107 protein-coding genes, 2 tRNA genes and 1 pseudogene (2 of these 110 only partly in view) are annotated in these 114095 nt (G+C 69.7%); 51 read left to right on the forward strand and 59 right to left on the reverse strand.

The features are described from left to right. The 6 genes from glp to QC385_RS05690 all read left to right on the forward strand — a co-directional run. Positions 1-129: the 3' end of a molybdotransferase-like divisome protein Glp gene (gene glp, locus QC385_RS05665; RefSeq protein ID WP_279540150.1), read on the forward strand. Its footprint begins 1209 nt before the window's first position; only the last 129 of its 1338 coding nucleotides appear in the window; its start codon lies off the left edge, out of view; it ends in the stop codon at positions 127-129. 61 nt (positions 130-190) lie between these two features. Beyond that, positions 191-685, forward strand: coding sequence for a cyclic pyranopterin monophosphate synthase MoaC (gene moaC / locus QC385_RS05670; RefSeq protein ID WP_086845559.1), 495 nt, complete (start codon positions 191-193; stop codon positions 683-685). Beyond that, positions 682-1182, forward strand: a complete 501-nt coding sequence (locus tag QC385_RS05675; protein WP_086845557.1) for a MogA/MoaB family molybdenum cofactor biosynthesis protein — start codon at positions 682-684, stop codon at positions 1180-1182. The genes moaC and QC385_RS05675 overlap by 4 nt, the downstream gene beginning before the upstream one ends. Further along, positions 1179-1826: a GNAT family N-acetyltransferase gene (locus tag QC385_RS05680; protein ID WP_279540361.1), complete on the forward strand. Its 648-nt coding sequence runs from the start codon at positions 1179-1181 to the stop codon at positions 1824-1826. Before QC385_RS05675 ends, QC385_RS05680 begins: the two co-directional genes overlap by 4 nt. Before the next feature lie 172 nt (positions 1827-1998). Continuing rightward, a complete protein-coding gene (gene sepX / locus QC385_RS05685) occupies positions 1999-3195 on the forward strand; it encodes a divisome protein SepX/GlpR (protein WP_279540151.1) in 1197 nt (398 codons plus the stop codon). An 82-nt stretch (positions 3196-3277) separates the two neighbouring features. Next, positions 3278-3351 (forward strand) — tRNA-Ala (locus QC385_RS05690). A 73-nt stretch (positions 3352-3424) separates the two neighbouring features. On the opposite strand, the gene QC385_RS05695 is transcribed toward QC385_RS05690, so the two are convergent. Further along, positions 3425-3901: a GNAT family N-acetyltransferase gene (locus QC385_RS05695; protein WP_279540152.1), complete on the reverse strand. Its 477-nt coding sequence runs from the start codon at positions 3899-3901 to the stop codon at positions 3425-3427. A 69-nt stretch (positions 3902-3970) separates the two neighbouring features. Here QC385_RS05695 and QC385_RS05700 point away from each other — a divergent pair, with 69 nt between their 5' ends. Beyond that, the gene (locus QC385_RS05700; RefSeq protein ID WP_279540153.1) at positions 3971-4765 is read left to right on the forward strand and encodes an exodeoxyribonuclease III; all 795 of its coding nucleotides are present in this window, start codon (positions 3971-3973) and stop codon (positions 4763-4765) included. A gap of 213 nt (positions 4766-4978) precedes the next feature. Here the strand turns inward: QC385_RS05700 and QC385_RS05705 are convergent, their stop codons facing one another. Continuing rightward, positions 4979-5626, reverse strand: coding sequence for a MerR family transcriptional regulator (locus QC385_RS05705; RefSeq protein ID WP_279540154.1), 648 nt, complete (start codon positions 5624-5626; stop codon positions 4979-4981). A 130-nt stretch (positions 5627-5756) separates the two neighbouring features. Here QC385_RS05705 and QC385_RS05710 point away from each other — a divergent pair, with 130 nt between their 5' ends. The 4 genes from QC385_RS05710 (at position 5757) to QC385_RS05725 (ending at position 9397) form a co-directional block, all read left to right on the forward strand. Then, on the forward strand, positions 5757-7292 hold the full coding sequence (locus QC385_RS05710; protein WP_279540155.1) for a flavin-containing monooxygenase: 1536 nt from the start codon (positions 5757-5759) through the stop codon (positions 7290-7292). Then, on the forward strand, positions 7289-8212 hold the full coding sequence (locus QC385_RS05715) for an alpha/beta fold hydrolase (protein WP_279540156.1): 924 nt from the start codon (positions 7289-7291) through the stop codon (positions 8210-8212). The genes QC385_RS05710 and QC385_RS05715 overlap by 4 nt, the downstream gene beginning before the upstream one ends. Further along, positions 8209-9093 carry an SDR family oxidoreductase gene (locus QC385_RS05720; protein WP_279540157.1) on the forward strand — a complete coding sequence of 295 codons (885 nt, stop codon included), beginning with the start codon at positions 8209-8211 and terminating at the stop codon, positions 9091-9093. Before QC385_RS05715 ends, QC385_RS05720 begins: the two co-directional genes overlap by 4 nt. Before the next feature lie 76 nt (positions 9094-9169). Continuing rightward, the gene (locus tag QC385_RS05725; RefSeq protein ID WP_279540158.1) at positions 9170-9397 is read left to right on the forward strand and encodes a hypothetical protein; all 228 of its coding nucleotides are present in this window, start codon (positions 9170-9172) and stop codon (positions 9395-9397) included. Between the two features lie 79 nt (positions 9398-9476). On the opposite strand, the gene QC385_RS05730 is transcribed toward QC385_RS05725, so the two are convergent. Beyond that, the gene (locus tag QC385_RS05730) at positions 9477-12707 is read right to left on the reverse strand and encodes a S41 family peptidase (RefSeq protein ID WP_279540159.1); all 3231 of its coding nucleotides are present in this window, start codon (positions 12705-12707) and stop codon (positions 9477-9479) included. A 165-nt stretch (positions 12708-12872) separates the two neighbouring features. Here QC385_RS05730 and QC385_RS05735 point away from each other — a divergent pair, with 165 nt between their 5' ends. After that, on the forward strand, positions 12873-13472 hold the full coding sequence (locus QC385_RS05735) for a TetR/AcrR family transcriptional regulator (RefSeq protein ID WP_279540160.1): 600 nt from the start codon (positions 12873-12875) through the stop codon (positions 13470-13472). 125 nt (positions 13473-13597) lie between these two features. Continuing rightward, positions 13598-15808, forward strand: a complete 2211-nt coding sequence (locus QC385_RS05740) for an MMPL family transporter (RefSeq protein WP_279540161.1) — start codon at positions 13598-13600, stop codon at positions 15806-15808. Positions 15809-15891: 83 nt separating this feature from the next. On the opposite strand, the gene QC385_RS05745 is transcribed toward QC385_RS05740, so the two are convergent. Next, on the reverse strand, positions 15892-17034 hold the full coding sequence (locus QC385_RS05745; RefSeq protein ID WP_279540162.1) for a glutathione-independent formaldehyde dehydrogenase: 1143 nt from the start codon (positions 17032-17034) through the stop codon (positions 15892-15894). A 90-nt stretch (positions 17035-17124) separates the two neighbouring features. Between QC385_RS05745 and QC385_RS05750 the strand changes: the two genes are divergently transcribed. The 4 genes from QC385_RS05750 to QC385_RS05765 all read left to right on the forward strand — a co-directional run bounded on the left by QC385_RS05750 (position 17125) and on the right by QC385_RS05765 (position 19058). Then, positions 17125-17310, forward strand: a complete 186-nt coding sequence (locus QC385_RS05750) for a hypothetical protein (protein ID WP_150481382.1) — start codon at positions 17125-17127, stop codon at positions 17308-17310. A gap of 43 nt (positions 17311-17353) precedes the next feature. Next, positions 17354-17869: a YbaK/EbsC family protein gene (locus tag QC385_RS05755; RefSeq protein ID WP_279540163.1), complete on the forward strand. Its 516-nt coding sequence runs from the start codon at positions 17354-17356 to the stop codon at positions 17867-17869. Next, positions 17866-18711 (forward strand): DMT family transporter, encoded by an 846-nt coding sequence (locus tag QC385_RS05760; RefSeq protein ID WP_279540164.1) that lies wholly within the window; start codon positions 17866-17868, stop codon positions 18709-18711. Before QC385_RS05755 ends, QC385_RS05760 begins: the two co-directional genes overlap by 4 nt. A 71-nt stretch (positions 18712-18782) precedes the next feature. Then, positions 18783-19058 carry a DUF1876 domain-containing protein gene (locus QC385_RS05765; protein ID WP_279540165.1) on the forward strand — a complete coding sequence of 92 codons (276 nt, stop codon included), beginning with the start codon at positions 18783-18785 and terminating at the stop codon, positions 19056-19058. On the opposite strand, the gene QC385_RS05770 is transcribed toward QC385_RS05765, so the two are convergent. The 6 genes from QC385_RS05770 to QC385_RS05795 all read right to left on the reverse strand — a co-directional run bounded on the left by QC385_RS05770 (position 19055) and on the right by QC385_RS05795 (position 23870). After that, positions 19055-20218: a serine hydrolase domain-containing protein gene (locus QC385_RS05770; RefSeq protein ID WP_279540166.1), complete on the reverse strand. Its 1164-nt coding sequence runs from the start codon at positions 20216-20218 to the stop codon at positions 19055-19057. The genes QC385_RS05765 and QC385_RS05770 overlap by 4 nt on opposite strands. A gap of 40 nt (positions 20219-20258) precedes the next feature. Continuing rightward, positions 20259-20705: an organic hydroperoxide resistance protein gene (locus QC385_RS05775; RefSeq protein WP_279540167.1), complete on the reverse strand. Its 447-nt coding sequence runs from the start codon at positions 20703-20705 to the stop codon at positions 20259-20261. A gap of 106 nt (positions 20706-20811) precedes the next feature. Continuing rightward, entirely contained in the window at positions 20812-21273 is a 462-nt protein-coding gene (locus tag QC385_RS05780; RefSeq protein WP_279540168.1) for a MarR family winged helix-turn-helix transcriptional regulator, read from the reverse strand. Continuing rightward, positions 21270-22037 carry an energy-coupling factor ABC transporter ATP-binding protein gene (locus QC385_RS05785; RefSeq protein WP_279540169.1) on the reverse strand — a complete coding sequence of 256 codons (768 nt, stop codon included), beginning with the start codon at positions 22035-22037 and terminating at the stop codon, positions 21270-21272. The genes QC385_RS05780 and QC385_RS05785 overlap by 4 nt, the downstream gene beginning before the upstream one ends. Then, complete coding sequence (cbiQ, locus tag QC385_RS05790; RefSeq protein ID WP_279540170.1) at positions 22025-22786, reverse strand: cobalt ECF transporter T component CbiQ; 762 nt, start codon at positions 22784-22786, stop codon at positions 22025-22027. Before cbiQ ends, QC385_RS05785 begins: the two co-directional genes overlap by 13 nt. A 1-nt stretch (position 22787) precedes the next feature. Continuing rightward, the gene (locus tag QC385_RS05795; RefSeq protein ID WP_279540171.1) at positions 22788-23870 is read right to left on the reverse strand and encodes an energy-coupling factor ABC transporter permease; all 1083 of its coding nucleotides are present in this window, start codon (positions 23868-23870) and stop codon (positions 22788-22790) included. A 169-nt stretch (positions 23871-24039) separates the two neighbouring features. Between QC385_RS05795 and QC385_RS05800 the strand changes: the two genes are divergently transcribed. Next, entirely contained in the window at positions 24040-24405 is a 366-nt protein-coding gene (locus QC385_RS05800; RefSeq protein ID WP_279540172.1) for an SsgA family sporulation/cell division regulator, read from the forward strand. Positions 24406-24421: 16 nt separating this feature from the next. Here the strand turns inward: QC385_RS05800 and QC385_RS05805 are convergent, their stop codons facing one another. The 16 genes from QC385_RS05805 to QC385_RS05880 all read right to left on the reverse strand — a co-directional run bounded on the left by QC385_RS05805 (position 24422) and on the right by QC385_RS05880 (position 39488). Beyond that, positions 24422-26089, reverse strand: coding sequence for a penicillin-binding transpeptidase domain-containing protein (locus tag QC385_RS05805; RefSeq protein WP_279540173.1), 1668 nt, complete (start codon positions 26087-26089; stop codon positions 24422-24424). Positions 26090-26185: 96 nt separating this feature from the next. Further along, positions 26186-27820, reverse strand: coding sequence for a penicillin-binding transpeptidase domain-containing protein (locus QC385_RS05810; RefSeq protein WP_279540362.1), 1635 nt, complete (start codon positions 27818-27820; stop codon positions 26186-26188). 161 nt (positions 27821-27981) lie between these two features. Next, positions 27982-28170 carry a hypothetical protein gene (locus tag QC385_RS05815; protein WP_279540174.1) on the reverse strand — a complete coding sequence of 63 codons (189 nt, stop codon included), beginning with the start codon at positions 28168-28170 and terminating at the stop codon, positions 27982-27984. A 200-nt stretch (positions 28171-28370) separates the two neighbouring features. After that, a complete protein-coding gene (locus QC385_RS05820) occupies positions 28371-29636 on the reverse strand; it encodes a tyrosine-type recombinase/integrase (RefSeq protein ID WP_279540175.1) in 1266 nt (421 codons plus the stop codon). 88 nt (positions 29637-29724) lie between these two features. Then, the gene (locus QC385_RS05825; RefSeq protein WP_279540176.1) at positions 29725-29973 is read right to left on the reverse strand and encodes a helix-turn-helix transcriptional regulator; all 249 of its coding nucleotides are present in this window, start codon (positions 29971-29973) and stop codon (positions 29725-29727) included. Positions 29974-30062: 89 nt separating this feature from the next. Beyond that, positions 30063-31466, reverse strand: a complete 1404-nt coding sequence (locus QC385_RS05830) for a DNA primase family protein (RefSeq protein WP_279540177.1) — start codon at positions 31464-31466, stop codon at positions 30063-30065. A 343-nt stretch (positions 31467-31809) separates the two neighbouring features. Continuing rightward, entirely contained in the window at positions 31810-32733 is a 924-nt protein-coding gene (locus tag QC385_RS05835; RefSeq protein WP_279540178.1) for a bifunctional DNA primase/polymerase, read from the reverse strand. Next, complete coding sequence (locus QC385_RS05840) at positions 32730-33419, reverse strand: SAM-dependent methyltransferase (RefSeq protein WP_279540179.1); 690 nt, start codon at positions 33417-33419, stop codon at positions 32730-32732. The genes QC385_RS05835 and QC385_RS05840 overlap by 4 nt, the downstream gene beginning before the upstream one ends. A 91-nt stretch (positions 33420-33510) precedes the next feature. Then, positions 33511-33975, reverse strand: coding sequence for a hypothetical protein (locus QC385_RS05845; RefSeq protein WP_279540180.1), 465 nt, complete (start codon positions 33973-33975; stop codon positions 33511-33513). A 204-nt stretch (positions 33976-34179) separates the two neighbouring features. Continuing rightward, the gene (locus QC385_RS05850; protein WP_279540181.1) at positions 34180-36297 is read right to left on the reverse strand and encodes an ATP-binding protein; all 2118 of its coding nucleotides are present in this window, start codon (positions 36295-36297) and stop codon (positions 34180-34182) included. Positions 36298-36408: 111 nt separating this feature from the next. Then, entirely contained in the window at positions 36409-36966 is a 558-nt protein-coding gene (locus QC385_RS05855; protein WP_279540182.1) for a hypothetical protein, read from the reverse strand. A gap of 32 nt (positions 36967-36998) precedes the next feature. Continuing rightward, on the reverse strand, positions 36999-37379 hold the full coding sequence (locus QC385_RS05860; protein ID WP_279540183.1) for an RRQRL motif-containing zinc-binding protein: 381 nt from the start codon (positions 37377-37379) through the stop codon (positions 36999-37001). Further along, complete coding sequence (locus tag QC385_RS05865) at positions 37379-38443, reverse strand: conjugal transfer protein (protein WP_443032847.1); 1065 nt, start codon at positions 38441-38443, stop codon at positions 37379-37381. The genes QC385_RS05860 and QC385_RS05865 overlap by 1 nt, the downstream gene beginning before the upstream one ends. Before the next feature lie 56 nt (positions 38444-38499). Then, positions 38500-38946 (reverse strand): Pycsar system effector family protein, encoded by a 447-nt coding sequence (locus tag QC385_RS05870; protein WP_279540185.1) that lies wholly within the window; start codon positions 38944-38946, stop codon positions 38500-38502. Continuing rightward, positions 38943-39212 carry a DUF6284 family protein gene (locus tag QC385_RS05875; protein ID WP_279540186.1) on the reverse strand — a complete coding sequence of 90 codons (270 nt, stop codon included), beginning with the start codon at positions 39210-39212 and terminating at the stop codon, positions 38943-38945. Before QC385_RS05875 ends, QC385_RS05870 begins: the two co-directional genes overlap by 4 nt. A gap of 96 nt (positions 39213-39308) precedes the next feature. Beyond that, positions 39309-39488 (reverse strand): hypothetical protein, encoded by a 180-nt coding sequence (locus QC385_RS05880; protein ID WP_279540187.1) that lies wholly within the window; start codon positions 39486-39488, stop codon positions 39309-39311. A 632-nt stretch (positions 39489-40120) separates the two neighbouring features. Between QC385_RS05880 and QC385_RS05885 the strand changes: the two genes are divergently transcribed. Beyond that, entirely contained in the window at positions 40121-41134 is a 1014-nt protein-coding gene (locus tag QC385_RS05885; protein WP_279540188.1) for an XRE family transcriptional regulator, read from the forward strand. Here the strand turns inward: QC385_RS05885 and QC385_RS05890 are convergent. The 3 genes from QC385_RS05890 to QC385_RS05900 are packed head-to-tail and all read right to left on the reverse strand — an operon-like array spanning position 41118 to position 44138. Continuing rightward, the gene (locus QC385_RS05890; RefSeq protein ID WP_279540189.1) at positions 41118-41906 is read right to left on the reverse strand and encodes an NUDIX domain-containing protein; all 789 of its coding nucleotides are present in this window, start codon (positions 41904-41906) and stop codon (positions 41118-41120) included. The genes QC385_RS05885 and QC385_RS05890 overlap by 17 nt on opposite strands. A gap of 57 nt (positions 41907-41963) precedes the next feature. Continuing rightward, a complete protein-coding gene (locus QC385_RS05895; RefSeq protein ID WP_279540190.1) occupies positions 41964-43043 on the reverse strand; it encodes an LPO_1073/Vpar_1526 family protein in 1080 nt (359 codons plus the stop codon). A gap of 18 nt (positions 43044-43061) precedes the next feature. Beyond that, positions 43062-44138, reverse strand: coding sequence for an LPO_1073/Vpar_1526 family protein (locus tag QC385_RS05900; protein ID WP_279540191.1), 1077 nt, complete (start codon positions 44136-44138; stop codon positions 43062-43064). Between the two features lie 676 nt (positions 44139-44814). Between QC385_RS05900 and QC385_RS05905 the strand changes: the two genes are divergently transcribed. Further along, the gene (locus tag QC385_RS05905; protein WP_279540192.1) at positions 44815-45201 is read left to right on the forward strand and encodes a hypothetical protein; all 387 of its coding nucleotides are present in this window, start codon (positions 44815-44817) and stop codon (positions 45199-45201) included. Positions 45202-45247: 46 nt separating this feature from the next. Here QC385_RS05905 and QC385_RS05910 read toward each other — a convergent pair whose 3' ends face one another. Together QC385_RS05910 and QC385_RS05915 are read right to left on the reverse strand one after the other, a co-directional pair. Next, positions 45248-46549 carry a Shedu anti-phage system protein SduA domain-containing protein gene (locus QC385_RS05910; protein ID WP_279540193.1) on the reverse strand — a complete coding sequence of 434 codons (1302 nt, stop codon included), beginning with the start codon at positions 46547-46549 and terminating at the stop codon, positions 45248-45250. A 150-nt stretch (positions 46550-46699) separates the two neighbouring features. Continuing rightward, on the reverse strand, positions 46700-47929 hold the full coding sequence (locus QC385_RS05915; protein ID WP_279540194.1) for a DNA cytosine methyltransferase: 1230 nt from the start codon (positions 47927-47929) through the stop codon (positions 46700-46702). Positions 47930-48201: 272 nt separating this feature from the next. Here QC385_RS05915 and QC385_RS05920 point away from each other — a divergent pair, with 272 nt between their 5' ends. Beyond that, positions 48202-48582, forward strand: coding sequence for a very short patch repair endonuclease (locus QC385_RS05920; RefSeq protein ID WP_279540195.1), 381 nt, complete (start codon positions 48202-48204; stop codon positions 48580-48582). 233 nt (positions 48583-48815) lie between these two features. On the opposite strand, the gene QC385_RS05925 is transcribed toward QC385_RS05920, so the two are convergent. Further along, positions 48816-50561 carry a dolichyl-phosphate-mannose--protein mannosyltransferase gene (locus tag QC385_RS05925; RefSeq protein WP_279540196.1) on the reverse strand — a complete coding sequence of 582 codons (1746 nt, stop codon included), beginning with the start codon at positions 50559-50561 and terminating at the stop codon, positions 48816-48818. Between the two features lie 112 nt (positions 50562-50673). On the opposite strand from QC385_RS05925, the gene rsmI reads away from it, so the two are divergent. From rsmI to QC385_RS05995, 14 genes are all read left to right on the forward strand, one after another. Beyond that, positions 50674-51522 carry a 16S rRNA (cytidine(1402)-2'-O)-methyltransferase gene (gene rsmI, locus QC385_RS05930; protein WP_279540197.1) on the forward strand — a complete coding sequence of 283 codons (849 nt, stop codon included), beginning with the start codon at positions 50674-50676 and terminating at the stop codon, positions 51520-51522. A 243-nt stretch (positions 51523-51765) separates the two neighbouring features. Further along, the gene (locus tag QC385_RS05935; protein ID WP_279540198.1) at positions 51766-52176 is read left to right on the forward strand and encodes a hypothetical protein; all 411 of its coding nucleotides are present in this window, start codon (positions 51766-51768) and stop codon (positions 52174-52176) included. A 79-nt stretch (positions 52177-52255) separates the two neighbouring features. Further along, complete coding sequence (locus tag QC385_RS05940) at positions 52256-53137, forward strand: TatD family hydrolase (protein WP_279540199.1); 882 nt, start codon at positions 52256-52258, stop codon at positions 53135-53137. A 140-nt stretch (positions 53138-53277) separates the two neighbouring features. Then, positions 53278-54744, forward strand: a complete 1467-nt coding sequence (locus QC385_RS05945; protein ID WP_279540200.1) for a resuscitation-promoting factor — start codon at positions 53278-53280, stop codon at positions 54742-54744. A 55-nt stretch (positions 54745-54799) separates the two neighbouring features. Further along, positions 54800-55687, forward strand: a complete 888-nt coding sequence (gene rsmA, locus QC385_RS05950; RefSeq protein WP_279540201.1) for a 16S rRNA (adenine(1518)-N(6)/adenine(1519)-N(6))-dimethyltransferase RsmA — start codon at positions 54800-54802, stop codon at positions 55685-55687. Then, positions 55684-56583: a 4-(cytidine 5'-diphospho)-2-C-methyl-D-erythritol kinase gene (locus tag QC385_RS05955; protein WP_279540202.1), complete on the forward strand. Its 900-nt coding sequence runs from the start codon at positions 55684-55686 to the stop codon at positions 56581-56583. The genes rsmA and QC385_RS05955 overlap by 4 nt, the downstream gene beginning before the upstream one ends. A gap of 68 nt (positions 56584-56651) precedes the next feature. Further along, positions 56652-57893 (forward strand): HEAT repeat domain-containing protein, encoded by a 1242-nt coding sequence (locus tag QC385_RS05960; RefSeq protein ID WP_279540203.1) that lies wholly within the window; start codon positions 56652-56654, stop codon positions 57891-57893. A gap of 71 nt (positions 57894-57964) precedes the next feature. Next, positions 57965-59773: an ABC-F family ATP-binding cassette domain-containing protein gene (locus QC385_RS05965; protein ID WP_279540204.1), complete on the forward strand. Its 1809-nt coding sequence runs from the start codon at positions 57965-57967 to the stop codon at positions 59771-59773. Between the two features lie 191 nt (positions 59774-59964). Further along, positions 59965-61767, forward strand: a complete 1803-nt coding sequence (locus QC385_RS05970) for an outer membrane protein assembly factor BamB family protein (protein WP_279540205.1) — start codon at positions 59965-59967, stop codon at positions 61765-61767. Between the two features lie 64 nt (positions 61768-61831). Next, positions 61832-63760: an outer membrane protein assembly factor BamB family protein gene (locus QC385_RS05975; protein ID WP_279540206.1), complete on the forward strand. Its 1929-nt coding sequence runs from the start codon at positions 61832-61834 to the stop codon at positions 63758-63760. A 239-nt stretch (positions 63761-63999) separates the two neighbouring features. Continuing rightward, complete coding sequence (locus tag QC385_RS05980) at positions 64000-64692, forward strand: helix-turn-helix transcriptional regulator (protein ID WP_279540207.1); 693 nt, start codon at positions 64000-64002, stop codon at positions 64690-64692. Positions 64693-65138: 446 nt separating this feature from the next. Next, positions 65139-69647, forward strand: coding sequence for a ricin-type beta-trefoil lectin domain protein (locus QC385_RS05985; protein ID WP_279540208.1), 4509 nt, complete (start codon positions 65139-65141; stop codon positions 69645-69647). Then, positions 69644-70126: an SMI1/KNR4 family protein gene (locus tag QC385_RS05990; RefSeq protein WP_279540209.1), complete on the forward strand. Its 483-nt coding sequence runs from the start codon at positions 69644-69646 to the stop codon at positions 70124-70126. The genes QC385_RS05985 and QC385_RS05990 overlap by 4 nt, the downstream gene beginning before the upstream one ends. A 211-nt stretch (positions 70127-70337) precedes the next feature. Next, positions 70338-70808, forward strand: coding sequence for a hypothetical protein (locus QC385_RS05995; protein ID WP_279540210.1), 471 nt, complete (start codon positions 70338-70340; stop codon positions 70806-70808). Positions 70809-70905: 97 nt separating this feature from the next. On the opposite strand, the gene QC385_RS06000 is transcribed toward QC385_RS05995, so the two are convergent. After that, complete coding sequence (locus QC385_RS06000) at positions 70906-71220, reverse strand: ATP-binding cassette domain-containing protein (protein WP_336621272.1); 315 nt, start codon at positions 71218-71220, stop codon at positions 70906-70908. Positions 71221-71288: 68 nt separating this feature from the next. Here QC385_RS06000 and QC385_RS06005 point away from each other — a divergent pair, with 68 nt between their 5' ends. Both QC385_RS06005 and QC385_RS06010 read left to right on the forward strand, forming a co-directional pair. Next, positions 71289-71747 carry a hypothetical protein gene (locus QC385_RS06005; protein WP_279540212.1) on the forward strand — a complete coding sequence of 153 codons (459 nt, stop codon included), beginning with the start codon at positions 71289-71291 and terminating at the stop codon, positions 71745-71747. A gap of 320 nt (positions 71748-72067) precedes the next feature. Continuing rightward, complete coding sequence (locus QC385_RS06010) at positions 72068-72508, forward strand: hypothetical protein (RefSeq protein ID WP_279540213.1); 441 nt, start codon at positions 72068-72070, stop codon at positions 72506-72508. 343 nt (positions 72509-72851) lie between these two features. On the opposite strand, the gene QC385_RS06015 is transcribed toward QC385_RS06010, so the two are convergent. Together QC385_RS06015 and QC385_RS06020 are read right to left on the reverse strand one after the other, a co-directional pair. Continuing rightward, complete coding sequence (locus QC385_RS06015) at positions 72852-73082, reverse strand: DUF397 domain-containing protein (protein ID WP_279540214.1); 231 nt, start codon at positions 73080-73082, stop codon at positions 72852-72854. After that, positions 73079-73951 (reverse strand): helix-turn-helix domain-containing protein, encoded by an 873-nt coding sequence (locus QC385_RS06020; RefSeq protein WP_279540215.1) that lies wholly within the window; start codon positions 73949-73951, stop codon positions 73079-73081. The genes QC385_RS06015 and QC385_RS06020 overlap by 4 nt, the downstream gene beginning before the upstream one ends. Before the next feature lie 540 nt (positions 73952-74491). Between QC385_RS06020 and QC385_RS06025 the strand changes: the two genes are divergently transcribed. Continuing rightward, the gene (locus QC385_RS06025; protein WP_279540216.1) at positions 74492-75274 is read left to right on the forward strand and encodes an ATP-binding protein; all 783 of its coding nucleotides are present in this window, start codon (positions 74492-74494) and stop codon (positions 75272-75274) included. 66 nt (positions 75275-75340) lie between these two features. Here the strand turns inward: QC385_RS06025 and QC385_RS06030 are convergent, their stop codons facing one another. Beyond that, a complete protein-coding gene (locus QC385_RS06030) occupies positions 75341-75655 on the reverse strand; it encodes a hypothetical protein (RefSeq protein ID WP_279540217.1) in 315 nt (104 codons plus the stop codon). A gap of 20 nt (positions 75656-75675) precedes the next feature. Next, the gene (locus tag QC385_RS06035) at positions 75676-77355 is read right to left on the reverse strand and encodes a sodium:solute symporter family protein (protein WP_279540218.1); all 1680 of its coding nucleotides are present in this window, start codon (positions 77353-77355) and stop codon (positions 75676-75678) included. A 164-nt stretch (positions 77356-77519) separates the two neighbouring features. Here QC385_RS06035 and galT point away from each other — a divergent pair, with 164 nt between their 5' ends. From galT to galK, 3 genes are read left to right on the forward strand one after another with little or no spacing between them, the layout of a single operon-like run. Continuing rightward, positions 77520-78581: a galactose-1-phosphate uridylyltransferase gene (galT, locus tag QC385_RS06040; RefSeq protein WP_279540219.1), complete on the forward strand. Its 1062-nt coding sequence runs from the start codon at positions 77520-77522 to the stop codon at positions 78579-78581. Continuing rightward, a complete protein-coding gene (galE, locus tag QC385_RS06045) occupies positions 78578-79540 on the forward strand; it encodes a UDP-glucose 4-epimerase GalE (protein ID WP_279540220.1) in 963 nt (320 codons plus the stop codon). The genes galT and galE overlap by 4 nt, the downstream gene beginning before the upstream one ends. A 28-nt stretch (positions 79541-79568) precedes the next feature. Next, positions 79569-80744 (forward strand): galactokinase, encoded by a 1176-nt coding sequence (gene galK / locus QC385_RS06050; protein WP_279540221.1) that lies wholly within the window; start codon positions 79569-79571, stop codon positions 80742-80744. 63 nt (positions 80745-80807) lie between these two features. Here galK and QC385_RS06055 read toward each other — a convergent pair whose 3' ends face one another. The 3 genes from QC385_RS06055 to QC385_RS06065 all read right to left on the reverse strand — a co-directional run bounded on the left by QC385_RS06055 (position 80808) and on the right by QC385_RS06065 (position 83016). Then, positions 80808-81809 (reverse strand): hypothetical protein, encoded by a 1002-nt coding sequence (locus QC385_RS06055; protein WP_443032841.1) that lies wholly within the window; start codon positions 81807-81809, stop codon positions 80808-80810. Positions 81810-81817: 8 nt separating this feature from the next. Then, the gene (locus QC385_RS06060; protein ID WP_279540223.1) at positions 81818-82474 is read right to left on the reverse strand and encodes a hypothetical protein; all 657 of its coding nucleotides are present in this window, start codon (positions 82472-82474) and stop codon (positions 81818-81820) included. Positions 82475-82557: 83 nt separating this feature from the next. Continuing rightward, entirely contained in the window at positions 82558-83016 is a 459-nt protein-coding gene (locus QC385_RS06065; RefSeq protein ID WP_279540224.1) for a GNAT family N-acetyltransferase, read from the reverse strand. 304 nt (positions 83017-83320) lie between these two features. On the opposite strand from QC385_RS06065, the gene QC385_RS06070 reads away from it, so the two are divergent. Beyond that, complete coding sequence (locus QC385_RS06070; protein WP_086841396.1) at positions 83321-84088, forward strand: LuxR C-terminal-related transcriptional regulator; 768 nt, start codon at positions 83321-83323, stop codon at positions 84086-84088. On the opposite strand, the gene tamR is transcribed toward QC385_RS06070, so the two are convergent. Continuing rightward, a complete protein-coding gene (tamR, locus tag QC385_RS06075) occupies positions 84047-84544 on the reverse strand; it encodes a MarR family transcriptional regulator TamR (RefSeq protein WP_059416014.1) in 498 nt (165 codons plus the stop codon). The genes QC385_RS06070 and tamR overlap by 42 nt on opposite strands. Positions 84545-84694: 150 nt before the next feature. On the opposite strand from tamR, the gene QC385_RS06080 reads away from it, so the two are divergent. Further along, positions 84695-85513 (forward strand): trans-aconitate 2-methyltransferase, encoded by an 819-nt coding sequence (locus QC385_RS06080; protein ID WP_279540225.1) that lies wholly within the window; start codon positions 84695-84697, stop codon positions 85511-85513. 7 nt (positions 85514-85520) lie between these two features. On the opposite strand, the gene QC385_RS06085 is transcribed toward QC385_RS06080, so the two are convergent. From QC385_RS06085 to QC385_RS06100, 4 genes are read right to left on the reverse strand one after another with little or no spacing between them, the layout of a single operon-like run. Continuing rightward, positions 85521-85769, reverse strand: coding sequence for a type II toxin-antitoxin system RelE family toxin (locus tag QC385_RS06085; protein WP_279540226.1), 249 nt, complete (start codon positions 85767-85769; stop codon positions 85521-85523). Beyond that, positions 85766-86017 (reverse strand): type II toxin-antitoxin system Phd/YefM family antitoxin, encoded by a 252-nt coding sequence (locus QC385_RS06090; RefSeq protein WP_190198529.1) that lies wholly within the window; start codon positions 86015-86017, stop codon positions 85766-85768. Before QC385_RS06090 ends, QC385_RS06085 begins: the two co-directional genes overlap by 4 nt. Before the next feature lie 41 nt (positions 86018-86058). Next, positions 86059-86736: a TetR/AcrR family transcriptional regulator gene (locus QC385_RS06095; protein WP_279540227.1), complete on the reverse strand. Its 678-nt coding sequence runs from the start codon at positions 86734-86736 to the stop codon at positions 86059-86061. After that, complete coding sequence (locus QC385_RS06100) at positions 86733-87749, reverse strand: acyl-CoA desaturase (protein WP_279540228.1); 1017 nt, start codon at positions 87747-87749, stop codon at positions 86733-86735. The genes QC385_RS06095 and QC385_RS06100 overlap by 4 nt, the downstream gene beginning before the upstream one ends. Positions 87750-88067: 318 nt before the next feature. On the opposite strand from QC385_RS06100, the gene ppc reads away from it, so the two are divergent. Then, on the forward strand, positions 88068-90800 hold the full coding sequence (ppc, locus tag QC385_RS06105; RefSeq protein WP_279540229.1) for a phosphoenolpyruvate carboxylase: 2733 nt from the start codon (positions 88068-88070) through the stop codon (positions 90798-90800). Between the two features lie 63 nt (positions 90801-90863). Here ppc and QC385_RS06110 read toward each other — a convergent pair whose 3' ends face one another. The 8 genes and pseudogenes from QC385_RS06110 to QC385_RS06145 form a co-directional block, all read right to left on the reverse strand. Continuing rightward, positions 90864-91556 carry an LPXTG cell wall anchor domain-containing protein gene (locus tag QC385_RS06110; protein WP_279540230.1) on the reverse strand — a complete coding sequence of 231 codons (693 nt, stop codon included), beginning with the start codon at positions 91554-91556 and terminating at the stop codon, positions 90864-90866. A 148-nt stretch (positions 91557-91704) separates the two neighbouring features. Continuing rightward, positions 91705-92196 (reverse strand): hypothetical protein, encoded by a 492-nt coding sequence (locus QC385_RS06115; protein WP_279540231.1) that lies wholly within the window; start codon positions 92194-92196, stop codon positions 91705-91707. Positions 92197-92249: 53 nt separating this feature from the next. Beyond that, positions 92250-92852, reverse strand: a complete 603-nt coding sequence (gene pth, locus QC385_RS06120; RefSeq protein ID WP_279540232.1) for an aminoacyl-tRNA hydrolase — start codon at positions 92850-92852, stop codon at positions 92250-92252. Between the two features lie 67 nt (positions 92853-92919). Further along, positions 92920-93513, reverse strand: a complete 594-nt coding sequence (locus QC385_RS06125) for a 50S ribosomal protein L25/general stress protein Ctc (protein ID WP_150481341.1) — start codon at positions 93511-93513, stop codon at positions 92920-92922. A gap of 195 nt (positions 93514-93708) precedes the next feature. After that, positions 93709-94689 (reverse strand): ribose-phosphate diphosphokinase, encoded by a 981-nt coding sequence (locus tag QC385_RS06130; protein WP_059415896.1) that lies wholly within the window; start codon positions 94687-94689, stop codon positions 93709-93711. A gap of 135 nt (positions 94690-94824) precedes the next feature. Further along, on the reverse strand, positions 94825-96270 hold the full coding sequence (gene glmU / locus QC385_RS06135; protein WP_279540233.1) for a bifunctional UDP-N-acetylglucosamine diphosphorylase/glucosamine-1-phosphate N-acetyltransferase GlmU: 1446 nt from the start codon (positions 96268-96270) through the stop codon (positions 94825-94827). Positions 96271-96393: 123 nt separating this feature from the next. Next, a tRNA-Gln gene (locus QC385_RS06140) sits at positions 96394-96465 on the reverse strand. Between the two features lie 12 nt (positions 96466-96477). Further along, positions 96478-97350 (reverse strand): annotated as a pseudogene (locus tag QC385_RS06145) (hypothetical protein). Between the two features lie 167 nt (positions 97351-97517). Between QC385_RS06145 and QC385_RS06150 the strand changes: the two are divergent. Further along, positions 97518-98816, forward strand: a complete 1299-nt coding sequence (locus tag QC385_RS06150) for a sensor histidine kinase (RefSeq protein ID WP_279540234.1) — start codon at positions 97518-97520, stop codon at positions 98814-98816. Positions 98817-98844: 28 nt separating this feature from the next. On the opposite strand, the gene QC385_RS06155 is transcribed toward QC385_RS06150, so the two are convergent. Both QC385_RS06155 and QC385_RS06160 read right to left on the reverse strand, forming a co-directional pair. After that, the gene (locus QC385_RS06155; protein WP_279540235.1) at positions 98845-99339 is read right to left on the reverse strand and encodes an SUKH-3 domain-containing protein; all 495 of its coding nucleotides are present in this window, start codon (positions 99337-99339) and stop codon (positions 98845-98847) included. Positions 99340-99423: 84 nt separating this feature from the next. Then, positions 99424-100014: a YwqJ-related putative deaminase gene (locus QC385_RS06160; protein WP_279540236.1), complete on the reverse strand. Its 591-nt coding sequence runs from the start codon at positions 100012-100014 to the stop codon at positions 99424-99426. Between the two features lie 378 nt (positions 100015-100392). Here QC385_RS06160 and QC385_RS06165 point away from each other — a divergent pair, with 378 nt between their 5' ends. The 4 genes from QC385_RS06165 to QC385_RS06180 all read left to right on the forward strand — a co-directional run bounded on the left by QC385_RS06165 (position 100393) and on the right by QC385_RS06180 (position 105991). Further along, a complete protein-coding gene (locus tag QC385_RS06165) occupies positions 100393-101397 on the forward strand; it encodes an SMI1/KNR4 family protein (protein WP_059415887.1) in 1005 nt (334 codons plus the stop codon). A gap of 8 nt (positions 101398-101405) precedes the next feature. Beyond that, entirely contained in the window at positions 101406-104306 is a 2901-nt protein-coding gene (locus QC385_RS06170; protein ID WP_279540237.1) for an SUKH-4 family immunity protein, read from the forward strand. A gap of 150 nt (positions 104307-104456) precedes the next feature. After that, a complete protein-coding gene (locus QC385_RS06175; protein WP_279540238.1) occupies positions 104457-104918 on the forward strand; it encodes a carboxymuconolactone decarboxylase family protein in 462 nt (153 codons plus the stop codon). Between the two features lie 185 nt (positions 104919-105103). Beyond that, the gene (locus QC385_RS06180) at positions 105104-105991 is read left to right on the forward strand and encodes a cellulose-binding protein (RefSeq protein WP_279540239.1); all 888 of its coding nucleotides are present in this window, start codon (positions 105104-105106) and stop codon (positions 105989-105991) included. A gap of 296 nt (positions 105992-106287) precedes the next feature. On the opposite strand, the gene QC385_RS06185 is transcribed toward QC385_RS06180, so the two are convergent. From QC385_RS06185 to QC385_RS06200, 4 genes are all read right to left on the reverse strand, one after another. Further along, positions 106288-107901 carry a sodium/solute symporter gene (locus tag QC385_RS06185; RefSeq protein ID WP_279540240.1) on the reverse strand — a complete coding sequence of 538 codons (1614 nt, stop codon included), beginning with the start codon at positions 107899-107901 and terminating at the stop codon, positions 106288-106290. Next, entirely contained in the window at positions 107898-108344 is a 447-nt protein-coding gene (locus tag QC385_RS06190; protein ID WP_279540241.1) for a DUF485 domain-containing protein, read from the reverse strand. The genes QC385_RS06185 and QC385_RS06190 overlap by 4 nt, the downstream gene beginning before the upstream one ends. A gap of 153 nt (positions 108345-108497) precedes the next feature. Continuing rightward, entirely contained in the window at positions 108498-109019 is a 522-nt protein-coding gene (locus tag QC385_RS06195; protein WP_279540242.1) for a GNAT family N-acetyltransferase, read from the reverse strand. A 20-nt stretch (positions 109020-109039) separates the two neighbouring features. Then, positions 109040-110533 (reverse strand): MFS transporter, encoded by a 1494-nt coding sequence (locus QC385_RS06200; protein WP_279540243.1) that lies wholly within the window; start codon positions 110531-110533, stop codon positions 109040-109042. A gap of 529 nt (positions 110534-111062) precedes the next feature. Here QC385_RS06200 and QC385_RS06205 point away from each other — a divergent pair. Both QC385_RS06205 and QC385_RS06210 read left to right on the forward strand, forming a co-directional pair. Continuing rightward, positions 111063-111851 carry an ABC transporter ATP-binding protein gene (locus QC385_RS06205; RefSeq protein WP_086854879.1) on the forward strand — a complete coding sequence of 263 codons (789 nt, stop codon included), beginning with the start codon at positions 111063-111065 and terminating at the stop codon, positions 111849-111851. Continuing rightward, positions 111848-114095, forward strand: the 5' portion of a protein-coding gene (locus QC385_RS06210; RefSeq protein ID WP_279540244.1) for an ABC transporter permease. 332 nt of this gene lie beyond the right edge of the window; the window shows 2248 of its 2580 coding nt (coding positions 1-2248); its start codon is at positions 111848-111850; its stop codon lies off the right edge, out of view. The genes QC385_RS06205 and QC385_RS06210 overlap by 4 nt, the downstream gene beginning before the upstream one ends.

The raw sequence follows: 114095 nt of genomic DNA on the forward strand, positions 1-114095 counted from the left end.
GCCCCGGTGGGCGGCGCCGGATCCCACCTGGTCGCGGCCCTCGCCCGCGCCGACGCGCTGATCGTCGTCCCCGAGGACACCGAGTCCGTCGAGCCCGGCGCCGAGGTCGAGGTGGTCCTGATCGGCTGAGAGGCGCTGGTTGGGGGTACCGTGTCGCGCACAGCAGGCCGGACCGGGAGCGCCACACAGCATGAGCACGCAGGACCCCCCTACGCAGGACCGCCTGACGCACATCGACGAGGCGGGTGCCGCCCGCATGGTCGACGTGTCGGAGAAGGACGTGACCGCGCGCACCGCCCGCGCCAGCGGACGCGTCCTCGTCTCGCCCCGCGTGATCGAGTTGCTGCGCGGCGAGGGCGTCCCCAAGGGCGACGCCCTCGCGACCGCGCGGATCGCCGGGATCATGGGCGCCAAACGCACCCCGGATCTGATCCCGCTCTGTCACCCCTTGTCGGTGTCCGGTGTGAAACTGGACCTGTCGGTCGCGGACGACGCGGTGGAGATCCTGGCCACCGTGAAGACGACGGACCGCACGGGCGTCGAGATGGAGGCCCTCACCGCGGTCTCCGTCGCCGCGCTCACCGTGATCGACATGGTCAAGGCGGTCGACAAGGGAGCGGTCATCACGGACGTACGGGTGGAGGAGAAGACGGGCGGCAAGTCGGGCGACTGGAGCCGGGCATGACCTACCGCGCTCTCGTCGTCACCGCCTCCAACCGAGCCGCCGCCGGGATCTACGAGGACAAGGGCGGCCCGCTGATCGCGCACGGCCTGAAGGGCTTCGGCTTCCAGGTCGACGGCCCCCAGGTCGTCCCCGACGGCGACCCGGTGGAGGCGGCCCTGCGCGCCGGTGTCGAGACCGGCTACGACGTCATCGTCACCACCGGCGGCACGGGCATCTCGCCCACCGACCGCACGCCCGAGGCGACGCGCCGGGTGATCGACCACGAGGTCCCGGGCATCGCCGAGGCCATCAGGGCGTTCGGCAGGGAGAAGGTGCCGACCGCGGCGCTCTCCCGGGGGCTGGCCGGAGTGGCGGGCGGGACGTTGATCGTCAACCTGCCCGGCTCCAGCGGTGGCGTGAAGGACGGCCTGGCCGTCCTGGAGCCGCTGCTGGTCCACGCCGTCGAGCAGCTCCGCGGCGGTGACCACCCCAGACCCGGCACTGGGGGTGCGAGCTGAACAGCCCATCCTGGCCCGTCGAGCTGGTGGACGGCGACATCGTCCTCAGGCCGATAAAGATGCGCGACCAGCGGGCCTGGCGCGAGGTCAACCGGCGCAACCGCGACTGGCTGCGCCCCTGGGAGGCGACCATTCCGCCGCCCGCGCCCGGCGGGCCGCTGACGCACCGCCCGACCTTCCGCCAGATGGTCCGCCACCTGAGGTCGGAGGCGAACGCTGGCCGGATGCTGCCCTTCGTCATCGAGCACCAGGGTCGGCTGGTGGGGCAGTTGACCGTGGCCGGAATCACCTGGGGCTCGATGTGCTCGGGGCACGTCGGCTACTGGGTGGACGAGGGGGTGGCCGGCCGCGGGGTGATGCCGACGGCGGTGGCGCTCGTCGTGGACCACTGTTTCCGCACGGTCGGGCTGCACCGCATCGAGGTCTGCATTCGCCCCGAGAACGGGCCGAGCCGCCGGGTCGTGGAGAAACTCGGATTCCGTGAGGAGGGGCTCAGGCCGCGTTATCTCCACATCGACGGGGCCTGGCGGGACCACCTCGTCTTCGCGCTGACGGCGGAAGAGGTGCCGGACGGGTTGCTGCGGCGCTGGCACCGGGCACGATCGCAGAGTAATCCGGGAATCCGGCACCACCCCGGGAATTGAATAAGTGTTCGAAATTGATCGGTCGATGACCGCCTCAGGTCATTGAATTCCGGGCCTCGACGGTCTGCTGATCGCATCGGTCACAAAAAAAGTTCGAAATATCAGCCAGATCGTGCGACACACCGGCTCAATTGGCAGATGGCCTCACGCAAACCCCTCTACCGTGTGAGGCGTGAGCAGCAGCGGCCTCATCTACGCAGTCATTGTCGGGGCCTGGGCCGCCTACTTGGTGCCGATGTGGCTCCGTAGGCAGGACGAGCTGAACGAGGCCCGTCCGACGGAACGCTTCAGCACCGCCATCCGGCTTCTGTCCGGAAAGGCGGCCATGGAGCGCCGGTACGCCAGGGACCTGCGGGCGCGCTCCGCCGAGGAGGGGGAGCAGGACGCCGACGACCTGGACGCCGTCACCGACTCGGTGGACGTCCGGGCCTTCGCCGTGTCCAAGACGCGTCCGCAGACCCAGGCACCCGTCCCGTCGCCCGCCCCCGAGCAGCCGGCCCGCCCGGCACCCGGACCGGCGAGTGCCGAACGCGGACGGGGACCGGTGCCCGCCGCCCGGCGCGGCGCGACGTCCCAGGCGAACAAGGCGAACGAGGCAGCCGCAGCGCGGGCCCGGCGCTCGAAGGTGCTCGCGCGCCGTCGGCGCACCACCACCATGCTGTTCCTCGCCTTCACCCTCGGCGCGATCGTCGCCGCGGTCGGGGGCCTCGCGTTCCTGTGGGCGCCCGGTGTGCCCGCCGTCATGCTCAGCGTGTACATCGCGTACCTGCGCTCCCAGGAGCGCCGCCGCTTCACCTACCAGATGGACCGCCGCCGGGCCGAGGCCGCGGCCCAGCGGCTGCGGGAGCACCAGCGGCAGCCCCGCCGGCGCGCCTCCGCCGACGAAGCGGCCGACGACCCGGAGGAAGGACCTGAGCCGGCGACCGACCCCGGACTGTCGGCCCTCGCGGCGGACCGGCGCGCACTCGTCGAGCAGACCGACCACGCCGAGTGGGTCGACCAGCAGCGCGAGCGGCAGCGGCGGCCGGGGCAGGGTGACAGCTGGGAGCCGGTGCCGGTGCCCCTGCCGACCTATGTGACCGCACCCGTCGCGCCCCGGGCCACCAGCGACGTGGACCTCGGAGCCCCCGACACCTGGAGCTCCGCGCGGTCGAGCGCCGTCACCCCGGACCACGAGGACGCCCCGGCCCCGGCCGGCGGCGCGGACTCCGGCGAGGCGGAGCACCGCGAGCAGGAGAGGGCGGCGGACGACGACGGGCGCAGTGACGCCCGCCGTGCGGCCTCCGCACGGCGGGCACGGGAGCGCGGCCGCACACCGCTGTTCGACCAGTACGAGGACGGCGGCCGGCCTCGGGCCGCCAACGAGTAGCCCGCGAAGCCGCAGGTGACCGCCCCTCGGGAACGGATTTCCAAGCAGGCCGATCGGGGTGCTAAAGTTTCACTCGTTGCAAGGGCCTGTGGCGCAGTCCGGTAGCGCACCTCGTTCGCATCGAGGGGGCCAGGGGTTCAAATCCCCTCAGGTCCACGCAGCTTCGAGCCCCTGTCGGCGAAAGCCGACAGGGGCTCTGCTCTGTTCCCAGGCGTCTGTTCCCAAGCGCTCAGAGGTTCTTCGCGAAACACCGGCTCGACTCGTAGTGCCGGTAGTAGCCGAACTTGGCGCACGGCTCATAGCCGCTGGACGTGTACAGGGCTATGGCCTCCGGCTGCTTGAGGCCCGTCTCCAGGACCATGCGGACACGGCCGGCCGCGCGGGCGTCCTCCTCCAGGGCGGCCAGGATGCGGCGGGCGAGGCCCCGGCCGCGCAGCTGCTCGATCACGAACATGCGCTTGACCTCGGCGTCCCCGTCCAGGTTGCCCTCGTCGTTCGTGTCCTGAGCGCGCCAGCCGCCCGAGGCGACGGGGGTGCCGAGCTCGTCGTACGCGATCAGGTAGATGCCGTTCGGCGGCTCGAAGTCCGACGCGGCCATGACCGTGGCGTCGCCGTCGTCCCCGTAGCGGACGGCGTACTCGGCCTGGACCTGGTCGTTCAGCTTCATGGCGTCGGGGTGGTCGAAGGAGACCCGGCGTATATGCATGGCGGCTACCGTATTCGATCCGGAACTGGACCTCGTCCAGTGTGCCGGTATCGTGCCGGGGTGCTCACTGTGACCTCTGTGAATGTGAACGGGCTGCGTGCCGCCGCGAAGAAGGGCTTCGTGGAGTGGCTCGCGCAGACCGATGCCGACGTGCTGTGTCTCCAGGAGGTGCGGGCCGAGCCGGAGCAGTTGCCCGGGCACGTCCGCGATCCCGAGGGCTGGCACGTCGTGCACGCGCCGGCCGCCGCCAAGGGGCGGGCGGGGGTGTCCCTGTACAGCCGGCGTGAGCCGGACCGGGTCCAGGTCGGGTTCGGGTCCGCCGAGTTCGACGGCAGCGGGCGGTATGTCGAGGCGGACCTGCCGGGGGTCACCGTCGCCTCCCTGTATCTGCCCTCGGGTGAGGTCGGGACCGAGCGGCAGGACGAGAAGGAGCGCTTCATGGGCGAGTTCCTCGCCCATCTGAAGGGGCTCCGGGAGCGGGCCGCCGCCGAGGGGCGTGAGGTCCTCGTCTGCGGCGACTGGAACATCGCCCACCAGCGTGCCGACCTGAAGAACTGGCGTGGCAACACCAAGAGCTCCGGGTTCCTGCCCGAGGAGCGGGAGTGGCTGTCCCGGGTCTTCGATCCCGCGGACGGCGGATACGCCGATGTCGTACGCGCCCTGCACCCGGACACCGAGGGGCCGTACTCATGGTGGTCATACCGCGGGCGGGCCTTCGACAACGACACCGGCTGGCGGATCGACCTTCACGTGGCCACCCCGGGGCTCGCCGGGCGGGCGGTCAAGGGGTTCGTGGAGCGGGCCGCAACGCACGCGGAGCGGTGGTCCGACCACGCGCCGGTGACCGTCGTCTACGACCGCTAGGGCGTGTCCGCAAAGTCCCGCCTGCCCCGCGACGCCCGGCACGCCCTCTCGCCGCACCGGGCGAACACCCACGTACAACCAGTACGCGGGCGTCCGCCCGGCACTCCCCCAGCCTTCGGCCGGGGGGACCCCCAGAGCACGCACCGGACGCCGCGAGGCCCGCCCTCCGGGCGGACGACGGGACTTTGCGGACACCCCCTAAGGACCCGGCGGTCAGCCTCCGCCCCCGCGCATCCTGCGGTCCATGGCCAGGGACAGCTCCGCCTCCACCACGCTGCGGGCCAGCGGGCGCAGTCGGGGCAGGTCGTCCTCGGAGGCGTGGCGCAGGACCAGGCCGGTGAAGAGTTCGGCGAGGGCGTCGGCGTGGGTGCGGACCTGCTTGGCCGCGTCGAGGACCTCCGCGAGGGGGATGCCCTCGCGGACCAGGGCCGAGGAGACGTCCAGGAGGCGGCGGCTGATGTGGACGATCTCGTTGCCGTCGGTGCCGAGGTAGCCGAGCTCCATCGCGGCGGCGAGGTTCTCGGGGGTGGCCTCGCCCGCGAAGTGGTCGGCGAGTTCCTCGGGCGTGAGGTGGACCGGCTCCTCCTCGGTGGGGGCGCCGACGCCGAGCAGTTCGCCGACGTCCCGGCCGTGGTCGAAGGCCTCCGCCAGCTCCGCGATGCCGCTGAGGGTGTGGCCGCGTTCCAGAAGGGCCGTGATCGTGCGCAGCCGGTTCAGGTGCTGGTCGTCGTACCAGGCGATCCGGCCTTCCCGGCGAGGTGGCGGGATCAGCTTGCGTTCGCGGTAGAAGCGCAGGGTGCGCACCGTGATCCCGGCCAGGCGGGCCAGCTCTTCCATGCGGTATTCACGCTTCTCGGCCACCTGGGCACCTTAAGGCGTACCGAGGGTAACTTTCCTCGACGGCCCCCTACCCATCAGTACGCGACTGTCCTACTCTCCCATTGCGCCAGTGTTCACTGGCATGGTTCTCGTGGTGTGTGGAGGTGTCGGCATGGGCGAACGCGAACACGAACGCGAGCATGTGCGGGTCGCGGTGGTCGGTTCCGGGTTCGGCGGGCTGGGGGCCGCCGTGCGGCTGCGCCGCGAGGGCGTCACCGACTTCGTCGTCCTGGAGCGGGCGAGCAGCGTCGGGGGGACCTGGCGCGACAACAGCTACCCGGGGTGCGCGTGTGACGTGCCGTCGCATCTGTACTCGTTCTCCTTCGCGCCCAACCCCGACTGGCCGCGCACCTTCTCGGGGCAGGAGCACATCCGCGCCTACCTGGAGCACGTGACGGACGTGTTCCGGCTGCGGCCGCACATCCGCTTCGACTCGGAGGTGAAGCGGATGACGTGGAACGCCGAGCGGCTGTGCTGGGACATCGAGACCAGCAGCGGGAGCCTGTCGGCGGACGTCGTCGTCTCCGCCACCGGGCCGTTGTCCGAACCGAAGGTGCCGGACATCCCGGGACTGGACTCCTTTCCCGGCAAGGTCTTCCACTCGGCCCGCTGGGACCACGACTACGACCTGCGCGGCAAGCGCGTCGCGATGGTGGGGACCGGGGCCTCGGCCATCCAGATCGTGCCGGCCATCCAGCCCGACGTGTCGCGGCTCACGCTCTTCCAGCGCACCCCGCCGTGGGTGATGCCCCGCGTCGACCGGGCCATCAGCGAAGCCGAGCGGTGGCTCCACCGGCAGCTGCCCTTCACCTCGCAGCTGCGGCGCGGACTGCTGTGGGGTATCCGGGAGTTGCAGGTCCAGGCGTTCACCAAGCGCCCGAACGAACTCGGCTTCGTCGAGCAGCTGGCCCGGCGCAACATGGCCCGGGCCATCAAGGACCCGGCCCTGCGGGCGAAGCTCACCCCGGACTACCGCATCGGCTGCAAGCGGATCCTGCTGTCCAGCGACTACTACCCGGCGCTCGCGCGGCCCAATGTCGACGTGGTCGCCGGCGGGCTGAGCGAGGTGCGCGGGTCGACCCTCGTCGCCGCCGACGGCAGTGAGGCCGAGGTGGACGCGATCGTCTTCGGCACCGGGTTCCACGTCACCGACATGCCCATCGCCGACCGCGTCGTGGGCGCCGACGGGCGGACCCTCGCCGAGACCTGGAAGGGCGGCATGGAGGCCCTGCGCGGCGCCTCCGCCGCCGGCTTCCCCAACTGGATGACGATCATCGGACCCAACACCGGCCTCGGGAACTCCTCGATGATCCTCATGATCGAGTCCCAGCTGAACTACCTCGCCGACTTCGTCCGCCAGCTCGACGTCCTGGGCGGCCGGGTCGCCCTCGACGCCCGGCCGAGCGCCGTGAGCGCCTGGAACCACCGGGTGCAGGAGCGCATGAAGCGGACCGTGTGGAACACCGGCGGCTGCACCAGCTGGTACCTCGACGCGAGCGGCCGCAACACCACCATCTGGCCCGGTACGACAGCCGAGTTCCGGCGGGCGACGCGGCGGGTGGACCTCGCGGAGTACGACGTCCTGCGGGCCCCGGCCGCCGAGCAGACGGCCGAGAAGGCCGGGAAGAAGGCGGGGGTGGACGCGTGAGCCGCCTCCTGTCCGTCGACTCCGGGCCCTACGCCCCGCCCGCCCCCGCGCGCGAACTGACCGCCGTCTCCGCAGACGGCGCCCGGCTGCACGTAGAGATCCACGGGCCCGACGCAGCCCCCGCCGTCGTCCTCGCCCACGGCTGGACCTGCTCCACGGCCTTCTGGGCGGCGCAGATCCGCGATCTGGCCGCCGACCACCGGGTCATCGCCTACGACCAGCGTGGCCACGGACGCAGCCCCGCGAGCCCGGCGTGCAGCACCGACACCCTCGCGGACGACCTGGAGGCCGTACTCGAAGCCACCCTGGCGCCCGGCGAACAGGCCGTGGTCGCCGGGCACTCCATGGGCGGCATGACCGTGATGGCGGCCTCCGTGAGGACCGCCTTCCGCGAGCACACCGCCGCCGTCCTGCTGTGCAGCACGGGCAGTTCGCAGCTGGTCGCGGCCTCGACCGTCGTCCCCATGCGGCCCGGGCGGCTTCGGACCTGGCTGACCCGGCGGATCCTGGGCTCCCGGGCGCCGCTCGGCCCGGTCACGCCCCTGGCCCGCCGGATCCTCAAGTACGGGACGATGGGCCCGGGTTCGGCCCCGCACATGGTCGAGGCCTGCGCCCGCATCGTGCACGCCTGCCCCCGCAAGGTCCGCTACACCTGGTCGCACGTGCTGGACCTGCTCGACCTCGACCACGGCGTACGGGAGTTGGACGTGCCCACGGCCGTCGTCGTCGGTACGGCGGACCGGCTCACGCCGCCGGTGCAGGCCCGGGCCCTGGCCGAAGCGCTGCCGCACTGCACCGGGCTCACCGAGCTGCCCGGCATCGGCCACATGACGCCCGTCGAGGCGCCCGAGCTGGTCACCGGGAAGATCCGTGAACTCGTCCAGGCACACATCCAGGTCGTATCCGAGGAGAGCGCATGAGCAGGGTGAGCCTCGAAGGCAGGGTCGCCGTGGTGACCGGTGCGGCGCGCGGCGTCGGGGAGTTGCTGGCCCGCAAGCTCTCCGCGCGCGGCGTGAGGATCGCGCTGGTCGGACTCGAACCGGACGCGCTCAAGGAGGTGTCCGCGCGGCTGCACAGCGACAGCGACCACTGGCACGCCGACGTCACCGACCACGAGGCGATGGCCCGGGTCGCCGAGGAGGTCAAGGAGCGCTTCGGCAGGGTCGACATCGTCGTCGCCAACGCCGGTGTCGCCACGGGCGGTCCGTTCGCCGACTCCGACCCGGAGTCCTGGCGGCGGGTGATCGAGGTCAACCTGGTCGGCTCGGCGGTGACCGCCCGCGCCTTCCTGCCGCTGCTGATGGAGAGCCGGGGATATCTGCTCCAGATCGCGTCCCTCGCGGCGATCACTCCGGCGCCGATGATGACCGCGTACTGCGCGTCCAAGTCCGGGGTGGAGGCGTACGCGCACAGCCTCAGTGCCGAGGTCGGGCACCGGGGCGTGAAGGTCGGCGTCGGGTACTTGTCGTGGACCGACACCGACATGGTGCGCGGGGCCGACCAGGACGACGTCATGCGGGAGTTGAGGCAGCGGCTGCCCTGGCCGTCCAACAAGACGTACCCGCTGGGCCCGGCGGTGGACCGGCTCGTGGCCGGGATCGAGCGCCGGTCGGGCCATGTCTACGGGCAGTGGTGGCTGCGCGGGATGCAGGGCGTGCGCGGATATCTGCCCGGGATCATCGAGACGGTGGGCCGGCGGGAGATGCGGCGGTTCGCGGACCGGCTGACGGGCATGCGCACGGGCCTCGTCGGGGCGGGCGGAGCGGCCGATGAGCAGCAGAGAACTACGCTCCGTAAGTGATCGACATGCACTGCGTCACGGCTCGTGTGAATCTGGTCGAGCCAGATCCCCTCACCCCCAACGGGAGTGAACCCACATGGGTATGAAGGACCAGTTCCAGGAGAAGTCCGAGCAGTGGCAGAACCAGGCCCGGCAGAAGGCGGACCAGGCCCGCGAGCAGATGCAGGGCCGTGGCCGCCGGCGCGACGAGGACATGGACCCCTCGCAGCCGCAGCCGCAGCCGCAGCGCGACCGTGGCGGCGACCGCGAGCGTGAGCGTGAGCGCGAGCAGGAGGACCGCTTCGACCAGGACTACGACGCCTGACGTTGCGTGCTGAAGGGAAGGGGTGCTCCGCGCGGGGCACCCCTTCCGCATGCCCTGGTCCTCTCAGATCCTGGTCCTCTCAGATCCTGGGCGGCAGCTTCGGACGGGAGCGGTCCGGTACGTCGCTGTAGGTCGGCGGCGTCGCCGGCGGATTGGTCTCCAGCAGCCCGAGCGCCAGCTCCACCGCGTCGGTCAGCTGGGCATGACGGCCCTCCGCCCAGTCCAGCGGGGTGCGCAGGACGTCGATGTCGGGGGCGACGCCCTTGTTCTCCACCGACCAGCCGTAGGCGTCGAACCAGGCCGCGTTCATCGGCACCGTGATGACCGTGCCGTCGCCCAACTCGTGCCGGCCGGTCATGCCGACCACACCGCCCCAGGTGCGCTGCCCCACCACCGGGCCCAGCTTCAGCAGCTTGAACGCTGCGGTGATCATGTCGCCGTCGGAGGCGGTCGCCTCGTCCGCCAGGGCCACCACCGGGCCCCGCGGCGCGTTCGAGGTGTACGACACGGGCTGCGCGTCACGGGTCAGGTCCCAGCCCAGGATCGTGCGGCTGAGCGTCTCGATGACCAGCTCGCTGATGTGGCCGCCGGCGTTGCCGCGCACGTCCACGATCAGCGCGGGCCGGGACACCTCCATACGCAGATCGCGGTTGAACTGCGCCCAGCCCGAACCGCCCATGTCCGGGATGTGCAGATAGCCGCACCGCCCGCCGCTCAAGTCCCTTACCACCGCCCGGCGTTTGGCCACCCAGTCCTGGTAGCGCAGCGGCCGCTCGTCGACGAGCGGGACGACGGCGACCCGCCGGGGCGGGCCCGCGCCCTCCGCCGGCGAGAAGGTCAGCTCCACCGTCGTACCGCCCGCGCCCGCCAGCAGCGGATACGGGCCCGCGTCCGGATCCACCGGGCGGCCGTCGACGTGGGTCAGGACCGCCCCCTCGCGAATGCCCGTGCCGGCCAGCGGGGAGCGGGCCTTGGAGTCGGAGGAGTCGCCGGGCAGGATCCGCTTGACCGTCCAGCCGCCGTCCCTGCGTACGAAGTTGGCGCCCAGCAGGCCCTGCCGGCGCTGGTAGTGCGGCGGGCCCTCGTTGCGCCGGGCGGCGGCGACGTACGCGTGGGACGTGCCCAGCTCGCCCAGCACCTCGCGCAGCAGGTCGGCGAACTCGTCCGGGGAGGCGACCCGTTCGACCAGCGGGCGGTACTGGTCCAGCACCCCGTCCCAGTCGATGCCGCACATGCCCGGCTCCCAGAAGTACGCCCGGATCAGCCGCCCGGCCTCCTCGTACGCCTGCCGCCACTGGGCCGCCGGGTCGACCACGTGCAGGATGCGGCGCGCGTCGATCCACACCGTCGTGTCGGCGTCACCGGGTTCGGTGGCGGGCACCGCGCGCAGCTCGCCCTCGTCGACGATCACCAGCCGTGTGCCGTCGCCGCTGACCGCGAAGAAGTCCAGGTGCACGGCGAGTTCGGACTTCCTGGCCTTGGTGATGCCGAAGTGCTCCAGGGTCGGCCGGCCGCTGGTGTCGTCCGGGTTCGCGAACGTCTCGCCCAGCGCGCCCGAGATCGGCCAGCGCAGCCACACCAGCCCGCCGCCCGCCACCGGGTGCAGGGCAGAGTACTTGGAGGCGGCCACCGGGAAGGGCGTGACCCGGCTCTCCAGCCCCTCGACCTCGACGATCACGGCGCCGTTCTCCCCGTTCTCGTCGTCCTCCACCGGGTCCAGGCCCCCGGCGGCCGGGCGGCCCTCGGGGTTCAGCGCGAACGGGGAGGGCGTCGCGGACGACAGCGGCACGAGATACGGGCGGCAGCCCAGCGGGAAGGACAGGTCGCCGGTGTGCACGTCGTAGACGGGGTCGAAGCCGCGCCAGGAGAGGAAGGCGAGGTAGCGGCCGTCGCGCGTGAAGACCGGGTTCTCGTCCTCGAAGCGGCCGTTGGTGACGTCGACGACGAACCTGTCCTTGATCCGGGCCATCTTGATCTGCCGCAGGGTCCGCCCGATCCCCGGATGCGACCAGGTCAGCCACGCCCCGTCCGGGGAGAACGCGAGGTCGCGCACGGGCCCGTTGACCGACCGGATCAGCTCGGTGACCTCACCGGCGGACTCCTCGGTCACGTCCACGAGCAGCAGTCGCCCGTCGTGCGAGGCGACCGCCAGCCGCTCGCCCTCCGGGTCCGACACCAGCTCGCGGACCCGGCCCAGTCCGCCCGAGGCCGGCCGCCGTGGCCCGCGGTCGCCGCTCGCCCGGGGCAGGGAGGCGATCTCGATCGCGTCCTCGCCCTCGGCGTCCGTCACATACGCCACCCGCCCGCTCGCGCCGAGCATCTCCGGCATCCGCACCCGGACGCCCGGGGTGTCGGTGAGGGTGCGGGCCGGCCCGTCCCGGTGGGTGAGCCAGTACAGGCTGCCGCGTACGACGACCGCGCTGGCCCGCCCGGTCTCGTCGACCGAGATCCCGTCGACGTGCTGGGCGGCGGCCACCTGGTACGGGCGCCGCCCCGCGCGCGGCCCGCTCAGCCGTACGTCCAGCCGGCGCGGCTCGGAGTCCGGTGACAGGTCGTCGACCAGCCACAGGTCGCCCGCGCACTGGTACACCACCCGGGTGCCGTCACTGGAGGCGTGGCGTGCGTAGAAGGCGTCGTGGTCGGTGTGCCGGCGCAGGTCGGAGCCGTCGTAGGCGCACGAGTAGAGGTTGCCCACGCCCTCATGGTCGGAGAGGAAGGCGATCCGGCCGCCGACGAACATGGGGGAGTGCAGGTGGCCGCCGAGGTCGGCCAGCAGCCGTTCGCCGTGCAGCCACAGCCTGCCCGTGGCGCCGCCCCGATAGCGCTTCCAGGCGGCCGGCTCGTGCGGCGGGGTGCCGGTGAGGAGGAGGGACTTGCGCTCCCCGCCCAGATCGGCGACCTGGATGTCGGCGACCGGCCCCCAGGGCAGCTTGCGGCCCGGGTCTCCGTCGAGGGCGACCTTGTAGGCCCAGGTGAAGTACGAGAAGGGCTCGCCGTGTGAGGCCACAGCCAGGATCTCGCCGTCCGGGGTCCAGCCGCAGACCCGGGTGTCGGCGCTGCCCCAGTGGCTCACCTGCCGGCCCGGACCGCCGTCCACCGGGACGAGATGGACCTCGGGCACCATGCTGCGCCAGCTCGTGTACGCGAGGTGGCGGCCGTCGGGCGAGAAGCGGGGGTGGCCCGCCTTGGTGCGGTCGACGGTGAGCCGCCAGGCGCGGCCGGGGCCGTCGACCGGGGCGAGCCAGAGGTCGTCCTCGGCCACGAAGCACAGCAGGTCGTCATGGAGATGCGGCAGACGCAGATAGCTCACCTCCCCATGCTTTGCCTGGCGGCAGACCGGAGCAAGTTATGGCAAACCGGTGGGCGTGCCGCCTCGTGACCCAAGACACGTACGAAACCGTTTCGTTCTCATACGGGGTTGCGCTACATTCGTGACGTACGAAACCGTGTCGTTCGGAGCAGGAAGGTGAGCGAGATGGCTGAGACCGCCACCGTGCGTCGCAGTCGGATCACGCCCGAGCGGGAGGCCGAGCTGTACGCGGCCGTGCTCGACCTGCTCCGCGAGGTCGGCTACGACGCCCTCACCATGGACGCCGTGGCCGCTCGCACCCGGTCCAGCAAGGCGACGCTCTACCGCCAGTGGGGCGGCAAGCCGGAGCTGGTGGCGAAGGCGATCCGGCACAACAAGCCGGGCAGCATCGCCGACGTCGACACGGGATCGCTGCGGGGCGACCTGCACGCCCTCATCTCCCGTGAGGACGACTGCACCATGCAGCAGAACGCCGCGCTGATGCGCGGTCTGTTCATGGCGGTGCACGGCAACCCGGACCTGCTCCAGGCGTTCAAGGAACTGCTCATCGAGCCCGAGATGGAGGAGTTCCACCGGGTGGTGCAAAGAGCGGTCGACCGCGGTGAGGTCCAGGCCGGCCGCCCGGCGCTGGACTACATCGTGCACATGCTCGTCGGCGCGTTCGCCACGCGCACGCTCATCGACGACCAGCCTCCTACGCAGGAGTTCCTCACCTCGTACATCGACGCCGTGGTCCTCCCCGCCCTCGGCGCTCCCGTCGACTGACGACTTCCCCCGTCGACTGACGATTCCCTGAGCTAGCCCTCCACACCTGACGTCACCGCTCACGTCGTCGGGCTGATCAGCCCTGCCCAGAACCAACCCCACGACCTGACCGGGAGTACGCCCTCGTGGCCACATTCCTCTACAAACTCGGCCGGATCTCCTTCCGGCGGCGGCACTTCGTCGCCCTGATATGGGTGGCCCTGCTGACCCTCGCCGGTGTCGGCGCGGCCAGCGCCCCCGCCGCGGGCAACAGCTCGTTCTCCATCCCCGGCACGGAGGCGCAGAAGGCCTTCGACCTGCTGGAGCAGCGCTTCCCCGGCACCAGCGCCGACGGAGCCACCGCCCGTGTCGTCTTCAAGGCGCCGAGCGGCGAGAAGATGACCGACCCCGGCAACAAGGCGACCGTCCAGGAGACCGTCAAGGAACTCGCCGACGGCTCCGAGGTCGTCCGCGTCACCGACCCGTACCAGGCGAAGGCCGTCAGCAAGGACGGCACGGTCGCCTACGCGCAGGTCTCGTACAAGGTCTCCGGCATGGAGCTGGAGGACTCCTCCCGCGACGCCCTGGAGGACTCCGCGCAGGACGCACGGAAGGCCGGGCTGACCGTCGAGATCGGCGGTGACGCGCTCCAGACCGTCCCGCACACCGGCACCACCGAGATCATCGGCATCGCGGTCGCCGCGGTCGTCCTCGTCATCACCTTCGGCTCGCTGATCGCGGCCGGTCTGCCGCTGCTGACGGCGCTCATCGGCGTGGGCATCGGCGTCTCCTCGATCACGGCGCTGGCCAGCGCGCTGGACCTGGGCTCGACGACCTCCACCCTCGCGATGATGATCGGCCTCGCGGTCGGCATCGACTACGCGCTGTTCATCGTCTCCCGCTACCGGGCCGAACTCGCCGAGGGCCGCGACCGGGAGGACGCGGCGGGCCGGGCCGTCGGCACGGCGGGCTCCGCGGTGGTCTTCGCGGGCCTCACGGTCGTGATCGCCCTGGTGGGCCTGTCCGTCGTCAACATCCCGATGCTGACGAAGATGGGCGTCGCGGCGGCGGGCACGGTGGCCATCGCGGTGCTGATCGCCCTGACCATGATCCCGGCGCTGCTCGGGTACGCCGGCCGGAAGGTGAAGCCGGCGGGGGAGAAGGGCAAGCTGCTCGGCCGGGCCAAGGCGCAGGAGAAGCAGGACAAGCCCGTGAAGCCGAACCTGGGCACGCGCTGGGCGAGCTTCGTCGTCCGCCGCCCGGTCGCGGTCCTGCTGCTCGGCGTCATCGGCCTCGGCGCGGCGGCCGTCCCGGCGACGAGCCTGGAACTGGGCCTGCCGGACGACGGCTCCCAGCCGACGTCCACCACGCAGCGCCGCGCCTACGACCTCCTCTCCGAGGGCTTCGGACCGGGCTTCAACGGCCCGCTGATGGTCGTGGTCGACGCGAAGGCCAGCGACGACCCGAAGGCGGCCTTCACGGCGGTCGGCGACGAGATCAAGGGCCTCGAGGACGTCGTCACGGTGACGCCGCCGGCGCCCAACAAGGCCGGCGACACGGCGACGATCACCGTCATCCCGGACTCCAAGCCGTCCTCGGTCGCGACCGAGGACCTGGTCCACTCCATCCGCGGCAAGGGTGCCGGGATCAAGGCCGACTCCGACGCGAACGTGCTCGTCACCGGCCAGACGGCGATGAACATCGACGTCTCCGAGAAACTGAACGACGCCCTCATTCCCTACCTGGTCCTGGTGGTCGGCCTGGCCTTCCTCCTCCTGATCGTGGTGTTCCGCTCGATCCTGGTCCCCCTGAAGGCGGCCCTCGGCTTCCTGCTGTCGGTGATGGCGGCCCTCGGCGCCGTGGTCGCGGTCTTCCAGTGGGGCTGGCTGGCGGACCTGATGGGCGTCGAGCAGACCGGCCCGGTCATGTCGATGATGCCGATCTTCATGGTGGGCGTGGTCTTCGGCCTGGCGATGGACTACGAGGTCTTCCTCGTGACCCGGATGCGGGAGGCCTACGTCCACGGCGAGAAGGCCGGCCAGGCGGTCGTGACGGGCTTCCGGCACGGCGCCCGGGTGGTGACGGCCGCGGCGGTCATCATGATGGCGGTCTTCGCCGGCTTCATCGGCTCGTCCGAGTCCATGGTCAAGATGATCGGCTTCGGCCTCGCGATCGCGGTCTTCTTCGACGCGTTCGTCGTCCGCATGGCCATCGTCCCGGCCGTCCTGGCCCTCCTCGGCCGCAAGGCCTGGTGGCTGCCCAGGTGGCTGGACCGGGCGCTGCCCAACGTGGACGTGGAGGGCGAGGGGCTGCGCTCGGCGTCCGGGGACCAGGACAAGGAACTGGTACGCGCCTGACCGCACCCTGACAGAGCGGCCGGTGAGGGCCCCGTAGGGACGGGGAGCCCTCACCGGCTCTTGTCATGTCACGCGTGCTCTTGTCACGCGTGCGGGTGGAGGACGACCTTCGTGTAGCCCTCGACGCGCTTGTCGAACTTCTCGTACGCCGTCGGCGCCTGGTCGAGCGGAAGCTCGTGCGAGACGACGAAGCTCGGCTTCGCACGGTCCTCGATGATCAGGTCACGCAACTGGCGGTTGTACCGCTTGACGTTGCACTGACCGGTACCCATGCGGAGCCCCTTCTCGAAGAGGCGCCCGATGGAGACCATCAGCATGCCCTGCTTCGCCTGCTCGTCCGGTCCGCCGGGGTCGCGCGGGACGTACAGACCGGGCACACCGAGCGCGCCCGTCGGCCGGACCGTCTCGACGAGCGAGTTCAGTACGGTCGCCGGTTCCTCGCGGTCCTCGTTCTGCGCCTGGGCCTGGTAACCGACTGCGTCGATCCCCTTGTCCGTGCCCCGGCCTCCTTCGGTCTGCTCCTTGATCTGCTCCACCGGGTTGCCCTGGGTGAAGTCGATCGGCACGGCTCCGATCTCCTCCGCCTTCTGCAGCCGCTCCGCCACCCGGTCGACCACGAACACCTTGCTCGCGCCGCGCAGCATCGCGGAGTAGGCGGCCATGAGCCCGACCGGACCGCCGCCGTAGACGGCGACGGTGTCACCGGGACGTACGTCGGCCAGTTCGTTGCCGTGGTAGCCGGTCGGGAAGATGTCGGCGAGCAGGACGAAGTCGGTCTCCTTCTCGGTGCCCTCGGGGAGCTTGAGGCAGTTGAAGTCGGCGTGGGGCACGCGCACGTACTCCGCCTGGCCTCCCACATAGGGCCCCATCGCGACATAGCCGTAGGCGCCGCCGGCGAAGCCCGGGTTCACGGTCAGGCAGAAGCCCGTGAAGCCGGCCGTACAGTTCTTGCAGAAGCCGCATGCCACATTGAAGGGCATGACCACCCGGTCGCCGCGGCTGAGCGAGGTGACCCCCTCTCCTGTCTCCTCGACGACCCCGAGGTTCTCGTGACCGAACACGATCCCCGGTTCCGCGGCGGTACGGCCCTCGTACATGTGCAGGTCCGAGCCGCAGATGGCGGTCGACGTGACACGGACGATCACATCGTTCGGGTGCTGGATCCGTGGGTCCTCCACTTGTTCTATCGCTACCTCGAAGGGGCCTTTGTACACGACAGCCCTCATCGTCACGCACCTCCAACTGTGTCGTGAGTCATATACCAGGCTGGTACATGATGAGACGATTTGCATCCACAGAGGAAAGGAAGTAGAGCCTTGTCAGGACGTATCGGCACATTGCTCGTAGCGGTTCCCGGCCTGTCGGGCGTCGTCTATCCGGAGGGGACGCGCGTGACGATCCGGGGCACCGGAGGGTCCGTCGACGGTTTCGTCGACGGGGACTGGCTGCCGCTCGCGTGGTGGGAGTTCGCGGACGTCCGGCCGGAGGACGCCACCGGCTGAAACCGCCTCGCGTGTCTCGTACACGCACCGCTAGCGTGCCCGCATGACGACGACAGCCGCCACGGGCGCCGAGAACTCCGGAGTACACCCCCGTTTCGCCGAGGCCCTGCGGGAGCTGGGGATCGAGGACCTCGCACGTCAGGTCCGCCGGTACCCCGAAGCCACCCGTACCGCCGCCGAGGCCGCCGCCGCGCTCGGGTGCGAGCTGAGCCAGATCTGCAAGTCGCTGATCTTCGCGGCGGACGGTGTGCCGGTGCTGGTGCTCATGGACGGGGCCTCCCGGGTCGACCTCGAGCTCGTGCGCAAGGAGCTCGGGGCGGAGAAGGTCACGCGGGCCAAGGCCGATGTCGTGCGGGAGACCACCGGGTACGCCATCGGCGGGGTGCCGCCCTTCGGGCACAGGACGAAGACGCGCGTGCTCGCCGACCGGTCCCTGCTCGGGCACGACGTCGTCTGGGCCGCCGCCGGGACGCCGTACACCGTCTTCCCCATGGCGCCCCGCGACCTCGTCGGCCACGCCGGCGGCACCCTCGTGGACGTGCGCGAGCTCTCCGCGTGACGCCCCTGGTCACCGCCGCCGTCCTGCTCGCCGCCGTCACGCACGCCAGCTGGAACGCCATCGCCCACAAGATCACCGACAAGCTGGCCGGATTCGCGCTGATCTCGGGCGGCGGGGTGGTCATCGGGCTGGCCCTGGCGCCCTTCGTGGCGTTTCCGGCGGCCCGGGCATGGCCGTATCTGCTCGTCTCCGCCGCCATACACATCGCCTACTACGCGCTGCTGATGAAGTCCTTCCGGCTGGGCGACTTCGGGCAGGCCTATCCCATCGCGCGCGGCACCGCGCCGCTCGTCGTCACCGTGCTCGCCGCCGTCTTCGCGCACGAGGTGCCCGACGGGTGGGCCGCCGCCGGTATCGCCCTGTCGTGCGCGGGGCTGACCGGCGTCGCCGTGTGGGGACTGCGCGGGCGCCGGCCCGACTGGGCGGCGATCGGGGCGGCGCTCGCGACCGGCCTGACGATCGCGGCGTACACCGTCGTCGACGGCCTCGGCGTGCGCGCCTCCGGTTCCTCCCTCGGATACATCGCCTGGCTGATGGCGGTCCAGGGAGTCGTGATCCCCGCCTACGCCGTGAGCCGCTGGCGGAGGGAGACGGCCGCCGTTCTCCGGCCGTTCGCCGGGATCGGCCTCATCGGGGCCGCCCTCTCCGTCGCCGCCTACGCCCTCGTCCTGTGGGCCCAGACCAGGGCCGAGCTCGCGCCCATCGCCGCCCTGCGTGAGTCGTCGATCATCGTGGGCGCCGCCATCGGGGCCGTGTTCTTCAAGGAGCGGTTCGGGGCGCCGAGGATCGCGGCGGCCGGGCTGCTCGTCGTCGGGATCGGGCTGATGCTGCACGCCGGATAGGCCGGGCCAGGCGGGTGCGTCCAGCCGGTGGGAGGAGCACCCTGGAACTAAGTGTTCCGGAGGTGATCGTCATGATGCACACCACAGTGGGATGGCACGTCGAGATGGAGTTCCGGGAGGACGACCAGCACACCCAGGCGGTGGCGCTGGTCCGGCTGCCCGACGGCAGCGAGGTACGGGCGCACGGGCACGCGAGCCGGCACCGGACCGACGCCAATCAGCCCAGAGTCGGGGAGGAGATCGCCGGCGCCCGGGCACTCAACGAGCTCGCCATGCGACTGCTGACCAAGGCGCACGACGAGATCGACCAGGCGTCGGGGCGGACCTCCCACCCGATTCACGTCTAGGGCCCCAGGGCTCCCCGCACCGCTCGCACCAGCCCCTGCGCCCGCGGATCCGCCGTGACCGTCTTGCGGAAACCGTTGGTGACATAGCCGAAGGCGATCCCGGTGTCCGGGTCGGCGAAGCCGAGGGCGCCGCCGCGGCCCGGGTGGCCGAAGGAGCCCGGCGTGAGGAAGGGCGAGGCGCTGCCGTGCAGCATGTAGCCGAGGCCGAAGCGGGTGCCGACCACCAGGACGCGGTCGGGGCCCGCCGACTCCTCGGCCCGGGCCAGCTCGACCGTCTCCGGCGTGAACAGGCGTGAGGCGCCGGCGGTGTCGCCGATCAGCGTCGCGTAGAAGCGGGCCAGTCCGTCCGCCGTCGCGATGGCGTTGGTCGCGGGGAGGGCCGCCGCGCGGTAGGCCGGGTCGTTCTGGTCCGGGAACGGGGTGATCGCCGTGAAGGCCCGGCGGGTCAGGGAGGCCGGGTCCTCGTAGGCCTCGGTGACCGAGCGCTTCGGGCGGGCGCGCAGGCCGCCGGCCGGCTCGGGCCCGTCGACGCGGCCCACGCGCCCGACCCGGCCGGCCTCCGCGTCCGGCAGACCCAGCCAGAGGTCCAGGCCCAGCGGGCCGGTGATCTGCGACGCGAGCCATGCGCCGGCGCCCTGCCCCGTGACGCGTCGCACGATTTCGTCGAGCAGCCAGCCGTAGGTGAGCGCGTGGTAGCCGTGGTCGGTGCCCGGTTCCCAGGCGGGGGCCTGCGCGGCGACCGCCTCCGGGCCCCGCAGCGGGTCGAGGGCCTGCTCGGGGGTGAGCGGGTGGTCGAGGACGGGGACGCCGGCCCGGTGGTTCAGGACGTGCCGGACCAGCACCCGCTCCTTGCCCTGGGCCTTGAACTCCGGCCAGTAGTGGCCCACCGGCGCGTCCAGGTCCAGTTGCCCGCGCTGGTGCAGCAGCAGGAGTACGGCGGCGGCCACACCCTTCGTCGCCGAGCGCACGACCTGGGCGGTGCCGCGCTCCCAGGGGTCCGTGCCGTCGACGTCCTTGGTGCCGGCCCACAGGTCGACGACCCGCTGCCCGTCCCGGTAGACGGCGACCGCCGCGCCCCGCTCCCCGAGCGTGCCGAAGTTCCGTACGAACGCGTCCCTGACCGGCTCGAAGCCCTCGGCCACTGTGCCGTGCACGTCCACGTCCGTACTCCTCGTCTCGCCGATCCGACTCGATCCCCTTTCAACCAAGCACGATCGTCACGTCGATGTTCCCGCGGGTCGCGTTCGAGTACGGGCAGACCTCGTGGGCCGCGTCCACCAGCTTGCCCGCGAGGCCCGGGTCGAGGACGGGGAGCGAGACGCTCAGGGCGACCGCGAGGCCGTAGCCGCGCTGCTTGTTGGGGCCGATGCCGACCTTGGCGGAGACCGTGGAGCCGGTCAGGTCGTAGCCCTCGCGGTTGCCGACGAGGATCAGCGCGTTGTGGAAGCAGGAGCTGTAGCCGGCCGCGAAGAGCTGTTCCGGGTTGGTGCCGTTGCCGTCGCCGCCGAGCTGCGGGGGCATCGCGACCCTGAGGTCGATCTGGCCGTCCTGGCTGGTGACATAGCCCTCGCGGCCGCCGTGGGCGGTGGCCTCGGCGACATACATGATCTTCGTCGGGCGGGTGTCGACGACGGCGGCGTCAATCATGGCTGGATCCCCCAGAACAGGTGCGCACTAATACATCGCGCACAAGGTACCGGCCGGTAGGAAAGCGTCTGTCCAGCAGGGGGTGATAACCGGGGGTAACGGGCGATCAGTGCGGGCGGTTCGGGGCTGCCTGCGATGCCTCCGCCAGCCGCCACAGCTCTTCGCGCAGACGCGTGACCTCCGGTGGAGCGAGCCCCGTCGCCGCCAGCAGGGCGCCCGGTACGCCCGCCGCGCGCTCCCGCAGCTCCTCCCCGGGCTCGGTGCAGGCGACCAGCACCGAGCGCTCGTCGTGCGCCGCGCGCTCCCGGCGGACGAGTCCCAGGCTCTCCAGCCGCTTGAGCAGCGGCGACACCGTGCCGTAGTCGAGCCTCAGCGCGGCGGCCAGCTCCTTGACCGTGGTCTCACCGCGCTCCCACAGGACCAGCAGGACCAGGTACTGCGGATAGGTGAGGCCGAGCTCGTCGAGGAGGGGGCGGTAGGCGGACGTCACCGCCCGCTGGGCCGCGTACAGCGCGAAGCAGAGCTGGTCGTCCAGCAGCAGCGAGCCCTCGGTCTCCTCGTTCGTCACGCGCCCATTGTCACCGAACGCGGATCGAAACCGAACGGCAGCTCCAGCCGGTGGGCGCGCATCAGCTCCTCGTCGGAGAGCAGTTCGCCGGTCGGGCCGTCCGCCGCGATCACGCCCTCGCTGAGGATCAGCGAACGCGGGCACAGCTCCAGGGCGTACGGCAGGTCGTGCGTGACCATCAGCACGGTCACGTCGAGGGAGCGCAGGACGTCGGCCAGCTCGCGGCGGGAGGCGGGGTCGAGGTTGGAGGAGGGCTCGTCGAGGACGAGGATCTCCGGTTCCATGGCGAGCACGGTCGCCACGGCCACCCGGCGGCGCTGGCCGAAGGAGAGGTGGTGCGGCGGGCGGTCCTTGAACTCCGCCATGCCGACCCGCTCCAGCGCCCGGTCCACGCGCTTCTCCAGCTCCGGCCCCTTGAGCCCGGCCGCGGCGGGCCCGAACGCCACGTCCTCCCGGACGGTCGGCATGAAGAGCTGGTCGTCCGGGTCCTGGAAGACGATGCCGACCCGGCGCCGGATCTCCGCCATGTGCTGCCTGCCGACGGGCAGCCCGGCCACCTTCACCGTGCCGGTGCCACCGGTCAGGATGCCGTTGAGGTGGAGCACGAGGGTCGTCTTGCCGGCGCCGTTCGGGCCGAGCAGCGCGACCCGCTCGCCGCGCGCGACGGAGAAGTCGACGCCGAAGAGGGCCTGGTGTCCGTCGGGGTAGGCGAAGGCCAGACCGGCCACGTCCAGTGAGGGGGTCACATCAGTCACAGGGCCCATCCCAGCAGACAGACGGCGAGGGCGGCACAGGGGAGGGTGAGGGCGTACGTCCACTGCGCCCGGGACGCGGTCACCTCGTCGATGACCGGCATGGAGCCGGCGTATCCGCGGCTGACCATGGCCAGGTGCACGCGCTCGCCGCGCTCGTAGGAGCGGATGAACAGGGCACCCGCGGACTTGGCCAGGACGCCCCAGTGCCGGACGCCCCTCGCCTCGAAGCCGCGCGACTCCCGGGCGATCCGCATGCGCCGCATCTCGTCCGTGATGACGTCCCCGTAGCGGATCATGAAGGACGCGATCTGCACGAGGAGCGGCGGGAGCCTGAGCCGCTGGAGGCCGAGGAGGAGTTCGCGCAGTTCGGTGGTGGCGGCGAGGAGGACGGAGGCGGCGACGCCGAGCGTGCCCTTGGCGAGCACGTTCCACGCGCCCCACAGGCCGTTGACGCTCAGGGACATCCCCAGGACGTCGACCCGCTCGCCCTCCGCCACGAACGGCATCAGCACCGCGAACGCGACGAACGGCACCTCGATCAGCAGCCGCCCCAGCAGGAACCCTGCGGGCACGCGCGCGACGTACGCCACGGCCCCGAGCAGCACGGCGTACAGCCCGAACGCCCACATCGCCTCCCGCGGCGTCGACACCACGACCACCACGAAGGCGAACACGGCGGCGAGCTTGGTGTGCGGCGGCAGACCGTGCACGGGCGAGTGCCCGTGCCGGTAGAGCTTGTGCGCGTGCCCGGCTCCCATGTCAGACGCTCGTCGTGCTGGGGGTGCTCGTCGTGTCGGTCGTGTCCGACGGGGACGTGGCGTCCGAACGGCGACGGCGTACGGCCCAGAAGACCGCGCTGCCCGCGACGACCGTGACCCCGACACCGATGACACCCGCCAGGCCTCCGGACAGGCGGGCGTCGTCGACGTCCTCGACGCCGTAGTCGGCGAGCGGGGAGTCCGCCACGGCGTGCTCCTCGGCCTTCTTGTCGATGCCGTGGTCGGCGGCGACCTTCTCCAGGCCGTCGGGGTCGGCGGAGGCGTAGAAGCTGACGAACCCGGCCAGGACCAGGGAGGCGACCAGGCCCGCCGCCCACACCTTGCGGTGCGAGGTCCGGGCGGCCGCGGGGGCGGGCTCCGGCTCGGCGCCGGGGGCGTCGACGAGTTCGCCGTTCACCCGCAGCTTGAGCTTGTGCGTGAGGCCGCGCGCCCCGTACACCAGGTCCGGGCGTACGGCGATGACCGAGCCGACGGTCAGCGCGGTGATCACGGCCTCGCCGATGCCGATCAGGAGGTGCACGCCGACCATGGCGGTGGCGACCTTGCCGATCGACACGTCGGTGGTGCCGCCGATCGCGTACATCAGCGTGAAGGCCAGGGCGGAGGCCGGCACGGAGACCAGGGCGGCGACGAAGGAGGCCACGGTGACCGACCGGCGGGTGCGGGGCAGCACCTTCACCAGGCCGCGGAAGAGGGCGTAGGCGACGACCGTGGTGACGATCGCCATGTTGGTGATGTTGACGCCGAGCGCGGTCAGACCGCCGTCCGCGAAGAGGATGCCCTGCATGAGCAGGACGACGGAGACGCACAGGACCCCTGTGTAGGGGCCGACGAGTATCGCGGCGAGCGCACCGCCGAGCAGATGGCCGCTGGTCCCCGCCGCGACGGGGAAGTTCAGCATCTGCACCGCGAAGATGAACGCCGCGACGAGTCCGGCCAGCGGTGCCGTCCGCTCGTCGAGTTCCCGGCGCGCGCCGCGCAGGCTCACGGCGATGGCGCCCGCGGCGATCACACCGGTGGCGGCGGAGGTGGGCGCGTTGATGAATCCGTCAGGTACATGCACCGTTCGATGATGTGGCTAGATGCGAACGATTTGCAAGAGCGTGATGCTCGTTTTATCTCATCCGTGATATGTCCGGCCTCGACGGGCGTAATGCAGAAAATATGCGACATTGGAAGGGGAGTGGACGCACAGTCTCCACGCAGGTAGCGCACGGTGAAAGGCCCGTCCGATGTCCGTAGTCGAGCAGTACGCGCGAGCCCATATCGTCACGGATGCGGACGTCCCGCTGGACGCGGAGCGGGAAGCGGTCCCGGTCACGCTGCGCTACGACCCCGAGCGGGACCCGGGCGCCGTACGGATCGGGCTGCCCGGAGCCGGGGCGCGCGAGTGGACCTTCGACCGCCGGCTGTTGGAGGAGGGGCTGCGGGCCCCCATGGGCAGCGGCGAGGTCCGGGTGTGGCCGTGCGGCCGGGTGCAGGCCGTCGTGGAGTTCCACTCCGCGCAAGGGGTCTCGGTGGTGCAGTTCGAGCGGCAGGCGCTGCTGCGGTTCCTGCGGCGCACGTACATGGCCGCCGTGGAACCGGTCACTCACTGAGCTTCGAACCCGGGGCTCAGCCGCCCATTTTCAGCAGCGCCGCCACGATCGGCCCGGCCGTCTCGCCGCCGTGGCCGCCCTGCTGGACCACGCCCGCGGCCGCCAGATCGCCCCGGTAGGCGGTGAACCAGCCGTTCGGCTTCTTCTGCCCGTCGACCTCGGCGGACCCGGTCTTCGCGCCGGCGTCGCCGCCCACCCCGGCCATCGCCTCCGCGGCCGTGCCGTAGTCGGCCGTGTACGACATCAGTTCACGCAGCTGGGACAGCGTGCCCGCCGACATCGTGCGCGAGGCCGTCGCGAGCTTGCGGCCGTCCACGTCCGGGGAGACCAGATACGGCTGGCGGAAGGTGCCGGACTTGACCGTCGCCGACACCGACGCCATGTTCAGCGGGTTCATCCGGACCCCGCCCTGCCCGATCAGCGAGGCGCCCATCTGGGCCGCCGACTGCACCGGCACCGCGCCGTCGAAGGACGGCACACCGATCGCCCAGTTGTTCAGCCCCAGGCCGAAGACCTGCTGGGCCTGCTTGGTCAGGTCGTCGTCCTTCAGCTTGGGCGCCTGGCTGATGAAGGCCGTGTTGCAGGAGCGGGCGAAGCTCGCCTTGAACGTGCCGTCCTTGATCTCGAACTTCTTGTCGTTCTGGAACTTCCAGTGCCCGTACGTGAAGTACTTCGGGCACGGGTGCTTCCTGTCCGCCGAGGCCAGGCCCTTCTCGAGCAGCAGCGACGCGGTGATGACCTTCATCGTGGAGCCGGGCGCGAGGGAGCCCTGGAAAGCGGTGTTGAAGCCGGGCGAGGCGTTGGCGGCGGCCAGGATCTCGCCGGTCGAGGGCCGCACCATGGCCACCGACGACCGGGCCTTCTTCGCGACCTGCTTCTCGGCCGCCGCCTGGAGGGCCGGGTCCAGCGTGGTCTTCACCGTGCCGGGCGTGCCCTTGCTCAGCTCCAGCAGGGTCTTGTCGGACAGGTCGTCCGACTCGGCCGACTTCCCGCGCTCGACCCGGAGCTCGATGCCGGCCTTGCCGCCCGCCTGCTTGCCGTACTTCTCGCGCAGCCCGTCCAGGACGGGCCCCAGCGAGGCGTACTTCTTCTTGGTCAGTTCGCCGCCGTCCCGGTCGAGCGCCTTGACCGGGGGCGTGCCCGCCTCGCCGGTGACCAGCTTGTCGCCGTCCTTCAGGTCGGGGTGGACGACCGCCGAGTGCCAGTCGACCAGCGGCTTACCGTCGCTCGTGCGGCGGAGTACGGTCAGCGCGCTGTCGTACGCCAGCGGCTTCTCGGTGCCCTTGTACGACACCGTGGCCTTGACGGAGAACGGCACCTTGTCGCCCGCGGGCGTGCCCGGGGCGAGGGTGACGTCCTTGATGTGCGCGTCCTTGGTGTAGCCGGTGAGCAGGGACTTCGCCGCGGCCGAGTCGTCCGTGGCCGCGGCGGCCTCGGTGACCTTCCCCGACTGCCATGCGGTGAGGAAGGCCTTGGCGGTGGTGGTGACCTCGGTCGCCGACAGGGGCCCGGTCTTCACCTCGGGCTTCTGGTCGGTGGAGGCCGACCGGGTGCCGTCGGCCGAGGCGCCGCCGTACAGCGCGTAGGCGCCGACCCCGGCACCGCCGACGACCACGGCGATCAGCCCGCCGATCACGGCGGGCCTCGTCTTCCCTCGCTCGGCGACGCGCCTTCTGTTGCCCACAGCTGTTCGTTCCTCCACGAATTCCCAGGGTCCCCGTTGCCCTCGGCTGTCCCAACGACGGCCACCACCCTAGAGTCCCGTCCCGCGGAGGTGAGATCAGCCACCTGTTCGTAGCACGGCTGCGACAATCGGCCCGGCCGCGTCGCCGCCGTGGCCGCCCTGCTCGGTCATGGCCGCCGCCGCGATGTCGTCGCGGAACCCGGTGAACCAGCTGTTGGACTTGGCGCTCCCGTCGACCTCGGCGGAACCGGTCTTGGCACCGATGTCGCCGCCGAGCCCGGCCATGGCCTCCCGGGCGGTGCCCTGGGTGGCGGTGAGCCGCATCATCTGCTTCAGCTGGGCGGCGGTGCTCGCCTTCAGTCCCTGGGCCTGGGCGAGCTGACGGCCGTCCAGCTTCGGTGAGACGAGATAGGGCTGGCGGAAGGCGCCGGTGATCGCGGTCGCGGTCACCGAGGCCATGTTCAGCGGGCTCATCTGCACCTGGCCCTGCCCGATGGCACCGGCCGCCCGGTCCGGGCCGCTGACTTCGGGGACGCTGCCGTCGAAGGAGCCGATGCCGGTCTTCCAGTCGTCCTGCCCCAGCCCGAAGCGCTGCTCGGCCTCCTGGGCCAGCGAGGCGTCCGTGAGCGGCTTCTCGTCGATGAGCTTGATGAAGGCGGTGTTGCAGGACCGCATGAAGCTGTTGGCGAGGGTGGCGCCCTCGTTGGGGTCCATGCCGGTGAGGTTCTCGAACTTCTGCCCCTGCCACACGGCGTCGCGCGGGCAGGGCGCCGGGCCGTTCATCGAGGTCACGCCGTTGTCGATGAGCATCGCGGCGGTGATGATCTTCATCGTGGAGCCGGGTGCCGCCTGGCCCTCGAAGGCCGCGTTGAAGCCGTCCGTACGGTTGTTCGCCACGGCCAGAACCTCGCCGGTGCTCGGCTTGACGGCCACCACCGACGACTGGGCGAACCGCTTGACCGCCTTCTCGGCCGCCGACTGCGCGCTCGGGCTGATCGTGGTGGCGAGCCTGCCGGGCTTGCCCTTGGCGAGGATGAGCAGCGGGGTGTCGGGAGCGCTCCCACCGGTGTGCCGGACGACCAGCTCGACGCCGGGCGAACCTCCGGCCTTGTCACCGTACTTGTCGCGCAGGGCGTCCAGGACCGGGCCGAGGGAGGGGTACTTCTCCTTCGTCAGCACGGAACCGTCACGGCCGACCGCCTGGATGGGCGGGCTGGCCGACCGCTCCGTGACGAGCGTGTCGTCCTTCTTCAGCTCGGGGTGCACGACGGACGGCTGCCAGTCGACCAGCGGCCGTCCGGTGGTGAGCCCGCGCACGACCTTGAGCTTGCCGCTGTAGCTCAGCGGCTTGGACTTCCCGTCGTAGGCCACCTTCGCCTTCACCGTGTACGGCACGGTGGTGCCGCTCGCCGCGCCGGGCGTGATCTTCACGTCGGTGATGTGCGCGTCGTCCCCGAAGGCGGTCAGCAGCTGCTCGGCGGCCGCGTCGTTGTTCGTGTACGACGCCGCCGTCGCGGCCTCGCCCTTCTCCCAGGCGCCGAAGAACTTGGCCGTGGTCGCCTTGACCTCGTCCTCGTCGGGCGGCCCCGACTTCTTCTCCGCGGTCACCCCGCTCGTGCCGCCCCCGTCCCCGTTCAGCGCGCTCATGATGTTGTAGGCCCCGTACCCGGCCCCGCCCACCATCACCGCGAACACGCCGCCTATGACAGCGGTCTTGACCCCCTTGCCCATGTGGGCGGTCCCCTCCCCGTTGAGCTTCACGCGCTCCTTTGAACGCGTTCAGAACGCTCGATCCGGTAGCACTCTAAGCGCAGAGGGTGACGGTAGGGGCGGTTGTTTCGATTTTTGACCGAACACGCATCCCGCCCGGGCGGTGTGCCGGGATTCTTCGACTAGTCGTCCCCGCCGCTGTGCCGCGACCCGGAACGCCCGTTCGCGCTCCGGGTCAGTTCACTGACGAGCAGCGTCGCCTTGGCCACCTCACGCGCCCAGCGCGGGGCGTCGCCCCGGGCCGCCCAGAAGACGCAGACGCAGCCGCCGATGACGAGCAGGACGACGACCGACAGCATGAGCACGAGCATGCCCGACCCCCCGTTTTCTGTGATGATCCGCACCATCCTCGCAGCTGACCGGCTAGACCCAGGTGTCCAGCCACATCCGCGCCCGCCAGTCGTCGATGGGGATGGCCTGGCCCGTGTACAGGGGCCAGAAATAGATGAAGTCTGCGCGATCGGGCCCCGCAGGGCCCCGGCCAGGGTGTTTACCTCTGGCCGGGGTCGGCTCAGGCAGCATGGGCCGTCTCTGGGCCGTGATCTTGAGGATTCGACGCCAGATAGAGGCTGTCGACTGCCTTCCGGGTGCGGCCCTCGCTGCTCGGCATGAGGTGCGTGTAGGTCCGGAGCGTGAACCCCGGGTCGGCGTGACCGAGGTACGAACTCAGGGCCCGGATGCTCTCGCCCGCGTCCAGCAGGACGGACGCGTAGAAGTGCCTGAGAGCGTGCATGCCGTGCTCGGGGGCCGACGCGTACCGCTTGCCCGCCTCCCGTGCCGGGATGATGCCCGCGGTGGCCAGAGCGGGCTTCCAGTGGTGATCGTTGAAGTTGCTCACGCGGACGTGATTGCCCTCGGGGCCGCTGAAGATGAGCCGCTTCGTCACGAGGGGGCCGTCAGGCGTGCGCCATGGAAGCGTGACGTCGATCGGCTCGAACTCCTTCGAGTGGTCTCGGAGAGCGGTGGCCACGGCTTTGGGCAGGGGCACGTCCCGCACCTTGCCGCCCTTCGGCAGGGCGAAGACGTACTTGCCCCGGATGCGCTTGAGCTGGTGGCCAACGGCCAGCCAACCGCCCTCGTAGTCGAGTGCTTCGACAGCCAGACCGAAGATCTCACCCTGTCGCAGTCCGCAACCCGCTCCCACATCCACGGCGGCCTGGTAGCGAGGAGGGAGGGCGGCGCGTACGCCGAAGACCTGCTTTGCCGTCCACGGCTCGACGCGCGGCTTGCCCGGCTTCGGGAGCTTCACCGTGCGGGCCCGGCAGGGATTCTTACTCAGTAGCCCGTCCTCAACGGCGGCGCTGAGCGCTGCCGAGACGGTGCCGACGATGATGCGGCGGTGTGACTCCGCCGGCACGGTGTCTTCCAGGGCGGCGATCCAGGCGCGGATGTGCTCCGGCTTGAAGGAGCCGAGGGGGCGAGAGCCGATGTGAGGGTAAGCATGCAGCCGGAGCCGACGCTCCGCAGCTTCACGGCTGTTGATCTCACCGGTGTGCATCTTGACCCAGCGTTCCGCGTACTGCTTGAACGTGGTCCGTGCGGTGCGCGGGTCGATGTACTGTCCGCGCGACATGTCCGCCTCGATGTTCGTGAGCCACTGCTTGGCGAGACGCAGTTCCTTGTCACGGAACGACTTGCTCTTCTCGGTGCCGTCCGGGCCGACGTACCGGGCGCGGTACCTAAGACCCGTTCCGTGGCGATCGGTTTTGACCTTGACGGACTTGCCGTCGGGGCCGGTGATGGCCTTGAACCATCGGTCTTGGATGTGGCCAGCCATGTAAGGCGGTAGTCCCTTCTGGGCATGGGACGGGGAGGGCCACAATGTGGCCCTCCCCGGGAATTTGGGTGGTGCGTGTACGGCCGCGCTAGGCGGCGTCGCTCTCGGCGTCCTTGCGGCTGGTGACGTAGGCCTGCACGTCGGCGGGGTCGTAGCGGACGTACTTTCCGATACGGAATCCGGGCGGCCCGATGCGCTTCTTACGCCACTGGTAGACGGTCTCTTTCGGCACGTCGAAGATCTCGGCGATGTCGTCGGCGTTGAGGTACCGGTCCGGGAGGCCACCCCGGAGGGTGGCGCGGGGATCGGTCTCGTCAAGGAGGCGGGGCGGCGTCACTGCGTCCTCCGGGAGTTGGAATCACATTGCTCTGAGTCGTGACTCATCGCGACTCAAAGCGGGTTGGCTGGGGCTTGAGCCGCGATGAGTCACGACTCAGACAGATGTGGTTCGGACTGGTTGACGGTGATCCCGGTGTAGGTGGCCACCTGCCGGCCGTAGGCGTCGCGGGGCCTTGTGCGGTTGAGCTGGGGGACGACGGAGAGCAGGTTGCGGCCGAAGACCTGCTTGGTGCCGGGCTTGACGTTGTTGTCCTCGGCCCAGTCGCGCCAGACGCTCCACAGGGTGTCCACCGGCACGCTGCATGTCGGGCCGGTATGGCATCGCTCGCGGATGAAGGCGCTGGTGGGTGAGGCGGTGTCGCGCATGGTGGTGATCGCTTCGCGGCTGGATGCCGGTTCGGTGATGCGGCCGGCGCGTTCCAGGCGGGCGAGTCCTTCCAGGGCCCAGTTGATGACGCCGGGCATTTCGGCGATGAGCCGGTCGGTGAGGGTGGAGTCTTCCTTGCCCAGCCAGGACAGGCGGGTGCTGAGCAGGATGAACCGGTTGGCGATGACGCCGGAGGAGTCGCCGAAGTGCGGCAGTTCGTTGGACAGGATCATCAGCCGGGTGGGCAGTTTGCCCGTCCAGACCGGGCGGTACTTGCGGTCCACGTCGATGGTGTCCTCGCCGGAGATCGTCAGCAGCCGCTCGACTACTTGGCTGTTGTCGTTGCCGGACAGGCGGGCGTCGGAGATGATCGCGAGGGGTTTGCCGACCAGGGTGGACAGGCCGAAGTTCGTTCCGAGTCCGGCGAGGGTCGGTCCGGCGAGGTTCTCCTTGCCGACCAGCGCTTTCAGTACGCGGGCGATGGTGCCTTTGCCGGAGCGGGAGGGGCCGACCATGAACAGGATCTTCTGCTGGTCGGTCCGGCCGGAGATGACGTAGCCGAACCATTCCTGAAGTGCGGTGATGGAGTCGGGGTCGTCGGGCCAGAGCTGCGCCAGGAACCCTTCCCACGTCGGTGCGGTGGCGTCGGGGTCGTAGGAGAACGGTACGGAGACGTGGTTGAAGAACTCTGGGGTATGCGGCAGCAGCGCCCGGTCCCGGATGCGCAGCAGCCCGTTCTGACAGGCCACGATGGGGCCGTGGTCCTGTCCGGTGTCCCCGTGGTCGTCGATCCAGGCGGGGGCGTCGGTGTCGGTGGGCAGGAGGGTGATGGCGCTCATGGCGTCGAGCAGGTTGCTGATCTTCGGTTTCGTGGGTGCCCAGTCGCGTTCCTCCGTCTCGCCGTCCTTGCCGGGAGCCTGAAACACGGCGTGCTCAAGCCGCTCGTACATGCACTTGCGGACCTGGGCTTCGTCCAGCTCGCGCCAGCAGGTGCCGTTCCAGCGCATCCACGAGCCGCGCCAGCGCCGGACGATCAGGCGGCCATCGCTTTGCCAGGCGGGCAGGAGTCGCCGGGCGACGGCGAGCGGGTTGGAGGGTGGGGGCAGTTCTTCCGTGCCGGTCATGCGGCGGTCCTCCCTTCCTGGGAGCTGCGAAGTGGACAGGTGTCGCGGTGTGCTTCGTGGTCTTCGATCAGTGCGAGTACGCGGCGTTTGCCGAACGCGCGCAGGTGCCGGCCGCACTCGCAGGTGGACAGGGCGCTGGGCTGTGCGCCGTACGGGGCCCTGATGTGCAGCCACCCCGTGATGCGGCGGTTGTCCGCCGGCTGCAGGTCAGGGCGAAGAGCAGTTCGGACGCCCTGACGGGCGGCGCCTTTCGGCCCGCCCACGCCCGCCGCCTCCACAGACTGTGGAGCGGCGAGCGGCTGGGAGGTGGCGGCAGTGAGGCTCTTAGTAGGCGGGGGATTGGTCATGCCGCTCGCCTGCCGCCCGGGTTGTGGGCGATGGACCAGTCCAGGCCCCGGGCAATGACGTCGTCGTAGTAGCGCTGGGACTGGGTGGCGTTGCCCGCTGCCGCCCTACTAAGAGCCTGCTCAACCTCCCCCCGGTCGAGGTCGCCGGACGCGACCAGCCGCCCGAGTGCGCGCGCGGCCCGCAGGAGTGTGGCGTTGCGAGTGCCGTCAGCGGCGGTGGCGACGTTGTGGACTTCACCGCGCAGCGCGGCGGCGGCGTACCCGTCTGCACGGGCCACGATGGGCCCTGCCGGGGCCTGTGCGGGCCGCTGACGTGGTTTCAGGGCCTCGTGCAGCCAATCGGGCAGCGGTGCGGGGTCACGGTCGTCCAGAACGGTGTACGTGCCGTCGGGGGTGGTGCTGCCGGGGGCAACGGCGTACCCGCCCCACCCTCGGGTATCGATCTTCTTCGCCAGCCGTCCGGCAGTCGAGTGCAGCCGGGCGCCGGGCGGTTGGGTGAAGTACAGGTGCTCACCGCCGCGTGCGGTCCGCACTCGGTAGGTGTCCGGGAGTACCTGCCCGGCGCGCTCGCAGAGCGCTTGAAAGTTGGCGGCGCCGTCAGGCGTTCCTTTCGGCTCTTGGGGCTTGAGCGTGTCGAGGTCGACCACGAGCAGCCCGGACGGGCCGGTAGCGATGCCGACGTTGTACGGCTGGTGGGCCCATGCGGCGATGAGCAGCTCGGTGTCGGTGGTGGCGCGCTGCTCGGGGGTCTTGTGGCCGTCGGCGCAGCGGCCGGTGCCGGGGCAGAGCCGTTCGGCGTGACCGGCGGGCCGCTTATCCATGGGGCGCAGCGGGATGACTGCCCAGCCCCGCCGGGTGGCCTCCAGTGCCCAGGCCAGCAGGCCCAGCCTGGTCAGGTCCGTAGTGCCGGTGCCGGTCACGCTGCCACCTCCAGCCTGGTCAGAGCGGCGAGGTAGGCGCGGCCGATGTGCTCGGTGTAGGCGGGCGGGACGCACTCGCGGATGCCGTCGCGGTTCATCCACGGCACGCCCATCACACGGCGGGCCAGGTCGACGCCGGAGAAGTTGCCGACGAACTGCCCGTAGTGGCCGGGCGGGACCGGGCGGCCCATCTTGGCCTGAGGCACCAGGTGCGCCGGGTGGTGCGGCTGGTCGAGGGTGAAGCCGCCGCCGGTCTCGAAGTACCGGTGCCGGTAGGTCTCCACGCCGAACATCGGACCGCACAGCATCACCGGCTCACGCAGCTTCGGCACCGCGCCCTTCACGTTCTCCATCACCCACGGCCGGCCGGTGGACTCCAGGGCGGCGCGGGTGGGGGCGATCAGGTCGGGGTGGGCGTTGCCTTGGATGCGCTGGCACTCGCTGTCGTGCTGGCACGGCGGGGAGGCGTGGATGAAGTCGTACTGGGCGCCGTGCTCCACGACGTAGGCGATGGCGTCGGACTGGACGAACCGGAAGGGGTAGCGGGGCTGCGGATCCTTGTCGACGCCGGTCACGTCGAACCCGGCGTCGGCGTAGCCCTTGCCGGCGCCGCCCTGGCAGCAATACAGGTCCAGCAGTGTCGGCTGGTGGCCGCGTACTCGCCGGATGTCGGTGGGTTGCGTCATGCTGGGAGGCCTCCAACAGGTCTGATGAGGACGGGTTGGACAAGGGCGGCCCCGGTTCTTTGGCGAGATGCGGGGGCCGCCCTTGGCGTAGCTAGCTGTGGAAGTGGTTGCGCTTGAAGACGGCCTTGCGGATGTTGACCGTGGTCCCGCTCTGGTGGCGGTTCGCGCTGAACACCTGCACGGCGATCCAGCCGCCGAAGATGACGGCGGCGAGGGTGATGAGCTGGGTGATGAGTGCGGTCAGCGCGGTGATGAACGTGGTGAGGAGCAGCAGGCCGCCGCACACGGCGAGGAACCCGAAACCCCCGAGTGCGACGTTCACCGCCGCGCGGGAGACGGCCGGCTTAGCGGCGGTCGGCTCGGGCTTGGCGGGCTCGATGGCGTAACCGGTGACCACGCGGCCGTCGGGCAGGACGACGCTCGCCACGGTCGGGAGGCTGCCGGGCTGGGCGGGAACGAGGGGCGCCGGTGTCACGGCGGCGGGGGTGATGGGGGTGGGCTGGTGGACCTCCACGGCCCGTTCGGCGGGTGCATAGGCGGGGTGTTCGGGGCACATGCGGAATCCCTTCCGGTACTTGGTCAGGGAGGCGGAGGCACCCCCTTCGGGGTGCCTTGTGGAGGGGTGTTCGGGGGGTCTGACCTGCGTGCCTCCCTGACTCCCTGATGGATCATTTCTGCTGGTCAGGGCCAGGGAGGTGGGTCAGGGAGGCGGTCAGGGAGTTCTCCCTGCCTCCCTGAGCGTTTGGGGGTCGGCTCCCTGTCATCCGTCGGCGGAAGCGGAATCTTCCGCGTCGCGGTTGGCGAGGGCGCGGGCGACGCGGTCGCGGGCGACGACCATCACGCCGTCGGACTTGTACGGCTCGGCACCGGCGTCGTCCAGGACGCGCTTGAGGTCGATGAACGACCAGCCGCCATAGGCGTCCGTGTTCCGCGTGGCGAGCCGCGCGAGCACGTCCTTGGTCCGCACGCGGGGCGCGTCGCCGATGACGGCGGCGATGTCGGCGAGCGGGTCGCGCTCCTCACCTCGCTCGATGACGTGCAGGGTGGTGACCCCGTCGCGCAGGGCCTTGGCGCGGTCGGCGATCTCGGTGGCCTGCTCGGTGTCGATGTAGTGGGTGCGGACGTTGATGGAGGCCTGGCCGGCGGGGATGGCGATGCCGTCGGAGGCGACGACGACCTGTCCCTTGTCCAGGCCGGGGCGCAGCAGGTTGGGGGCGGCGCCGCCGTCGACGGCCTTGTCCCCCAGCGCCATGCGGGCCTGTGATTCGGTGCCCAGGGCGAGGGCGGCGCGGGTGTGAGCGCCCTCGCGGACCAGCTTGGGAAGGTTCTGGTCGGTGGGGTCCTGCGTGCCCTGCCACATCAGCACGTTGACCGCACGCCCCTGGTTGTGGATCTTCCGCACGGCCATGAAGTACCGGCTAGTAGCCTTGGACCCGCCGTAGGGCCGCTTGTCCTCGTCCTTGAGCGGGCACATGAACGCCACCTGCGCCTCGTCCACCAGCACGATCAGCGGCGGGAACTGTGTTCCGGGCGGGGCCTGGAGGCGGCGGTTCATCTCGTCGACGGCGTCCTCGACCATCTCGGTCGCCTCGATCACGTGCTCATCGGTCGGCCCCTGAATCAGCACCGTGGCCAGGCCGTCGAACATGGCCCAGTCACCGGCACCCTTCAGGTCGGCGATCCGGAACTCAACGCTGCGGTCCAGGGCCAGCCACAGGGTCAGGGCGCGCAGGGCGGCGGTCTTGCCCTGGTTGGACAGGCCCGTGATGAGCAGGTGGCGCTGATACAGGCTCAGGGCGGCGGCGTCGCCACGCAGGTCCTGGCCCCACGGTGCCCTGCCCTTGGTGTAGTCGGCGGTCAGGGTCTCGTCGGTGACCAGCGGGGACGGGCCGATCGGCTCGTCCAGCGCCCCGGAATCGGCGATCCACAGCCGCACGGTACGGGCGGCCGGGGGGATGGTGATGAACACCTCGTGCTCGTGCCGGGTGAGGTTCTCGGCAAGCTTGCGCCGCCTGCCCTGTACCTCGTTCGTGGCCACCCCGGAGGGCAGGGTCACATCGACTTCCACGCCGCATCCGGCGATGCGGATCGGCCCGAGCATGCCCGCGCCGGCGTCGCCCATCTCCTTGATGGCGTTGCGCAGGGCCGGGATGCCCAGGTCACGCAGGGCCTTGACCACGATGGACGGCGTGATCGGCTCACCCTCCCCGTTGCGGACGTTCGCCGGCAGGGCCCACTGGGGTGCGGCTTGCTGCTTGCGGCCGACCGACCACAGGGCGAGCAGGGTGAACAGCGGGCCGAGGGTGACGGCGTAGGGCCAGACGACCTGGACGATGGTGATGAGCAGGCCGATGAACTCGATCACCGCGCTGAGCGGGGTGATGACGTCGGCGACGTCCTTGGTGTTGAGGGCCATCACCACTCCGAGCGCGACCAGGGTGCCGATGCTCATCCCGGTCGCGACGGCGGCGCCCTTGGCCACGTCGACGGGGGAGGTGAGCAGGTCCATGCGGCGGCGGTGCCGGGCGTCGCGGAAGCGCTGCAACCGCTCCTCCCACTCCTCTGCCAGCTCGTGGTTCCCCGCGGCTTCAGCGGCGCGCAGCATGCGTTCGTAGCGGGAGCCGGTGCGGCCGTCCCAGGTGCGGCGGGCCACGATCCGGCCCCCGTTGAACGTGTACATCCCGTGGCGGGCCACCGCGCGGACAGTGGCCGTGGTGCGCTCGTCGGTGGCGACGCGCTTCATGGCCCGCCCGGAGCGCACCCACAGCGGCCCCGGAGCCGGGGCGGGCGGGTCGGACACCACCGTCAGTGTGGTCACGGAGGCGTCGTGAGCGGGGGGTTCGGGGTCCTTGTGGAGGCGTACGACGTTGTCGGACATGCTGAGGGTTCTCCTGACTGCCCCGGACAGGGGCGGGAGTTGAGGGAGACACCGGGGGTGGCCTGGTCCTGGCAGACAAGGGGCCACCCCCGGGCAGCAGTGCGGGGTGCTTCAGGCGGCGCGGGCGCCGGGAACGAGCTGCTCGGCGAGGTACTCGCGGCTGTGCGCCTCGTTCTCGTCCAGCTCCACCAGCCGCTCGTGTTCGCGGGCCTGGCGGCGGGACTGGCGCTCGATGCCGAGCCCGTCCCGGGTGTTGCGCACGATCCGTTCCAGCACGCCCTTGCGGCTGAACTGCATGGCGTGCACCAGCTCGTGCACGAGCGTCACGGCGAAGTCGGCCGGGGTGGGGTGCTTGTTGGCGTCGATCAGGATCAGCGTCGAGCCGTCCGGGCGCGGGATCGCTGTCGCCTGCACCTCGCGGGCGGTCCGCTTGGCGCCTTGCGTGGCGCGCTTGAGGGCGCGGCGGTCGGCGGCGCCGGCCAGGGCGATGTCAGCGGCGACGATCAGTTCGGCCATGCCCCGCTCGTTGGTCAGGATGACTTCCACGTCCGGCATCCGGCCGGGCTCGGAGCGGTTCACGAGCTTGACGGCCTGCTCGGTCAGCCGCTTGGCGGTGCGCAGGGTGGAGCCGTAGCCGGGCAGCTTGTGCGTGCTCACGGATGTCTTCACGACAGATCTCCGTCTCAGGAAAAGACCGCAGCTCAGGCGGCACACTGGTCGGGGTAGGCGCAGGTCACGCACATGCCGAGCGACGTGGGAATGACATAGCCCGCATCCAGTCGGCAGCACGGGCAGGTGCGGCGGGCGAGCATCGCCAGCGCCAGAGCACCCCACTTCCGCGACGTCATCGGCCGGACGGGCTTGGCCAGGTCGACGCGGTAGAGGTAGGCGACGCGGGCGCCGCCGGACCGGCGGGACGCCCGCATGACCTGCGCCGCTATCGGCTGACCCCCGGGCCGCAGTCCCAGGGCCCGTAACTGCCGACGTGTGGCCAGCCCGTCCGGGGCATAGCGCCACGGGTAGGTCGGAACGCCGTAGCAGGTTCCGGCGGGGTCGAAGCACTTGCCGAACGCGGCGGACATCAGGCCGCCGCCTCAGCGTCACCGCCACCGGCACGTTCGGCGAGGAGGGTGTCGCGCAGCATGCGGGCGTTGGCCGGCGAGGTGTGGATCGCACGGCGGATGCCCTCGGCGGTCACCTTCGCGTCCGGCCAATCGGCCGTCGCCTCACGTGCTTCGGCGAGCAACTCATCCGGGGTGCGCTTGGGCCGTCGGGGCGGTCGGGCCACCTCGGGGAGTCGACCGGTCGCCCGGCGGCGCGGCGGGGTCGATTCCGCCGCCACCACCGGCACCAGCTTCGCGGCCACAGGCTCGATCGCGGGGACCGGCTTGAGCGGAGGAATCGACTTGCCCAGGTCGACCGCGACCGGATCCGGCACACTCAGCCGGGTCAGCGTCACCACCGGATCCGGGGTCGATTCCCGCAGCTCAGCCGTAGACCGTTTCATGATGGTCTCGGTGGATTCCTCCGCATTCGCGGGCTGTGCGGGATCCAGGGCCGGGGTGGGGGCGGCGCCGCCGAACATCGAGGCGAGCGCGGCATCCGCACCGGCGGTCACCCGATCCCGCTGCACGTCCAGCAGCCTCGATACGAGTGCCGTGTCGCCGACGCCGACCTTGCGTGCGAGCCGCCACGACTTACGCTCCGACCACCACTGGACCCGACTGCTCGGGTGCTGGGTGGCGCGGGCGCGGTGGTAGGCGAGCGCCTGCACCAGATCGGCGGTGCGCCGCTCGTTCTCCGCGTCGCGGCCGTCGGTGTGGACGACGATCCGCCGGGCGAGGAACGCCATGCCCTCAGCCGAGACGGACATACCCATCGGGGTCAGCGCGTAGATGACGGTGCGGCCCGCATCGGGTGCGGCCATGGCGCCCATGACGGCGGCGGCGGCCGGCAGCGCCCACAGCCCGACCCGCACGATGCGCGGGGAGGACTGCCCCAGCATGGTCAACCCCAGCAGAACCAGAGCGAGCACGGCCGTTGCCCCCTCACCCGCAGCGAGCGCACCGAGAGCGGTTCCCTTGCCGTAGGCGTGGCCGATGTTGCTGTACGTGCCGATCCCGCCGAACACGCCCGTGGCGAGCATCGGCACGAACGCGGCCGTCAGCACCCCGATCTGAACGCGGGTCAGCTTGGTGGGGTTCACCGGGCACCCCCCACGGTGAGCAGCGCGGCGAGAATGAGCAGCGCCCCACCGGCGAGGGTGAGGTCGACCGCGCGGCGCAGGGTCGTGAACTTGGCGACCGCCAGGCGGGACAGGCCGGCGATGTCGGCAGCAAGGTCGGTCGCGACGGCGGTGGTGATCTCCTCGGCGGTGAGCGTGGCCCACAGCGGGAACCCGTGCCGGCCGCGCAGGTTCGGCCGGGTGGAGCGCAGCAGCAGCCCGGCCGCCGCGACCAGCAGCGCGATACCGGCTCCGCCCACGAGGTAGGCGGGCAGGTTCAGCGGCAGGTCCCGGGCGACCGTCCAGGCGCCGGCCAGCACCGCGCCGACGAACGCCAGCAGAAGACCGGTCTTGGTGTCGGTCCGCGTGATCTCCGCCTTCACCTCAGCGTGCGCGGCCGTCAGGCTCCGTTCCGTGGCACTCATGCCGCACCCCCGGGCAGGACAGCGCCAGCGGTGCGGTTGGCCAGGGCGACGCGGGCGGCCAGGGCCCGGCGTCGGGCCCGGCGAAGGCGCTGGTGGTCCAGCTCGGTGGGGATGCGGTCGAGGGTGATGATCTGCGCGTCCAGCAGGTCAACGTCCGCCAGGATGACGGGCATCTCCTGCTCGATCGCGTCCAGCTCGGCGTCCGTCGGCTCGATCCAGTCGGCGAACGCGGTAACAGCGTCCTGAACAGTAACGATGTGGTTCATGGGTTGTGGTCTCCCTAGCAGGTGAAACGGCCCGAATAGCGCCCCCGGTGTTCCAGCACCGGGGGCGCGCCGTTTGTGGATAAAGCAGGTCTGAGGTCAGCGGCGAAAGGCCCAAGAGATGAGGCCACTGACGGCGTCGGTGCAGTCGGTAACCCGACCCGACTCCAACTCGTCGGCCCGGTCCTCCAGCTCCTCCGCGGCGGTGTCCCTGCCCCGGAGGCGCAACACCTTTGCCGCCTCACGGTTCTTCGCGGCCTGTGCCTTCAGGCGGTCCATGAACAGGTCTCTCGACGGGTGAAGGGTGAAGCCCTCGCGGCTCCCCTCAACCCCGCTCGTACGAGACGAGCGGAGGAGGCAGCCGGCCACAGCGGATGAGCTGTGGAGAGGCCAATGCGCGGCGTAGGCCGCGCGGTCCGTCTTTTCGACTCGGGGAGACGGGGCCCACCTATGCAGTTCTCAAGGAACGACCAGCTCAGGGCCCCAACTGCACGAGCTATCCCGAACCGACACGGCCGCGAAGAGCCGCCGTTTGCGCACTGCGAATCCGGAGTGACCCTTCATCTGGTGCGCACCAGTAGATTGGCATCTGGTGCGCACCAGAGTCAAGGTGGTTCGCCGATTTGGTCGGTGAACGCCCCTCGCGGTGCATCTCCAGGAGACAGTTCGAGGTGGGGTGTCGGTAGCCAACAGGGCTTAACTCCCGGCCTGTTAACCCCTGTTGACCTGCGGCGATGTGAGGCACCATGGGAAGAGCAGTGATCGGAACTAACGCCGGGCGGTGGCCTGTGAGTTCAGGACTTCGGAGTGCGCGGACCGCACGCGGCTGGTCTCAGGAACGACTGGTTCGCGAGATCGAGCGGTATGCCCGCCAGCACGTCACTGACGTTGCCTCCACCGCGAGTTTGCGGGTGTACGTGTCCGAGTGGGAGAACGGCAAGCGCACCATTTCCGATCGCTATGCCGAGATCCTGCGACGCCTCCTCGGAGTCACGGACGCTGAGCTGAGAGGGGGTGCGGATGCCGGTGCCGTGCTGCCCGTCGTCGACGGCTACGACGAGCTGCTGAGCAGGATCGATTCAGCCAGCAGCGTCAGTGAGTCCATGGTGAAGGCGTTCAACGACCAGACCGAGGTACTGCGCACCATGGACCGTCAGATGGGAGCGTCCGGCCTTGTGGACCAAATGACGGGCCACCTTGCCCGTCTGGAAGAGGCGCTGAACTTTGCGGTGCTTCCCAGTACGCGTCGACCTGTGGCCCTTGCGCTTGCGGGAGCCTCAACCCTGGCGGCGTGGCAGGCGATCGACTCCGGTGCGGTCGAACGTGCTTGGCGGCACTACGAGACGGCGAAGCGCGCGGCTCGCGACGCTGAGGCCCCGATGTATCTGGCGCATGCCATGGCAGAGCAGGCCTACGTGCTGTGTGAGGCTGGTCGGCCGGCACTCGGCGTCGAGCTGGTTCGCGACGCGCAACGCACCCTGGGGCAGGCGGGATCGCCCCGTCTCCGGGCATGGCTGCATGCAGCAGAGGCGGAGATGTGCGCTCACGTGCCGGGAATGGCGGACGACAGCCGACGCGCGCTCGATGCTGCCATGGCGAGCATTCCGCCAGGCTCCGAGGACCGTGACCCAGACATGCTAAGCATCTTCCTCAACAGCGCCCACCTGACTCGGTGGCATGGCAACGTCTTGGCTCTGCTGGGCGACGAGAGCGCGGTGACGAGCCTCTATGACGCCCTGCAAGTCGTCGACCCGACGTTCGTGCGTGCGCAAGCCGGTCTTCATGCAGACCTGGCCCAAGCTCACTTGGTGCGAGCCGAGTATGACGACGCACATACTCACCTGCGCCAGGCGCGGTTGTTGGCGAGCCGCACGGGCTCGGTGCGGCAACGCCGTCGAGTCGACCTGCTCAGTGCGCGGCTGTGAGCCCCTGCTTGCCGCGATTCGCCAGGATATGGAGCAGCGCTACGAGCGTCCCCGAGCCCATCAGCTCACCACGGGCCATGAGCCCCGGGATGTCCGCCAGGGGAACCCACTCGATGTGGCCGGCCTCTTCAAGGTCAGTCGGCGAACCGACCTGCTCAGCTCCGTGACCCACGAAGATCTCGTGAGGCGAGTCGACCATGCCGACCATCGGCTGGTAGATGACGACGTGCTCCAGTGACTTCGGTCGCCAACCGGTCTCTTCCACGACTTCCCGAAGCGCTGTCTCGGCCGGGTCCTCGCCCTCGTCGACGATGCCGCCCGGGAGTTCCCAGCCGAACTGCTGCGGGACAAAGCGGTACCGCCACATCATCAACACGCGGTCCTGGTCGTCTAGCACGGCCGTAATGGCCACGTGCTGCAGCTTCACGACGTGATGTTCGAAGCGTTCCACGCCGGGCGGCTCCACGTCCCAGAGCTGAAGCTTGACCCATCGGTTGTCGTAGAGGTCACGCTCACCGTGGATGCGCCAGGGCTCCAACCCCTCCGGGGTCTTGACGCTCACCGCGCCCGGCACAAGGTACGAACTTCGGCCCCGGACCTCTAGGGCTCCCTCAGTCACTAGACGGGCGAGCACTTGCCGAAGTGCGGTTCGGCCGATGCCGAGCTCTTCGGAAAGCGTCCGCTCCGAGGGGAACTTGTCGCCGGGCCTGTACTCGCCTGAGGCGAGCCTTGCGCGAAGCGTCTCGTAGACCTTGGTCGTCTTCGGTCCCATCCGCGGAGCACTCTCCGTTCTGCTGTGGTGCGTACCAGAGTACTGGAACGGTGCAATTTAGTCGAATTCTCCGCGAGGGCTCAACCAATTGTCGAGTGAGGCAGGTGACTGACCTTCGCTGATGCGGCGCGCATTGGCGTGGGCAATAGCGACGGCGCTGGCGGAGCTCATGTAGCTAGACATGCCCATGCTTTTCCATCGCCTGAAGAAAGGTCTTAGGTGTGGAGTGCATTCTAGGATTGACTCAAGGATTACATGCTCGGGCTGCACTCTTGATTTGAGGGCATTTTTTGCTATCTGATGCACTCCTTCGAGGTCATGTTCACTGATCAAAGAGTTGAGGTCATCTTCTGAAATAGCGCAAACTCTGTACCTGCCGTCTGCGGTTGGATGCTTTTCGATAAGCGGAGTGTTAAGCAGGAGGTGCCCGTCGGGGAAGTCATCCAAGGTGAATCCCGTGGAGAAAATTCCTGGGTAATTTATCCCCATATACCGACCTGGGGACATTGCCTCTTGGATGAATCCAGAACTGCCGGTCAGGCATCCAGTACCTAGCAGGTAGTCGATGTCGGCCTGTCCGATATTGAAAACATCGCCACAGAAAGGCTGTAGTGCCGCGTCTAGCTGCTCACTGATGTCTCCAACGGTTCTAACGTTCCCGAACGAGACATACTTTAGAATGAAGTTGCAGGTCAGTAGAGATATGTGATCTGGCGTAAGTTTCGCTGCAATTCTCAGCGCCTCATTGAGGACGAGTCGGCGCATGCCATCGCGAGAGTCGGTAATCCTCTCCATGAGGAGCTTTACCAAGGTATCGCCAACTTCGTCATCGCCCGAGCATGCGAATTCTTGCTGAGCGAAGAATAGGCCTCGTTGCACGTCCGGATCTTTCAGAGCTTCAAGAGCCTCTGGCGAGATGTCTCTGAGGAGCTTGCCCGTGAACTCTTCGGCTCGCTCTCGTGCTACTTCGCGGGCTATTTGGGTAAACTTCGTTATGTTCCTCTCGTAAACGTCCATGGCGATTGACTTGGCGTCGTCATAACTGATTCCGTACTGTGCCCTCTCGATGTACTTGACATGCTCTCCTTGGATATTCGTTGACCCGTCCCCTCCGCGTTGAGATTGCCACTGGGTCATCAGTCGCGTCCTTGGCGACTACGAAAGCCATACATCCAGAGCGACACTGAACTTCCCTTCAGTCGCTTTGCGTAGATTGGCATGTGCAATAGCAGTACCAATAGCCGTATTAGTGCAATTTGACAGAGATTTGGCATTGTAAACGTCAGCTATCTCGCCTGTTGCGGGGCTGTGCTCACGCAGTTCCGCCATAATCACATCGCCACTTACTGGTCTAGCGGTGAGTGCCTCCTGCAGGATTTGCTCATACTCGGGGAACCCGTTTTCTGTTACAAGCTGATGCAGTGCCTCGCTGTGCGCGGCGGCGACCCTGATTTTATCGGGATACCTCAGGCTCTTTGTTACGATCGGTGTTCCAACGAGCTTATTGACTATGACTTCAGGGGTTTCTGGGATATCGCCCAGATCTGGGCTAAGTGAAATGAAGTCGAATCCTTCGGAGAAGAGCCCAGGGTATTCCTGCTGCAATGTCTCATGGATTGAACTGGATCCCATGGAGATCGTGATGCAGCCGAGGGCCGCTAGATACTGAACATCTGAGTCTGTGAGGCGAATTAGCTCATCCCTCAAGGGTGTCAAACAGAAGGAGATGTGCCGATAGAGCTCCTCGTGATGGGTGACTCGAAGGAATCTCATCTGCTTGAAGATGAACATTGTAGTCAGAGCTGCGAACTGCGTACCTGTGAGCTTCTGTGCCGTAGCTACTGCGGCACTCAGAGCCAGGCTTGCTGTCGTCCTCTCCGTTCTCGCGGTTCTGTCGACCAAGATGTCAACTAGCACTTGGCCAAGGTCTTTATCGCCGCTTTTCGCGAAACCGGCTTGAGCTTCCAGGATGTCTGATTGCACACCCGGATCCTCAATGTTCTGGATCGCCTCTGGTTTCCTATCTTGGAGTTCGCTCAAAAAATTCACGGTGAACTCGTCGGCTCGGTCGATTGCTAGCCTGTGGGCGCTCTGCGAGAGTTTAGCGAAGTTCTCTTTGAAAACATCCATGGCGATAGCTCTAGCGTCGCTGTAGCTGACGCCATATCGCACCACCTGTGCCTGGATGTTGGTGGAGCCGTCGCCACCACGCTGTTTCTGTCGCCAGATCAACGACCGCCACCTAGGTTGTTGCTATCGCCGAACGTGATATTTCCGCCGCTTTGAATGTTCGTGGAGTTGTCGCCACCTCTCTGTACCTGTCGAGGTGGGGCTCCGCCGGCTCGTCCGCCTGCGGACTGTGTCAGTTGATACACGGCTATGGCCAGTGATCCGAGCCCAGCGATGGCGCTGATGATGCTGGCGATCTTGTCCGCTCGATCCAGCCCGAGGTAGACGCTTGCTGCGAGACAGGCCAATCCCAGGGCTGCTGTGGTGCTCACCAGCACGGTCCGCTGTGCTCCAGTCATTCCAGCATTCTGCGACACCAACGGTCTGTGGCGCATGAGTTCGCGGGCTTTCGCGTTGCTGGTGGACGAGACGAGGACGAAACTTGTCTCTCCCTGCTCGATGCTCAGAAGAGCCGCAGGTCAGGCGGTGTACGGGGTGGTGATCTTGAGAGGACTGTAAAACTGCTCAGTCGCCTTAGCCCTGCCGGCCCGTACGCGACTGCCATTCCCTGTAGCGCCAGCGCACCGCTTCTGAGCTGTGGCGCGAACGCCAGCGAATGGCACCGGTCACGGACGCGGACAGTCGGAAAGCGGGCGCGGCCTGGAAGTGAGGCCGCGCGCCGGTCGTGAGGATGGGCGTTCCACTGATTGACGAAGCGACGGCCTGCGACGATGGGAGCATGCCGACGCCTGGAACGCCCCTCCCGCCTTCACTCGTCCCCGATTGCACCAAGCCGGAGGCTCACCACGCGGCCTACAGGAGTGCCAAGGCCAACGACATGATCTTTGTGTGCGTCGCTCGGCAGGGGCAACGCTGGAAGGTGGAGCTCGACGCTTTCTCCTGCAGCGGGCCCACCATTCCGGACGAAGCAGTGGCAATCCTGCGGTCTGCAGCTGAGACTCTGGTGCTCACGGACGCGGTGACGCAGGCCAACATTGCGCCTGACTACATCTCCATGTGGGCGATCGAGACTGAGCAGAGGGCGCGCGAGATCGCGGCTGCGTTCCATGCCGTTATGCACGGTCTCCGACTGCTGTACACGGCCGTACCGACGCAGCAGCGCTGAAGGGTCGGTGACCCCGTGGGGAGGGCGTGGGGCACGCTCCGTGTCCCTAGAAGATCGTTGCCTCTGCTTGCCCAGTGTTTTCGTCGGCCTCAGACGCATCTCCCTGAGGTTCATCGCTTCCAGGCGTATTAGAGGCATCGGTCGCAAGGTTCTCCGCGACCTCTTCTTCGAATCGAAGTGACCGGTCCGCAGCATCTAGTAGATCTGCCCAAGTCAGGACTTCGACCCGATTGATGAGAGAATTATAGGTTCGGATGGTTTGATCAATCATTGGCCGAGTAACGGCTCCGACCTGCCGTACAGGTTCTGCAGGGATATCCACGAACTCCTGATTGCCGATTACGACAGTGGCTCGACCTCGTCGCAGATCGTAATTTAGGCCGCTATTTTGGTAGATCGTTTGCATGGTCGCGCCGCCTTCGTCAAGCTGGCGGATGTAGTTGGCGGCCTGCATTACTGCTTCATGAACTTTCGCGCCGACAATTAGGTGTTGTCTGTGGCGCTCGACAAGGTCGGTGATGTAGGACCCCTTGAGCTCGACGATATGCAGGGAACCGTCCGCGCAGAATAGGGGAATATCGTACCGGTCCATCGGCATAATTGAGGCGCGCGCGATGCCAGTATACCTGCCGCCGAAAATCCAGTAGTTCCCCTTGATTTTCCTGTGCAGGTCAGTCTCGGTCGTGGAGGGGTCGGCGATCATCTGCTTCAGTTCCGCGATCAAAGCTCGTCGTTTAGCGATGACAGCGGTCTCCGCAGCAGACAGGCCGGCAGCACTCGAAGCGGCGGCGAATGCGACAATGCTGGAAATATCGCGCCGCTGTGAAAGGACGGCGCCAACCCCTGCACCACTGAGGCCAAGCCGATCGAAGTACTCAAGGGCGCTGGTAGCTGCCTCGCTTGGGCTGATGTCGATCCCTCGCAGAGGTGGACCGCCGAAGGACTCTGTGATGCGATTGGCGATTTCTCCGGTATGGCGGTCAACCGTCACGTAGTAGCCGCCCATTACGGTCCACTCAATACTGTCGTCACTGACCCGCTGCAACAACAGAATTGCTTTTCCCGTTTTGGCCGCGAGTTTTTCGGCAGCTCGATGCGTTGCCTCATCTTCGGTTCGAAGCTTAATGAGGGCAACAACGACGGTCGCTTGTACTGCAGCCGGAGACTGAACGGCGCGAACGCTGAAGTTGCTCACCCTTGAGACATAGGTGAAATACACCTTGGAAGGGGATAAATTGAGCAATCGGGCGCTGAAGTCTCGCGCTTCGTCGTACTTGTTGTTGATAGGTCTCTCGTGTTCCCTGTCGAGCAGTTCAGACAGGTGTGCCAGGTTTCCCTCGGGCGCCATACGTGCGATTCTACGCCGATGCTTTGGGCCGGGGCCAGGTGGTACTGGGTTGCGGATGCTGGACGCAGCCCGCATCCGCAACCCCTGCCGCTCGGATATTCCGGGCCATCTGTGCTCGCGAAACCGAGTCAGGCCTCGAGATCTCTCAAGTCATGCAGTGGAGACGAGACCCTGCATGTAGTCGGAGTGCTCCCCGAGGGCCGTGGAAAATTCTTCGGGGTAGCGGAGGCGACTCTTGAGTAGGCGCTTGTGGAAGCCTGAGGTGGCTCGCAAGCTCAGAGGCACGGCTGTGTCCGGGTTCATGACGTCCAGCAGATGCCGGTATTCCTGCTGCTCGGGCCACAGGCCGGCCCCCACATCCCAGCGGTGATCCGCTGCGTTTCCCCAAGCTGATGTGGGCCACTTCATCCCCTTTGGGAGGATTAGTTCGCCTGTCTCGTTGTACTCGCCAGGGCTTTGCAGGCGACGCCCCAGCCATTCTGAAACACCCACGGTGACCGCATTGCCAACGAGCTTCCATCGCACACCAGGGCGGGCAACCTCTAGTGCTGCCTTGGTCCAATCGCGCGGGAACCCCTGCATTTCCTCGGCATCCTCAATGAGGGGAGTCAGGATGGACCGGCCGGGTGCTGCGCCGCGCACCCATACAGCCGGAGATGAGGGAATGCCAAGACCTGATCCGCCCTTGAGGGTGGGAAGGGCATCCTTCGCCCATCCCAGCCCGGTGTTTCCCTCGGTCCAGTAGAAGCCGTACGCGTCGTCCTTGTAGTCGGATTCGGGGCGTTCTTCGGCATGGTCTGCGAAGAGGACAGTGCGTGGATCTTCGGTGCGTGATGCAACGAAGATCACCCTTTGCCGTCGCTGAGGTACCCCCGTGAAGCGCGAGTCAACGAGTCGGTAAGCCCACGTGTAACCGAGCCGCTCAAATTCGCCGACCAAGTACTCCATTGCTGTACCGCGGTCGAGGGAGAGCATGTTGCGCACGTTCTCGATGACCACCCACCGGGGAGAAGCATCCTCCAGAAGTTCGAAAAGGTGCTTGATCATCCCTGATGCTTTCCCGTGAATGCCTTCAGTTCGGCCGGCTTGCGACAAGTCGGTACATGGAAAGCCAGCCGTCACGATGTCAACGTCAGGGAGCGTCTTCAACGTTTGAATGTCGCTATGGAGCGGAGTGTCGGGAAAGCGGTGATTCAGTACAGCCTGAGCAGGTTCCCACCACTCGCACAGCAGCTTGGTCTGCATGCCTGCTGCCTGAAGCCCGAGCTCGACCCCGCCGATGCCGGCAAACAGCCCTGCAACAGTCAGTGGTCGGGTGGCGGCATCGTGGTTCGGCATGGGGTCGATGATCCCACGTTCCTTGAGGAAGGACTGACGCATGGTCTCTCCTGTACTTCTTTCTGTGAAGGGCTCTGGGGGGTAGCAAGTGGAGGTGTGCGTGAGGTCCTGGCTCGGTCCAGATGAGTGAGCTCGCCCGTGACGAGGCAACTTGGAACGCCCGAGGCGGGGCGCTTTGAGTGCGGAGGAGCTTGTTTCGGCTGACGAACTCGCGTGAGCAGCCAGAGCACGCGGTGGCGGGGTGCTGGACTACCGTCGCTTCAGTGGGACCACGCAACGAATCCTGGGCCTCCAGCAGCGCCACTCAAGGCAGCATGAGAGGTAACCGAAGCCGTGACACGCGACCGGAGCTGGCACTGAGGCGGGCGGTTCACGCCCTAGGCCTCCGCTACCGCGTCTCGGTTCGCCCCCTGCCGAAGGTACGCAGGACCGCAGACCTGGTATTCGTCAGGGCGAAGGTCGCCGTCTACTTGGATGGCTGCTTCTGGCACGGGTGCCCAACTCATCACACGGTCGCCAAGCGCAACGCCGCGTTCTGGGCTGAGAAGGTTGCCCGGAACAAAGCGCGAGACGAGGACACGAACCGGCGCCTACAAGAGGCTGGCTGGGTAGCCGTTCGCGTCTGGGAGCACGAGGACCCCCACACGGCTGCGGAGAAGGTACGACGCGCGGTCGAGGCTCGACGCGCTCCGTGATGCGGCAGGGCTGCCGGGGTCGAATGCTGTTTCCTTCATGTGTCCCCTATAGGGAGCAGACGCAGGGGAAAGTGCAGGTCGCAGAGGACGGACTGAGCCCGCTGTAAATCTGCCGGTGCCCAGAGCCGGGCCGTCCTCGGGCCGTCCGAGGGCGGCCTACGACAACCGCTAACGACCAACAACGACCAAGATGGCCCGGCGCCGGGCGTCGGGCCAAGTGCGCGTCTGTCCAGCTAGACCCAGGTGTCCAGCCACATCCGCGCCCGCCAGTCGTCGATGGGGATGGCCTGGCCCGTGTACAGGGGCCAGAAATAGATGAAGTTCCACGCGATCAGCAGGACGAGCACGCCCGCGCCCGTGGCGCCGACGACGCGGCGGGTGTCGGTGGAGCGGGGTGGGCCGATGATCGCGCCGAGGAGCATGGCCACCGCCAGGCACAGGAACGGCAGGAAGACGATGGCGTAGAAGAAGAAGATCGTGCGCTCCTGGTACATGAACCAGGGCAGGTAGCCGGCCGCGATGCCGCAGGCGATGGCGCCCGCGCGCCAGTCGCGGCGCAGCAGCCAGCGCCACAGGACGTAGAGGACCGCGAAGCAGGCGACCCACCACAGCAGCGGCGTGCCGAGGGCCAGGACCTCGCGGGCGCACTTCTCGCCCGCGTCGGCCGGGCAGCCGTCCTTGCCGGGCGCGGGCGACTCGTAGAAGTACGACACCGGGCGGCCCAGGACCAGCCAGCTCCACGGGTTGGACTGGTAGGTGTGCGGCGAGGACAGGCCGACGTGGAACTCGTACACCTGGTGCTCGTAGTGCCACAGGCTGCGCAGCCAGTCGGGCAGGAAGGTCCAGCTGCCGCCCTTGCCGTCGGTCGCGGCCCAGTTGCGGAAGTAGCCGCCCTTGCCGTCGGTGGAGGAGAGGATCCAGCCGGTCCAGGACAGCACGTAGGTGACGATCGCGACCGGGACCGTGGCGACGAACGCCAGGCCCGTGTCGCGCCTGAACACCGCCGAGTACGGGTGCCGGGCGCCGGCGACCCTGCGCGAGCCGACGTCCCACAGGACCGCCATCAGGCAGAACGCGGCCAGGATGTAGAGGCCGTTCCACTTCGTGCCGAAGGCCAGGCCCAGCATCAGGCCCGCCGCCCAGCGCCAGGGGCGCCATCCCAGGCGGGCCGTCTCCGCGACCTGCCGGTCGGGCCGGACCCGGCCGTCGGCGTCCACCGGGAGCGCCGCGGCGAGTTTCTCGCGGGCCTTGTCCCGGTCGACGAGCAGACAGCCGAACGCGGCCAGCACGAAGAACATCAGCACGCCGTCGAGCAGCGCCGTGCGGCTCATCACGAAGTGCAGGCCGTCCACCGCCATCAGCGCGCCCGCCAGGCACCCCAGGAAGGTCGAGTGGAACAGCCGGCGGCCGATCCGGCACAGCAGCAGCACCGACAGCGTGCCGAGCAGCGCCGTCATGAACCGCCAGCCGAACGGATCGAAGCCGAACAGCAGCTCGCCGAGCCCGATGACGTACTTGCCGACCGGCGGGTGCACGACGTACGCCGCGTCCGTCGGGATGGTGACGTGCCCGCCGGACGAGAGGACCAGGTCGTTGGCGTTCTTGTCCCAGTTGACTTCGAAACCGCGGTGGACGAGCGCCCACGCGTCCTTGGCGTAGTACGTCTCGTCGAATATCACCGCCTTGGGGTTGCCCAGGTTCCAGAACCGCAGCACGCCCGCCAGCAGGGTGACGAGCAGCGGGCCGATCCAGCCCGACCAGCGCACCAGCCGCCCCGCGAGCGTGTGCGGGATGCCGAGTGCGGCCCACAGGCGCGGACCGGGCTCGGTGTACGGCGGCACCAGCCGGTCACGGACGTCACGGGCGTCGCTTCTTGGCTGCTGGTAGCCGAAGCGGCGCAGCCGCTGCTGCCAGGGCGGCCGCTGCTCGTGCGGCGCCTGGCCCTGCCGGGTGTCCGTGGAGGACGCGGTACTGGTCACCGCGCCATCGTAGGGAACCGTGCTGTGTGAGTCCCGTGCATGGCCGGTATGCGTCCCCATCCTCCGCCCCTGGGCGGAGTGTGCGTCCCCGGCCCCTGGGAGGATGGAGGGCGTGACCGGAACCCTCGTACTCGCAGGCACCCCCATCGGCGACATCGCGGACGCCCCGCCCCGGCTCGCCGAGGAACTGGCCGGAGCCGATGTCGTCGCCGCCGAGGACACGCGGCGGCTGCGGCGGCTGACCCAGGCACTCGGCGTCACGCCCAAGGGGAGGGTGGTGTCGTACTTCGAGGGCAACGAGTCCGCGCGGACCCCGGAGCTGGTGGAAGAGCTGGTGGGCGGGGCGCGGGTGCTGCTCGTCACGGACGCGGGGATGCCGTCGGTCTCCGACCCCGGCTACCGGCTGGTCGCCGCCGCCGTGGAGCGGGACGTGCGGGTCACCGCCGTGCCCGGGCCGTCCGCCGTGCTCACGGCGCTCGCGCTGTCGGGTCTGCCCGTCGACCGGTTCTGCTTCGAGGGGTTCCTGCCGCGCAAGGCCGGCGAGCGGCTGGGGCGGCTGCGGGAGGTGGCCGGGGAGCGGCGCACGCTCGTCTACTTCGAGGCCCCGCACCGGCTCGACGACACGCTCGCGGCGATGGCCGAGGTGTTCGGGGCGGAGCGGCGGGCCGCGGTGTGCCGGGAGCTGACGAAGACGTACGAGGAAGTACGGCGCGGGGGGCTGGGCGAGCTGGCGGCCTGGGCCGCGGAGGGTGTGCGCGGGGAGATCACCGTGGTCGTGGAGGGGGCGCCGGAGCGCGGGCCCGACGAAGTCACGGCGGAGGAGCTGGTGCGGCGGGTCCGGGTGCGGGAGGAGGCCGGGGAGCGGCGCAAGGAGGCGATCGCCGCGGTGGCTCAGGGGGCCGGGGTGCCGAAGCGGCAGGTCTTCGACGCGGTGGTCGCCGCGAAGAACGCCGCGGGGTAGCCGGGTTCGGGGTGGGGCCTCGGGTGCTTCGCGGGGCGCGGGTCGTGTGTGGTTGATCGCGCAGTTCCCCGCGCCCCTCAGGGGCGTGCCCCCATGGGCGGGCAAAGCAGGAGGCGCGCTGAGGCAAGGAACCCCCAAAACGGCGCCAATAGTCGGCAGTTCTGCTGCCTTCGGTCCGGCCGAGGAGTCCACTGGGTCGCGGGGACGGAATCGTCCTCACGCCACAGCGGAACAGGAGCTGGCATGAGTGAGATCGCAGGGCGGACCGGGCTCCGCGCCGGTGCGAACGCCGTCGTCAACGAGTCGTACTCCTTCGCCTGCATGCGCTGCGGGTACGGCTGGGAGCAGTCCTACGAGATAGAGCACCACACGGACGCCGCGGGACACGAGGTCGTCTTCTACGTGGCGGACGGCAAGGTCGTGCCCTCCCCGTTGAGCAAGCCCACGTGCCAGAACTGCGACGGGCACGTCGTACGGATCATGCGGCCCGGGCGGGTCGAGTCGGCGCGCAACGCGGAGCACCGGCATCACCGCGTGCCGCCGCCCGCCGGGCCCGTGGAGGCGCCCGTGTCAGAGGGCGCCGACGACCAGCCCGAGCACCACCACTGGCAGCTGTCCGACCTGTTGCACCCCTTCCAGCGCAAGGCGAGCTGACCCGTCCGGCTCCCCTTGTCGACGCCCTCCCCGGTCCTCCCCCATCGGGGAGGGCGTACCCCTTTCGTAGGATCGGGGCATGCCTTCGAACGACTCCGGCAAGCACGCCGCGCCCCCGCTCCCGGACCCCCTCCGCGTGCCGGTCGCCGACTCCCACACCCATCTGGACATGCAGTCCGGCACGGTCGAGGAGGCACTGGCGAAGGCGGCGTCGGTCGGGGTGACGACGGTGGTGCAGGTCGGCTGCGACCTGGCGGGCTCCCGCTGGGCGGCCGAGACGGCGGCCGCGTACGACGCCGTCCACGCGACGGTCGCCCTGCACCCGAACGAGGCGCCCCGGATCGTTCACGGCGACCCCGACGGCTGGTCGAGGCAGGGCGCCCGCGAACCCGGCGGCCGGGCCGCCCTGGACGACGCGCTCGCCGAGATCGACCGGCTGGCCGCGTTGCCCCAGGTCAAGGGCGTCGGTGAGACGGGCCTCGACTACTTCCGCACCGGGCCCGAGGGCAAGGACGCGCAGGAGATGTCCTTCCGCGCCCACATCGAGATCGCCAAGCGGCACGGCAAGGCCCTGGTCATCCACGACCGCGACGCCCACGCCGACGTCCTGCGCGTGCTGAAGGAGGAGGGCGCCCCCGAGCGCACCGTCTTCCACTGCTACTCCGGCGACGCCGAGATGGCGGAGATCTGCGCGAGCGCGGGCTACTTCATGTCCTTCGCCGGCAACGTCACCTTCAAGAACGCCCAGAACCTGCGGGACGCGGTGGCGGTGGCCCCGCCGGAGCTGCTGCTGGTGGAGACGGACGCGCCCTTCCTCACGCCGGTGCCGTACCGCGGCCGGCCCAACGCCCCGTACCTCGTGCCGGTCACCGTGCGGGCCATGGCCGAGGCGCGCGGCGTCGACGAGGACACGCTGGCGACGGCTCTCGCGCAGAACACGGCGCGCGCCTTCGGCTACTGATCCGAGCCGCGCCTGATCCGAGCCGCGCAGCACGACTGTGCGTAGTCGCGTCGCTTTGGAGAGTGACGAACGCTCCGCTAGGTTCTGGGGGCCCGATCCGGACCCCTCTGGACCCCCTCCGGCCCCTGGAGCGTGTCGGCGTGAGCAACTCGCGGTACGAGACCTACAAGACGTACGAGACATTCGAGACGTACGAGAAGTGCGAGACGTACGGCCCGGCCTGCGCGGACCCGGTGTACGGCGGTTTCGACGCGCCGCCCGCCGATCCGCACAGCGCCGAGACGCTCGGGTACGGGACGCCCGGGGCGCCCGTCGCCCACGACGACACCTACCGGCCCGCCTACGAGGTGCCGTCCCTGCCCGGGGTGCCCCGGCAGGGCGCCCACGACGACGGTGCGGCACCGCCCGCGACCGGCGCGCGCACCACGCGCGCGGAAGCCCGCGCCGCGGCGCGCACCGGCTCGCACCGGCGGTCCGCGCGCCGGCGCAAGACGCGGTACGCCGAGCGGCCGGGCGACGGCTCCATGCGGCGGCTGCTCCCGCAGGCCCTGGTCGTCGCCTTCCTGGCGGGCGGCACCACGGCGTTCGTCGCCAAGGACAAGGCGATCGAGCTGAACGTCGACGGCAAGGCGCGCACCCTGCACACCTTCGCCGACGACGTCACCGAGCTGCTGGCGGAGGAGGGTGTCGACGTCGGCGCCCACGACGTGGTGGCACCCGGACCCGGCACGGAGCTCACCAGCGGCGACGAGGTGGCCGTGCACTACGGCCGTCCCTTGCGGCTCACCCTCGACGGACAGCGCAGCGAGGTGTGGACGACGGCACACACCGTGGAGGGGGCGCTGCGGCAGCTGGGGGTGCGACAGGAGGGCGCGTACGTGTCCACGTCGCGCTCCCAGCGGATCGGGCGGGAAGGGCTCGCGCTGGACGTGCGGACCGAACGCGCCGTCACGATCATGGCGGACGGCCGGGCCCGCACCGTCCGCACCAACGCGGCGACCGTGCGGGAGGCCGTCGAGGAGGCCGGGATCACCCTGCGCGGCCAGGACACCACGTCGGTCCCGCAGGGGAGCTTCCCGCGCGACGGGCAGACCGTCACGGTGCTGCGGATCACCGGCGGCAAGGAGGTCCGTGAGGAGCCGATCCCCTTTCATGTGCGGCGGACCGACGACCCGACCCTGTTCCGCGGCACGGAGGTCGTCGAAGAGGCGGGCCGGCCCGGCCTGCGCCGGGTCACCTACTCCCTGCGCACCGTCAACGGCGTCAAGCAGAAGCCGCGCCGGATCCGGTCCGAGGTGGTGCGCGAACCACGCCCGCAAGTGGTGAAGGTCGGCACGAAGCCGCGACCGGCGTCCGTGCAGGGCGCCGACCACCTCGACTGGCAGGGTCTCGCGGCCTGCGAGTCCGGCGGCCGCCCCGACGCGGTCGACTCGTCGGGCACCTACGGCGGCCTCTACCAGTTCGACACCCAGACCTGGCAGGCCCTCGGCGGCAGGGGCCGCCCCCAGGACGCCCCGGCGGCGGAACAGACGTACCGCGCCAAGAAGCTGTATGTGCGCCGGGGGGCGAGCCCTTGGCCGCACTGCGGGGGCCGCTTGCGTGGGTAGGGGTCGACCGCAGGCGGAGAAACCCGCCCCCCGAACCCCCCGTACCCTTGTCCCCGTGACCAGCCCCGCCCCCGACGCCCTCCTCGGCCCCGCCGACGTCCGCGAACTCGCGGCAGCCCTCGGCGTACGCCCCACCAAGCAACGCGGCCAGAACTTCGTGATCGACGCGAACACCGTCCGCCGTATCGTCCGCACCGCACAGGTCCACCCCGACGACGTGGTCGTCGAGGTGGGGCCGGGCCTCGGGTCCCTGACGCTCGCCCTGCTGGAGGTCGCCGACCGCGTCACGGCCGTCGAGATCGACGACGTGCTCGCCGCCGCGCTGCCCGCGACCATCACGGCCCGCATGCCCGAGCGCGCCGACCGGTTCGCCCTCGTCCACTCCGACGCGATGCACGTCACGGAGCTGCCCGGCCCCGCCCCGACCGCGCTGGTCGCCAACCTCCCCTACAACGTGGCCGTCCCGGTCCTGCTGCACATGCTCGAAGCCTTCCCGAGCATCGAACGCACCCTGGTCATGGTCCAGTCGGAGGTCGCCGACCGCCTCGCCGCCCCGCCCGGCTCCAAGGTGTACGGCGTCCCGTCGGTCAAGGCCAACTGGTACGCCGAGGTCAAGCGGGCCGGTGCCATCGGACGGAACGTCTTCTGGCCCGCGCCCAACGTCGACAGCGGCCTGGTCTCCCTCGTCCGCCGGACCGAGCCGCTGGAGACGACGGCCTCCAGGCGCGAGGTGTTCGCCGTCGTCGACGCCGCCTTCGCCCAGCGCCGCAAGACGCTGCGGGCCGCGCTCGCCGGCTGGGCCGGATCCGCCGCCGCCGCGGAGGCCGCCCTCGTCGCCGCCGGGGTCTCACCGCAGGCGCGGGGCGAGTCGCTGACCGTGGAGGAGTTCGCGCGGATCGCCGAGCACAAGCAGAGCCAGCCCCAGCAGGAGGAGTCCGCGTGAGCGTGACGGTCCGGGTCCCCGCCAAGGTCAACGTCCAGCTGGCGGTCGGCCCCGCCCGCCCCGACGGCTTCCACCTCCTGGCCAACGTCTTCCTCGCGGTCGGCCTCTACGACGAGGTCACCGTCACCCCGGCCGACGAGCTCCGCGTCACCTGCGAGGGCCCGGACGCCGACCAGGTCCCCCTGGACCGTACGAACCTGGCCGCACGGGCGGCCGAAGCGCTCGCCGAGCGGTACGGCCGGACACCCGGCGTGCACATCCACATCGCCAAGGACATCCCCGTCGCCGGTGGCATGGCGGGCGGCAGCGCTGACGGCGCCGGCGCGCTGGTCGCCTGCGACGCGCTGTGGGGAACCGGCGCCTCCCGGGACGAACTGCTCGACATCTGCGCCGAGCTGGGCAGCGACGTGCCGTTCAGCCTGGTCGGCGGGGCCGCGCTGGGTGTCGGGCGGGGTGAGCAGCTGACGCCGCTGGAGGTCGGCGGCACCTTCCACTGGGTGTTCGCGATGGCCGGCCGCGGCCTGTCCACCCCGGCCGTGTTCCGGGAGTTCGACCGGCTCGGCGAGGGCACGGACGTCCCCGAGCCCGTCGCTTCCCAGGAACTCCTCGCAGCCCTGGCGAAGGGCGACCCGGACGCGCTCGCCGCCGCCGTCTCCAACGACCTCCAGCCCGCCGCCCTCTCCCTCTTCCCGGAACTCGCCGGCACCCTGGCCACGGGCCGCGCCGCCGGCGCCCTCGCCGCCCTGGTCTCCGGCTCCGGCCCGACCACGGCGTTCCTCGTCCGCGACCCGGAGTCGGCGGCCGCGGTGGCGCAGGCGCTGGTGGCGTCCGGCACGTGCCGGACCGTGCGGACGGCCTCCGGCCCGGCACCCGGGGCCACGGTCGCCGGGCGTTAATCCCGTGCGGCGGCCGGTTCCCGGCACTTAGGCTCCCCCGGTTGTTCTCGACGACGGGGGGCGCAGGCGTGCAAGAACTGGTCACGGCCGTACGACGCGGACACGCGGACGAGGTCCGGGCACTGCTGGAGTCCGGGGCCGATCCCGAAATCCTCGACGACGGCCTCCCGGTCCTGTGCCGGGCGGTGGCGGCGTACGACGAACCCGTGGCCGAAGCGCTGCTCCAGGCCGGTGCCGACCCCCTGCGTCGGCTGCCCGACGGGAGCACCCCGCTGCTGCGGGCGGTGGACGGCGGGTCACATCACATGGTCTACGCGCTCGCCTCCCACCGGGTGCCGCTCCCCGCGCCGGAGCGCGAAGAGCTGCTGGCCCGCGCCCGGCACTGGGTGGAGACGGGCGCGGAGGCGGAGCTGCGCCGGCGCACCGGCCTGACGGGGCCCGTCGAGAGGAGCCGGGTAGAGGACGACGAGGTCGGCTGGTGGTGTGAGCAGCTCACGCTCGGCGGGCTGACCGTACGCGACGAGCACCGGGCGGTCCTCACCACCACGGAGGAGCGGTACGGCGTCCGTGCCCCGTTCGACGAGCTCGTCGCGCGGGCCCTCGCGCACCCCGACCGGGACCACGTCGTGTGGTCGGACGTGGTGTTCACGCTCGGCCGCCGGCTGGACGAGGAGACCTGGCAGTGGACCAGGGACCTGCTCAACCACCCCGACCGGCTGCACCGCCTGCTCGCCGCCGACGTCCTGCTGCTCCTGATCCTCGGAGATCCCGTCAAGGGAGGTGACCCGTTCTGGGAGCGGGGGAGGGAGCTCGTGCCCTGGGCCGAACAGGAGGAGGACCCGGAGGTGCTGGCGGTCATCCTCCAGGCGATGACCCACGACAGCGCCCCGGAGATCGAGGCCGTCGGCCTGCTGCACCTCGCCCATCCGGACCCCAGGGTGCGCGCTCTGGTGACGGACGCCCTGGGGCACTCCGAGGACGGCCGGTCCCAGGTCGGTCCCGAGAGCCTCACCGCGGTGCTCACCCTGGCCCGCGACGAGGACCCCGGCGCACGCGAGGCGGCGTGCCGCTGGCTGGCTCACTACCGGGGGCCCGACCCCGAGGCCGGTGACGCACTGGTCGCGCTCACCCATGACGAGCGGCAGCCGATCCGCATCTGCGCCGTGTCCGGCCTGGCCTACCGTGACGATCCGCGCTGTGTGGAGGCCCAGCACCGGATCGGCCCCGTCGACGCGGAGCTGCCGTACGACGAGAGGCTGATGGACGTGTGGCGGTACCAGCGCCGCCGGGAAGCCGCCGAGCACTCCTGAACACCCCGGCCGGAGCACCCCGCCGCCCGACTACCCTGGAGGGTCGATCCACCCCCCTCGTCAGGAGAGAAATGGCCGTCAACCTGGTCAATGTCGAGAACGTCAGCAAGGTGTACGGCACCCGCGCCCTGCTCGACGGCGTTTCCCTCGGCGTCTCCGAAGGGGAACGCATCGGCGTCGTCGGCCGCAACGGCGACGGCAAGACCACGCTGATCCGGATGCTCGCCAGGCTGGAGGAGGCCGACACCGGGCGCGTCACGCACTCCGGCGGTCTGCGCATCGGCGTGCTCACGCAGCACGACTCCCTCGACCCGCAGGCCACCGTCCGCCATGAGGTCATCGGCGACATGGCCGACCACGAGTGGGCGGGCGTCGCCAAGGTCAGGGACGTCCTGACCGGCCTGTTCGGCGGCCTCGACCTGCCGGGGTTCCCCAAGGGGCTCGACACCGTCATCGGCCCGCTGTCCGGCGGTGAGCGGCGCCGCATCGCCCTCGCCAAGCTCCTCATCGAGGAGCAGGACCTGCTCGTCCTCGACGAGCCCACCAACCACCTCGACGTCGAGGGCATCGCCTGGCTCGCCCGGCACCTCCAGAACCGCCGGTCCGCCCTCGTCTGCGTCACCCACGACCGCTGGTTCCTTGACCAGGTCTGCACGCGCATGTGGGACGTCCAGCGCGGAGACGTCTACGAGTACGAGGGCGGCTACTCCGACTACGTCTTCGCCCGTGCCGAGCGCGAGCGCATCGCCGCCACCGAGGAGGTCAAGCGGCAGAACCTCGTCCGCAAGGAGCTGGCCTGGCTGCGCCGCGGGGCACCCGCCCGTACGTCCAAGCCGCGCTTCCGCGTCGAGGCCGCCAACGAGCTCATCGCGGACGTACCGCCGCCCCGGGACAGCAGCGAGCTGATGAAGTTCGCCTCCACCCGGCTGGGCAAGACCGTGTTCGACCTGGAGGACATCACCGTCCAGGCCGGTCCCAAGGTCCTCCTCAAGCACGTCACCTGGCAGCTCGGGCCCGGCGACCGGATCGGTCTCGTCGGCGTCAACGGCGCCGGGAAGACGTCCCTGCTGCGGGCCATGGCCGAGGCGGCCCGGACCGACGGCGACGCCCAGCCGGCGGGCGGCCGCATCCGCGTCGGCAAGACCGTCAAGCTGGCCTACCTCTCGCAGGAGGTCGCCGAACTCGACCCGGCCACGCGCGTGCTGGAGGCCGTGCAGCAGGTACGCGAGCGCGTCGACCTGGGCAAGGGGCGCGAGATGACGGCCGGGCAGCTGTGCGAGACGTTCGGCTTCACCAAGGAGAAGCAGTGGACGCCGGTCGGGGACCTGTCCGGCGGTGAGCGGCGGCGGCTCCAGCTGCTGCGGCTGCTCATGGACGAGCCCAACGTCCTCTTCCTCGACGAGCCCACCAACGACCTCGACATCGAGACGCTGACGCAGCTGGAGGACGTGCTCGACGGCTGGCCCGGCTCGATGATCGTCATCTCCCACGACCGGTTCTTCATCGAGCGCACCACCGACCGGGTGTTCGCGCTGCTCGGCGACGGCACCCTGCGGATGCTGCCGCGCGGCATCGACGAGTACCTGGAGCGGCGGCAGCGCATGGAGGAGGCCGCGGCCGCCTCGACGCCCGCCGCGGCGCCGCGGACCACCACCCCCGAGAAGAGCTCCGCCGACCAGCGCGCCGCCAAGAAGGAACTCCAGAAGATCGAGCGGCAGCTCGACAAGGTCTCCGAGAAGGAGACCAAACTGCACGCGCAGATCGCCGAAAACGCCACGGACTTCTCGAAGGTGGCGGAACTGGACGCGGAGCTGCGCGAGTTGGCCGGGCAGCGCGAGGAACTGGAGCTGCGCTGGCTGGAACTCGCCGAGGACGCGTGAAGGGTGCGTGAAGACGCATAACGGCGGCATCACGGGCCGGTCCGCCCTTGGGAACAGGGGGTGAGACGGCCCGGTCGCTGTCGGAACCTGGTGATACAAAGAGTCGTCTTAGAACTTTATGAAGCGACTCTGAGCCCATTTCGTATCTCAGGGCGTGGCTAAAAATCAGTGATCGAACGGGGGAGCCGCTGATGACTCAGCCGCCCAGTCAGCCGCCGCACGGTGGCTTCGGAGCACCGCAGGACCAGCCGCCGCAGGGTGGTGGCTTCGGAGCACCGCAGAACCAGCCGCCGCAGGGCGGTGGTTACGGGGCACCGCAGACTCCGCCGCCGCCGCAGGGACCGCCCCAGACGCCGCCGCCCCCGCAGGGGCCGCCGCAGCCTGGCTACGGCTACCCCCAGCAGCCCCCGCAGCAGCCCGGGCCGTACGGGCAGCCGGGGCCGTACAACTCCGGTCCCTACGGCCAGCCGCAGCAGCCGGGTCCGTACGGCCAGCCCGGCTACGGCTACCCGCAGCAGCCGCAGTACCCCGGCGCGCCCGGCACTCCGCCCGGGGGCGGCTCGGGCAACCCCTTCAAGGGCAAGCCCGCCCTGATCATCGGCGCCGCGGTGGCCGTGCTGCTCGTGGTCGGCGGCACCGTGTGGGCGGTCACCGGCGGCGACGACGGCAAGGGCAAGAAGAAGCCGGTCGCCCAGCCGAGCAATGACGGCAAGCCCGCCGCCTCCGCCCCGGTCAACCCCGGTGACGGCAGCGGCGACGGCGGCGAGGACCCGGAGGACCTCAACGAGGGCCGCCAGGCGGGCGAGGCGAAGGTCCTCTGGTACAAGGAGGCGCCCGACGCCCCCGGTTCCGGCGCCGACGCCCCCGGCATGTGGATCACCGACAAGGCGGCGGTGAAGGCGGCGTACAAGCAGCTCTTCGCCTACAACGTCGGTGACGGCAAGCCGGCCTGGGACGCGATCACCTTCCCGCAGAAGATCTGCGCGACCACCCCGCAGAAGACGTCCGACGACAAGATCGTCGTCGCGTACATGAGCGGCAGCAGCAACCGCGCCAAGTGCAACCAGCTCCAGGAGATCGACCTCGCCACGGGTGAGAAGGGCTGGAAGCAGGAGGTCGGAGACGGCGCCCTGTTCGACTCCACGCTCTCCGTCGAACTGTCCATCACCGGCAAGACGCTGATGGTGGGCCGCTCCCAGTCCGGCACGGCCTACGACGTCACCGACGGCGACAAGCTCTTCGACAAGAAGAAGTACGGCAGCGCCTGCTTCCCGTCCGCGTTCGCCGGCGGCGAGAAGCTGATCGCCGTCTCCTCCTGCGGTGCGGGCACCGACAAGGAGCACGACGAGGTGCAGGAGCTCGACCCGAAGACCGGCAAGGCGAAGTGGACCCAGCCGTTCGACAAGGGCTGGCGGGTCGCGCGCACCTACTCGGTCAGCCCGCTGGTCGTCTACAGCACCAACAAGGACAAGAAGGCCTGGAACATCTCCACCTTCACCTCGGGCGGCAAGTTCCGCTCGCAGGTCGGCTTCGACGAGGACTTCGCCCCCGAGTGCGGCTGGGCCATCCTCGAACGCGACCTCCAGGGCTGCCAGGGCGTCGCCGTCGACGACACCACGCTCTACCTCCCGACGGAGGCGACCACCGGCGCCAACGAGATCGTCGCGGTCAACCTCGCCGACGGCAAGGAGAAGTGGCGGGTGAAGTCCCCGGCCGACGAGTCGATGCTGCCCATGAAGGTCGAGGGCGGCAACCTCATCGCCTATGTGCAGCCGTCGTACGACGCGGGCGGCCAGATCGTGTCCATCCCGACCGGCGGCAGCGGCCACAAGCCGGTCAAGCTGCTCCAGAACCCGCAGGGCGCCGCGGACATCGAGAACGGCTTCTTCTCCAAGGACACCGACTGGGTCGACGGGCGCTTCTACATCTCGACCACGCGGCTGAGCGGAAACGACGACACGAAGGAGAAGTTGATGCTCGCCTACGGCAAGTGACTCTTCCCCCTTCGGATCCGCCTTCTTCTTCGTCGTCCGTCCCCTTCCCCGAGGTACTCACGCCATGACCCAGCCGCCCCCGCCGCCCCAGCAGCCCCCGCCCGGGGGAGGCTTCGGGCCGCCCCCGGACCAGCCCCCGCAGGGCCCGCCCGCGGGTGGGCCGAACCTCGACAAGGCCCCGCAGCCGGGATACGGCTATCCGCAGGCCCCGCAGACGCCCCCGCCCGCGGCCCCGCAGACGCCGCCCCCGCCGCCCGCTCAGCAGCCGCAGCCCGGGTACGGCTATCCGCAGGGGGCTCCGCAGGCGCCCCAACCGCCGCAGGCCCCGCAGTCGCCCCAGCCGCCGCAGACTCCGCAGGCCCCGCCCGGCTACGGCTATCCCGGCCAGCAGCCGGGGGCGTACGGGCAGCCGCCGCAGCCGCCGTACGGGCAGCCGGGTCAGCCCGGACAGCCGGGTCAGCCCGGGTACGGGCAGCCCGGCTACGCCTATCCGCAGCCGACCATGCCGCTCCAGCCGCAGCCCGGACAGCCGGGCGGGGGCGGGAAGTTCAACGCGCAGCTGGCCATCATCGTGGCCGCGGTCGTGGCGATCGCCCTGATCGTCGGCGGCGGCGTCTGGTACTCCACGTCCAAGGACGACGGCAAGAAGGACGACACCGCGAGCTCCGGCGGCGCCACCGGCGGCACGGACGACGGCAACGGCGGCAACGGCGGCACCACCTCCGGCGGCAAGGAGAAGGCCCCGGCGGACCCGAGCGCCAAGGTCCTCTTCCAGGTCCCGATGCCCGAGGTGAAGAACGACAGCACCGTCGTCGTCTCCGGCTCGTGGCTCACCGACAAGACGTACGCCAAGAGCGGCGTCGCCGAGATCGTCGGCTACGACCGCGACAAGGGCGGCGAGCAGTGGACGATCCCGCTGGCCGGCCCGGTCTGCCAGGCGAGCCGCCACGTCACCGACGACAACATGACGGCGATCCTCTACCAGCCGGCGATGCCGACCAAGGCCGACCCGTCGCACGGGTGCAGCCAGATCGCCCTGATCGACCTCGACGCCGGTAAGAAGCTGTGGACCAAGACCCTCAAGACCGGTGACCAGCTGATCAGTTTCGACAACGTCACGATCAGCGGCGACACCGTCGCCGTCGGCAGCTCCAGCGGCGGCGGCGCCTTCGACGTCTCCGGCAAGGTCCTGTGGAGCCCGAAGCCGACCGACTCCTGCTACGACGCAGGGTACGGCGGCGGCGAGAAGCTGGTCGCGGTGCGCAAGTGCGGCACGTACGGGCAGCGGCAGCTGCACATCCAGACCATCGACCCGAAGTCCGGGAAGGTGATCTCGGAGTACAAGATGACCCAGGGCATCGAGTACGCGAGCGTCGTGTCGACCAACCCGCTCGTCGTGGCCGCCGACGTCGGCGACTCCGCGGGCGACGGCAGCGGCATCTCCGACTTCTTCTCCATCGACAACAAGACCGGCAAGCTGCGCACGCGCATCTCCGCGCCGGGCGAGCAGTTCGCAGCCCGCTGCGAGGGCGTCACCCGCATCGAGTACTGCAACCAGCTGGCCGTCGGCAACGACCGGCTGTACCTGCCGACCGAGGAGCACGACGGCAGCGGCGAGTACAGCCAGACCAACGAGATCGTCGCCTTCGACCTCTCCACCGGCAAGCAGACCGGGCAGCGGGCCGACGCGGGCGACGGCTACAGGATCTCGCCGCTGCGCATGGACGGCGGCAGCCTGATCGCGTACAAGCGCCCGCCCTACGACAAGGGCGGGCAGATCGTGAGCATCGACGGGGGCAGCTTCAAGCAGACGAAGCTGCTGGAGAACCCGGCGACGGACTCGGTGCGCGACGTGGAGGCCGGCATGTCGCCGGAGTACTCCGAGCTGCTGTACGGCGACGGGCACCTGTTCATGTCCAAGGTCTACGCCAGCAAGCGGAGCGGCAGCACGAACGAGAAGGAGTACCTGGCGGTCGGCTTCGGTACGAGCTGATCGATCGATGGCCGCTTGGTGATCGACTGGGTGCCGGTACGGTCCCGTCCCTGTTCAGGGGCGGGACCGTTCGCGTTTGGCTCAGTCAACCTCGAATGAGAGGAATTTCGGCGATCCGGGGCGATTCTCGCGGGTAGGGGGAGCGCAACGTCGAACAAGCGTGTAGCTTCCGGGGGCATGAAGGCGGGGGAGCCGGGGGGCTTCCATCTGGGGGACCGGGGTGACTGGGGGGTTGCTCGATGGGAGTGCGGCTGATGGTGGTCGACGACCACCGACTGCTGGCCGAGGCGCTGGCCTCGGCGTTGAAGCTGCGGGGGCACCGGGTGCTGGCCGCGGCGGCGCCGGCCTCGGGGGCGGCGGAGCTGGTGATCACACGGGCGCCCGAGGTGTGCCTGCTGGGGACGGCCACGCCGGCGGAGCCGGGGATCTTCGACCCGGTGGTGCGGATCAAGCGGGAGCGTCCGCAGGTGGCGGTCCTGGTCCTGGGCCCGGTGCCCAACCCGCGCGGCATCGCGGCCGCCTTCGCCGCGGGCGCGTCGGGGTACGTACGTCATGACGAGCGCATAGAGGGTGTCGAGCGGGCGATCATGAAGGCCCGGGCCGGGGAGGCGGCGGTGGCGCCGCAACTGCTGCAAGGCGCGTTCAGCGAGCTGCTCAACCCGGCGACCCAACCTGACGACGAGGGCCAGCGGTTGCTGTCGATGCTCACGCCCCGGGAGGTCGAGGTCCTGGTCCGCGTCGCGGACGGCGAGGACACGCGGCTGATCGCGGCGGGCATGGGCATCGCCCCGTCCACGGCGCGCACGCACGTCCAGCGGGTCCTGATGAAACTGGGCGTGGGCTCCCGCCTGGAAGCGGCGGCGCTGGCGGCTCGGACGGGGTTGCTGGACCGGGCCGGCCCGGTGGCCCGGGACCCGGAGCCGGAGGCCTGACCAGCCGTACCGAACGGTCTGGCATGGGTCGGTTCCGGCCGATCTCAGCGCTCCGAGGCACTCGACTCAACAGGGTGTTCACAAGATGCGCACAGTAAACCCACAGGTATCACGGGAACTTGTGCCTGCCGGGACAGTGAAGTCCCATGGGTCCTTTCGCGCCACCCTGCTCCGACCTCGAAGAAACACCCTGGTCGATTAGAACCCTTGTACCTAAAGTGATCGTCGCGCCCGGCGGAGCTGACCAATCCGCCACAGCGCGCGTCAATCGGCGACCGGGGGGACACCGTCGCCGCGGGGAGGGACACACCGTCATGCCGGGAAACCGGCTCTTCCCGCATCTCCTCCGCTCCTTCTGACGGGCACCCCTGGAAGCCTTCCTTTGTTACGAGGGGGATGCTTTCTTGCGCCCAAGACCAGGGCCCTTCCTGCCCAGAACCCGTTTCATGTCCAGACCGGGCAGACCCCGGATCCTGACCTCTGCCGTCACATCCGCGGCGGCCGTGGCCGTACTGGCCGGCGTGGCCGTCCAGCCCGACGTGCTGGATCGGCTCTCCGGCACGGAGGCAGCGGCCCCGGCGAGCGACTCCTCCGACTGGTCCGACGACACGGCGGCCGAGCAACTGCGCCAGGACCAGTGCCTGATGGTGGATGTGCTGCGCCTGGGCGGGCCGTCCATGGCCGCGACCGCGCAGGACGGACTCAACCAGCCGCCGGACAAGCTGCACGCGCTGGCCAACCCGGAGCACTGGGAGGACACCCCGCTGGCCGTGGCGTACCAGCGGGACAAGGACGCGGCCTGGAAGGAGCTCGACGCCCTCAACAGTCGGCTCGGGGAGTGGGGCAAGCCACTCGACGGGCTGGAGCAGCCGGGCGGCTTCGACTCGTTGGCCGACTGGCGAGACCCGCCCGGCTCGATCGGCAGTGATGAGGACGACTTCTATACGCAGACCGGACTGACCTCTTGGGTCGCCGACAGGTTCTGGAAGCGCGAAGGCGACTTCTACGAGGACCCCACCCCCAAGGCCGACGCGAAGACCCTGAAGGCCGTCACCGATCTGGGGACCCCCCTCTACGGCGACAAGCCCTACGATCCCGATCTGCCTCCTGGTGAGTGGCAGAGGCAGTACGAGGAACGACGGGCTTTTGAAGGGCTGTTCGACACCTTCAACGGCAAGGGCGCCGATGACGCCCGCCTGTTCCTGTCCTCCGGCGGGTTTCCCCGCACCGCCCCCGAGCCGGGAACAGCGGAACACCGGATCGCGGTCGAGGACCTGAAGACCAGGTACGCGTCGTGCGCCTGGCGGGATCCGATCGACCCGAACAAGGTTCTGGGCGGCATGGCCGACACGGCCGCTTCGGAGTGGCAGCGGGAAATCAGCTCGCAGGCGGTCCAGCGCAACCAGATCCTGAAGGCCAGCAAGGACGCCACCAAGGCCCTCGCCAGCGGTGCGAAGGCGTTGGGGAACCTGCTGGGGCACTCGTGGGTCGCCGACCGCCTGGCCCGTTGGCAGGACTACTGGGCTCCCGGCGGTGCGGGCTGGATCGGTGATTCCCCGACTGTCATCCAGGTCGAGGCGGCCAAGGGCAAGTGCCTGGACGCGCAGGGCGGCAATACGACCTCCGGCACCCCGGTGCAGATCTACACCTGCAACAACGCCTTGGGACAGCAGTGGCGGCTCCGTGAGGCTTCCGGTGACAGCTACTACCTCGTCAACGACAAGTCCGGCAAGTGCCTGGACGTCGAGAACAGCAACCCTGCCAACGGCACGAAAATCCAGATCTGGACGTGCAACAACAGCAAGGCGCAGCAGTGGCGGTTCGACGTCCGTGCCGTCAGTGAGTTGCGTAACGTCGCCACGGACAAGTGCCTGGACCTGAACAAGTTCGAGAACAGCCACGACGCCTGGCTGTGGGGGTGCAACGGCACGAACCCGCAGAAGTTCCGGATCGTCCCCAAGGGTCACAACGGCACGGACAGCCAGTTCTACCCGGACAAGGCGCAGTTCGACCAGGCCAAGAAGAACATCGCGGCGGCACAGACTCAGGCGAAGAACCAACTCGACGCCCTCAAGGCTCAGTTGGCCGCAGCGCAGAAGTCCGCTACCGCCAGTGACACCGCGCAGAAGGCCGCGTATGCCATCGCCGACGAGGCCGGTGCCCCGCGCGGCCGTGGCCTGCTGGTCGGCCAGCAGAAGGCCCAGGTCACCGAGGGCGCGGCAGCGGCCCTCGAAGCGATGGTGAAGGCCGGCACGACCGCCGAGGCAGCCACCCGCGCCTCAGCCGGTGACAGCGCGACCATCGCGCAGCGCGCCCTGGCCCAGGCCGCGCAGTCCAAGGCAGAGTTCCGCAAGGCCGCCGCGGCGATGGCCGAATCCCAGGCCAAGGCCGCGGCCGACGCCGCGAAGCTGCACCGCGACAACGCCAAGAAGGACAAGGAGACCGCGGAGACCAAGCTCGCCGAGGCCCTGAAGGCCGAAGGCGACGCCAAGGCGGCAGCCGCCGAGGCCCACGCCAAGCGCCTGGCCGCCGAGGCCGAGGAGAAGACGGCCGAGGCGGAGAAGAAGACGGCCGCTGCCAAGCAGGCCGAGGCCGCACAGCACAAGAAGAACGCCGAAGCGGAGGCGACGAAGGCCAAGGACGCCAAGGACAAGGCCGAGGCAGCCGAGGGCACCGCGGTCGAGAAGAAGAACGACGCGGTCAAGGCCCGCGACAACGCCAAGGCCAAGCGGGACGACGCATGGGAAGCCGAACAGAAGGCCGACGCCGCCCGCGCCAAGGCCGACGCCAAGGCCGCCTACGCCGACTCCCTGGAGGCCGGCGAAGCCGCCGACGCCGCCCGCACCGCGGCCAACGCGGCGGACAAGCACGCCGACGACGCCGAGGCAGCCGCCACCAGGGCACGCTCCGCAGCGGACGCCGCGACGAAGGCAGCAGCAGACGCCGATGCGGCAGCCACGCGCGCCGAGGCGGCGGCCAAACGCTCCCGCGCCCACGCGGACGAGGCACAGGCCGCGAAGCTGAAGTCCGACGCCGCGGTGCAGACCGCGACGAGCGCCGCGGCCGACGCCATCAAGGCATCCCAGCACGCCTCCTCCGAGGCCAAGACGGCCGTCGAGATGGCCGACAAGGCGGAGAAACAGGCCAAGACCGCCAAGGCGCATGCGGACACGGCGAGCAAGGAAGCGGGGAAGGCCCTGGCCGCCTCCGCCAAGGCCGCGGGCTTCGCCCACGTCACCGCCCAGGCCGCCGTGGACGCCGGCAACGCCGCCGCCCAGGTCGCCAAGCCCGCAAACGACGCCATACAACTCGGCTCCCCCTACATCGACACCGACTCGGCCGCCGGCCTGGTGGTGCTCACCGGCCAGGCGTCCAAGACGATCGCCGAACAGCAGAAGGCCGTAGCCGACGCCCACGCCAAGAACGCGGCGGCAGAAGCCTCAGCCGCCAAGAACCTCGCCGACCAGGCGCAGGGTGACGCCAAGGCCGCATACCAACACGCGGCCAACGCCGCCGGACACGCCTCGACCGCCCGCATCTACGCCAAGGAGGCCCTGGGCTACGCGGCAGACGCCGCCAAGGCAGCGTCCAAGGCGACGGCGTCACTGGCCCGCACCCTCGAGTACAACCGGCAGGCCACCGAGGACGCCGAAGCCGCCGACAAGGCAGCCGGCCGCGCCGAGAACCACGCCAAGGACGCCCGCGACTCGGCCGACCAGGCAGCCCTCGACGCCGAAGCAGCCCGCACCGCCGCCTCACAGGCCGAAGAGGCAGCCAAGGACGCACGGGCAGCGGCCAACCGCGCCGACGCCGCGGCGACCGAAGCCGAGGAAGCGGCCAAGGACGCGGAGAGGTACGCCAAGGAAGCTCAGGAAGCGGCCAGCCGCACGGAGACAGCGAACAAGAACAGCAGCATCCGGACAGGGGCGTCGGCGGGCGGCATCGGCAACGTCTTCTACGTCGACCGTATCGAGGTCATCGGCGATCCGGAGGACGTGAAGAAGGAAAACTGCGGCGTCATCATCCACACCGGTGACTGCAAGATCACGGCCACCATCCGGTACAAGGTCGAAATCGACGTGTACCTGTGCACGGCTCTGGACCTGCCCGCCACGCAGGCGGGATGCCCGGAGTGGGAGACCTTGTTCCTCGGAACTCAGCCCGTCAAGGAACAGAAGAGCACGGTCACCAAGACCGTCTCGATGGTCGAGTTCAACTCAGGCATCGACCCCGTGGACATCCTCTTGGGCCACTGGATCGACTGTGCCCAGAAGGTGGCCCCGGGTGGCGAGAGCGGAAGCTGGGGAGGTTGCGGCTGGGCAGCCTTCGATGTCGGCACTCTCATCTTCGGCGGCAAAATCACTCAGGCCGTGGTCGACGGTATCCGTGCGCTCGACGCGTCACTGCGTACCGGCATCGGAGTCAGCGACGCCTACAAGGCCCTGAGGGCGCTGGACATGGACGCCAGCGCCCTCGCCAACATCAGTCGTACGGTGGCTGCGTACGAGGACGATGTCGCGGCGGCCTGCAAGGCGGTCGACGATGTCGCCCGGATCTCCAGAGCGTTCGCTGCAGCGGCGCTTGGGCCGCCCTGTAAGTTCTGGAAGCTCACGGACTTCCAGGGCCAGCGTGTCTACCAGCGGGACGATCTGATACGTCCCGATTACGTGTCACCAGAAGACAACTACGGTCGAACCAACCTGAAAAGGATGCAGCAGGGCTTGGCGCCGATGGGTCCGGGGGTGAAGGGCCAGGACAGGCCTCTGAACCTGCACCATATGCTTCAGACGCAGGATGGACCGATCGCCGAGGTGACGGACGCGATGCACTTCGGTAACTACGGCCAGCTCCACTGGAAGTCAGGTACCAAGATTCCGAGCGGCATCGACAGACCGGCATTCGATAAGTGGAAACAGGAGTACTGGAAGAACAGGGCGAAGGGCTTCAGTCAGTGACAACAAGCGCGATCGAAGCAAGTGAGCAGGTGATTCGGCTGGTGCGGGAGAATGAAGGCATCGCGAATCATGCCGACGGTTGTACCCCGGCGATGATCGAGAGAGCCGAGCGAGAGTTGGGGCTCACTTTCCCGCCGTCCTACCTCCTCCTTCTCGAAGAGTTCGGAACCTGGGAAATCGGCGCGAAAGAGTTCCCCGGTATCTACCAAACGCCAGTCAGGGGGGACGCCCTTTTGGGCACGGTGGCCTACACGTTGGACGACCGCGTCGGGTTGGGGCTGCCGAACCATTTCATGGTCATCATGCACGATGACGTGTGGGATGTGGTTGTCCTCGACACTTCGCAACCGGACAAGAACAAGGAGTTTCCGGTGTACGCATGGAACCCCGGGGTCCTTGAGGGTGGGCTCATGGAGAAGGTCGCGGACGATTTTGGATCCTTCGCCCTTGCGGAGTGCCGACTAGCTCTAAATTTCTAGAGGGAAGTAGCTGAGGCGGGCGGGTGCTTTCGCCCACCTCAGCTTCCGGGCTAAGGTGCCGGGATTGAGTTGAGAGGCTCCTGCTCGCCGTCCCGCCAGCGGGGTTGTGCGCAGGCTGACTGAGTGGAACCGGACTCGTCCCACCGACGGCTTCGAGGCCCGCCCGGCCCTGCGTAAGCACGTCAGGCAGGGGTTGGAGATCGCCCGGCTCGTGGCGAAGCACCTCGGCCCCCATTGGGTGGTGTGTTTCTGGGACGAACGGCACCAGGACGAGAAGTTCGTGTGCTGGGGCTGCGATCGGCTCCATTGGACCCTCGACGCTCACGGCGCAGCTCCCCACCCGCTCGACATCACCGTCGAGGGCGAGTACGGGCTGTACCCGTTGCACGCGGAGGGTTTCGGCAGCTTCGCTCCGGACGATCCCGCAGCCGGACTCCACCTGCCTGACGATCTCGTCACGGCGCTCTACGGGTGGAAGGCGGCAATCGAGACGACACTGATGGAAGACGGCAGCGACGACGAGTGGCAGCACTTGTTCCAGGAGGGAAGTGAGCTGTCGCAGCGCCTTGCCCTGGAGATCGGCCCGCCGCGGACGGTGACGTACCGGGGCATCGCCAACGGCGGTCTCACCTCACTCGCCGCCGTCACCTGGCAGAGACCAGCAGTTGTAGCAACGAGCTGAACCCGCCGGTGGAGCGGAGAGGGATCCGTCATTCTCCGCTCCACCCCGTTACTCAGACCTTCGCCCGATAAGCCCGCAATCCCCCAGCCCTCGTCGATCACCACGATGCCGTCGGCGAGCCCCGTTCAGATACGGCACGGTCAGCAGGGCGGTCGCACCGTACGCGACCAGGCCGCGCAGCAGTTTCACAGCTCACCGCGGATGTGCGGGGCAGACCCGTGGTCGGTTCGTCGAGGAAGAGGATGCTGGGCCGCCCGACCGGGCTGGCGGCGAGGTCCACGCGCCGGCGCATGCCTCGCGAGAAGGTCTTCGCGGCCCGGCCGGCCGCGTGTGTCAGCTGAATGCGCTCCAGCACTTCCCCCGCCGTCGCCTGCCGCCGCTTAGGTGTGGCGAGAGGCGGGGCACCGTTCACTGAGGGGCGCCCTGCCTTCTCCGAAGCCAGTTAGTTCTTCAGGAACCCTCGACCGAAGCGAGAGCCCATTGAGCGAAACCGCCGTCTACCTCGTTCCCTCCGACCCGTACTGGCAGCCGGACCAAGCGGCAAACAGCCGTGCTGTGGCGCTCGCCGAGGAGCTGTGCCCTGATGCGCTCGGAGACATCGAAGCGGATCAAGGCGATGCCCCAGTCTTCATCAACGGTGGGGGTCTGGAGTCCGTGTCGTGCCCTCGATGTGGGGCCCAACTCGACTTCCACGGGTGGTGGATGGCCAGGATGGACGAGGCTTATCGGGACAGCAGCGTCCCAAGCCTTGCCGTAAAGGTTCCGTGCTGCGGCACTGAGACCACATTGAACGACCTCGTCTACAACGTTCCTTCCGGATTCGCTCGGTTCAGGCTCAGGGTGTGGAGCCCCAACAGACGTTTCCTCAACGACGAGGATCTGACCAGGATCGCTCATGCCTTGGGTCATCCAGTACGGCAAATCTGGCCCCTCATCTGACGGAGGATCGGCCTGCACCCCCTGCACCGACGAGAGGCCCATGTCTGAACCCGTCTTCGACATGCACCCAATAGCCACACCGGAGGTCATCGCTGAACGCCAAGCGCTGCCCGAGCAGGTGTGCCGGGAACTGCGTCGCGCTGGTCTTCCTGTACACCGCGGTGACCTCAGCGGCGATCCGTCGGACATTGCTCAGCGCCAGTCCGCCCGGCATGCCGCGAACGACAGGCTCGCCCGGATCAAGGCCACCCACGCTCCGCCCACGTCATAGACGACGTGGTGCCCCCTCCAAGAGGGGCACTCGCGCTTATACCGTATGAATGCACGGTTACTCCCGCCTCTTGAAACGCGCGCAATCTGGAGAGAACTTGGGTTATGACGTATTCGTGTGCCGACTCTTGAACGGCGAATCGGAACCCTTGGACCAAGGTGTGATGAACGCGGTCCTCGATCCCTATGTGACGGCACGGGACCCAGAACATGGCTTTCTCCAGCTCACGGCAGGCGACGGAGGGCAAGCCGACGTATACACCAGCACCGACACCAACATCACGATCAGCCGTTTCAGCGTGGGAGAGATTTTAGACGTCCTCGCGGACCTGCTGAAGAGGCTGGGAGCCGTGCTTGTCCTCCCTGGCGGGACGGTCATCCTGCAACGAGCCGCAGACCGTGCGCACCTGTCACAGGACCTCAAGGACGGGTGGTCTCACGTTGTCGCGCCAACCGGTGAGGAGATCGCGGAGGCGATCCGCATGTCATGAGCTGGTGGCCGAGGGCAGTGGACGTGGTCCGAACAGCGTTTAGGGCCACTGTCCACATCGCAATGCCGTGTTTGACATTGTCGCTCAGCTCTCGCCCAGGCTCCGCGCTGTTGGCATCGATCCGACCTGGGCAGGGTTGGGTGCCGGGAGGAGAAGCACGCGCACCTCCGCGCAGAGATGCAGCAAGAGGCCACCGTCATCGATGTGACGGCTGATGCCTTTGGAGCCGCCTCGACGTGTCTGGACCGGCGCCTTTCATCGCGGAGGCACCGGCCCTGTGATGGGTGCCGTGTTGCTGACGGGCAACCCGTCGCAGGAAGCACGCGTTCATACTGGTCGGCTTCTAACGCAGCGAGGTGCCGCGCTGCCCCTTCGTCACGCTGGTGATGAACGCGGCGAAGGCTTCGGTCGAGACAGTGAGCGTGCTTCCATCAGGAAGCTTCGAGTCCCGTAGGGCCACCGCAGTTCGGAGGTTGGCGATCTCCACGCACTCGTTGCCTTCGCCGCCACTGTGGCTGCTCTTGAACCACGCAACAGCCGTCGGCTCGTTCGGGGGAGTCGCTATGTCGCTCATGAGGACAGCTCCTGTCTCGCTCCAGCGATCAGCCGCAGAGAGGAGGTCGTGTCCGCGGCCTGCGAGCGAAGGTAGTCGAAAGTCAACTTGTAGGCTGCTACGTCCTCTGCATCGTCGAGGTACAGCCCGCGACGGCGCATCTCGATGTACACGACGGCCATTGAGTTGAGAGGCTCCCGTTCGTCGTCCCGCCCGAGGATCACGAAGTGCCCGGCGCCAGCGGCATGTGCACCCGCGCTGAACGGCAGGACCTGGACGTCGATGTTGGTGCTCAGGGCTGCCTTGTGAAGGTGCTTGAGCTGCCGGACCATGATGTCGTTGTCCCCGACTGTCCTGTGCAGTACTGCCTCGTCCAGGACGACCCACAGATACAGCGCCGGATCTCGCTGGAGGATGTCCTGGCGTTTCATCCGCGCTTCGACCATCCGCTCGATGTCGTCGTTCGAGCTGCGCACTTCACGTGCCTCATGGATGGCGAGAGCGTACTCCCTGGTCTGGAGCAGGCCGGGAATGACGGTGTTCGCGAACACGTGCTCGTACGCCGCCTCGTGCTCGAAGGACACGAGCGGGTCCATCCACCCCGGCACTGCGCTGTTGCCGACCCACCAGCCGTCGGCCTGTGACTTGGCGATGGCTACGAGGGCGTCACGTTCCTGAGGCGTGGCTTCGCAGGCGTCTGCCAGCGCCTTGACCGTGGCCCATCGAATGCGGGCGCGGTCCTGCCATGCCTCGTACCGGCTGACAGTGGTGGTGCTGACACCTGCACGTTCAGCCACTTGAGTCTGTGTCAGCCCGCGTCGCTCGCGCAGCGAGATCAGGCCCCGTGCGATCTGCATACGTCCGGCAGGGCCTGTCTGCGTGGCTGTCATGCCAGATCCCTTCTGCCCCGGAGGGCACTGCTCCGATCGGCTTCTCTCGGTCAACGGAGCTGACCCTACGAGGTGTTGCGAAGTCTCGGACGCCGATTCGAAGCCCGTCACCCACACTGATGAACTCTCTTGGCGGGATCACCCTTCATGGGAATCCCATGGAAGGCTTCCCGTAAGCCTCGATCGATCACCGGAGAGTGAGAGCATGAGCAGAGTTGTACAGCGCCTCGCCCGTTGGTTCCGCTGGGCGGGCCACGCCTCTGGGCGTAACCATGCAGGCCAGCCGGGCGCGATGCGACGTCCGTCCGTCTCGTCGCATGAGGTCTTCGCGCCTTCCCGTCCCGCTATCGCCCCCACCGTCCGAGCTTGGTACGAGCCCCTCGACGGCTCCGCAACCCCCCTCGTCCGCCCCTACCTCACCGCGCACGAACGCGAGGAGAGGTGCAGACTGCAGCGGCTCCGGCGCGACCCCCTCCGGCTTGCCGCGTACGGCGTCGGCCTCGACACCCGGGACATCCACGCCTGCCTCCGGGAGGCGTCATGAGCGACGAAGCGAACCGGGTACGAGTCCTGCCCTGGACCGGCGCGCACGGTCAGCCCTGCCTGCTCCTCACAGAAGGCAACGGCCCCGCCTCCCGGCTTGCCGACCGAGTCGAGAGCACGCAACTCGGGCTCGCGGACCGGCTTCTCGGCCGGACGCGGGACCTGCTGGCCCATGGAGGTGCGCCGAGTGGTGAACTCGGTACGCTCGCCGGCCAGCTGGCGGACGCCCTCTCCGACGCGCTGCTCATCGCCAGGTCGCGAGGCGCTCGACTCGGGGCGGATGAGCCGGACCTGGCCGACGGAGTGCTCGCGGTGCCGGCGTCCTCGGGGGAGATCCGCGACGTACTGACGTACTGCTCGCCGCGACTCCGGGCCCACGGCCTGCTCACCCTCCCCGGCCACGACCTCTCCTCCGCGCCCGCCGCCCGGCGCCACATGCGAGACACGGCGCGGGCATGGGGCCTGCCCCAGAGCGCGGCGGACGACCTGGAATCGATCACCGGCGAACTCGTCGCGAACGCCCTGGAGCACGGCGACGGCCACACGATCACCGTCGCCTGGGCCCTCGCCGCCGAGACGGTCACGATCAGCGTGACCGACGAGGGCGGCTGCCGTACGGGCCCCCTCACCGCGCCACCCCGTCCCCCGGGCCCGGAATGGGAACGAGGCCGCGGCCTGTTGATCACCGAGGTCCTCGCCGCCCGCTGGGGCACCCGGCAGAGCGGCGACGGCCTGACCGTCTGGGCCGAGGTCTTCTTCGGTGCGTCCAGCAGTCAGTAACACCTGACCGTCACCCTCACCGCCGCACAGACGTCGGCGCCCAGCCGCACAACCGCCCGCCCGCCGTCACTCCCTGGCTTCATCCCCCGCCACGACATCCGGCGGCGGCGGAGCCACAGGCCGCAGCTTCAGCCAGACCAGGAAGAACACCCCCAGCGCGAGCATCCCCAGCCCGGTCCACAGGTTGATGTTGACGCCCTCCGCCTTTTCGATGTCGGCGTCGGACGCCGTGAAACCCGCGATCGTGACAATGACCCCGTAGACCACGAACAGCCCGCCGATGATCCGCCGGATGTCGAACAGCCGCGCAGCCGTCGCCGACTTGCCCTGCAGCTCGGTGACTTCCCGCTGCACGTCCTTCTCGGAGTAGAACTCGGACATGTTCTGTCAGCCTCCCTGGGTCAGAACGAGAACGGGATGTAGCAGGCGGCGGCGAGGATCATCGCGCCCCAGCCCAGCAGTGCCGGCTTGCGGTACCAGGCCTCGTCCCCGGGCGCCGGCGGCTCCGCCATGCCGGGCGAGGTCGTGCCGTAGACCAGTCCCTGGAGTTCCTCGGCCGGCTTCGGTGCGGTGAAGAGCGACACCGCCACCATGACGACGGCGCCGGCGACGAAGCCCGCGATCGCCGAGACGAAGTTGGCCCCCTGGTCGGTGGGGATGTCGATGATGCCCTGCTTGTAGATCCAGAAGTAGTTCACCATCGCCGCCGTCGTACCCGCGAGCAGGCCCCAGAAGCCCGACTTCACCGACGTCCGCCTCCAGAACATGCCGATGATGAAGACGACGAACATCGGCACGTTGAAGAAGGAGAACAGTGTCTGGAGGTAGCTCATAATGTTGGAGAAGGACGACGCCAGGAACGCCGTGCCGATGGACGCCAGGACACCGATCGCGGTGATCAGGCGGCCGAAGCGGACGTAGTACTCGTCCTGGCGCCCCTTCACGACGTACTTCGCCCAGATGTCGGTCGTGAACACCGTGTTGAACGACGACACGTTCGCCGCCATGCCCGCCATGAAGGCCGCGAGGAGACCCGTCACGGCGATGCCCAGCACGCCGTTCGGCAGGAGCTGTTCCATCAGGTAGGGAATCGCGTCGTTGTACTGGAGGTCGGAGTCGGCGGTGCCGATCTTCGGGACCAGGACCGCGGCGACCAGCCCCGGGATCATCACGAGGAACACGATGAAGATCTTCGGGAACGCGGCGATCAGCGGTGTGCGCTGGGCCGCCGAGAGGTTCTTCGCGGACAGGGCGCGCTGCACCTCGGCGAAGTTCGTCGTCCAGTAGCCGAAGGAGAGGACGAAGCCGAGGCCCAGGACGATCGTCAGCCAGTTCGCGCCCAGCGGGTTGTCGCTGCCGATGCCCGTGCCGCCCCAGGAGGTCATGAAGTCGGCGCCGCGGGACTCGGTGAGGGAGTCGGACAGGCCGTCCCAGCCGCCGACGCTCTTGAGGCCGAGCACCGTGATCGGGATGAGCGCGGCGAGGATCACGAAGAACTGGAGCACCTCGTTGTAGATCGCCGAGGACAGGCCGCCGAGGGTGATGTAGGCGAGCACGAAGAAGCCGGCGACCACGATCGCCACCCACTGCGGCCAGCCCAGCAGCGCCTCGACGACGATGGCCAGGGCGTAGAGGTTGACGCCGGCGATGAGGATGGCGGCGCAGGCGAAGAGGCCCGAGCTGAGCAGATGCGCCGCCTTGTCGAAGCGCAGCAGCAGGAACTCCGGGACCGAGCGGACCTTGGAGCCGTAGTAGAAGGGCATCATCACCAGGCCGAGGAAGACCATGGCCGGGATGGCGCCGATCCAGTACCAGTGCGTGGTGTAGACGCCGTACTGCGCGCTGTTGGCGGCCATGCCGAGGATCTCGGTGGCGCCCAGGTTGGCGGCGATGAACGCGAGCCCGGTGACCCAGGCGGGCAGGGAACGGCCGGAGAGGAAGAAGTCGAGGCTGGTCTTCACCGAGCGGCGGGCGGCGAAGCCGATGCCGAGGACGACGACGAAGTAGATGCCGAGGATCGTGTAGTCGAGCCAGTTCGTGGGGAGTCGCAGCTCGGCTGCCATGTGGGTGGGGGGATGCATAAGCCCTCGCTTCGTTGCGTGAACCGATACCTCGCGGAATCTACGCCTCCGTCTTCAGGGGGTGAACACGTCTGCTGATGGTCTTTGTTTGATTGTGATGTTGACAATTGGGGCAAGCCGTGTTTTGGTGTGTTGGGTTATGTTTGAAGGATGAGGAGTGCGGCGTGAAGAAGACCTCGACCCGGCTGGCCGACGGTCGCGAGCTCATCTACTACGACCTGCGTGACGACAGCGTGCGGGACGCGGCCGACCGCCGTCCGCTGGACCGCACCGTCACCACGTCCGAGATCCGCCGCGACCCCCTGCTCGGCGACTCCGTCGCCGTCGCCTCGCACCGCCAGGGCCGCACCTACCATCCCCCCGCCGACGAATGCCCCCTGTGCCCCTCCGAGGGCGACCGGCTGAGCGAGATCCCGGACTCGTCCTACGACGTCGTCGTCTTCGAGAACCGCTTCCCCTCGCTGGCCGGCGACTCCGGCCGCTGCGAGGTCGTCTGCTTCACGTCCGACCACAACGTGTCCTTCGCCGGCCTGAGCGAGGAGCAGGCCGGCCTGGTGCTGGAGGCCTGGACGGACCGTACGTCCGAGCTGTCCCATCTCCCCTCCGTCGAGCAGGTGTTCTGCTTCGAGAACCGGGGCGCCGAGATCGGCGTGACCCTCCAGCACCCGCACGGGCAGATCTACGCCTACCCCTTCACCACCCCGCGCACCGCGACGATGCTCCGATCGGTCGCGGCCCACAAGGAGATGACGGGCGGGGAGAACCTCTTCGACGCCGTCCTGGAGCGTGAACTCGCCGAGGAACGGGTCGTCCTGGAGGGTGAACACTGGGTGGCCTTCGTGCCGTACGCGGCGCACTGGCCGTACGAGGTCCACCTCTACCCCAAGCGCCGCGTGCCCGACCTGCTCGGGCTGGACGAGGCCGCGCGCACAGAGTTCCCCAAGGTTTACCTGGAACTCTTGAGGCGCTTCGACCGGATCTTCGGTGAGGGCGAGCCTCCGACCCCGTACATCGCGGCCTGGCATCAGGCCCCGTTCGGCGCGCTGGAGGAGTTCGACGGGGTCGTGCGGGAGGACTTCGCGCTTCACCTCGAGCTTTTCACCATCCGCCGCACTTCCGGCAAGCTGAAGTTTCTCGCGGGTTCCGAGTCCGGCATGAACGTGTTCATCAACGACGTGCCGCCGGAGCGCGCGGCCGAGCGACTGCGAGAGGTAACGAGTTCATGAGCGGGAAGTACCTGGTGACGGGCGGCGCGGGATACGTCGGCAGCGTGGTCGCCCAGCACCTGCTGGAAGCCGGTCATGAGGCCGTCGTCCTCGACAACCTCTCCACGGGCTTCCGCGAGGGCGTCCCCGCCGGGGCGACGTTCGTCGAGGGCGACATCCGTGACGCCGCCAAATGGCTGGACCCCTCGTTCGACGGTGTTCTGCACTTCGCCGCGTTCTCGCAGGTCGGCGAGTCGGTGGTGAAGCCGGAGAAGTACTGGGACAACAACGTCGGCGGCACCATGGCCCTGCTGGCGGCGATGCGCGAGGCGGGCGTGCGCAAGCTCGTCTTCTCCTCGACGGCGGCGACGTACGGCGAGCCGGAACAGGTCCCGATCGTCGAGTCGGCGCCGACGTCCCCGACCAACCCCTACGGCGCCTCGAAGCTCGCCGTCGACCACATGATCACCGGCGAGGCGGCGGCCCACGGACTGGGCGCGGTGTCGCTGCGCTACTTCAACGTGGCCGGCGCCTACGGCGAGCACGGCGAGCGCCACGACCCCGAGTCCCACCTGATCCCGCTCGTCCTCCAGGTCGCGCAGGGCAAGCGCGACGCGATCTCCGTCTTCGGCGACGACTACCCGACGCCGGACGGCACCTGCGTGCGCGACTACATCCACGTCGCGGACCTGGCCGAGGCCCATCTGCTGGCCCTGAAGGCCGCCGCCCCCGGCGAGCACCTCATCTGCAACCTCGGCAACGGCAACGGCTTCTCCGTCCGCGAGGTCATCGAGACGGTCCGCCGGGTGACGGGCCACCCGATCCCCGAGGTCGTGGCCCCCCGCCGGGGCGGCGACCCCGCGGTCCTGGTGGCATCGGCCGCCACGGCCCGCGAGAAGCTGGGCTGGAACCCGTCCCGCGCGGACCTCGACGGAATCGTCGCGGACGCGTGGGACTTCGCGCAGCGGCGCGGCAACTAGAACAGGAACGAAGGGTCAGGGGTCAGGCATGAGCGAGGCTGTTGCCGACACGGTCGCCGGAGCGGTCGCCGAACGGTTCACGGAGCTGTACGGCGCCGAGCCGCACGGAGTCTGGGCGGCGCCGGGCCGCGTCAACCTCATCGGCGAGCACACCGACTACAACGACGGCTTCGTCATGCCGTTCGCCCTGCCGCACAAGGCGGTGGCGGCGGTCTCCCGCCGTGAGGACGGCGTGCTGCGCCTCCACTCGGCGGACGTCGAGGGCGGGGTGGCCGAGCTCCGCCTGGACGAGCTGTCCCCCGAGTCGGACAAGAACTGGACGGCGTACCCGGCGGGCGTGGTGTGGGCCCTGCGCGAGGCCGGCCACGCGGTGACCGGCGCGGACATCCACCTGTCCTCCACGGTCCCGTCGGGCGCGGGCCTGTCGTCCTCGGCGGCGCTGGAGGTGGTCGTGGCGCTGGCCCTGAACGACCTCTTCTCCCTCGGCCTCCGGGGCTGGCAACTGGCCCGTCTGTGCCAGCGGGCGGAGAACGTCTACGTGGGCGCCCCGGTCGGCATCATGGACCAGACGGCGTCGGCGTGCTGCGAGGCGGGCCACGCCCTGTTCCTCGACACCCGCGACCTCTCCCAGCGCCAGATCCCCTTCGACCTGGCGGCCGAGGGCATGCGCCTCCTGGTGGTCGACACCCAGGTCAAGCACTCCCACAGCGAGGGCGAGTACGGCAAGCGCCGCGAGGGCTGCGAGAAGGGCGCGGCGCTGCTCGGCGTCGACGCCCTGCGGGACGTGCCGTACGCGGAACTGGACGCGGCTCTGGCCCGCCTCGGCGACGAGGAGGAGGTCCGCCGCCTGGTCCGCCACATCGTCACGGAGAACGAGCGCGTCGAACGGGTGGTGTCCCTGCTGGAGTCGGGCGACACGCGCGCGATCGGCCCGATCCTGGTCGAGGGCCACGCCTCCCTGCGCGACGACTTCCGCATCTCCTGCCCCGAACTGGACCTGGTCGTCGACACGGCCCTCACCTCCGGCGCCCTGGGCGCCCGCATGACCGGCGGCGGCTTCGGCGGCTCGGCGATCGTCCTCGCGGAGGAGACGGACGTGGACCCGATCACGAAGGCGGTGACGGAAGCGTTCTCGACGGCGGGCTTCACGACACCGCGGGTCTTCGAGGCGGTCCCGTCGGCGGGAGCCCGCCGCCTCCGCTGACGCCTGGGCATGAGTCGGGCGCCCTCGCCTCGGGGGGAGGGCGCCCGAGCGCTCCGCGCGGCTTCAGCGATTGACGGACTGGATCTCCTGGACCGGCACCTCAGTGGTAGTGGCGAACGTGCCGCTGGGCAGGTCACCGCCCGTGCCGCCCGAGCCTTCCCAGGCGATCTCCCAGGTGAGAGTCGCCTTGAGCCCGTAGGTGCCGTCTCCCGATGACCGCAGGTACCGCACCCCGCACGGAGGTGTCAGCTCCGCCTTGCCCCTGGCGTACGGCTCTCCGATCGACCCGTCGTCGTTGATCACGCACTCGCCGGATGCCGGAAGGCTCTCCGCGTCCACCGTCCCCGGATCGAGGTGCAGGCTCACCGGCTTGGCGGTCGTGGTCGCCCACAGCCCGGTGCCGGGCAGACTCGCCGTGACGGAAACCGGCTTGAAGGTGCCTTTGTCCAGCCAGACCCAGGTGGGAGCGTTCACCGTCGACTTGCCGTTCGGCGCGAGGGACACCTTGGTCGGCGGCACGACGGTCCGCTGGTGTGCAAGACCGGCGAGGGTCTCGGTGTCGATGGCCTGGGGGACGTCGGGGTTGTCGCCGGTGTCCACCCAGAAGGGCTCGCGCGTGCAGGTCTTGGCCGCCGGGTCGTCCGTCATCTCCGGGTTCCTGACGGCCACCCACCACATGCCCCCGTCGTTCTTGTCGACGTTGAAGTCCTTGTAGGGATGACCCTGCTTGTAGCGCGCTTTGTCGTCCGCGATGCCCTCGGGCGCGCCGCCGACGGACTCGTAGATCGACCACTGGGCCTCGTTGAACTTCTTGAAGTCTTTGGCCTTCCAGTACGGCTCGTACCAGCAGGCCGGAGGCTCCCAGTCCACGGCCGTAGAGGTGATCGGACCGCTGTCCTTCGCCGTGGAACCGGGGACCTTGATGGTGACGCGGGATTCCAGAGCCTGGCCGGACGCGTCGCCGGAGGTTTTCCTCTCCTGAGGGCCGATGGTGTCGAACCCTCCAGCCGCGGCAGGCAGTGTCCCGAGGCCGACCAGCGCCGTGGTGAGCGCGGTCACTGTCACGCACCGCGTCAGGGCTGGCACTTCTGCGACCCCCGGTCCTCCGTGAGATCCCACGTCTGCCAGACGCCGTCCTCGTTCTTCTTCAGGCCGAGGTTGTAGAAGACGTAGCTGTTGGGCGTGGTCTTGGTGCCCTGCAGCTTGTTCGTCTCGCGGTTCTTGAGGTCAGCCTTGCTCTCGTCGACGCAGTACGTCAGAGCAGCCGACTTCTTGTCGAACACCGTCACTTGTCGGTCGAAGTAACGCAGGGTGCCGGCCCAACTGGTCTTCTTGGCGATGGCGCCCTTCGCGTACTGGTAGATGCCCACCAGCGCGTTGTCCGTGTAGTAGAAGGCCATGCCCGACTTCTTCATGTCCCCGTAGGCCATGGCCTGCCACACCGTGCTGACGGTTCTCTCGTTGTCCGCCAGGATCGCGTCCTTGACGGCGTCGCCCGTCTGCTGCCCCTCGAAGACCAGCTTCATGTCCGATGGCAGCTTGATCTCAGGCCGCTCGATCCCGTCCGTCGTCGCGGACACCGACGGCGAAGCCGATGGCGATTCGGCCGAATCCGCACCGGCGATCTTGTCGGACGACGCCCCGTCACCTCCCCCCGAGCCACAGGCGTTCAGCAGCAGGGCCGCGGATGCGGTGAGCGCGGCTGTCAGGAGCCGAGCTGGGCGGTTCACTGTGTCTCCCATTGATCATGTGGGGGGATAACTCAAGCGAACCAACGCTATCGGTGGGCCGAACCACGACGGCGACGAGGTGTTCAACCCAGCCGCTTCGTCAGCAAGTACTCCGTGATCCCCGGCGGATAGTCCGGCACCGCGCACGCCACCTCGTACCCCTGCTTCTCGTAGAAGCGAGGCGCCTGGAAGTCCCACGTCTCCAGGCGGGACGCGCGGCAGCCGCGCTGCTCGGACGCGATGCGTTCCGCCTGCCGGAGCAATCCGGCCCCGAGGCCCGCCCCGCGGTGGCGTTCGTCGACCCACAGGTAGGTGACGTGGAGCCAGGTCGCCCAGGTGTAGCCGACGAGGCCGGCCGCCACCTCGTCGGTCCTGTCGTTCACAGCCCACACGTGCAATGGGACGTCCCTTTCGTCCGGCGTTCCGTGCAGGGCGCGCAGGACCGGAGAGGCGGCTGTGTTCGCTTCCCGCAGGCGCGTGCGGAGCAGATCACGTCGGGCCTTGTCGACTTCTGTCTCAAGACGGAACATGCGGCACACCATAAACGCGCAGGGCAGTCAGTTCTGCAAATAACCTTCCGCTCCGGGCCCCCGCCCGTACTCTGATGAACAGCACCGGTGGGGGCCGGTGCCGATCAGGGGGCGAGACGGCCGGGTACGACGCCCGGGGTGGGGGTAGCGGTTTCTGTACGGCGGCGGCCGTGCGGCTGCGGCGCCCGGCCAGGCTGCTGCGAGGACGGACGGACAGATGCAGCAGACCCGGACACCCCGGAGTCGTACCCGCGCGGTGTCGTCTTCCGACGATGGGGTATCCCCTGCTCTTCAGGAGCCTGGGGAAGGGGGTTACGTGGTTCGCATCCGAGTCCTGGTCGTCGACGACCATCGCATCTTCGCCGAGTCACTCGCGGCGGCACTTGCCGCCGAGCCCGATGTCGACGTCTCCGCGGCCGGCAGCGGCCCCGCCGCGCTGCGCTGTCTGGAGCGGGCGGTCGCCGAGGGGCGGCGGTTCGACGTGCTGCTCGTCGACGCCGATCTGGGCGGCAAGGTGCCGGGCACCCGCCCGGCCGTACCCGTGCAGGAGGGCAACGAGGACGGCCTCGTCGACGGGATCTCCCTCGTCACGGGGGTGCGGTCCGCGCAGCCGAACGTACGGATCGTCGTGCTCGCCGAGAAGGACGACCCGCGCCGGGCCGCGCTGGCCCTCCAGGCGGGAGCCTCCGGGTGGGTCGCCAAGGACTGCTCGCTATCCCGGCTGCTCACCGTCATCCGGGGCGTGCTGCGGGACGAGACGCATCTGCCGCCCGCCCTGCTGACCGGCGTCCTGCGCGAACTGACCGCCGCCCGCAAGCACCGCACCGAGAGCGAGCGGCTGGTGGAGTCCCTCACTCCGCGTGAGCGGGAAGTGCTGCGGTGCATGGTGGCGGGGCTGGGGCGCAAGGCAGTCGCCGAGCGCCTGTATCTGTCGCCGCACACGGTGCGTACGCACATGCAGAACGTGCTGGGCAAGCTGGGAGTGCACTCCACGCTCGCAGCCGTCGCCCTGGCCCGGCGGGCCGGGGTCGGGCCGGTCGACCTAGCCGGGGATGTTGTCGAACGGGGCGGTCAGCTGGCGTAGCAGTCCCGCCAGTTCGCCGCGCTGGGCCCGGGTGAGCTCCGCGAGGATCGCGCGCTCCTGGTCCAGCAGGCCCGCCAGTGCCTGGTCGGCGCGGTCCCGGCCCTCGTCCGTGAGCCGGACCAGGACGCCGCGGCGGTCGCTGGGGTCGGGGAGGCGTTCCACCAGGCCCTTCTTCGCCAGGCGGTCGATGCGGTTCGTCATCGTGCCCGACGTGACCAGGGTCTGGGTGAGGAGCTGTCCCGGCGAGAGCTGGTACGGCGTGCCCGCGCGGCGCAGCGCCGTCAGGACGTCGAACTCCCACGGCTCCAGGCCGTGTTCCGAGAAGGCCAGCCGGCGTGCCCGGTCCAGATGCCGGGCCAGCCTGCTCACGCGGCTGAGCACCTCGAGCGGTTCGACGTCGAGGTCCGGGCGCTCCCGGCGCCATGCTGCGACCAGCCGGTCGACCTCGTCCTCCATGGCGATCAGTGTAGTGGTTGTGTCGACGTAGAGTCTCTTGATGTCCATTTTCTTGACGTCGAGATAAATGCGATGTCACGCTGTGTGTGCGCGACCTGCCGTCACCACCAGGAAACCACCGGAACCCCACCCAGGACACCAGGAGGACCCATGCCCGCGGCCGCCCCCGCCTGGGACCCCGCCCAGTACCTCCGCCACGCCGGACACCGCGCCCGCCCCTTCACCGACCTCCTGGCCCGCGTCCCCGACCTCCCCGGCGGCCCTCCCCGCATCGCCGACCTCGGCTGCGGCCCCGGCAACGTCACCGCGCTGCTCGCCGCCCGCTGGCCCACCGCCCGGATCACCGGCTACGACAACTCGCCCGCGATGCTCGACAAGGCCCATGTCGATCACGAGGGACCCACTGCGGGCGGCGGCCGTCTCGACTTCGCCCACGCCGACGCCCGTACGTGGACGCCGGGCGAGCCCTGCGACCTGATCGTCAGCAACGCCACCCTCCAGTGGGTGCCGGGGCACCCCGACCGGTTCGCCGACTGGGTGGCCGCGCTGAAGCCCGGCGGAACCTTCGCCTTCCAGGTGCCCGGGAACTTCGACGCCCCGAGCCACCGCCTCATGCGTGAACTCGCGCACGCACCGCGCTGGCGCGACCGGCTCGCGGGCACCCTGCGCCACGGCGACGCCGTCCTCACCCCCGAGGCCTACCTGGAGCGGATCACCTCGCTCGGCTGCACCGCCGACGTGTGGGAGACGACGTATATCCATCTGCTCCAGGGCGAGGACCCCGTGCTCGACTGGGTGAAGGGGACCGGCCTGCGGCCCGTGCTGACCGCCCTCGCCGACGACCCCGAGGCGCGGGACGGTTTCCTCGCCGAGTACCGGGCCGCCCTGCGCGAGGCCTACCCGGCGGGGCCGTACGGCACGCCGTTCCCGTTCCGCAGGGTGTTCGCGGTGGCCCGGAAGCAGGAGTGACCAGTGGTCAGGCGGTGCGGCCCAAATGGGTGACGAGGATGTGGATCACGTCGTCGTCGATGGCGTAGAGAACGCGGTAGTCGCCGACCCGGAGCCGACGGAAGTCCCAGCCACAGGGGGTGGAAGCGGCGGGACGTGGAGTTTCGGCGAGTGCGTCGACGGCCTCGTAGACGGCGGCAAGGCCCGCCGGGTCGTCCTTGAGGAAGCGTACGGCCGCGTTCGTGGCGTTCGGCTCCCAGATGATGCGGTAGGTCACGGACGCAGCCCCAGCATGCGCCCGACCTCTTCGTGCGGGATGCCCTCGCCGAGCGTCCCCTCGGCCTTCCGCCGCTGGTAGTCCGCGACAGCGAGGGCGTCTTCGAGGTCCTCTATCACCTGCGGAGACACGAGCAGCGCCGCCACGTGGCCGTGGTCGGTGATGGCGATGGTCTCGCGGCTGTGGGCCGCGCGCCGGACCAGGTCGCCGAGCTGGGAACGGGCCGCGCTGATCGTGATCTCAGTCATGACCGCATGATGCCACAAGGTTAATCTTGTGGGCACTGGATTCAGCTCTTGCGGCGCCCTATCAGGTGCGGCCTGGCCTCCAGTCCGTCCAGGCCGTGCCACGCCAGGTTCACCAGGTGCGCGGCCACCTCCGCCTTCTTCGGCTTGCGTACGTCCAGCCACCACTGGCCGGTCAGGGCGACCATGCCGACCAGGGCCTGGGCGTACAGCGGGGCCAGCTTGGGGTCAAAGCCGCGGCTCTTGAACTCGCGGCCCAGGATGTCCTCCACCTGGGTGGCGATGTCCGAGATGAGCGAGGCGAAGGAACCCGTCGACTGGGGGATGGGGGAGTCACGGACCAGGATGCGGAAACCGTCCGTGTACTCCTCGATGTAGTCCAGCAGGGCGAAGGCCGCCTGCTCGCACAGCTCACGCGGGTGGCCGGCCGTCAGGGAGCTGGTCACCATGTCCAGCAGGCGCCGCATCTCGCGGTCCACGACCACCGCGTACAGCCCTTCCTTGCCGCCGAAGTGCTCGTACACCACCGGCTTGGAGACCCCGGCCTTCGCCGCGATCTCCTCCACCGACGTGCCCTCGAAACCCTTGGCGGCGAAGAGCGTGCGACCGATCTCCAGCAGCTGCTGGCGGCGCTCGGCACCGGTCATCCGGGTGCGACGCACTCGCCGCGGCTTGTCATTGCTGGGGGTGCTGCTCGAGTCGGTCGCCACAGCGACCATCATGCCGCCTTGACGGGCTCCTTCCCGCGCGGGGAGCCGCCTTCCCCGGTGTCACGGCGCGAATCGATACGCGAGCGTGACGGCCAGCGCACGTCGTACGCCCAGCCGAGCATCTCGAACCAGCGGATCAGCCGGGCGGAGGAGTCCAGCTGGCCGCGCATCACACCGTGCCGCGCCGAGGTGGGGTCGGCGTGATGCAGGTTGTGCCAGGACTCGCCACAGGACAGGATCGCCAGCCACCACACGTTGCCCGAGCGGTCGCGCGACTTGAAGGGGCGCTTGCCCACCGCGTGGCAGATCGAGTTGATCGACCACGTCACGTGGTGCAGCAGGGCCACCCGGACGAGCGAGCCCCAGAAGAACGCCGTGAAGGCACCCCACCAGGACATCGTGACCAGGCCTCCGATCAGCGCCGGCAGGCCCAGGGACACGACCGTCCACAGGACGAACTGGCGGGAGATCGCCCGCAGCGTCTTGTCCTTGATCAGGTCCGGGGCGTACTTCTCCTGCGACGTCTGCTCTTCGTCGAACATCCATCCGATGTGCGCCCACCACAGGCCCTTCATCAGGGCCGGGAGCGTCTCGCCGAACCGCCACGGCGAGTGCGGGTCGCCCTCCGCGTCGGAGAACTTGTGGTGCTTGCGGTGATCGGCCACCCAGCGGACCAGCGGACCCTCGACCGCCATGGACCCGGCGATGGCCAGCGCGATCTTCAGCGGCCGCTTGGCCTTGAAGGAACCGTGGGTGAAGTGACGGTGGAAACCGATCGTGATGCCGTGGCACCCCAGGAAGTAGAAGAACACCAGCAGACCGAGGTCCAGCCAGCTCACCCCCCAGCCCCAGGCCAGCGGCACGGCCGCCAGCAGCGCGAGGAACGGGACGGTGATGAAGAGGAGGAGGGCGATCTGCTCGATGGACCGCTTCCGCTCGCCGCCCAGCGTGGCGACGGGAGCTTCGTCGGTGGCCTGACCGGACGCCTTCGGGGCGTTTTCGATCACGTCGGAACTACTGGTCATACGCGTCCCCTGGGGGGTATGTGGATGTGGAGAGGGTGCCGGGTCACAGGGACCCCGCGGTTGCCGGGTCACGGGAACCCCGCAGTGCTTCCTACGGTTCCGTAACCTACGGCTTCGTAAGTATGGCAGCGCGTCGCCCGGCGGCAAGAGCCCGAGAGCCTGCGCGTCCCGGCCGACACCTATCCTGGAGTCGGTCGGACAGCGCGGTCCGCTCTGTTTTCTTCCCGGATGTCCGGCCCGTATGCGGCGCCCGCCGCGCGAGACGCCGTCCGGGTACCCCCTCCCAGACGAGCTTCAACACTGCAAGGAGCCGCACCTGTGAGCAGTGCCGACGACCAGACCACGACGACGAGCAGTGAGCTGCGTGCCGACATCCGCCGACTGGGTGACCTCCTCGGAGAGACCCTCGTCCGGCAGGAGGGCCCCGAGCTCCTGGAACTCGTCGAGAAGGTCCGCCGCCTCACCCGTGAGGACGGCGAGGCCGCCGCCGAGCTGCTGCGCGGCACCGAACTCGACACCGCGGCCAAGCTGGTCCGCGCCTTCTCCACCTACTTCCACCTGGCCAACGTCACCGAGCAGGTCCACCGCGGCCGCGAGCTGCGCGCCCGGCGCGCCGCCGAGGGCGGACTGCTCGCCCGCACGGCCGACCGGCTCAAGGACGCCGACCCCGAGCACCTGCGCGAGACGGTCCGCCACCTCAACGTCCGCCCCGTGTTCACGGCCCACCCCACCGAGGCCGCGCGCCGGTCGGTCCTGAACAAGCTCCGGCGCGTCGCCGCGCTCCTGGAGACCCCGGTCATCGAGTCGGACCGCCGCCGCCTCGACATCCGGCTGGCCGAGAACATCGACCTCGTCTGGCAGACCGACGAACTGCGCGTCGTGCGCCCCGAGCCCGCCGACGAGGCCCGCAACGCCATCTACTACCTCGACGAACTGCACGCGGGCGCCGTCGGCGACGTCCTGGAGGACCTCACCGCGGAACTGGAGCGCGCCGGAGTCAAGCTCCCCGACGACACGCGCCCCCTCACCTTCGGCACCTGGATCGGCGGCGACCGCGACGGCAACCCCAACGTCACCCCCCAGGTGACCTGGGACGTCCTCATCCTCCAGCACGAACACGGCATCAACGACGCGCTGGACACCATCGACGAACTGCGCGGCTTCCTGTCCAACTCCATCCGCTACGCCGGCGCCACCGAGGAACTGCTGAGCTCCCTCCAGGCCGACCTGGAGAACCTCCCCGAGATCAGCCCCCGCTACAAGCGCCTCAACGCCGAGGAGCCCTACCGGCTCAAGGCCACCTGCATCCGGCAGAAGCTGGAGAACACCAAGCAGCGCCTCGCCAAGGGCACCGCGCACGTGCCGGGCCGCGACTACCTCGGCACCAGCGAGCTGATCAGCGACCTGCGGATCATCCAGAACTCCCTGCGCGAGCACCGCGGCGGCCTCTTCGCCGACGGCCGCCTCGCCCGCACCATCCGCACCCTCGCCGCCTTCGGCCTCCAGCTCGCCACCATGGACGTACGCGAACACGCCGACGCCCACCACCACGCCCTCGGCCAGCTGTTCGACCGCCTCGGCGAGGAGTCCTGGCGGTACGCGGACATGCCCCGCGACTACCGCACCAAGCTGCTCGCCAAGGAACTGCGCTCCCGCCGCCCCCTCGCACCCACCCCGGCACCCGTGGACGCCCCCGGCGAGAAGACCCTCGGCGTCTTCCAGACCGTGAAGAAGGCCCTGGAGGTCTTCGGACCCGAGGTCATCGAGTCCTACATCATCTCCATGTGCCAGGGCGCCGACGACGTCTTCGCCGCCGCCGTCCTCGCCCGCGAAGCCGGCCTCATCGACCTGCACGCCGGCTGGGCCAAGATCGGCATCGTCCCCCTGCTGGAGACCACCGACGAGCTCAAGGCCGCCGACACCATCCTCGAGGACATGCTCTCCGACCCGTCCTACCGGCGCCTCGTCGCGCTCAGGGGCGACGTCCAGGAGGTCATGCTCGGCTACTCCGACTCCTCCAAGTTCGGCGGCATCACCACCAGCCAGTGGGAGATCCACCGCGCCCAGCGCCGCCTGCGCGACGTCGCCCACCGCTACGGCGTCCGCCTGCGCCTCTTCCACGGCCGCGGCGGCACCGTCGGCCGCGGCGGCGGCCCCACCCACGACGCCATCCTCGCCCAGCCCTGGGGCACCCTGGAGGGCGAGATCAAGGTGACCGAGCAGGGCGAGGTCATCTCCGACAAGTACCTCATCCCGTCCCTCGCCCGGGAGAACCTCGAACTCACCGTCGCGGCCACCCTCCAGGCCTCCGCCCTGCACACCGCACCCCGCCAGTCCGTCGAGGCCCTCGCCCGCTGGGACGCCGCCATGGACGTCGTCTCCGACGCCGCCCACGCCGCCTACCGCCGCCTCGTCGAGGACCCCGACCTGCCGACGTACTTCCTCGCGTCGACACCGGTGGACCAGCTCGCCGACCTGCACCTGGGCTCCCGGCCCTCCCGCCGCCCCGGCTCCGGCGTCTCGCTCGACGGCCTGCGCGCCATCCCGTGGGTGTTCGGCTGGACCCAGTCCCGGCAGATCGTCCCAGGCTGGTTCGGCGTCGGCTCCGGCCTCAAGGCCCTGCGCGAGGCGGGCCTGGACACCGTGCTCGACGAGATGTACGGCCAGTGGCACTTCTTCCGCAACTTCATCTCCAACGTCGAGATGACCCTGGCCAAGACCGACCTGCGGATCGCCCAGCACTACGTCGACACCCTCGTCCCCGACGAGCTCAAGCACGTCTTCGACACCATCAAGGCCGAACACGAACTGACCGTCGCCGAGGTACTGCGGGTCACCGGCGAACAGGAACTCCTCGACGCCGAACCCGTCCTGAAGCAGACCTTCGCCATCCGCGACGCCTACCTCGACCCCATCTCCTACCTCCAGGTCGCCCTGCTCAAGCGGCAGCGCGACGCGGCCGCCGCCGGCGAACAGCCCGACCCGCTCCTCGCCCGCGCCCTGCTCCTCACCGTCAACGGCGTGGCAGCGGGCCTGCGCAACACCGGCTGAACCGCTCCAGACACAACCGTGCCCCCGAACCCGTACGGGCTCGGGGGCACGGCCCGTTCCGCGTCAGCCGCGGCCGAGCCCGCGGCGACGCAACACCAGGAACCCGCCGCCCGCGACCAGCACCGCCGCCACACCGGACAGCACACCCACCGGCGCTCCATTGCCCGTCTCGGCGAGATCACCCTCGGCACCGCCCTGCGGCGACGACGAAGACGCCGCACCCCCGCCGGCCGTCGCACTCGGGGACGCCGGGGACTCCGACGACCCCGGCCCCGCCGACGGCGCCCCGGAAGCCCCGGACGAAGGCGACGGCGAAGCCGACCCGGACGGCGTCGAACCGCCGGGCTCCTGCTCGTCCTCGCAGTCCGTCCAGAACACCTTGTGCTTGGCGGCACCCTTCTCACCGTCGAAGGTCCAGAACAGCTTGTAGTGCCCGTCGGGCAGCGACAGATCCTCCGTACGGCCGTGGCCCTCCGCGTCCAGGGTGAGCGCGCCGGACTTCACCGTCTCCCCCTTGTTCTCGCTCGGCGGGATCGCGTCGATGCGCCAGTCGACCTCCTGGCCGCCGTCAAAACCGAAAGCGTCCAGGTAGAACGTGCACACGTGCGGCTCGTTGCGGCGCAGCTCCTCGTCCGTCGAAGCGTCGTGGATCTTGACCGTGCCGTTGTCGCCGGGAGGGGTCGCGTGGGCGGCCGGAGCGAGCAGGAGGACCGCGGAAGCGGCGGCGACAGCGCCGGCGCGCGAGAGAGTTCGCATCGAGAAGTCATCCATCTTCGAGAAGTGACCGGGAAGATGTGGAGGGGGCGGCTCAGCTTCCAGCCCCGCCCGACCGCCCGTCAATCACGAACCGACAACGCTCGGCCCCCACAGAAAAGGAGAACGCCGGAACCCCTCGGACAGTCACTCAGACGGTCACAAAAGCCGCCGTCAGCAACGCCACGCCCGACAACGCCATCACCCACGCCGCCCGCGTACGCAGCAGACCGCCCGCCACCACGACCGCCGCCAGCAACAGCGCACCACCCAGCGGAATCCACGCGTACAGCACCCCGGCCGGGCCCGAACGCACCGCGTCATCACTGCCGGGCTTCACGACCACCGTGTAGGTCCGGCTCTTCTGCACCGCGACCGACTTCTCCAGAACCACCTTCGACCGGGGCTCCCAACCCTCGGACAACGGCGAGTACCGGCCCGTGCACGTGTCCTGCCCGCACCGCGTCACCTCGACCGTGCCGCGCTCCCGGCCCTTGGTCAGCATCACGTGCTGCGCCGTACCCCACGACGCCCACACACCCGCGATCAGGATCAGCACCGCGACCGCACCCATCGCCGCGAACCGCCCGAACCTCAACACGGCATGGGCGCTCTGGTGAGTGACGGCAGCAGAGGCAGGCATGGCCGGATCATTGGCCATATCCGCACGACCGGTCAACTCCCCAGGGCGACAAGTCAGGAGTTGTACGTACTCTGCGCCCGCTCCAGCCCGTCGATCACCAGACACTCCACCGCGTCCGCCGCCCGGTCCACGAAGTAGTCCAGCTCCTTGCGCTCCGCCGACGAGAAATCCCTCAGCACGAAATCCGCCACCGGCATCCGACCCGGCGGCCGCCCGATCCCGAACCGCACCCGGTGATACTCCGCCCCGAACGCCTTCGTCATCGACTTCAGCCCGTTGTGCCCGTTGTCCCCGCCACCCAGCTTCAGCCGCAGCACCCCGTAGTCGATGTCCAACTCGTCATGAATCGCCACCACATGCGCCACCGGCACCTTGTAGAAGTCCCGCAGCGCGTTCACCGGCCCGCCCGACAGATTCATGTACGACATCGGCTTCGCCAGAACCACCCGCCGGCTCATCGGCCCCGGCGGCCCGATCCGGCCCTCGACGACCTGCGCCTGCGCCTTCCCGGCCCGCTTGAACCTCCCCCCGATCCGCTCCGCCAGCAGATCGGCCACCATGAAGCCCACGTTGTGCCGGTTACCCGCGTACTCCGGCCCCGGATTGCCCAACCCCACGATCAGCCAGGGCACGGCGGCATCGGTCGTCACGTCCATGTCTCCTTCATACGCGTCGGCCGCTGCCCGGCACGGGAACAGCGGCCGACGAAACGACGACGAGGGATCAGGCCTCGGCGGCCTCTGAACCCTCTTCCTCGCCCTCGGAGGGCTCCTCGGCCTGCGCGGCCAGGACCTGAAGGACGACCGTGTCCTCCTCGACGTCCAGCGTCGTACCCTTCGGCAGCGGGATGTCCTTGGCCAGGATGGAGTCACCGGCCGTCAGACCCTCGACGGAGACGGTCACGGACTCCGGGATGTGCGTCGCCTCGGCCACCACCGGCAGCGCGTTCAGCACGTGCTCCAGCAGGTTGCCGCCCGGGGCCAGCTCACCCTCGGTGTGCACGTAGATCTCGACGTTGACCTGCTCGCCGCGCTTCACCAGCTGAAGGTCCACGTGCTCCAGGAAACCCTTCAGCGGGTCACGCTGCACGGCCTTCGGAATCGCCAGCTCGTTGGACTTGCCGTCGATGTCCAGCGCGATCAGCACGTTCGGCGTACGCAGCGCCATCAGCAGCTCATGACCCGGCAGGGTCAGGTGCAGCGGGTCCGAACCGTGCCCGTACAGGACACCCGGAACCTTGGACTCACGACGGATACGGCGCGCGGCACCCTTGCCGAACTCGGTGCGCGTCGCGGCGGAGATCTTCACCTCGGACATACTCACTCCTCGAAGTCAGAAACGGACGTGGTCACCCGGCCACGAACGGCCTGCTACGAAGAGCGCGTCGATAACGGACCGCCGTACAGGCTTCCAGAAGAAGCGGTACGGCCTCCCTCGCCGAGCAACTTCAGCAGTCTACTCGGCAAGGGAGGCCGCACCCAAAACGATCTACACAAGCCCGACCAGCGGCTCTTACTGGTCGTCGAACAGGCTCGTCACCGAACCGTCCTCGAACACCTCACGCACCGCGTTCGCGATCGTCGGCGCGATCGACAGCACCGAGATCTTGTCCAGGTCCCCGCTCAGCTCACCCGGCGTCGGCAGCGTGTTCGTGAACACGAACTCACTCACCCGCGAGTTCTTCAGCCGGTCCGCCGCCGGACCCGACAGCACACCGTGCGTCGCCGTCACGATGACATCCTCCGCGCCGTGCGCGAACAGCGCGTCCGCCGCGGCACAGATCGTCCCGCCCGTGTCGATCATGTCGTCCACCAGGACACACACGCGCCCCTTCACCTCACCCACGACCTCGTGGACGGTGACCTGGTTCGCGACGTCCTTGTCCCGGCGCTTGTGCACGATCGCCAGCGGCGCGCCCAGCCGGTCGCACCAGCGGTCGGCGACCCGCACCCGGCCCGCGTCCGGAGACACGACCGTCAGCTTGTTCCGGTCCACCTTCCGGCCCACGTAGTCCGCCAGCAGCGGCAGCGCGAACAGGTGGTCCACCGGACCGTCGAAGAAGCCCTGGATCTGGTCCGTGTGCAGATCCACCGTCAGCAGCCGGTCCGCACCCGCGGTCTTCATCATGTCCGCGATCAGACGCGCCGAAATCGGTTCACGTCCGCGGTGCTTCTTGTCCTGCCGCGCGTAACCGTAGAACGGCACGATGACGGTGATGGAGCGGGCCGACGCACGCTTCAGCGCGTCGATCATGATCAACTGCTCCATGATCCACTTGTTGATCGGAGCCGTGTGGCTCTGGATCAGGAAGCAGTCGGCACCACGAGCCGACTCCTGATAACGCACATAGATCTCCCCGTTCGCGAAGTCGAAGGCCTTCGTCGGGACAACCCCGACACCCAACTGCTGGGCGACCTCCTCGGCAAGCTCGGGGTGGGCGCGGCCGGAGAAGAACATCAACTTCTTCTCGCCGGTCGTCTTGATCCCGGTCACAGCACTGTCTCCTCAGAGGTGTCGCAGCTGGGTGTCGAGAGACCTCTCAGCCGGCTTGCTAGAGGCCGTCTCCACTGGTGGGGGTGCGGGTATGCACTTATCACCGTACGCCGTGTTCGAGGCACCGGTTTCCGGTCAGCCCTCCTCGGCCGACCCCCGGGAAGCCGCCTCGGCCGCCTTCGCGGCCGCGCTCCCCGGACGCTTTCGAGCCACCCAACCCTCGATATTCCGCTGCTGACCACGGGCCACAGCCAGCGAACCGGGCGGCACATCCTTGGTGATCACGGACCCGGCGGCGGTGTACGCGCCGTCCCCGACCGTGACAGGCGCCACAAACATGTTGTCCGAGCCCGTACGGCAATGAGAACCGACGGTCGTGTGGTGCTTCTCCTGACCGTCGTAGTTCACGAACACGCTCGCGGCACCGATGTTCGTGTGATCACCGATCGTCGCGTCACCGACATACGAGAGATGAGGCACCTTCGTCCCCTCCCCGATCGAGGCGTTCTTCGTCTCCACGTACGTCCCGATCTTGCCCTTGGCACCCAGCCGGGTCCCCGGACGCAGATACGCGAACGGCCCGACGGACGCCTGGGGTCCCACCTCCGCGCTCACGGCCACGGTGTTGTCGACCCGCGCGCCCGCACCCACCCGGGTGTCCGTCAGCCGGCAGTTCGGACCGACCTCCGCGCCCTCGCACAGGTGCGTCGCCCCGTGCAGCTGAGTGCCCGGATGCACGACGGCGTCCTGCTCGAACGTGACCGTCACATCGACCCAGGTGGTCGCCGGATCGATGACCGTGACACCGGACAGCATCGCCTCGGTGAGCAGCCGGTCGTTGAGAATGCGACGCGCCTCCGACAGCTGCACACGGTTGTTGATGCCGGCGATCTCCCGGTGGTCACCCGCCACCGACGCCCCGACCCGGTGCCCGGCCTCACGCAGGATCCCGAGCACGTCGGTCAGGTACTCCTCGCCCTGGCTGTTGTCGGTCCGCACCTTCTTCAGCGCGTCGGCCAGCAACTGCCCGTCGAACGCGAACACCCCCGAGTTGATCTCCCGGATCGACCGCTGCGCGTCGGTGGCGTCCTTGTGCTCCACGATCGCCGTCACGGCACCCGAGTCGTCCCGCACGATCCGGCCGTAGCCCGTCGCGTCCGGCACCTCGGCGGTCAGCACGGTGACCGCGTTGCCGTCTTCGGTGTGGGTCGCGGACAGGGCCCGCAGCGTCTCGCCGGTGAGCAGGGGAGTGTCCCCGCACACGACGACGACCGTCCCCTCGACGGCCCCGCCGAGCGCTTCCAGCCCCATCCGTACGGCGTGCCCCGTGCCGTTCTGCTCCGCCTGTACCGCCGTGCGGACGTCCGGGGCGATCTCGCCGAGATGGGCGGTGACCTTCTCACGGGCGTGGCCAACCACGACGACCAGGTTCTCGGGGTGCAGCTCGCCCGCGGCGGCGAGCACGTGTCCCACGAGACTGCGGCCGCAGAGCTCGTGCAGGACCTTGGGTGTGGCCGACTTCATACGGGTGCCCTCACCCGCTGCGAGAACGACGACGGCTGCCGGGCGGTTGGCGCTCACGGGATGCCCTTCGGCTGTGGATGGGGTGGGGTGACATCCGCAGGATACCGGGGGGTTTTGTGGGGGGTGGGGGTGTGGGGCCTGGCCGCGGTTTCATCAGCCAGGACCCGAACCGAGAGTGTGCTCCCCTGCCAGGACTCGAACCTGGAACAAATCATCCAAAGTGACCCGTGTTGCCAATTACACCACAGGGGACTATAGCCCCGGCTAATCGGACATCTCGCCGATTGACTGGGCGGCTCCCAACACTATGCCGTACCAAGAGCCTTCGATGCGACGGTACAGGTCGGCGCTCCTCCGGACTTTGATCACGAGGCAGCCCCGGTAGGAGTCGCCGGTGTTCTTGCGGACCGTCTTGGGGTTGTGCCTCTTCAGCGTCGTCTTGTTGAACGCGGAGCGTTCGGCGCCGACGGCCTCGGCCCAGTACTGCTCAGCCCCTGTCACGTCGGCGGACTCGTGGATCATCACCGTGAAGCGCAGGCGGTCGCGTTCCACGCCCAGCAGGTCGAGCCAGGCCATGAAGACCCGGATCATGCCGGGATCGCTGTTGACGAAGCAGACGTTCTCGCGACGGTCGTACGGCTTGTCCTTACCGCCCTCCGCCCAGTACAGGCCGACGCCCAGGAGGAACAGCTCGCGCGGCGACAGCGCGCCGACCGCCTGCTTGGCGGCCTCCTTGGTGCGCTGCCGCTCCTCGTCGCGCAGGCGCATCGTGGCTTCCCAGCCCCGCCTCGCGATCGCTGACGCCTCGTCCGGAGTCCGCTTGCGCTCCGGCTTCGGCAGATCCCGTACCCACAGCGAGATCGAACTCTTCGAGCATCCCAGTTCCACCTGGATCTGGTCGTACGTCCAGCCCTGGAGCCGGAGCTCCCGGGCCTTCTCGCGGAGGTCGTCCTTCGCGTTCGGGCGCTTCGTTCATTGCGGCGGCGGCTCGCCCTCCAGCAGGCGGTTGAGGATGTCGTTGTTGTCGACGTGCAGCCGGTCGCGGATCTGGCGCCGGCTCAGCCCTGCGCGCCGCAGCGCCACCGCCCTCTCCCGCAGGCCCTCGAAGTCGGCGTACTTGCCAGGTGCATGTGTCATAGGCATACCGTCCGGGCGGAATGGAGGGCTCCGGGGTCGAACGGTGAGCGATTCAGCAGTTCGAGGGATATCGGGCCGTATCGCAGCCGAACGGTCACGGAGTGTGGTGTGGGCAAGTCCGGGAAATGCGCCGGAAAACCGGCTGCGGGCGCCCGTAGGCTGGAGGCATGACCGCGACGGGGGAAGACCTTGTGACGGCCCGGGGAGGGCCATGGTGGTGGGACAGACGGCGTAGTGCCGTGTTCGATGTGAGTCTGGCCGTGGTGTCGGCGCTGGAGTGCGGGGCGGAGGGTTATCCGTTCGCCAAGGAGGCGGGGATCCCGGTCGCCGCGGGGGTCGTTTTCGGTCTGCTGGCCGGGTCCGTGCTGCTCGTGCGGCGGCGCTGGCCGATCGCCGTCGTGCTGGTCTCGATCGCCATCACGCCCGCCCAGATGGGTTTGATGATGGGCGTCGTCGGCCTGTACACCCTGGCCGCGTCCGAGCTGCCCCGGCGGATCATCGGCTCGCTGGCGGGGATGTCGCTGGTGGCGACGCTCATCGTGACGTTCGTGAAGACGCAGCAGGACATGGTGCGGGGTGATCTGGACCTGGGGGACTGGTTCGTGCCCTTCGCGGCGATCACGATGTCGCTCGGTTTCACGGCGCCCCCGGTGCTGCTCGGTCTGTACGTGGGGGCCCGGCGGCGGCTGATGGAGAGCCTGCGGGAGCGTGCGGACAGTCTGGAGCGGGAGCTTCAGCTGCTCGCGGAGCGGGCGGAGGAGCGGGCCGAGTGGGCCCGGAACGAGGAGCGGACGCGGATCGCCCGGGAGATGCACGACGTCGTCGCGCATCGGGTGAGTCTGATGGTCGTGCATGCCGCCGCGCTTCAGGCGGTGGCGCGGAAGGATCCCGAGAAGGCCGTCAGGAACGCCGCGCTCGTGGGGGACATGGGGCGGCAGGCGCTGACCGAGCTGCGGGAGATGCTCGGGGTGCTGCGCAGTGGCGGGGGCGCGCGGCGTGAGCGTGCCGCGTCGATGCCGTTGGCGGCGGTGGGGGTGGCTGCCGCGGCGGCGGCTTCGCGGGCGGCCGATGACGAGGGGCCGTGTCTGGCGGAGATCGAGGATCTGGTGGGGCAGTCGGCCGCGGCGGGGATGGTGGTCGATCTGACGGTGGAGGGTGATGCCCGGTCGTATGCGCCGGAGGTGGAGCAGACGGCGTACCGGGTGGTGCAGGAGGCGTTGACGAACGTCCACAAGCACGCGGCCGGGGCGAAGACGTATGTGCGGCTGGCGCATCGGGTGTCGGAGATCGCGATGCAGGTGGAGAACGAGCCGCCGGAGGCGGCGGCGTCGTCGGCGCGGTTGCCGTCCGGGGGGAACGGGCTGGTGGGGATGAAGGAGCGGGTTGCCGCGCTGGGCGGGGTGTTCGTGTCCGGGCCGACGGATGCGGGGGGTTTTCGGGTGTCGGCGGTGATTCCGGCGTCGTAGCCGCCTCCGTGGCTCTGTGTGGCTGTGGTCAGCCCGTCGTCAGGCGTGTCGGTGCCGTGCCGGCGATGAGGGTGGACAGGGCTTGGTCGATGTCGGTGCCGAGGTACCAGTCGCCGGTGTGGTCGAGGGTGTAGACGCGGCCTTCGGTGTCGATGGCGAGGAGGGCCTGGCTGTCGGTTTCGGCGCCGAGGGGGCAGACCTCGGTGCCGAGGGCGCGGCCGAGGTCGCCGAGGGTGCGGGCCATGTGGAGGCCGTGCAGGGGGTCCAGGTGGAGGGTGGCGGGGGCGACCTGGCGGCCGGGGCCGGTGGGGGTGATGTGGAGTCCGCCGAACTCGGCCCAGGCTTCGACGGCCGCGGGGAAGACGGTGTGGCGGTGGCCGGCGGGTGAAACGTGGTCGCGCAGTGCGTCCGCCCAGATCTCGGCCTGTTTGATGTCCCAGCGGCCGGGTTGCCAGCCGGCGGCGCGCAGGGCGGCGTCGACTTGGACGGCGAAGCGGGTGGTGGAGGTGCGGTCGGTCTGCATCTGCCCTTCGTCTCGTCGAGGTCATGGGGCGGCGTGTGGTGCGCGCCGAGTGGTGTGTTCCGGTGTGCGTGGGGGTGGGGTGCGTCAGCCGGTCGTGGCCGCCGGGTCGACTATGCGGACGCCGAAGTGGGCGCTGAGCGCGGTGCAGGCGCGGCAGGGGGCGGCGAAGCTGCCGTGGAGGGGGTCGCCGTCCTCGCGGATGCGGCGGGCGGTGAGTTTGGCCTGCCTGAGGGCTTTGCGGGCCTCGCCGTTGGTCATGGGTTTGCGTGCGGCGCGTTTGCTGCGGGCGGCGTCGGCGGCGGTGATGTGCCGGGAGATGAGGATGGTCTCGGCGCAGCGGCCGGTGAAGCGGTCGCGTTGGGCGCTGGTGAGGGTGTCCAGGAAGTCCTGGACGAGGGGGTGCAGGGCGGGGGGTGTGTCGCCGCGGGCTGCGGTGCCGGTGAGGGTGGCGCCGCGGACGGAGAGGGCGGCGGCGACGGTGGGGAGGATGCCGTCGCGGCGGTGGTGGAGGACGGGTGCGTGGGGCGTCTCGGTGGCGCTCCAGCCGATGCGGGGGTCGCCGCTTCGGGGGGCGCCGGTGCGTGGGTCGCCGCCTCGTGGGGCACTGCCCCGGGGGTCGCCGTTTCGTGGGTCGGCGGACCTGCCGGTGTGTGGTCCCGTCTGTGTCGCGTTCATGATCGTATTCCCCTCCGTGCATCCCCCGGGGGTCACAGACTGCCAAATGCCGTGGCTCGTGCGGAAGCTGGGGAGCGGCGACACGCCCGTACCGGGGCGTGCCGTCACGGTGGGGTGACGGCTGGTCACGGACCGCGGAGGGGCTGCTGACCGGTGCCGGTGACCGGTGTCGTCGTACCGCATAGGCTGTCGGCACCGCGGGCCGTGCGGTGATCCGTTCGGAGATCGATGCAGTGAACCGGAGGGTGATCCGTGGGGTCGGCGGGTGCAGGGAAGCGCAGTGAAGTCGAGACACACAGACGTGACAGTCGATACGGGCCGTAGTGCGCCAAGGGTGGTCAATACGGGTCGTACAGAGTGCCGCAGGGGGCAACCGCCATGACGACAGGTCGGCTCGGGCAGCAAGCCGCGCCGCCGAACGCGGCCTACGCCGGGCAGGTCGTGCATTTCCCGGATCCGGTCCGGGCGGCCCGTCACCCGAGAGGGGTACGGGTCGACGAGCGTGGTTACCCCGACTTCTCGCCCTATGCGCGTGCGGCCGCGGAGATCGCGGAGCCGCCGGAGGGTTTCGGTGTCGACGAGTTGCGGCTGACGGACTACGTGTCGGCGAACATGGCGCTTTCGGCGTCGGGGCACGAGTTGTGGGACACGGTGCCCGCGGTGGCGACGCCTCACGGCTGGACGTGGCACCACGCAGTGGGCTCGCGGCGGCTGGAGCTGGTCCCGGTCGAGGTGAAGGCGTTGCTGCGGCACCACGGCGGTGTGGCGACGTCGGGCGTCGACCATGCCAAGCGGGGCACGCGGCCGTTGCAGGAGACGCGTCCGGCGCACTTCGGGCTGCCGAAGTCGGGTGTGGCGGTGACGGAGTCGCAGGTGCAGGGGGTCGAGGAGGATCTCGGCTACCGGCTGCCGGGTCCGTACCGGTCGTTCCTGAAGGCGGCGGGGGGTTGTGCGCCGGTGGGTGCCGCGCTGGACGCGGAGCTGGGGCTGCTGATCGACCAGCCGTTCTTCACGGTGCGGGACGAGGCGGCCGTCAATGACCTGGTGTACGTCAACAAGTGTCTGCGTGACCATCTGACCAAGGACTACCTGGGGGTCGCCTTCGTGCAGGGCGGGCTGCTGGCGGTGAAGGTCAAGGGCGACCGGATCGGTTCGGTGTGGTTCTGCGCGTACGACGACGCGCGGGACGTGGATCCCTCGGTGCCGCCGGCGGAGCGGGTGGAGCGGTTGCTGCTGCCGTGCGGGGACGACTTCGATGTCTTCCTGTCGCGGCTGGCCGGTGATCCGCCTGAGTTGGAGACGGTGGCGAACTTGATGGTGGACGGCGGGTTCGCGCGTGTGGTGCCGGTGGGCGCGGTGTCGTCCTCGGCCGTGGGGGAGTGACTTCAGCGATGGTGACCTTCGCGCAGGCGCAGGAGCGCGCGGAAGAGTGGATCAACGGGGACGTGCCGTCGTACCAGCATCGTGAGGTGCGGGTGCGGGAGTTCGACCTGGGGTTCGTGGTGTGGGCCGAGGACCGGGCGGACGGGCCGCGTTCCGACGGCGGCGCGCAGCGGCTGGTGATCGCGCGGGACAGCGGTGAGGCGACGCTGTGGCCCGGGCTGCCGGTGGGTGAGGTGATCCGCCGGTACGAGGAGGAGTACGGCCGTCCGGACGCGGCGGAGGAGCCGGCGCCGGCTGCGGCGGCCCGGGTGGATCTGAATCAGACGTCCTTCCTGCTGACTCCGCCGGAGTGGTTGCAGGACGCGGCCGACAAGCTGGGGATTCCGGATCGGCGGGGGGCCGGTGCGGGTTCGGGAGCGGGGGCCGCGTCGGCTTCCGCTGCTGATCCGGCTGATGCTTCGGGCTCTGCTTCTGCCGGTGCCGCGGGGGGTGATTCCGCTTCCGGTGCGTCGTGGCCTGCCGCGGTGGGGAGTGACGGCGGGGGAGCGGAGGCGCCGGGTGTGCCTGCCGGGGCGACGCCGTGGGCGGGTACGGACACCAACGGCGATGCCGGTGACGACCGTTCCGTTCCGCTGCCCGCGACGGTCTTCGCGCCGCCGCTGAGCGAGACCGACGGTGACACGCCGCCGCCTCCGACGACGCCGGAGGCCAAGACGGCACTGCTGTCGGGCGGCAGCCAGCTTCCGCCGACGGCGATCTCACCGGCGATCGACGATCCGAACGCGCAGGGCGGTGCGGGTGCGGGTGCGGCTGCGCCTGGTGGGCCGGGTTACGGCTATCCGCCGGGGGCGTCGGGTGCCGCTCCGGCTCCTGGTGTGCCGGGTACGCCGCCCGGTGGTGTGCCGCAGGGCGGTACGCCTCCGCCTGTGCCGGGCGGGCAGCCGTATGGGTATCCGCAGGGTGCCGACGGTGGATCTGTGGGATCCGCGGGGGGCGCGGCGGCTTCTGGTCCTGCTGGTCCGGCCGGCGTGCCGCAGCCGCCGAACGGGCCGGGCGCGCCTGAGCGGCCGCTCGCGCCGAACGCCGGGGACATCGCCGACGCCGCGACCAGCAAGGCGGCTCCGCCGCCGGGTCGCGGACGGGGCACGGGGCCGACGACGCCGCCTCCGCCGGGCGCCCCGGGGACGCCGGGTGTCCGGCCGGGCAGTACGCCGCCTCCGCCGTCGGGGCCCGGTGCGCCGGGTACTCCCGCGGGGGGTTACGTGCCTACGCAGCTCGTGTCGGCGCTCGGGCCTGAGGGATCCGGGGGTTCTGGGGGGCCTGGTGGTCCTGGCGGTCCGGGTAACGAGGGTCCTGGTGCTCCGCTGCCTCCTCAGCAGCCGCCGGGTCCTCCCGGTGCGCCGCAGCCTCCAGGTCCTCCTGGTCCGCCGAACCCGCCCGGCGCCCCCGGTGGTACGCCACCCGGCGGTGTGCACCATGCCGCCACGATGCTGGCCGATCCCGGTCGGTCGGGTCCGGGCGCACCGCAGCCTCCGGGCGCGCCTGGTGCTCCGCAGCCTCCGGGTGCTCCGAACCCGCCTGGTGGGCCGGGTGCCCCTGGCGCCCCCGGTGTTCCCGGTGGCCCGGGTCCCGTGCATCACGCGGAGACCATGCTGGCCACGCCTCCGGCGGGCGGCCCCGGCGTGCCTCCGCCGCCGCAGGCCCCCGGCGCACCACCCGCTGCCCCGGGTGTCCCGGGCGCCCATGGCGCTCCTGGCGCGCCCGGTGCGCCACCGATGCCGCCCGGTGCGATGCCGCCTGGTGCGATGCCCCCTGGTGGGATGCCTCCCGGCGCGATGCCACCGGGTGCGATGCCGCCCGGCGCCATGCCGCCGCCCGGTCAGCCCGGCCCCGGGCAGCCTCCGGCGTACGGCTATCCGCAGCAGCCCACCGGGCAGCCGACGGTCGGCCCCGGCTACCAGGCCGTGCTGCGCTACCGCGCGCAGGACGGTTCCGAGCAGCAGCTGATCCGGCGTTCGGCGCCGGGTACGCCGCACCCGGAGTGGCAGATCTTCCACGAGCTGCGGGCCATGAACGTGCCCCCGGACCAGGTGCTGGAGCTGCACACCGAGCTGGAGTCGTGTGAGCTGCCGGGTGCGTACTGCGCGCGGATGATCCGGGAGCAGTGGCCGCAGGCGCGGATCACGAGCATCGCGCCGTACGGTACGGACCACGCGAGCCGGCAGCAGGGTATGCGGCAACTGCTGGTGCATCAGGGCGAGTTGCACCAGGTGGCGGACGGCCCGGCGCGGCCGGCTCCGGTGCGGGCGCCGTTGCCGCCGGTGCAGGCGGTGCCGCCGATCCCGCCGGAGGTTATCGCGCAGGAGCTGGCGGCCGCGTTCGGGCCGGGGGTGTTCCGGTTCGAGCAGGCCGCCGTGTCCCGGCAGGGGGTGCCGCCGGTCGTGGCGCACACGCTGGTGGCGGCGGGCCTGCCGATGGACATGGGCCCCTTCTTCTGGGCGCAGGCGCAGCCGGGCCGGCCCGTGCCGACGCTGGCGGAGCTGGCGGCCGAGCGCGGTGTGCAGCCGGCCTCGGACGCGGGTTCCTACCTGGTGATGGGCAGTGACTTCGGCAAGGCGATCTGCGTGCAGTACGGCACGGCGAACATCGTCGCCGTGCCGGTGGAGGCGGGGCCGGGCGGGGCGCCCGTTCCGCCGCAGTTCGTGAACACCGGGCTGCCGGAGTTCGCGCGCTGCCTGGCGTTGCTCGGGCGGATGTGGCGGCTGCGGTTCGGGCTGAACCAGGAGCAGGCGGGGCGCTGGACCGTCGATTTCCAGGCGCAGTTGGCCGCGCTCGACCCGGCGGCACTGGGGTCGCCGGAGAGCTGGTGGTCGGTGCTGCTGGAGCAGATGTGGGACGGACTGCTGTGACGCGCCGCCGCTGAGGTGTGCTGAGGAGCCGGGTCCGGTCGGTCGTGAGGCCGCCGGGCCCGGCTTTTTCGTGCCGGGCTGTCACACATTCCTGCGCCGCTCCGTCAGTGAGGTGACAGCGAATCACCGCAGACGCAGGAGGCAGAGATCATGCAGGCACGGATGACCAACCCGGCGTACGTCCTTCCCGGTGCGATGAAGGGGATCGGCACCCTCTTCCAGGCGATCGGGGAGGCCGGGCTCCGGCAGGACGTGGCGGAGATCGCCGGGCTGCGGGCCAGTCAGATCAACGGCTGCGGGGCCTGCGTGCACGGGCACACCGACAACCTCCGCAAGGCCGGGGTGAGCGAGGAGCGCATCGCGGCCGTCGCGGCTTGGCGGCACGCGCCCTTCTTCTCGGACGCCGAGCGCGCCGCGCTGAAGCTGACGGAGGCGATGACGCGTCTCTCGGATCTGTCGGAGGAGTCGGTTCCGGACGCGCTGTGGGACGAGGTGGCCGACCACTTCGACGAGAAGGAGATCTCGGCGCTGATCCTCACCGTCTCGGTCACGAACATGTTCAACCGCATCAACACGACCATCAAGGAGCCCGCGGGCACCACGTGGGGCTGACGGCCGTACGGCCGTGAGCCCGCGGGCACCACGTGGGGCTGACGGCCGTACGGCCGGGCCGGGGGTCCGCGACCACTGTGCGGAGTGTCGCGTTATGAACACTTCCGTCTGATCCACCAAGATGTGCGCGAATCATCCCATTTCGTGCTCGATCGCGCGTCGGCGTGGTGGAGAGGGGCTCCGGCATGAGCAGCGCATCGGTGTCTCCGCACGGCTTTCCGGCCGTGCGGGGGCGTGGTTACCGTCCCGAGCAGGTCGACGAGTACGCCGAGGCCCTCTCCGAGGATCGTGACGCGGCCTGGGAGAGGGCCGCACGGCTGACGGTGCTCGCCCGGCACATGGACGCGGAACTGGAGGAACTGCGGGAGGCCGTCGCGCGGCTGGTCCCGCAGACCTACGAGTCGCTCGGGGAGCGGGCGCGGCGGCTCCTCGAACTCGGGCAGGAAGAAGCCGCGGCCGTACGGGACGGGGCGCGGCGGGAGGCGCGGGAACTCGTGGACGGGGCGTGCGTGTCCGCGGCCGGCGTGCGCGAGTCCGCGCAGGCGCACGCCGACGCCGTACGCGCCGACGCGGACGAACGCGCCCGGCAGCGGCTGCTCGCGGCGCGCGCCGAGGCCGACGAGATCCGGGCCGTGGCCGGCCGTGAGGCCGAGGAGCAGCGGGGCGAGGCACTGGCCGCATTGCGGGAGATGCGGCAGCGCACCTCCGGAATGCTGGCCGAGCAGGCCAAGGAGCACGCCGAGCAGCGGGCCGAGACGGACCGGGAGGAAGCCGCCCGAGCGGCCGCGCTGGACGCCCGCCACGCGGAAGCGATGTCACGGGCCGAGAGGGAGCTGTCCGAGGCCGAGCAGGCCTTCGCCGACGCCGAGGACTCGACCCGGCACCGTCAGGAAGAGGCGGCCGCGCGCGCCGCGGAGCTGCTCGCCCAGGCCCACGCCCACGCGGAGTCCGTCCAACAGGAGACGGAACGAGTGCTGCACGAGCACGCCGAGCGCGGCGACGACGCACGGGCACACATCGACCGCGTACACACCAGCCTGACGGCGTGGGCGGGGCGGGTGGCGGCGGAGTGAGGGGACTGAAGGGCCAGGGCGGGCCTGGTTAAGAGCCTGCCGTCGTGTGCGGCGAGGGCGAGGCGGCGGCCCGTGGCCGACGGGGAGCAGGGCGGCCCCGGCGGCACCCTCGCCACCGACGTCCCTGGCGGCCGCCGGGGGCCTACGCCCGTAACCTGCGGCCGGCAGCCGTAACGGCCGGCAGCCGTAACAGGCCTCGCTGTCGGGTGACCTCATGCCCCCGGCCGCCGCCCGCGGCACGGAACCCCGCGGCACGGAACCCCGGGCCGCCGGGACGCCGTGCCCTCCGCCCCGCCTCAGCGGTCCCTGCGCACCGCGCCCGCCAGGATCCAGGCCTCCACCGCCTCGTACTCGTGGCGTTGTTCCTCCGACTTGCGGCGGCCGGAGGCCATCGTGCCCAGCCAGCCGCAGGCGAAGCCCAGGGGGATGGAGAGCAGACCCGTGGTGGTGAACGGGAACCAGTTGAAGTCGGCGTCGGGGAAGGCGGAGACGGGCGAGCCGGAGACCAGGTTGGTGCCCGGCATCAGCAGCAGGACGGCCAGCGAGCCGCCGATGAGGGTGCTGAGCAGGCCGGTCCGGGTGTAGCGGCGCCAGAAGAGGCTGTAGACCAGCGCGGGCGCGATGGCCGAGGCGCCCAGGCAGAAGGACAGCGTCACCAGGGGTTGCAGGCTGCGATGCTGGACGAGCGTGGCCAGGAGGATCGCCGGAACGCCCACCGCCAGCGCCGATACCCGGGCCACCGTCATCTCGCGGCGCGGTGACATCTCCCGCACCCGGGCCGCGAACACGTCGTGCGCGAGGGAATTGGCGCAGGCGAGGATCATCCCGGCGACCGATGCGAGCAGCGTGAGGAAGACCGCCGTGGTGACGGTCGTGAACAGGAACGTCTCCGCCGTCGACACGTCCGGGCCGAACGCCGCCTGGGAGCCCAGCAGGTAGGCCGTGTTGCCCTGCGGGTCCACCTGCGCGATCACCGCCCGCCCGACCAGGGCCGTCGCGCCGAACCCGACGACCGTGATGACGAGCACGAACAGCGCCACGCCCGACACCGCCCAGGACATCGACCGCCGCACCTGCCGGGCGCTGGAGGCGGTGTACATGCGCATGGTGACGTGCGGCAGTACGCCACCGCCGAGGACCACCGTCAGCTGCGCGGTGATCATGTCCAGGTCGGGGCTGGGGCCGCTCGCGAACTGGAGCCCCGAGGAGAGGAACGCCGATCCCACACCGCTGTTCGCGGCGGCCGCGTTGAACAGGGCCCCCGGATCCCAGTCGAACCGGTGCAGGATCAGCATCGCGACCACCATGCCGGAGCCGAGCAGCATCACGATCTTCAGGATCTGGATGAGGGCGGTGCCCTTCATTCCGCCGATCGCCGCGTAACTGATCATCAGCGCGCCCACGCCGATGATGCAGCCCGTCTGCAACGACTCGCCGGAGAAGCCGAGGACGAACGCCATCAGCTGCCCGGTGCCCGCCAGCTGCACCACCATCAGCGGCACCAGCGCCGCCAGGGTCACCGCACAGGCCGCGATACGGACAGCGCGTCCCGGCATACGGCGGGTCAGCGCGTCGCCCATGGTGAACCGGCCCGCGTTGCGCAGCGGTTCGGCCAGCAGGAACATCAGCAGCATCAGCGACAGCGCCGTACTGAGGGCCAGTACGGTCCCGTCGTAGCCGAAGAGGGCGATCACGCCGCCGGTGCCGAGGACGGTCGCGGCGGAGATGTAGTCGCCGGCGATCGCCAGGCCGTTGCGTATGGGGGACAGGGAGCTGTAGCCGGTGTAGAACTCGTCGAGGTCGTCCCGGTCGGGGCCCGTCATCACGCACAGCAGCAGGGTGATCGTGGCCACCGCCGTGAAGCCCACGAGCGACATCGACTGGGCGTTGCCGCTGAACTCGGTGGTCACCGCGTTTCCTCCCGCCTGGCGTCCAGTTCGGCCTGCTTGCGTATCCGGTCCGCGAGGGGGTCGACGCGGCGGCGGGCCGTCTGCTCGTACAGGGCGATCGCCAGCCAGGTCACGGGGACCTGGACGAGCGCCAGCAGCAGGCCGGTGGGCAGGCCGTCGGTGACGGTGCTGGTCATGAACGACGGTGCGAACGCCGACAGGATCAGGAACAGGACGAAGTAGCCGAGCGCCGTGAGCGTGGCCACGCGCCGCTGCCAGCGGTAGGCGCTGCGCAGCACCCGCAGGTCGCTGTGGTGCCCGAGCGCGGCGTGGCGCTGGGGACGCCGCCCGGCCGGTTCGGGTGGCACGGGCGGCTGCTGCGGCTGCCAGGGGTAGGTGTCGTAGGAGGGTGAGGAATCCGGCGGCCGGTACGGGTAGGACGGTGGCGGCGGGTCGTAGGACATCCCGGTGCTCCTTGCGAGGGTGGGACCCGGTGCGGCGGACCGCAGGGAGGTTGGGGGGTGGGAGCCACGCACGTTACTTCCCGGTACCGGGTGGACGCGAGCCTTTGGTCAAACTGATTGGTCGGTACGCGCTTACTGAGCTGACCTCGGGTGTTATCCGCATTGGCCCGGCTTCCGGGCGTCGAGTCGTCCGAGGTGGCGTACGTAACGGACTCCGGGGCGGCCGGCCACGGTGGTGTCCTCGACGCGGGTGAAGCCGCTGCGGGCCAGGACGGTCATGGAGGCCGGGTTGTCCAGGGTCGTGACCGCGGTGAGGGAGGTCAGCCCGTAGTCGGTGGCGGCCAGGCGGCACACCTGAGCGACGGCCGCCGTCGCCACGCCCCGGCCCGCGGCCCGTTCGCCCACCCGGTAGCCGAGTTCGGCGCGGCCGTCCGTCACGTCGACCAGGTTCACCCGGCCGACCAGGGTCCCCTCCTCGTCCAGGACGACATGGAAGCGGCACACGCGCGCGTGCTGCTCGTCGAGGAGCGCCCGGTGGCGTTCGGCGAACCCCGCCGCCGTGAAGTAGGCGTCCCCGCGGTCCGGCACCGAGCGGGCGAAGTACGCCCGGTTCTCCCGCTCGAAGGCCAGCAGCGCGTCCGCGTGATCGGCCCGGAGCGGTTCCAAGGTCAGCATGGGCGGGAGGATACGTACGGTCAGTCCTTGAGCACCGGGAATTTCCGCGGCGCGAGGAACAGCAGCACCAGGAACGCCAGTGCCGCCGCGGCCGAGGCACCCAGGTAGACCGCGTGCACCGCGTCGGCGATCGCCCGCCGGGTCGCCTCCGGGGCGGTGCCCGAGTTGAGGGCCCGGGTCACCGAGTCGAGGTCGCTCGCGCCGCCGAGCCGGGCCGCCAGCACCCCGTTGGCGACCGCGCCGAAGAGCGCCGCGCCGATGGTCTGGCCGGTCTGGCGGCAGAACAGCACGGACGCGGTCGTCGTGCCGCGCTCCGCCCACCCCACCGTCGACTGCACCCCGACGATCAGCGGCAACTGGAACAGGCCCAGCGCGGCCCCGAGCAGCAGCATCAGCAGGGTCGGCTGCCAGGCCTGCCCGGGGTACGGCAGGAACGGGAAGGCGAACAGGATCAGCGCGGCGGTTCCGATGCCCAGCATCGCCGTGTTGCGGAAGCCGATCCTGCGGTACACGTGCTGGCTCAGCGCCGCCGATACGGGCCAGCTCAACGTCCATACGGACAGCACGAATCCGGCGGCCACGGGCGCGAGGCCCAGCACCGACTGGGCGTAGGTGGGCAGGAACACCGCCGGCGCCACCATCAGCAGGCCCAGCGCGCCCAGGGCCAGATTGACCGCGGCGATCGTACGGCGCCGCCACACCCAGCCGGGGATGATCGGCTCCGCCGCCCGGCGCTCCACCAGCACCACGACCGCGACCAGGGCGAGTCCCGTGGCGAACAGGGCGAGCGAGGGTGCCGACAGCCACGGCCACGCCACCCCGCCCTGCACCAGGGCCGTGAGCAGCACACCGCCGCAGGCGAACACCGCGAGCGCGCCGGCCCAGTCCACGCGCGCGTGCGTGCCGGTCTCCCGCTCCGGCTCGCGGAGGTGACGGACGATCAGCCACAACGCGACCGCCCCGATGGGCAGGTTGACCAGGAAGATCCAGCGCCAGTCCGCGTAGGCGGCGAGGACACCGCCGAGACCCGGACCGGCGACCGCCGAGACCGCCCACACCGTGGACAGCTTCGACTGGATCCTGGGACGGTCCTTCAGCGGGTAGAGGTCGGCGGCGAGCGTCTGGACGGTGCCCTGAAGGGCGCCGCCGCCCAGGCCCTGGACGACGCGGAACGCGATGAGCGCCCCCATGTTCCAGGCCAGCGCGCACAGCAGCGAGCCGACGAGGAAGACCACCGAGCCCACGACGAGGACCGGTTTGCGGCCGAAGGTGTCGGAGAGCTTGCCGTAGACGGGCAGGGTGACGGTCACGGCCAGCAGATAGCCGGAGAACAGCCACGAGAAGACGGAGAAACCGCCGAGGTCCCCGACGATCTGCGGGACGGCGGTCGAGACGATGGTGGCGTCGAGCGCCGCCAGCGCCATCGAGAGCATCAGGGCGGCGACGACAGCGCCCCGCCGGTCTGTCGTGGCGGGACGTGCGGACTCGCGTGCCGCGGAACCGGTGCTGCCCACCCCGGATTTCCTCCCCTCGCCCGGCCGCGCCTGCGCCACGGGTACCGTCGCTTTGCCTGCCCCTTGCACCTACCTGCCGCCGGGCAGCTTCCCACTGGGCCCGCCCGTCACCCGACCTCCACCCCTCAACGACGCGCTTCGCGCGACCCTTGTCTGATTCAGGCAGCGGGAGGGTGGAGCCTGAACGGGCCGACGGGTGGAACGAACCCTGAGACGGTCTCCACCCTTCGGTGGACTGCCCCTAGGGGTACCTCCGTACTACGACCTGGGGAGGGTTCGTACCGACGGAGGACGAGGCGCGCGGGGGTCGGTCCTTAACCTGGCTTTATGCCGCCGGGGGGCGGTTGCGTACACCGGCGGGGGTGGGGTTTTCCACAGGAAAAGACTGCGCTGAGCACCAGGGCGCGGGACCCCTGCCCGCCGCGAGACTGAAACGCGTCGGACGGACCCAGCGGTCCGGCCACGCGTACCGCGGCTGTCGACCAGGCAACTGCCTTCACCATCTGCTGACCGATATAGGAGACATACAGTGACTTCGGCTGTAACCATTCCCAGGCACGGGGGCACTGGAGGGCGTACGGCCGTTGCCGCGCGAGCGCGGCAGGTCGTGAAGGCCTACGGAACCGGTGAGACCCGCGTCGTCGCCCTCGACCACGTCGACGTAGACATCGCACGCGGCCAGTTCACCGCGATCATGGGCCCCTCGGGGTCCGGCAAATCCACGCTGATGCACTGCCTCGCCGGGCTCGACACCGTCACCGGCGGGCAGATCTACCTCGACGAGACCGAGATCACCGGCCTGAAGGACAAGAAGCTCACGCAGCTGCGCCGGGACCGGATCGGGTTCATCTTCCAGGCGTTCAACCTGCTGCCGACGCTCAACGCCATAGAGAACATCACGCTGCCCATGGACATCGCGGGCCGCAAGCCGGACAAGCAGTGGCTGACGCGCGTCGTGGAGACCGTCGGGCTCGCCGACCGTCTCAAGCACCGGCCCACCCAGCTGTCCGGCGGTCAGCAGCAGCGCGTCGCCGTGGCGCGGGCGCTCGCCGCTCAGCCCGAGATCATCTTCGGGGACGAGCCGACCGGAAACCTCGACTCGCGCGCCGGCGCCGAGGTGCTCGGCTTCCTGCGCCGGTCCGTGGACGAACTGGGCCAGACCATCGTGATGGTCACCCACGACCCGGTCGCCGCCAGCTACGCGGACCGTGTGCTGTACCTCGCCGACGGCCGCATCGTCGACGAGATGTTCAAGCCGACCGCGGAGGCCGTCCTCGACCGCATGAAGGACTTCGACGCCCGGGGGCGCACGTCATGACCGTCATGAAGACCTCGATGCGCAACTTCTTCGCGCACAAGGGGCGGATGGCGCTCTCCGCGATCGCCGTCCTGCTGTCGGTGGCCTTCGTCTGCGGGACGCTCGTCTTCACGGACACCATGTCCACGACGTTCGACAAGCTCTTCGCGGCCACCTCCTCGGATGTGACGGTGAGCGCCAAGGGCGCCTCCGACAGCGGCGAGACGACCGCCGACAACGGCAAGCCGCCGGTCATGCCGGCCTCCGTGCTGGGCGAGGTCCGCAAGGCCGACGGGGTCAAGTCCGCCGATGGCGCGGTGTTCTCGACGTCGGTGACCGTCGTCGACGCCGACAAGGACAACCTGTCGCCCTCCAGCGGTGCCCCGACCATCGTCGGCGGCTGGAACAGCAACGAAGCCCGCACCATGAAGATCACCTCCGGTGCGGCGCCCGAGAAATCCGGCCAGATCATGGTCGACGCCGACACCGCCGACAAGCACGACCTGAAGCTCGGTGACGAGATCGGCGTGCTCAGCGCCGTCGGCACCCACAAGACGAAGATCTCCGGCATCGCCGACTTCACGGTCACCAACCCCGGTGCCGCGATCTTCTACCTCGACACCAGGACCGCCCAGCAGACCCTGGTCGGCGAGACCGGCGTCTACACCAACGTCAACGTCACCGCGGCCTCCGGCGTCAGCGACGCGCAGCTGAAGAAGAACGTCACGGCCGCACTCGGCGGCGACTTCCAGGTGAAGACCGCGAAGGAGACCGCCGACGCCAACCAGAAGGACGTCGCCGGCTTCATGAACGTCATGAAGTACGCGATGCTCGGCTTCGCCGGGATCGCCTTCCTCGTCGGCATCTTCCTGATCATCAACACCTTCTCCATGCTGGTCGCCCAGCGCACCCGGGAGATCGGCCTGATGCGGGCGATCGGCTCCTCCCGCAAGCAGGTCAACCGCTCCGTGCTGGCCGAGGCGCTGCTGCTCGGCGTCGTCGGCTCGGTGCTCGGTGTGGCCGGGGGCGTCGGCCTCGCGGTCGGCCTGATGAAGCTCATGGGCCAGATGGGCATGGAACTGTCCACCGACGACCTGACGGTGGCCTGGACGACCCCGGTGGTCGGCCTCGTCCTCGGCGTGGTCGTCACCGTCCTGGCCGCCTACCTGCCCGCCCGGCGCGCCGGCAAGATCTCCCCGATGGCCGCACTGCGCGACGCGGGAGCCCCCGCCGACGCCAGGGCCGGCTGGATCCGCGGCGTCATCGGCACGGTCCTCACCGGCGCCGGCGCCTTCGGCCTCTACCTGGCGACGGAGGCCGACAAGGCCCAGGAGGGCTCGCTGTGGCTCGGTCTCGGCGTGGTGCTGTCGCTGATCGGCTTCGTCGTCATCGGCCCGCTGCTCGCCGGGGGTGTGGTCCGCGTCCTCGGTGCCGTCCTGCTGCGCATGTTCGGCCCCGTCGGCCGCATGGCCGAGCGCAACGCCCTGCGCAACCCGCGCCGCACCGGCGCCACGGGCGCCGCGCTGATGATCGGCCTCGCGCTGGTGGCGTGCCTGTCCGTGGTCGGCTCCTCCATGGTGGCGTCCGCCACCGACCAGCTGGACAAGACCGTCGGCACGGACTTCATCATCCAGTCCGACAGAAGCCAGCTGATCACCCCGCAGGCGGTCAAGGCCGCGAAGGCGGCGCCGGACGTGGAGCGGGTCACCGAGTACAAGTGGACCAAGGCCGACTTCACCACCCCCGACGGCAAGACGCTCAAGGACACGGCGATCACGGCGGCCGACCCGTCGTACGCGACCGACCTGCGCACCGAGACGGTCGCCGGCAAGCTCCCCGACGCCTACAAGGCCGACTCGATGTCGGTGCACGAGAAGTTCGCCGAGGACCACGGCATCAGCCTCGGCTCCAAGATCAAGGTCGCCTTCAAGGACGGCGCCACGGCCGACCTGACGGTCCGGGCGATCACCAGCAGTGACGTCGTGATCGACGCGGGCGCGATGTACACGTCCATCTCGACGCTGGCCAAGTACGTCCCGGCCGACAAGATGCCGCTGGACGAGATGCTCTTCGCCAGCGCCAAGGAGGGGCAGCAGGACGCCGCCTACAAGTCCCTGAAGTCGGCGCTGCACGACTACCCGCAGTACACCGTGCGCGACCAGACCGACTACAAGGAGGCCCTGAAGGACCAGATCGGCCAGCTGCTCAACATGATCTACGGCCTGCTGGCCCTGGCGATCATCGTCGCCATCCTGGGCGTGGTGA

This window comes from Streptomyces sp. DH10 (genome assembly GCF_029813805.1).
Taxonomy (GTDB): domain Bacteria; phylum Actinomycetota; class Actinomycetes; order Streptomycetales; family Streptomycetaceae; genus Streptomyces; species Streptomyces coeruleofuscus.

Excerpts from the sequence above, each read along its gene's own strand:
- moaC (WP_086845559.1), top strand. The coding sequence starts at position 191 with ATGAGCACGCAGGACCCCCCTACGCAGGACCGCCTGACGCACATCGAC.
- QC385_RS05675 (WP_086845557.1), top strand. The coding sequence starts at position 682 with ATGACCTACCGCGCTCTCGTCGTCACCGCCTCCAACCGAGCCGCCGCC.
- QC385_RS05695 (WP_279540152.1), bottom strand. The coding sequence starts at position 3,901 with ATGCATATACGCCGGGTCTCCTTCGACCACCCCGACGCCATGAAGCTG.
- QC385_RS05710 (WP_279540155.1), top strand. The coding sequence starts at position 5,757 with ATGGGCGAACGCGAACACGAACGCGAGCATGTGCGGGTCGCGGTGGTC.
- QC385_RS05720 (WP_279540157.1), top strand. The coding sequence starts at position 8,209 with ATGAGCAGGGTGAGCCTCGAAGGCAGGGTCGCCGTGGTGACCGGTGCG.
- QC385_RS05725 (WP_279540158.1), top strand. The coding sequence starts at position 9,170 with ATGGGTATGAAGGACCAGTTCCAGGAGAAGTCCGAGCAGTGGCAGAAC.
- QC385_RS05735 (WP_279540160.1), top strand. The coding sequence starts at position 12,873 with ATGGCTGAGACCGCCACCGTGCGTCGCAGTCGGATCACGCCCGAGCGG.
- QC385_RS05745 (WP_279540162.1), bottom strand. The coding sequence starts at position 17,034 with ATGAGGGCTGTCGTGTACAAAGGCCCCTTCGAGGTAGCGATAGAACAA.
- QC385_RS05755 (WP_279540163.1), top strand. The coding sequence starts at position 17,354 with ATGACGACGACAGCCGCCACGGGCGCCGAGAACTCCGGAGTACACCCC.
- QC385_RS05765 (WP_279540165.1), top strand. The coding sequence starts at position 18,783 with ATGATGCACACCACAGTGGGATGGCACGTCGAGATGGAGTTCCGGGAG.
- QC385_RS05775 (WP_279540167.1), bottom strand. The coding sequence starts at position 20,705 with ATGATTGACGCCGCCGTCGTCGACACCCGCCCGACGAAGATCATGTAT.
- QC385_RS05785 (WP_279540169.1), bottom strand. The coding sequence starts at position 22,037 with ATGGGCCCTGTGACTGATGTGACCCCCTCACTGGACGTGGCCGGTCTG.
- cbiQ (WP_279540170.1), bottom strand. The coding sequence starts at position 22,786 with ATGGGAGCCGGGCACGCGCACAAGCTCTACCGGCACGGGCACTCGCCC.
- QC385_RS05800 (WP_279540172.1), top strand. The coding sequence starts at position 24,040 with ATGTCCGTAGTCGAGCAGTACGCGCGAGCCCATATCGTCACGGATGCG.
- QC385_RS05810 (WP_279540362.1), bottom strand. The coding sequence starts at position 27,820 with ATGGGCAAGGGGGTCAAGACCGCTGTCATAGGCGGCGTGTTCGCGGTG.
- QC385_RS05815 (WP_279540174.1), bottom strand. The coding sequence starts at position 28,170 with ATGCTCGTGCTCATGCTGTCGGTCGTCGTCCTGCTCGTCATCGGCGGC.
- QC385_RS05820 (WP_279540175.1), bottom strand. The coding sequence starts at position 29,636 with ATGGCTGGCCACATCCAAGACCGATGGTTCAAGGCCATCACCGGCCCC.
- QC385_RS05830 (WP_279540177.1), bottom strand. The coding sequence starts at position 31,466 with ATGACCGGCACGGAAGAACTGCCCCCACCCTCCAACCCGCTCGCCGTC.
- QC385_RS05840 (WP_279540179.1), bottom strand. The coding sequence starts at position 33,419 with ATGACGCAACCCACCGACATCCGGCGAGTACGCGGCCACCAGCCGACA.
- QC385_RS05845 (WP_279540180.1), bottom strand. The coding sequence starts at position 33,975 with ATGTGCCCCGAACACCCCGCCTATGCACCCGCCGAACGGGCCGTGGAG.
- QC385_RS05850 (WP_279540181.1), bottom strand. The coding sequence starts at position 36,297 with ATGTCCGACAACGTCGTACGCCTCCACAAGGACCCCGAACCCCCCGCT.
- QC385_RS05860 (WP_279540183.1), bottom strand. The coding sequence starts at position 37,379 with ATGTCCGCCGCGTTCGGCAAGTGCTTCGACCCCGCCGGAACCTGCTAC.
- QC385_RS05865 (WP_443032847.1), bottom strand. The coding sequence starts at position 38,443 with ATGCTCGCCACGGGCGTGTTCGGCGGGATCGGCACGTACAGCAACATC.
- QC385_RS05870 (WP_279540185.1), bottom strand. The coding sequence starts at position 38,946 with ATGAGTGCCACGGAACGGAGCCTGACGGCCGCGCACGCTGAGGTGAAG.
- QC385_RS05875 (WP_279540186.1), bottom strand. The coding sequence starts at position 39,212 with ATGAACCACATCGTTACTGTTCAGGACGCTGTTACCGCGTTCGCCGAC.
- QC385_RS05880 (WP_279540187.1), bottom strand. The coding sequence starts at position 39,488 with ATGGACCGCCTGAAGGCACAGGCCGCGAAGAACCGTGAGGCGGCAAAG.
- QC385_RS05890 (WP_279540189.1), bottom strand. The coding sequence starts at position 41,906 with ATGGGACCGAAGACGACCAAGGTCTACGAGACGCTTCGCGCAAGGCTC.
- QC385_RS05895 (WP_279540190.1), bottom strand. The coding sequence starts at position 43,043 with ATGACCCAGTGGCAATCTCAACGCGGAGGGGACGGGTCAACGAATATC.
- QC385_RS05905 (WP_279540192.1), top strand. The coding sequence starts at position 44,815 with ATGCCGACGCCTGGAACGCCCCTCCCGCCTTCACTCGTCCCCGATTGC.
- QC385_RS05910 (WP_279540193.1), bottom strand. The coding sequence starts at position 46,549 with ATGGCGCCCGAGGGAAACCTGGCACACCTGTCTGAACTGCTCGACAGG.
- QC385_RS05915 (WP_279540194.1), bottom strand. The coding sequence starts at position 47,929 with ATGCGTCAGTCCTTCCTCAAGGAACGTGGGATCATCGACCCCATGCCG.
- QC385_RS05920 (WP_279540195.1), top strand. The coding sequence starts at position 48,202 with ATGAGAGGTAACCGAAGCCGTGACACGCGACCGGAGCTGGCACTGAGG.
- QC385_RS05935 (WP_279540198.1), top strand. The coding sequence starts at position 51,766 with ATGAGTGAGATCGCAGGGCGGACCGGGCTCCGCGCCGGTGCGAACGCC.
- QC385_RS05940 (WP_279540199.1), top strand. The coding sequence starts at position 52,256 with ATGCCTTCGAACGACTCCGGCAAGCACGCCGCGCCCCCGCTCCCGGAC.
- QC385_RS05965 (WP_279540204.1), top strand. The coding sequence starts at position 57,965 with ATGGCCGTCAACCTGGTCAATGTCGAGAACGTCAGCAAGGTGTACGGC.
- QC385_RS05970 (WP_279540205.1), top strand. The coding sequence starts at position 59,965 with ATGACTCAGCCGCCCAGTCAGCCGCCGCACGGTGGCTTCGGAGCACCG.
- QC385_RS05975 (WP_279540206.1), top strand. The coding sequence starts at position 61,832 with ATGACCCAGCCGCCCCCGCCGCCCCAGCAGCCCCCGCCCGGGGGAGGC.
- QC385_RS05980 (WP_279540207.1), top strand. The coding sequence starts at position 64,000 with ATGGGAGTGCGGCTGATGGTGGTCGACGACCACCGACTGCTGGCCGAG.
- QC385_RS05985 (WP_279540208.1), top strand. The coding sequence starts at position 65,139 with ATGTCCAGACCGGGCAGACCCCGGATCCTGACCTCTGCCGTCACATCC.
- QC385_RS06010 (WP_279540213.1), top strand. The coding sequence starts at position 72,068 with ATGCACGGTTACTCCCGCCTCTTGAAACGCGCGCAATCTGGAGAGAAC.
- QC385_RS06015 (WP_279540214.1), bottom strand. The coding sequence starts at position 73,082 with ATGAGCGACATAGCGACTCCCCCGAACGAGCCGACGGCTGTTGCGTGG.
- QC385_RS06020 (WP_279540215.1), bottom strand. The coding sequence starts at position 73,951 with ATGACAGCCACGCAGACAGGCCCTGCCGGACGTATGCAGATCGCACGG.
- QC385_RS06025 (WP_279540216.1), top strand. The coding sequence starts at position 74,492 with ATGAGCGACGAAGCGAACCGGGTACGAGTCCTGCCCTGGACCGGCGCG.
- QC385_RS06030 (WP_279540217.1), bottom strand. The coding sequence starts at position 75,655 with ATGTCCGAGTTCTACTCCGAGAAGGACGTGCAGCGGGAAGTCACCGAG.
- QC385_RS06035 (WP_279540218.1), bottom strand. The coding sequence starts at position 77,355 with ATGCATCCCCCCACCCACATGGCAGCCGAGCTGCGACTCCCCACGAAC.
- galE (WP_279540220.1), top strand. The coding sequence starts at position 78,578 with ATGAGCGGGAAGTACCTGGTGACGGGCGGCGCGGGATACGTCGGCAGC.
- galK (WP_279540221.1), top strand. The coding sequence starts at position 79,569 with ATGAGCGAGGCTGTTGCCGACACGGTCGCCGGAGCGGTCGCCGAACGG.
- QC385_RS06065 (WP_279540224.1), bottom strand. The coding sequence starts at position 83,016 with ATGGTGTGCCGCATGTTCCGTCTTGAGACAGAAGTCGACAAGGCCCGA.
- tamR (WP_059416014.1), bottom strand. The coding sequence starts at position 84,544 with ATGGAGGACGAGGTCGACCGGCTGGTCGCAGCATGGCGCCGGGAGCGC.
- QC385_RS06080 (WP_279540225.1), top strand. The coding sequence starts at position 84,695 with ATGCCCGCGGCCGCCCCCGCCTGGGACCCCGCCCAGTACCTCCGCCAC.
- QC385_RS06090 (WP_190198529.1), bottom strand. The coding sequence starts at position 86,017 with ATGACTGAGATCACGATCAGCGCGGCCCGTTCCCAGCTCGGCGACCTG.
- QC385_RS06095 (WP_279540227.1), bottom strand. The coding sequence starts at position 86,736 with ATGATGGTCGCTGTGGCGACCGACTCGAGCAGCACCCCCAGCAATGAC.
- QC385_RS06100 (WP_279540228.1), bottom strand. The coding sequence starts at position 87,749 with ATGACCAGTAGTTCCGACGTGATCGAAAACGCCCCGAAGGCGTCCGGT.
- QC385_RS06110 (WP_279540230.1), bottom strand. The coding sequence starts at position 91,556 with ATGCGAACTCTCTCGCGCGCCGGCGCTGTCGCCGCCGCTTCCGCGGTC.
- QC385_RS06115 (WP_279540231.1), bottom strand. The coding sequence starts at position 92,196 with ATGCCTGCCTCTGCTGCCGTCACTCACCAGAGCGCCCATGCCGTGTTG.
- pth (WP_279540232.1), bottom strand. The coding sequence starts at position 92,852 with ATGGACGTGACGACCGATGCCGCCGTGCCCTGGCTGATCGTGGGGTTG.
- QC385_RS06125 (WP_150481341.1), bottom strand. The coding sequence starts at position 93,513 with ATGTCCGAGGTGAAGATCTCCGCCGCGACGCGCACCGAGTTCGGCAAG.
- QC385_RS06150 (WP_279540234.1), top strand. The coding sequence starts at position 97,518 with ATGACCGCGACGGGGGAAGACCTTGTGACGGCCCGGGGAGGGCCATGG.
- QC385_RS06155 (WP_279540235.1), bottom strand. The coding sequence starts at position 99,339 with ATGCAGACCGACCGCACCTCCACCACCCGCTTCGCCGTCCAAGTCGAC.
- QC385_RS06160 (WP_279540236.1), bottom strand. The coding sequence starts at position 100,014 with ATGAACGCGACACAGACGGGACCACACACCGGCAGGTCCGCCGACCCA.
- QC385_RS06165 (WP_059415887.1), top strand. The coding sequence starts at position 100,393 with ATGACGACAGGTCGGCTCGGGCAGCAAGCCGCGCCGCCGAACGCGGCC.
- QC385_RS06170 (WP_279540237.1), top strand. The coding sequence starts at position 101,406 with ATGGTGACCTTCGCGCAGGCGCAGGAGCGCGCGGAAGAGTGGATCAAC.
- QC385_RS06175 (WP_279540238.1), top strand. The coding sequence starts at position 104,457 with ATGCAGGCACGGATGACCAACCCGGCGTACGTCCTTCCCGGTGCGATG.
- QC385_RS06180 (WP_279540239.1), top strand. The coding sequence starts at position 105,104 with ATGAGCAGCGCATCGGTGTCTCCGCACGGCTTTCCGGCCGTGCGGGGG.
- QC385_RS06190 (WP_279540241.1), bottom strand. The coding sequence starts at position 108,344 with ATGTCCTACGACCCGCCGCCACCGTCCTACCCGTACCGGCCGCCGGAT.
- QC385_RS06195 (WP_279540242.1), bottom strand. The coding sequence starts at position 109,019 with ATGCTGACCTTGGAACCGCTCCGGGCCGATCACGCGGACGCGCTGCTG.